The sequence below is a fragment of the Candidatus Eisenbacteria bacterium genome (genome assembly GCA_035577985.1).
Classification (GTDB): Bacteria; Desulfobacterota; Binatia; order DP-6; family DP-6; genus DATJZY01.
In genome coordinates, this window is sequence record DATJZY010000132.1 from 1 (window position 1) to 95,496 (window position 95,496).

At 71.0% G+C, this 95,496-nt stretch carries 97 protein-coding genes and 1 pseudogene; 52 read left to right on the top strand and 46 right to left on the bottom strand.

The window, feature by feature from the left end; genetic code table 11:
• The 3 genes from VMS22_19085 to VMS22_19095 all read left to right on the top strand — a co-directional run.
• The coding region (locus VMS22_19085; GenBank protein HXJ36142.1) for a zinc-binding dehydrogenase at positions 1–861 on the top strand (861 nt) is incomplete at its 5' end.
• 11 nt (positions 862–872) lie between these two features.
• Positions 873–1,295, top strand: coding sequence for an ABA4-like family protein (locus VMS22_19090; GenBank protein HXJ36143.1), 423 nt, complete (start codon positions 873–875; stop codon positions 1,293–1,295).
• The gene (locus VMS22_19095; GenBank protein HXJ36144.1) at positions 1,292–1,507 is read left to right on the top strand and encodes a tetratricopeptide repeat protein; all 216 of its coding nucleotides are present in this window, start codon (positions 1,292–1,294) and stop codon (positions 1,505–1,507) included. The genes VMS22_19090 and VMS22_19095 overlap by 4 nt, the downstream gene beginning before the upstream one ends.
• Positions 1,508–1,657: 150 nt before the next feature.
• Here VMS22_19095 and VMS22_19100 read toward each other — a convergent pair whose 3' ends face one another.
• The 3 genes from VMS22_19100 to VMS22_19110 all read right to left on the bottom strand — a co-directional run bounded on the left by VMS22_19100 (position 1,658) and on the right by VMS22_19110 (position 3,332).
• Positions 1,658–2,464 (bottom strand): NnrU family protein, encoded by an 807-nt coding sequence (locus tag VMS22_19100; GenBank protein ID HXJ36145.1) that lies wholly within the window; start codon positions 2,462–2,464, stop codon positions 1,658–1,660.
• Between the two features lie 19 nt (positions 2,465–2,483).
• The gene (locus tag VMS22_19105; protein HXJ36146.1) at positions 2,484–3,014 is read right to left on the bottom strand and encodes a MarR family transcriptional regulator; all 531 of its coding nucleotides are present in this window, start codon (positions 3,012–3,014) and stop codon (positions 2,484–2,486) included.
• Positions 3,015–3,125: 111 nt separating this feature from the next.
• Positions 3,126–3,332 (bottom strand): hypothetical protein, encoded by a 207-nt coding sequence (locus tag VMS22_19110; protein HXJ36147.1) that lies wholly within the window; start codon positions 3,330–3,332, stop codon positions 3,126–3,128.
• A 127-nt stretch (positions 3,333–3,459) separates the two neighbouring features.
• Between VMS22_19110 and VMS22_19115 the strand changes: the two genes are divergently transcribed.
• Genes VMS22_19115 through VMS22_19125 form a run of 3 tightly spaced genes read left to right on the top strand, consistent with a single transcriptional unit; the run spans position 3,460 to position 4,650 of the window.
• On the top strand, positions 3,460–4,020 hold the full coding sequence (locus VMS22_19115; protein ID HXJ36148.1) for a sigma-70 family RNA polymerase sigma factor: 561 nt from the start codon (positions 3,460–3,462) through the stop codon (positions 4,018–4,020).
• 19 nt (positions 4,021–4,039) lie between these two features.
• On the top strand, positions 4,040–4,255 hold the full coding sequence (locus VMS22_19120; GenBank protein HXJ36149.1) for a hypothetical protein: 216 nt from the start codon (positions 4,040–4,042) through the stop codon (positions 4,253–4,255).
• 11 nt (positions 4,256–4,266) lie between these two features.
• Positions 4,267–4,650, top strand: a complete 384-nt coding sequence (locus VMS22_19125; protein HXJ36150.1) for a hypothetical protein — start codon at positions 4,267–4,269, stop codon at positions 4,648–4,650.
• Here the strand turns inward: VMS22_19125 and VMS22_19130 are convergent.
• The 5 genes from VMS22_19130 to VMS22_19150 form a co-directional block, all read right to left on the bottom strand.
• A complete protein-coding gene (locus tag VMS22_19130) occupies positions 4,647–5,741 on the bottom strand; it encodes a DUF1214 domain-containing protein (GenBank protein ID HXJ36151.1) in 1,095 nt (364 codons plus the stop codon). The genes VMS22_19125 and VMS22_19130 overlap by 4 nt on opposite strands.
• 206 nt (positions 5,742–5,947) lie before the next feature.
• Positions 5,948–6,121, bottom strand: a complete 174-nt coding sequence (locus tag VMS22_19135; GenBank protein ID HXJ36152.1) for a hypothetical protein — start codon at positions 6,119–6,121, stop codon at positions 5,948–5,950.
• 9 nt (positions 6,122–6,130) lie between these two features.
• The gene (locus tag VMS22_19140) at positions 6,131–6,529 is read right to left on the bottom strand and encodes a hypothetical protein (protein ID HXJ36153.1); all 399 of its coding nucleotides are present in this window, start codon (positions 6,527–6,529) and stop codon (positions 6,131–6,133) included.
• 72 nt (positions 6,530–6,601) lie between these two features.
• Positions 6,602–8,287: an amidohydrolase family protein gene (locus tag VMS22_19145; protein HXJ36154.1), complete on the bottom strand. Its 1,686-nt coding sequence runs from the start codon at positions 8,285–8,287 to the stop codon at positions 6,602–6,604.
• Positions 8,277–9,368 (bottom strand): amidohydrolase family protein, encoded by a 1,092-nt coding sequence (locus VMS22_19150; GenBank protein HXJ36155.1) that lies wholly within the window; start codon positions 9,366–9,368, stop codon positions 8,277–8,279. Before VMS22_19150 ends, VMS22_19145 begins: the two co-directional genes overlap by 11 nt.
• 44 nt (positions 9,369–9,412) lie before the next feature.
• On the opposite strand from VMS22_19150, the gene VMS22_19155 reads away from it, so the two are divergent.
• Genes VMS22_19155 through mprF form a run of 4 tightly spaced genes read left to right on the top strand, consistent with a single transcriptional unit; the run spans position 9,413 to position 14,523 of the window.
• A complete protein-coding gene (locus tag VMS22_19155) occupies positions 9,413–10,534 on the top strand; it encodes an amidohydrolase family protein (protein HXJ36156.1) in 1,122 nt (373 codons plus the stop codon).
• The gene (locus VMS22_19160; GenBank protein ID HXJ36157.1) at positions 10,495–11,247 is read left to right on the top strand and encodes an AcvB/VirJ family lysyl-phosphatidylglycerol hydrolase; all 753 of its coding nucleotides are present in this window, start codon (positions 10,495–10,497) and stop codon (positions 11,245–11,247) included. Before VMS22_19155 ends, VMS22_19160 begins: the two co-directional genes overlap by 40 nt.
• A complete protein-coding gene (locus VMS22_19165; protein ID HXJ36158.1) occupies positions 11,244–11,969 on the top strand; it encodes a DUF1003 domain-containing protein in 726 nt (241 codons plus the stop codon). Before VMS22_19160 ends, VMS22_19165 begins: the two co-directional genes overlap by 4 nt.
• A gap of 1 nt (position 11,970) precedes the next feature.
• On the top strand, positions 11,971–14,523 hold the full coding sequence (gene mprF / locus VMS22_19170; GenBank protein ID HXJ36159.1) for a bifunctional lysylphosphatidylglycerol flippase/synthetase MprF: 2,553 nt from the start codon (positions 11,971–11,973) through the stop codon (positions 14,521–14,523).
• A gap of 38 nt (positions 14,524–14,561) precedes the next feature.
• Here mprF and mgtE read toward each other — a convergent pair whose 3' ends face one another.
• The 5 genes and pseudogenes from mgtE to VMS22_19195 all read right to left on the bottom strand — a co-directional run bounded on the left by mgtE (position 14,562) and on the right by VMS22_19195 (position 19,150).
• Positions 14,562–15,890 carry a magnesium transporter gene (gene mgtE, locus VMS22_19175; protein HXJ36160.1) on the bottom strand — a complete coding sequence of 443 codons (1,329 nt, stop codon included), beginning with the start codon at positions 15,888–15,890 and terminating at the stop codon, positions 14,562–14,564.
• A gap of 160 nt (positions 15,891–16,050) precedes the next feature.
• A pseudogene (locus VMS22_19180) lies at positions 16,051–16,467 on the bottom strand (AhpC/TSA family protein).
• Positions 16,468–16,479: 12 nt separating this feature from the next.
• Positions 16,480–16,605 (bottom strand): hypothetical protein, encoded by a 126-nt coding sequence (locus VMS22_19185; GenBank protein HXJ36161.1) that lies wholly within the window; start codon positions 16,603–16,605, stop codon positions 16,480–16,482.
• On the bottom strand, positions 16,602–17,888 hold the full coding sequence (locus tag VMS22_19190; protein HXJ36162.1) for a hypothetical protein: 1,287 nt from the start codon (positions 17,886–17,888) through the stop codon (positions 16,602–16,604). Before VMS22_19190 ends, VMS22_19185 begins: the two co-directional genes overlap by 4 nt.
• Positions 17,885–19,150: a hypothetical protein gene (locus VMS22_19195; protein HXJ36163.1), complete on the bottom strand. Its 1,266-nt coding sequence runs from the start codon at positions 19,148–19,150 to the stop codon at positions 17,885–17,887. Before VMS22_19195 ends, VMS22_19190 begins: the two co-directional genes overlap by 4 nt.
• Positions 19,151–19,229: 79 nt before the next feature.
• Here VMS22_19195 and VMS22_19200 point away from each other — a divergent pair, with 79 nt between their 5' ends.
• The 4 genes from VMS22_19200 (at position 19,230) to VMS22_19215 (ending at position 23,744) form a co-directional block, all read left to right on the top strand.
• Positions 19,230–19,853, top strand: coding sequence for a cysteine hydrolase (locus VMS22_19200; protein ID HXJ36164.1), 624 nt, complete (start codon positions 19,230–19,232; stop codon positions 19,851–19,853).
• Positions 19,854–19,998: 145 nt separating this feature from the next.
• Complete coding sequence (locus tag VMS22_19205) at positions 19,999–21,468, top strand: hypothetical protein (protein ID HXJ36165.1); 1,470 nt, start codon at positions 19,999–20,001, stop codon at positions 21,466–21,468.
• 198 nt (positions 21,469–21,666) lie between these two features.
• Complete coding sequence (locus tag VMS22_19210) at positions 21,667–23,193, top strand: hypothetical protein (protein ID HXJ36166.1); 1,527 nt, start codon at positions 21,667–21,669, stop codon at positions 23,191–23,193.
• A 107-nt stretch (positions 23,194–23,300) separates the two neighbouring features.
• Positions 23,301–23,744: a nuclear transport factor 2 family protein gene (locus tag VMS22_19215; protein ID HXJ36167.1), complete on the top strand. Its 444-nt coding sequence runs from the start codon at positions 23,301–23,303 to the stop codon at positions 23,742–23,744.
• A gap of 10 nt (positions 23,745–23,754) precedes the next feature.
• On the opposite strand, the gene VMS22_19220 is transcribed toward VMS22_19215, so the two are convergent.
• The 5 genes from VMS22_19220 to VMS22_19240 are packed head-to-tail and all read right to left on the bottom strand — an operon-like array spanning position 23,755 to position 30,057.
• Positions 23,755–24,564 (bottom strand): enoyl-CoA hydratase-related protein, encoded by an 810-nt coding sequence (locus tag VMS22_19220; protein HXJ36168.1) that lies wholly within the window; start codon positions 24,562–24,564, stop codon positions 23,755–23,757.
• 53 nt (positions 24,565–24,617) lie between these two features.
• Positions 24,618–26,078 carry a flavin monoamine oxidase family protein gene (locus VMS22_19225; GenBank protein HXJ36169.1) on the bottom strand — a complete coding sequence of 487 codons (1,461 nt, stop codon included), beginning with the start codon at positions 26,076–26,078 and terminating at the stop codon, positions 24,618–24,620.
• A 24-nt stretch (positions 26,079–26,102) separates the two neighbouring features.
• Positions 26,103–27,689 (bottom strand): AMP-binding protein, encoded by a 1,587-nt coding sequence (locus VMS22_19230; protein HXJ36170.1) that lies wholly within the window; start codon positions 27,687–27,689, stop codon positions 26,103–26,105.
• Positions 27,689–28,525: an enoyl-CoA hydratase-related protein gene (locus VMS22_19235; GenBank protein ID HXJ36171.1), complete on the bottom strand. Its 837-nt coding sequence runs from the start codon at positions 28,523–28,525 to the stop codon at positions 27,689–27,691. Before VMS22_19235 ends, VMS22_19230 begins: the two co-directional genes overlap by 1 nt.
• Positions 28,522–30,057 (bottom strand): AMP-binding protein, encoded by a 1,536-nt coding sequence (locus tag VMS22_19240; GenBank protein HXJ36172.1) that lies wholly within the window; start codon positions 30,055–30,057, stop codon positions 28,522–28,524. Before VMS22_19240 ends, VMS22_19235 begins: the two co-directional genes overlap by 4 nt.
• 95 nt (positions 30,058–30,152) lie before the next feature.
• Between VMS22_19240 and VMS22_19245 the strand changes: the two genes are divergently transcribed.
• From VMS22_19245 to VMS22_19255, 3 genes are read left to right on the top strand one after another with little or no spacing between them, the layout of a single operon-like run.
• On the top strand, positions 30,153–31,007 hold the full coding sequence (locus VMS22_19245; protein ID HXJ36173.1) for an NAD(P)-dependent oxidoreductase: 855 nt from the start codon (positions 30,153–30,155) through the stop codon (positions 31,005–31,007).
• A gap of 19 nt (positions 31,008–31,026) precedes the next feature.
• A complete protein-coding gene (locus tag VMS22_19250) occupies positions 31,027–31,401 on the top strand; it encodes a carboxymuconolactone decarboxylase family protein (GenBank protein HXJ36174.1) in 375 nt (124 codons plus the stop codon).
• 43 nt (positions 31,402–31,444) lie between these two features.
• Positions 31,445–33,880, top strand: a complete 2,436-nt coding sequence (locus VMS22_19255; GenBank protein ID HXJ36175.1) for a mechanosensitive ion channel domain-containing protein — start codon at positions 31,445–31,447, stop codon at positions 33,878–33,880.
• 1 nt (position 33,881) lies between these two features.
• On the opposite strand, the gene VMS22_19260 is transcribed toward VMS22_19255, so the two are convergent.
• The gene (locus VMS22_19260) at positions 33,882–35,000 is read right to left on the bottom strand and encodes an ABC transporter substrate-binding protein (GenBank protein HXJ36176.1); all 1,119 of its coding nucleotides are present in this window, start codon (positions 34,998–35,000) and stop codon (positions 33,882–33,884) included.
• A gap of 192 nt (positions 35,001–35,192) precedes the next feature.
• Here VMS22_19260 and VMS22_19265 point away from each other — a divergent pair, with 192 nt between their 5' ends.
• The 3 genes from VMS22_19265 (at position 35,193) to mtgA (ending at position 37,417) form a co-directional block, all read left to right on the top strand.
• A complete protein-coding gene (locus VMS22_19265; GenBank protein HXJ36177.1) occupies positions 35,193–35,921 on the top strand; it encodes a GNAT family N-acyltransferase in 729 nt (242 codons plus the stop codon).
• Entirely contained in the window at positions 35,918–36,688 is a 771-nt protein-coding gene (locus VMS22_19270) for a lysophospholipid acyltransferase family protein (protein HXJ36178.1), read from the top strand. The genes VMS22_19265 and VMS22_19270 overlap by 4 nt, the downstream gene beginning before the upstream one ends.
• A 75-nt stretch (positions 36,689–36,763) precedes the next feature.
• Positions 36,764–37,417 (top strand): monofunctional biosynthetic peptidoglycan transglycosylase, encoded by a 654-nt coding sequence (gene mtgA / locus VMS22_19275; GenBank protein HXJ36179.1) that lies wholly within the window; start codon positions 36,764–36,766, stop codon positions 37,415–37,417.
• A gap of 161 nt (positions 37,418–37,578) precedes the next feature.
• Here mtgA and VMS22_19280 read toward each other — a convergent pair whose 3' ends face one another.
• Both VMS22_19280 and VMS22_19285 read right to left on the bottom strand, forming a co-directional pair.
• Complete coding sequence (locus VMS22_19280) at positions 37,579–38,307, bottom strand: hypothetical protein (protein HXJ36180.1); 729 nt, start codon at positions 38,305–38,307, stop codon at positions 37,579–37,581.
• Positions 38,308–38,384: 77 nt separating this feature from the next.
• On the bottom strand, positions 38,385–39,167 hold the full coding sequence (locus tag VMS22_19285) for a phytanoyl-CoA dioxygenase family protein (GenBank protein HXJ36181.1): 783 nt from the start codon (positions 39,165–39,167) through the stop codon (positions 38,385–38,387).
• 199 nt (positions 39,168–39,366) lie between these two features.
• On the opposite strand from VMS22_19285, the gene VMS22_19290 reads away from it, so the two are divergent.
• The 5 genes from VMS22_19290 to VMS22_19310 all read left to right on the top strand — a co-directional run bounded on the left by VMS22_19290 (position 39,367) and on the right by VMS22_19310 (position 41,876).
• Positions 39,367–39,834: a GFA family protein gene (locus VMS22_19290; protein HXJ36182.1), complete on the top strand. Its 468-nt coding sequence runs from the start codon at positions 39,367–39,369 to the stop codon at positions 39,832–39,834.
• Positions 39,835–39,884: 50 nt separating this feature from the next.
• A complete protein-coding gene (locus VMS22_19295) occupies positions 39,885–40,073 on the top strand; it encodes a hypothetical protein (protein ID HXJ36183.1) in 189 nt (62 codons plus the stop codon).
• A 57-nt stretch (positions 40,074–40,130) separates the two neighbouring features.
• A complete protein-coding gene (locus tag VMS22_19300) occupies positions 40,131–40,616 on the top strand; it encodes a hypothetical protein (GenBank protein ID HXJ36184.1) in 486 nt (161 codons plus the stop codon).
• 18 nt (positions 40,617–40,634) lie between these two features.
• Positions 40,635–41,027, top strand: coding sequence for a hypothetical protein (locus VMS22_19305; GenBank protein HXJ36185.1), 393 nt, complete (start codon positions 40,635–40,637; stop codon positions 41,025–41,027).
• Positions 41,028–41,102: 75 nt separating this feature from the next.
• Positions 41,103–41,876 carry an alpha/beta fold hydrolase gene (locus VMS22_19310; GenBank protein ID HXJ36186.1) on the top strand — a complete coding sequence of 258 codons (774 nt, stop codon included), beginning with the start codon at positions 41,103–41,105 and terminating at the stop codon, positions 41,874–41,876.
• A 5-nt stretch (positions 41,877–41,881) separates the two neighbouring features.
• Here VMS22_19310 and VMS22_19315 read toward each other — a convergent pair whose 3' ends face one another.
• Positions 41,882–42,139, bottom strand: coding sequence for a hypothetical protein (locus VMS22_19315; GenBank protein HXJ36187.1), 258 nt, complete (start codon positions 42,137–42,139; stop codon positions 41,882–41,884).
• A gap of 219 nt (positions 42,140–42,358) precedes the next feature.
• Between VMS22_19315 and VMS22_19320 the strand changes: the two genes are divergently transcribed.
• The 4 genes from VMS22_19320 (at position 42,359) to VMS22_19335 (ending at position 46,131) form a co-directional block, all read left to right on the top strand.
• Positions 42,359–43,843, top strand: coding sequence for a wax ester/triacylglycerol synthase family O-acyltransferase (locus tag VMS22_19320; protein ID HXJ36188.1), 1,485 nt, complete (start codon positions 42,359–42,361; stop codon positions 43,841–43,843).
• Between the two features lie 39 nt (positions 43,844–43,882).
• Entirely contained in the window at positions 43,883–44,806 is a 924-nt protein-coding gene (locus tag VMS22_19325; protein HXJ36189.1) for an LLM class flavin-dependent oxidoreductase, read from the top strand.
• Positions 44,806–45,483: an NRDE family protein gene (locus VMS22_19330; protein ID HXJ36190.1), complete on the top strand. Its 678-nt coding sequence runs from the start codon at positions 44,806–44,808 to the stop codon at positions 45,481–45,483. Before VMS22_19325 ends, VMS22_19330 begins: the two co-directional genes overlap by 1 nt.
• A 72-nt stretch (positions 45,484–45,555) precedes the next feature.
• Positions 45,556–46,131, top strand: a complete 576-nt coding sequence (locus tag VMS22_19335) for a Uma2 family endonuclease (GenBank protein ID HXJ36191.1) — start codon at positions 45,556–45,558, stop codon at positions 46,129–46,131.
• Between the two features lie 5 nt (positions 46,132–46,136).
• Here the strand turns inward: VMS22_19335 and VMS22_19340 are convergent, their stop codons facing one another.
• From VMS22_19340 to VMS22_19350, 3 genes are read right to left on the bottom strand one after another with little or no spacing between them, the layout of a single operon-like run.
• Complete coding sequence (locus VMS22_19340) at positions 46,137–47,975, bottom strand: sulfatase (GenBank protein ID HXJ36192.1); 1,839 nt, start codon at positions 47,973–47,975, stop codon at positions 46,137–46,139.
• 7 nt (positions 47,976–47,982) lie between these two features.
• Complete coding sequence (locus tag VMS22_19345; protein ID HXJ36193.1) at positions 47,983–48,999, bottom strand: aldo/keto reductase; 1,017 nt, start codon at positions 48,997–48,999, stop codon at positions 47,983–47,985.
• Positions 48,996–50,174, bottom strand: a complete 1,179-nt coding sequence (locus VMS22_19350; GenBank protein HXJ36194.1) for an acyl-CoA dehydrogenase family protein — start codon at positions 50,172–50,174, stop codon at positions 48,996–48,998. Before VMS22_19350 ends, VMS22_19345 begins: the two co-directional genes overlap by 4 nt.
• 200 nt (positions 50,175–50,374) lie before the next feature.
• On the opposite strand from VMS22_19350, the gene hisN reads away from it, so the two are divergent.
• On the top strand, positions 50,375–51,646 hold the full coding sequence (hisN, locus tag VMS22_19355) for a histidinol-phosphatase (GenBank protein ID HXJ36195.1): 1,272 nt from the start codon (positions 50,375–50,377) through the stop codon (positions 51,644–51,646).
• Complete coding sequence (locus VMS22_19360) at positions 51,647–52,960, top strand: FAD-dependent oxidoreductase (protein HXJ36196.1); 1,314 nt, start codon at positions 51,647–51,649, stop codon at positions 52,958–52,960.
• Here the strand turns inward: VMS22_19360 and VMS22_19365 are convergent.
• The 3 genes from VMS22_19365 to VMS22_19375 are packed head-to-tail and all read right to left on the bottom strand — an operon-like array spanning position 52,957 to position 55,581.
• Entirely contained in the window at positions 52,957–53,367 is a 411-nt protein-coding gene (locus VMS22_19365) for a DCC1-like thiol-disulfide oxidoreductase family protein (protein ID HXJ36197.1), read from the bottom strand. The genes VMS22_19360 and VMS22_19365 overlap by 4 nt on opposite strands.
• Positions 53,348–54,208 (bottom strand): MaoC/PaaZ C-terminal domain-containing protein, encoded by an 861-nt coding sequence (locus VMS22_19370; protein HXJ36198.1) that lies wholly within the window; start codon positions 54,206–54,208, stop codon positions 53,348–53,350. Before VMS22_19370 ends, VMS22_19365 begins: the two co-directional genes overlap by 20 nt.
• The gene (locus VMS22_19375; protein ID HXJ36199.1) at positions 54,205–55,581 is read right to left on the bottom strand and encodes an amidohydrolase family protein; all 1,377 of its coding nucleotides are present in this window, start codon (positions 55,579–55,581) and stop codon (positions 54,205–54,207) included. The genes VMS22_19370 and VMS22_19375 overlap by 4 nt, the downstream gene beginning before the upstream one ends.
• Before the next feature lie 29 nt (positions 55,582–55,610).
• Between VMS22_19375 and VMS22_19380 the strand changes: the two genes are divergently transcribed.
• Complete coding sequence (locus VMS22_19380; GenBank protein ID HXJ36200.1) at positions 55,611–56,774, top strand: M20 family metallopeptidase; 1,164 nt, start codon at positions 55,611–55,613, stop codon at positions 56,772–56,774.
• Positions 56,775–56,778: 4 nt separating this feature from the next.
• On the opposite strand, the gene VMS22_19385 is transcribed toward VMS22_19380, so the two are convergent.
• On the bottom strand, positions 56,779–57,321 hold the full coding sequence (locus VMS22_19385; protein HXJ36201.1) for a hypothetical protein: 543 nt from the start codon (positions 57,319–57,321) through the stop codon (positions 56,779–56,781).
• A 164-nt stretch (positions 57,322–57,485) separates the two neighbouring features.
• On the opposite strand from VMS22_19385, the gene VMS22_19390 reads away from it, so the two are divergent.
• The 3 genes from VMS22_19390 to VMS22_19400 all read left to right on the top strand — a co-directional run bounded on the left by VMS22_19390 (position 57,486) and on the right by VMS22_19400 (position 60,889).
• On the top strand, positions 57,486–59,030 hold the full coding sequence (locus VMS22_19390) for a hypothetical protein (protein HXJ36202.1): 1,545 nt from the start codon (positions 57,486–57,488) through the stop codon (positions 59,028–59,030).
• A gap of 89 nt (positions 59,031–59,119) precedes the next feature.
• Entirely contained in the window at positions 59,120–60,412 is a 1,293-nt protein-coding gene (locus VMS22_19395; GenBank protein HXJ36203.1) for an acetyl-CoA hydrolase/transferase C-terminal domain-containing protein, read from the top strand.
• A 189-nt stretch (positions 60,413–60,601) separates the two neighbouring features.
• On the top strand, positions 60,602–60,889 hold the full coding sequence (locus tag VMS22_19400) for a hypothetical protein (GenBank protein ID HXJ36204.1): 288 nt from the start codon (positions 60,602–60,604) through the stop codon (positions 60,887–60,889).
• A gap of 126 nt (positions 60,890–61,015) precedes the next feature.
• On the opposite strand, the gene VMS22_19405 is transcribed toward VMS22_19400, so the two are convergent.
• On the bottom strand, positions 61,016–62,089 hold the full coding sequence (locus VMS22_19405) for a phosphotransferase family protein (protein HXJ36205.1): 1,074 nt from the start codon (positions 62,087–62,089) through the stop codon (positions 61,016–61,018).
• 94 nt (positions 62,090–62,183) lie between these two features.
• On the opposite strand from VMS22_19405, the gene VMS22_19410 reads away from it, so the two are divergent.
• Positions 62,184–63,347, top strand: a complete 1,164-nt coding sequence (locus VMS22_19410; GenBank protein HXJ36206.1) for a cytochrome P450 — start codon at positions 62,184–62,186, stop codon at positions 63,345–63,347.
• A 6-nt stretch (positions 63,348–63,353) separates the two neighbouring features.
• Here VMS22_19410 and VMS22_19415 read toward each other — a convergent pair whose 3' ends face one another.
• Entirely contained in the window at positions 63,354–65,096 is a 1,743-nt protein-coding gene (locus tag VMS22_19415; GenBank protein HXJ36207.1) for a hypothetical protein, read from the bottom strand.
• Between the two features lie 130 nt (positions 65,097–65,226).
• Here VMS22_19415 and VMS22_19420 point away from each other — a divergent pair, with 130 nt between their 5' ends.
• The gene (locus tag VMS22_19420) at positions 65,227–66,978 is read left to right on the top strand and encodes a hypothetical protein (protein ID HXJ36208.1); all 1,752 of its coding nucleotides are present in this window, start codon (positions 65,227–65,229) and stop codon (positions 66,976–66,978) included.
• A 9-nt stretch (positions 66,979–66,987) separates the two neighbouring features.
• Here the strand turns inward: VMS22_19420 and VMS22_19425 are convergent, their stop codons facing one another.
• The 5 genes from VMS22_19425 to VMS22_19445 are packed head-to-tail and all read right to left on the bottom strand — an operon-like array spanning position 66,988 to position 70,859.
• Entirely contained in the window at positions 66,988–67,614 is a 627-nt protein-coding gene (locus VMS22_19425; GenBank protein HXJ36209.1) for a hypothetical protein, read from the bottom strand.
• Positions 67,615–67,618: 4 nt separating this feature from the next.
• Positions 67,619–68,224, bottom strand: coding sequence for a hypothetical protein (locus VMS22_19430; GenBank protein HXJ36210.1), 606 nt, complete (start codon positions 68,222–68,224; stop codon positions 67,619–67,621).
• Between the two features lie 11 nt (positions 68,225–68,235).
• On the bottom strand, positions 68,236–69,234 hold the full coding sequence (locus VMS22_19435; protein ID HXJ36211.1) for a lysyl oxidase family protein: 999 nt from the start codon (positions 69,232–69,234) through the stop codon (positions 68,236–68,238).
• A 2-nt stretch (positions 69,235–69,236) separates the two neighbouring features.
• Positions 69,237–70,049: an SDR family NAD(P)-dependent oxidoreductase gene (locus tag VMS22_19440; GenBank protein HXJ36212.1), complete on the bottom strand. Its 813-nt coding sequence runs from the start codon at positions 70,047–70,049 to the stop codon at positions 69,237–69,239.
• A 15-nt stretch (positions 70,050–70,064) separates the two neighbouring features.
• Entirely contained in the window at positions 70,065–70,859 is a 795-nt protein-coding gene (locus VMS22_19445; GenBank protein ID HXJ36213.1) for a ferritin-like domain-containing protein, read from the bottom strand.
• 143 nt (positions 70,860–71,002) lie between these two features.
• On the opposite strand from VMS22_19445, the gene VMS22_19450 reads away from it, so the two are divergent.
• Together VMS22_19450 and VMS22_19455 are read left to right on the top strand one after the other, a co-directional pair.
• On the top strand, positions 71,003–71,740 hold the full coding sequence (locus VMS22_19450; GenBank protein HXJ36214.1) for a carboxypeptidase regulatory-like domain-containing protein: 738 nt from the start codon (positions 71,003–71,005) through the stop codon (positions 71,738–71,740).
• Between the two features lie 60 nt (positions 71,741–71,800).
• The gene (locus VMS22_19455) at positions 71,801–72,562 is read left to right on the top strand and encodes a urate hydroxylase PuuD (protein ID HXJ36215.1); all 762 of its coding nucleotides are present in this window, start codon (positions 71,801–71,803) and stop codon (positions 72,560–72,562) included.
• A gap of 120 nt (positions 72,563–72,682) precedes the next feature.
• Here VMS22_19455 and VMS22_19460 read toward each other — a convergent pair whose 3' ends face one another.
• Genes VMS22_19460 through dcd form a run of 3 tightly spaced genes read right to left on the bottom strand, consistent with a single transcriptional unit; the run spans position 72,683 to position 74,285 of the window.
• Positions 72,683–73,390: a hypothetical protein gene (locus tag VMS22_19460; GenBank protein HXJ36216.1), complete on the bottom strand. Its 708-nt coding sequence runs from the start codon at positions 73,388–73,390 to the stop codon at positions 72,683–72,685.
• A complete protein-coding gene (locus VMS22_19465) occupies positions 73,387–73,770 on the bottom strand; it encodes a PaaI family thioesterase (GenBank protein HXJ36217.1) in 384 nt (127 codons plus the stop codon). Before VMS22_19465 ends, VMS22_19460 begins: the two co-directional genes overlap by 4 nt.
• 5 nt (positions 73,771–73,775) lie before the next feature.
• A complete protein-coding gene (gene dcd / locus VMS22_19470; protein HXJ36218.1) occupies positions 73,776–74,285 on the bottom strand; it encodes a dCTP deaminase in 510 nt (169 codons plus the stop codon).
• A 43-nt stretch (positions 74,286–74,328) separates the two neighbouring features.
• Between dcd and VMS22_19475 the strand changes: the two genes are divergently transcribed.
• The 5 genes from VMS22_19475 (at position 74,329) to VMS22_19495 (ending at position 81,990) form a co-directional block, all read left to right on the top strand.
• On the top strand, positions 74,329–76,419 hold the full coding sequence (locus VMS22_19475) for a hypothetical protein (GenBank protein HXJ36219.1): 2,091 nt from the start codon (positions 74,329–74,331) through the stop codon (positions 76,417–76,419).
• 9 nt (positions 76,420–76,428) lie between these two features.
• Positions 76,429–77,208: an enoyl-CoA hydratase-related protein gene (locus VMS22_19480; protein ID HXJ36220.1), complete on the top strand. Its 780-nt coding sequence runs from the start codon at positions 76,429–76,431 to the stop codon at positions 77,206–77,208.
• Positions 77,209–77,255: 47 nt separating this feature from the next.
• Positions 77,256–78,857: an alpha-glucan family phosphorylase gene (gene glgP / locus VMS22_19485; GenBank protein HXJ36221.1), complete on the top strand. Its 1,602-nt coding sequence runs from the start codon at positions 77,256–77,258 to the stop codon at positions 78,855–78,857.
• 92 nt (positions 78,858–78,949) lie between these two features.
• A complete protein-coding gene (locus tag VMS22_19490) occupies positions 78,950–80,554 on the top strand; it encodes an SGNH/GDSL hydrolase family protein (protein ID HXJ36222.1) in 1,605 nt (534 codons plus the stop codon).
• 8 nt (positions 80,555–80,562) lie between these two features.
• Complete coding sequence (locus VMS22_19495) at positions 80,563–81,990, top strand: sulfatase (protein HXJ36223.1); 1,428 nt, start codon at positions 80,563–80,565, stop codon at positions 81,988–81,990.
• A 41-nt stretch (positions 81,991–82,031) separates the two neighbouring features.
• On the opposite strand, the gene VMS22_19500 is transcribed toward VMS22_19495, so the two are convergent.
• The 4 genes from VMS22_19500 to VMS22_19515 form a co-directional block, all read right to left on the bottom strand.
• Entirely contained in the window at positions 82,032–83,183 is a 1,152-nt protein-coding gene (locus VMS22_19500) for a beta-ketoacyl synthase N-terminal-like domain-containing protein (GenBank protein HXJ36224.1), read from the bottom strand.
• An 81-nt stretch (positions 83,184–83,264) separates the two neighbouring features.
• Positions 83,265–84,272, bottom strand: a complete 1,008-nt coding sequence (locus tag VMS22_19505; protein ID HXJ36225.1) for an alpha-hydroxy acid oxidase — start codon at positions 84,270–84,272, stop codon at positions 83,265–83,267.
• A gap of 44 nt (positions 84,273–84,316) precedes the next feature.
• Positions 84,317–85,363, bottom strand: coding sequence for a class I SAM-dependent methyltransferase (locus VMS22_19510; protein HXJ36226.1), 1,047 nt, complete (start codon positions 85,361–85,363; stop codon positions 84,317–84,319).
• A gap of 13 nt (positions 85,364–85,376) precedes the next feature.
• Positions 85,377–86,252 carry an LLM class F420-dependent oxidoreductase gene (locus VMS22_19515; protein HXJ36227.1) on the bottom strand — a complete coding sequence of 292 codons (876 nt, stop codon included), beginning with the start codon at positions 86,250–86,252 and terminating at the stop codon, positions 85,377–85,379.
• Positions 86,253–86,300: 48 nt separating this feature from the next.
• On the opposite strand from VMS22_19515, the gene VMS22_19520 reads away from it, so the two are divergent.
• The 4 genes from VMS22_19520 (at position 86,301) to VMS22_19535 (ending at position 90,539) form a co-directional block, all read left to right on the top strand.
• Positions 86,301–87,149 (top strand): alpha/beta hydrolase, encoded by an 849-nt coding sequence (locus tag VMS22_19520; GenBank protein ID HXJ36228.1) that lies wholly within the window; start codon positions 86,301–86,303, stop codon positions 87,147–87,149.
• Between the two features lie 103 nt (positions 87,150–87,252).
• On the top strand, positions 87,253–89,199 hold the full coding sequence (locus VMS22_19525; protein HXJ36229.1) for a tetratricopeptide repeat protein: 1,947 nt from the start codon (positions 87,253–87,255) through the stop codon (positions 89,197–89,199).
• 45 nt (positions 89,200–89,244) lie between these two features.
• The gene (locus VMS22_19530; GenBank protein ID HXJ36230.1) at positions 89,245–89,889 is read left to right on the top strand and encodes a hypothetical protein; all 645 of its coding nucleotides are present in this window, start codon (positions 89,245–89,247) and stop codon (positions 89,887–89,889) included.
• Entirely contained in the window at positions 89,886–90,539 is a 654-nt protein-coding gene (locus VMS22_19535; GenBank protein ID HXJ36231.1) for a hypothetical protein, read from the top strand. The genes VMS22_19530 and VMS22_19535 overlap by 4 nt, the downstream gene beginning before the upstream one ends.
• 4 nt (positions 90,540–90,543) lie before the next feature.
• Here the strand turns inward: VMS22_19535 and VMS22_19540 are convergent, their stop codons facing one another.
• From VMS22_19540 to VMS22_19550, 3 genes are read right to left on the bottom strand one after another with little or no spacing between them, the layout of a single operon-like run.
• Positions 90,544–90,918 carry a pyridoxamine 5'-phosphate oxidase family protein gene (locus VMS22_19540; GenBank protein HXJ36232.1) on the bottom strand — a complete coding sequence of 125 codons (375 nt, stop codon included), beginning with the start codon at positions 90,916–90,918 and terminating at the stop codon, positions 90,544–90,546.
• A gap of 3 nt (positions 90,919–90,921) precedes the next feature.
• Positions 90,922–91,344, bottom strand: coding sequence for a pyridoxamine 5'-phosphate oxidase family protein (locus VMS22_19545; GenBank protein ID HXJ36233.1), 423 nt, complete (start codon positions 91,342–91,344; stop codon positions 90,922–90,924).
• On the bottom strand, positions 91,341–92,183 hold the full coding sequence (locus VMS22_19550) for a sugar phosphate isomerase/epimerase (GenBank protein HXJ36234.1): 843 nt from the start codon (positions 92,181–92,183) through the stop codon (positions 91,341–91,343). The genes VMS22_19545 and VMS22_19550 overlap by 4 nt, the downstream gene beginning before the upstream one ends.
• 124 nt (positions 92,184–92,307) lie before the next feature.
• Between VMS22_19550 and VMS22_19555 the strand changes: the two genes are divergently transcribed.
• Genes VMS22_19555 through VMS22_19570 form a run of 4 tightly spaced genes read left to right on the top strand, consistent with a single transcriptional unit; the run spans position 92,308 to position 95,493 of the window.
• Positions 92,308–93,447 (top strand): amidohydrolase family protein, encoded by a 1,140-nt coding sequence (locus VMS22_19555; protein HXJ36235.1) that lies wholly within the window; start codon positions 92,308–92,310, stop codon positions 93,445–93,447.
• A gap of 44 nt (positions 93,448–93,491) precedes the next feature.
• The gene (locus VMS22_19560) at positions 93,492–93,908 is read left to right on the top strand and encodes a thioesterase family protein (protein ID HXJ36236.1); all 417 of its coding nucleotides are present in this window, start codon (positions 93,492–93,494) and stop codon (positions 93,906–93,908) included.
• 46 nt (positions 93,909–93,954) lie between these two features.
• Positions 93,955–94,425 carry a nitroreductase/quinone reductase family protein gene (locus VMS22_19565; protein ID HXJ36237.1) on the top strand — a complete coding sequence of 157 codons (471 nt, stop codon included), beginning with the start codon at positions 93,955–93,957 and terminating at the stop codon, positions 94,423–94,425.
• 54 nt (positions 94,426–94,479) lie between these two features.
• Positions 94,480–95,493: an LLM class flavin-dependent oxidoreductase gene (locus VMS22_19570; GenBank protein ID HXJ36238.1), complete on the top strand. Its 1,014-nt coding sequence runs from the start codon at positions 94,480–94,482 to the stop codon at positions 95,491–95,493.
• Positions 95,494–95,496 lie beyond the last annotated feature (3 nt).

The window sequence follows — 95,496 nt, forward strand, 5'->3', positions numbered from 1 at the left end:
GATCCGGTCGTGCTGACGCCGGTCGCGCCCTGCGGACAGTGCTACTGGTGCGTGCGCGGCGAGCCGGGCGTGTGCGTCAACGCCGGCATGATCCTCACGAACACCTTCCGCGACGGCACGACCGGGCTCTCGCGCGGCGGCGAGATCGTCTTCCGCGGCGTCGGCGTCGGCGGCTTCGGAGAATACGCCATCATGCCCGCCGCGGGCGCCATCAAGATTCCCGCCGGCGTGCCGCTCGACGTCGCATGCGTCATCGGGTGCGCCGTCCAGACCGGCGTCGGCGCGGTGCTGAACACGGCGCGCGTCGTGCCGGGGGCGTCCGTGCTCGTCATCGGGCTCGGCGGCATCGGGCTCTCGATCGTGCAGGGGGCGCGCGTGGCCGGCGCGGCGCGCGTCATCGTCGCCGACCCGGTCGCGGCGCGCCGGGAGGCCGCGAAACGGTTCGGCGCGACGGATCTCATCGATCCCGCCGCCTCCGACGTCCTCGCGCGCACCATGGAGCTGACCGGCATCGGCGTCGACTACGCGTTCGACGCCGTCGGGCGCGCCAGCCTCGTGCAGGTCTGTCTCGCGGCGTGTCGCAACGGCGGCACGACCGTCGCCGTCGGCGCAGCGCCGATGGAGGACGTCATCACGATCGCGCCCGCGGCCCTGTTCACGATCACCGAGAAGAAGCTCGTCGGGTGTACGCTCGGAAGCTGCAACTCGGTCCGCGACATCCCGCGCCTGATCGCGCTCTGGCAGGCGGGCCGGCTCGACCTGGATGGGCTCGTGACGGCGCGCCGTCCGCTGGCCGAGATCAACCAGGCGATGGACGACGTGCGCGCGAGCCGCGGCATCCGGACGATCCTGTCGATCTGAGGAGGCGCATCATGGATCCTGCGGCGATCTTCCGCGTGGTGAACGTGCTGCCGCTGCCGATCTGGTTCCTGTGGATGGCGGCGCCCAGCTCGGAACTCTCCCGCACGGTCGCCCGCGCGACCTGGCCGTGGGCGATCCTCGCGACGGCCTACCTCGTGTTCATCGCGATCGCGCTCACGTCGGGCGGCGCCTTCGATCCCGGCGCCTACGGGAGCCTCGAGGGCGTGATGAGGCTGTTCGACTCCCGCTGGGCCACGCTCGCCGGCTGGACGCACTACCTGTGCTTCGATCTCTTCGTGGCGCGCTGGATCATGAACGACGCGCCCGATGCCGGATACTGGCTCACCCCGATCCTCTTCTTGACGCTCATGTTCGGCCCGGTCGGCCTGCTCTGCTACCTCGCCGTGCGCGGCCCCCTGGGGTTCGACCGATGAGAGCGCTCGCGGCCATCGCCCTCGCCGTCACCCTCACCGCCTGCGGCAGCGGCGCCCAGGACCTGCTCGAAACCGCGCAGCTCGAAGAGATCCAGAAGAACCCCGCTCACGCCCGCCAGCTCTACGAGCAGATCGTCCGCGACCATCCCGACTCCCCCCAAGCAAAGACCGCCGCCGAGCGTCTGACCGCCCTCGGCTCCGCCGCCCAGTAGAGGGCCGCGAGCGCATGACGTCGCGAGGTCGGGGCCGAGGCGGAGGCGCCTGCGAAGCGGCGCGACGAAACGTTAGATCGTGACGCCGCTCGTGTGTTGTCGCGCGGCGGAGCCGAAGCCGAAGCCTCGGCCCCGACCTCGCGGCCCCGACTACGCGCTCCGCGGATGCGCGTCGAGCGAGCGGCGCCTGGTGACGCGCCGCGCGCGGACGAGCGCCTCGACCGTGAGGAGCGCCGCGCCACCCACGACGACGCCGATCACCCACGCCCCGCCCGACGAGAGGATCGCCGGGTGCACCCATCGCAAGTACACGGCCGCGATGATGCCCGTCGCGAAGTGGCCCCACGGCAGCTCGCTCGGCACGAGCTGCTGCCGCCCCGCGAGGATCGCCGCGAACGGGAGCGTCGAGGTGACGGCGAGGAAGCGCGCGTACGGGGCGCCGCGGAGCGCGAGGAGCTTGCGATCCTGGTGCCACGCGCCGAGACCCGCGAAGAGCGCGAGGCCGCCGAACGCGACCGTACCGACGAGGTGGGTCGCCAGCAGCATGTGCGCCGCGCCGAACAGGATCACGGCGGCGAAGAAGGAGTGACGGCTCACGCGCTCGAGCCCGCGAGGCTCGCCGTCGTGTCCCGCGGAATAGATCGCGTACGGTGAGGCCGCGTAGCGTGCGAGCGAGCCCAGCATGAGAAGCACCGACAGGCCGGAGAGCACGAGCAACAGCTCGCGCGCGACGGGGACGGTCGCCAGGGCGATGCCGGGCACGCCGTCGAAGCGCAGCCGCGCGTACGTGTTCACGAGCAGCGTGAACGCGACGGCGGCAACGACGCTGAAGAGGATGCCGAATCCGACCTCGCCGAAGCGCTCGACGAGCCGCGAGCGGACCGGCGCGGACGCGAGCCCGATGTGTGTCCCTCCGAACAGCAGCAGATAGATCGCGATCGTGACGGCCGGCTCCATGGTGTGCTCCCTTCGTGTTTCAGGCGCGCCCGCGACCGCCCTTCTGCGGCACGAGGACGCGCACGTTCATGAGACCCGTCGGATCCATCGGCTTGCCCTGTGTGAAGGCGCCTATCCCCGCGTCGACGACGGTGAAGAAGGCCTTCAGGGCGGCGATGCGCGCGACCACGAACGGCGGCGCCCCCCGCCCTTCGCCGAACGCCCGCTCCGCTTCACCCAGCGTCGCCAGCACCAGGCGGACGCACCAGCGAAAACGCCGCTCCATGATCTCCTGCAGGACGCGGAAGAAATCGGTCGCGGCCTCGTAGTGGTCGCGTCGCGAGCCCGGCTGGCGGCTGCGACGGACGAGATGCCAGTCGATCAGGCCGCGGATGTTGATCGAGACGTTGCTCTTGCTCTGCTCGAGCTCGGCCGCGATCTCGTCGAGCGAGAGCGGGCCTTCGCGGAAGTAGAGGAGCCCGAAGATGCGCCCCTGGAGCTGCGAGAGCACGCCCGAGGACGCGGCCGCGGTGCCGATGCCGTCGACGAAGATGCCGGTCGCTCGATCCATCCCCTACGTTGCGTACGTTTAGAATATTCTGAACGTTCTGTCAACAGGCATTTTGGATGGTGATGGCCGTTAGGACAGCACCCTCGGGTGGGATCGCATACGGGTCGGCCACTAGGCCGCGCGGCGGATCGGGACCACCCTGACGGCCGCGCGCTCGCGCGGCTTCCGGGTCCGGCGGGCCTCGCCGACCACGAGGGCTGCGACCGCGAACACCCCCACCAGACCCGCGATGGCCACCCACGCGAACTCCGCGCACAGCGCGCCAGCGAAGGCGGGAACCAGGCCCGGAGCGATCGGATCGATGTAGGCCGGAAACATCCTCGTGCTCCTCTCCTCGGGCGCGACGCGCACCCGATCCGCCCCGCAGTACCCGCGGGCCGGCCCGAAGGTTCAGCCGGCTCGATTGAACCTTCCCGGCGGCTCCGGGGTAGAGGGGGTGTGACGCATGAGAGCCGTCTCCGGGGAGAGCGACGAGCGTCTCTTCGCCGCCTACGTGGCGGGCGACGTCGCGGCCCACGAGGCGCTCTTCCGCCGCTACCAGGAGCGGCTCCGACGCTACCTCGAGCGGATGCTGGGCGAGCGGGCGGCGGCCGAGGGCGTGACCATCGAGACGTTCCTGCGCCTGCATCGCCACCGCCGTCGCTTCCGCGCAGGAACGTCGGTGCGCGCGTGGATCTTCACCATCGGCCGCAACCTGGCGCGCAACCGTCTCCGCGCGCAGCGGCTCTGGGGTTGGTTTCCTCTGAGCTCCGCCGACGCCGCGACGACCGCACCGCCGCCCGAATCGACAGGCGAGGTCCGCGAGCGGGTTGCCGCCGCCTTCGCCGCCCTTCCCGCCGTGCAGCGGGAGGTGTGCGCGCTGCGGCTTGTCGCCGGGCTCAGCCTGGAGGAGATCGCGGCGACGACCGGCGCGTCGATCGGCACGGTGAAGTCGCGTCTCTTCTACGGTCTGCGCAGGCTGCGCGCCCTTCTGGGAGACCTGGCGCCCGGAGGGACATCGGGATGACGAACGAAAGGAGCGTTGCATGAGCGTGCGCGACACGATCCGCCGCGCGAGCGAGGGCCCCGCGCGCGACCTCTGGCCGCGACTGCGGGCGCGCCTCGACGAGGCCGACGGCCGGGTGGAGATCCGCCTCCCCGGCATCACCTGGGTGGAGATGAGCGCGATGGCCGCGGCCGCCGCGATGCTCGTCTTCGTGCCCGAGCCGGCGCGCTTCCTCGCGGCGTGCGGGCTTCTCTGAGGGCGCCCGCGATGCGACGCAACGAGCTCCTCGCCTACGTCGTCGGGGCGGCGGTCGCCGGAACGCTGCTCGTGGGGCCGTACATCGGACGCTCGATCATCGCCGTCTTCGTTCCGGTCGTGCCGTACGTGCCGTTCTTCCTGCTCCCCATCGTATGGGGCGTCTGGAACTGGCTGTACGTCCGGCTCGAGCTGCGACTCGACATCGGCGCGTGGGGCTCGGCGCTGGGCGTCGTCCTCGGCCTCGGCGTCGACGCGCTCTTCTACGCGCGCGGGACCTGGTTCGACGCCGCGGCGCTCCTGCCGGTCTTTCTCGCGATCCTGTACTTCCTCTTCTGGCGTCTCATCGTGGGCCCGCTCGACGAAGCGCTCGGAGCGACACCGGGCGGGCGCTAGCGCGGAACGTCGGCCAGCTTGACGACGCGCGCGGTCGGGCGCGCCGGCACCTCGGCGGGCAGGAACCAGCGGAACCACAGGATGCCCTGCCCGTGCCCGGCGGTGGAGAGCCAGTTCGGGTGCCGGGGATCGCGCCGTGCGACGACCACGCGCCATGAGCCGTCCCTCTCGTAGCGCACCTGTCCGCCGTTGATGGTGCAACGGTGATACCGGTAGTCGTACGTGCACAGGAAGGCGTTCCACAGGCAGAGATTCCAGAACGCGCAGTCGGGCGAGCGGCCCTCGATCACGAGCGCCTCGTCCTCGGCGAGCTCCCAGCGACCGAGCGCATACGCGACGTCCGGTGCGGCCCAGCCGTAGGTCACCGCTTGCTGGATGTACGGCTCCTGCACCGCGTTCGGGTCGAACGGCGTCGGGATCGGGCAGATGTTCAGCAGGTCGCGGATGAAGTTCGCCGTGCGGCGCAGGCGCGCGGCGAGGTCGGCGTCGGTCGTCGGAGGCGGCGGCGGCGCCGGGTCGACGGCTTCGATCGTGTACGTCGCCTGCTGGCCGCGCGTGGGATCGATCAGGTAGTCGCGCGTCACGAGGGCGACGGCGTCGGGCTCGAGCTTGATCCAGTTCCCGCGGTGCTCCTTCGGCGACACGATGATCTCGAAGGTCTGGCCCGGTCCGAACGTCATCTCGCGGTTGTTGATCTTCGAGACGATGCGGTTCGACCAGCGACCGTCGGTCGGCCCGCCATACACGCAGAGCGACAGGTAGACCGCGTCGCCCATCCGACCGTGCACGCGGTAGGTACGCGACGGATCGACGGGCGCGAAGTAGTAGTACGCGTCGGCGTTGTCGCCGCCGAACTTGCGCGTCGGCGAGACGATCTTCACGAATTCGGGTCGCGCTGCGTCGGCGACGACGTAGCACTCGAGCGCGACGGAGAACACGTCGACGAGCCAGCGATAGCCCTCGACGACCGACGCGTCGTCGGGCACGGCACGCGATCCCTCCAGGAACTGCTGATCGGCGTCGCGGAGCACGTCGAGCAGCTCGCGGAATGCGGCGCCGCTCTCGTAGCGTCGGGGGGCGGGGGTCGTCATGGACGCTGCATGTCGTCCGCTTCGCGGCGAAAGGCAAGCCGCGACGGCTCGACGCGCGCCCCGTCCGTTGCAGGCGTGGCCTTCGCTGCCGTCCGGATGGGTGACACGCGAGCAATCGCCGTTGCAGCACAAAGGACCGGCCACAGCGCGATCGACCCGTCAACGATCCTTTGCCGGGATGCGGAGCTCGTCGTGGCGATTCGCATTCACTGGGACGGCGGGCACGCCGTAGCGCGCGGCGCGTCTGTCGCGACGAGTCGCCGTCCTTCCCGCACCGACACCGATCCGCCGAACGAGAGGCAGTCACGCCGCTCGCCGAGCGTGAGGACGGCGTCCACGGCATCGAGACCGGCATCGAGCGCGAACGCGAGGCCCGCCACCCTTGCCCTTCACGACGATGCGCTTGTTCCGATGTCGTGGTCCGACGCGAACGCCACGTTCAGCTGGGCACCACCGGCGCAGTCGATCCGCCCACCGGAACACCCCCCCGCCGGCGTGATGCACGCGAAGCCGATGCCCGGAATGGTCTCGACCGGATCGATGTGGTCGGCGGTGCACGTGCACGCGCCCTGCCCGGTCATGGGATCGATCGCGGCGCAGTCGATGTCGATCGCGCCCGAGAGCTGGAAGAAGTCGAAGAAGACCGCGGTCTCGAACAGGAACCCGCTCGTGTCGTGGTCGAGCACGCACGTCTGGTGTCCGATCGCCGGGGGGAACGGCTGCGCAGTCGCGGCCGCGTCGAGCGCGAGCGCGAGCGCGGCGGCCGACACGAATCGGCGGATGGCCATGGGTGCCGACCCTCGCACACCCATGGCTCGCTCGGCCCTCGCATGAAATGGGGAGGGCCGCTGGCGTCGATCCTACGCGCGGCCTCCGCGCAGGAGGCGTCCGGGCAGCGCGCCGTCGGCCTTCACGGCATCCCGTCCGCCCTCGCGCACGACGACCCCGTTCACGACCACGGCGTTGATCCCGAACGCGTCGGCGACCAGGCGATCCGCGCCCGCCGGCAGGTCGTGCACGCGCCGGAGCTTCGAGCACCCGACGGTGTCGGGATCGAAGACCGTGACGTCGGCGGCGAGCCCGGGCGCGAGGCGCCCGCGGTCCTGGATGCCCATCACGTCGGCGACGCGCGAGGTGAGCATGCGCACCGCCTGTTCCAGCGTCAGCGTCCCCTTCTCGCGCACCCAGTGACCCAGCAGGTGCGTCGAGAAGCACGCGTCGCAGAGCTGGCTCGCGTGCGCGCCGGCGTCCGAGAGGCCGATCATCGTGTTCGGGTGTACGAGCAGCTCGGCCACCTCGTCCTCGTCGAAGTTGACGACCGACATCCGGAAGCGCGCCGCGAGATCCGACGCCAGCGCGAGGTCGAGCATCAGGTCGACGGGATCCGTGCCGCGCTCGCGTGCGACCACCTCCATGCCACGCTCCTCGAGCGACGGTTCGGGCGGATAGTACGACACGACCATGCGCTCCCACGAGAAGGCGAACACGCCCGCCATCCGCGTCGCCAGCTCGTCGCGCATGCGCTGGCGGAAGGCGGGATCGCGGTAGGCGCGGATGCGACCCTCGCGGTCCTCGCCGGCGATCGTGCGGAACGCACCCATGCTCTCGAAGATGAACGGCTCGGCCAGGTCGAACTCGAAGTTGAGCGGCCGGCACGCCACCTGCGGGACCACCGGAATGCCCTGCTTCACGATCGCCTCGGACTGCTCGAGGAACATGCGGTGCGAGCCCGGGCCCATCATGCCCGCGAGCAGCGCCGTCCACGTGAGCGTGCGGCCGGTCTCGGTCGCGAGCTGGGTGAACTGCTCGAAGAAGAGCCCGGGGCCCGCCGTCATCTGGAGGACGCCGCGGCCGAGCTCGCCGAGCGCACCCGCGACCTGCCGCAGCTCCTCGAACTCCGCCACGCGGCTCGGCACGGGCTTGCCCGCGTAGCCGACGTGGGTCGGCGCCTTCGACGACGCGAAGCCGATCGCGCCGGCCGCGACCGCGTCCCGGACGATCGCGCGCATGCGCGCGATCTCGTCGTCGGTCGCGGGACGCTCGGTCGCCTCCTCGCCCATCACGTAGAGGCGCACGGGCGTGTGCCCGATCAGGGCGCCGACGTTGATCGCCATGCCGCGGCGCTCGACGGCGTCCAGGTATTCCGGGAACGTCTCGAACGGCCAGTCCGAGCCGCAGCCGGCCTCGAGGCACGCGAGGCTCATGCCCTCGACCTTCTCGAGCGTGCGCAGGATGAGACCGCGATGCGCCGGCCGCGTGGGCGCGACGCCGAAGCCGCAGTTCCCCATGACGACCGTCGTGACGCCGTGCCAGGGCGAGATCGAGAGCATCCGGTCCCACAGGATCTGTGCGTCGTAGTGCGTGTGGATGTCGATGAAGCCGGGGGCGACGACGCGGCCGCCGGCGTCGATCGTGCGCTCGGCGCGTGCGGAGACGTGGCCGAGGGCGACGATGCGCCCGTCCTTCACCGCGACGTCGCCGGTGTAGGCCGGCGCGCCGGTCCCGTCGACGATGCTGCCGCCGCGGATCAGGAGATCACAGTCCATAGAGCCTCGCGACGTTGTCGTGCAGGACGAGATCGCGCGTCGCCTGCGGGAGCGCCCCTGCCTGCTCGCGCAGCACGTCCTGCGACCACGGCCAGGTCGAGTCGCTGTGCGGGAAGTCGTTGCCCCACATGAGGCGCTCGGGATTCTGGAGGTGCACCGTCTGGAAGGCCGCCCAGTCGTCCTGGAACGTCACGTAGATGTGGTCGCGGAAGAACTCGCTCGGCAGGCGCGAGAGCCCCTGGTGCCGGAGGTACTGGTGGCGCTTGTAGTAGTGGTCCATGCGATACATCCAGTGCGGCACCCAGCCGGCGTCGGCCTCGACGCACACGATGCGGAGCCTCGGATGGCGCTCGAAGACGCCGCCGAAGATGAGCATCCCCATGATGTCCTGGTTGGCGCGGATGATCGCGACTGCGTGGTTCATGAACGGACCGCGCGCGCGGGAGAAGGCGTCCGGCGTCGTGAGGATGTGGAAGGAGAGCGGCAGGCCGATCTCGATCGCGGCTTCCCAGAACGGGTCGTAGATCGGATCGTGGTAGTCGGACTGTCCGGGCACGCCGGGCAGCATGACGCCGCGGAGCCCGAGCGCCTTGATCTCCTTCAGATCCTCGATGCCTTCCTGCGGCGTGCGCATCGCCGTCTGGCCGACGCCGACGAGGCGCGCCGGGTCGGTCCCGCAGTACTCCGCCATCCAGCGGTTGAACGCGCGCATATACGTGCGCTTGTAGTCGAGGTCCTTGTGGTTGCAGAGCACCATGCCGACGGTGGGATAGAGGACCTCGGCCGCGACGCCGTCGCGATCCTGGTCGGCGGCGCGTCCCGCCGGATCCCAGCCGCTGCGATACCAGTCCTCGAAGCGACCCGAGAGCGAGATGTCCTCGGCCTTCTTGCCGGCCGCGGCAACGAGACCGATCGGAATCATCGAGTTCATCCCGGGAATGACGTAGACGTCGCCGCCGTTGTCGTTGCGCTGGACGTGCGGGGCGTCGTCCTTGTCGCGCGCGGCGACGAATTTGCGGTACGTCTCGGGGTGTTCGGTCACGTGCGAATCCGCGGAAATGATGGGTCGCGCCGTCAACATGCCGTCCTTGCTCCCACGGTTGGCTCCGTGAAATCAAGGTGTCGATGGGACGCCGCTACGAGCTGATCTCCGCCGACTCCCACGTGCTCGAGCCGCCGCACCTGTGGACGGAGTACCTGCCGCGCAAGTTCCACCCGAAGGCGCCTCGCGTCGTGCCCGACGGCGACGGCGGCGAGGCCTGGCAGTTCGCGCCCGACGTGCCGCCGGCGCCGATCGGCATCTACGCCTCGGCCGGCCGGGCGCACGACGACGTGCGCTGGACCGGGGTCACCTTCGCCGGGGCGAACCAGGGCAACTTCCGTGGCGACGTGCGGCTCCAGGAGATGGACGCGGACGGCGTCGACGCGGAGGTGCTGTACGGCTCGGCGCGGATGCTCTCCCACTTTTTCTCGGATCCCGATCCCGCGTTCCATCTGGCCGGCGTCCAGGCCTACAACACGTGGCTCGCCGAGGCCTTCGTGAAGGTGGCGCCGGATCGACTGGTGGGGCTCGCGGCGATGCCGGCGCTCGGCGTCGACGCCTGCATCCAGGAGCTCGAGCGCTGCCTCGCGCTCGGTCTTCGCGGCGCCTGGCTTCTGACCCTGCCGTCGACCGGTGCGGCGATCCGACCCGAGGACGACCCCTTCTGGGACGCCGCGCAGGCGCTCGGCGTGGCCGTGCACTTCCACGTGCGCATCATGCGCCAGGTGACGCGTCCCCATCCGAAGGGCGTACGGGGCGACACGCTCTGGGGCCTCGCGGGCAACGGTGCGCAGGCCTTCCTCACCGATCTGCCGGAGATCATCGTGTCGGGCGTGCACGACCGCTTCCCGCGTCTAACCTGGGTGGCGGCCGAGACCGGCGCGGGCTGGATCCCCTACATCCTCGAGCAGCTCGACGACCGCTGGTGGCGCAACCGCTCCTGGCTCCCCGTGGCGCTCCGCCACGAACCGAGCCACTACTTCCGGCGGAACTGGCGCGCCACCTTCATGATCGATCACGTGGCGGTCGAGAACCGGGACGACGTCGGCATCGACAATCTCATGTGGTCGACGGACTATCCGCATCACGGATGCGACTGGCCGCAGACGCGCCGCGTGACCGCCGCGCTCATGCGCGACGTTCCCGCCGACGATCGGCGGAAGCTATGCGCCCTCAACGCCGCATCGCTCTACGGGCTCGGATAGCGGCCTGCATCGCCGTCGCCGCGCTGGCCGCGTCCGCCCGCGCCGACGAGCCGCCGCCCTGGCCCGCCGCCGCCGAGGCGCTCTCGCTCCCGCTGACGATCGTTCCGGCGACGGGCGCGGCGCGGGCGCTGCTCGTCTTCTTCTCGGGCGACGGTGGCTGGGCGGCGGTCGACCAGGAAGTGTCGAGCGGGCTCGCGGCTCGCGGCGTCGCGACGATCGGCTGGAGCTCGCTGCGGTACTTCGCGACGACGCAGTCCCCGGTGCGCGTGGCCGAGGACCTGCGACGCCTGCTCCGCGTCCTCGAGCCGGCGGGCCTTCCGATCTTCGTCGGTGGCTACTCCTTCGGAGCCGAGGTGGCACCGGTCGTGCTCGCCGGCGAGTGGTCCGCCGCCGAGAGGAAGCGGATCGCGGGGCTCCTCCTGCTCGCACCGGGCGCGAGCGCGAGCTTCCGCGTCAACCCGCTCGACTGGATCCGCGATCCCCCCGTCGACCCGAAGCACCGGATCGACGACGCCGCCCGGCGCCTGGGCGGCCTCCGCACCCTGTGCGTCACCGGCGTCGACGACACGACGTCGGCATGCGGCGCGCTGGCCGACGTTCCGGGCGTGACGGTTGCGCGCGTGCCGGGCACGCACCATTTCGAGAACGGGATCCCCGCCGTGATCGACGCGGCGACGACCCGCCTGTTCATGCCAGCACTGGAGGAGCGATGAGCGCCAATGCGACGATGGAGGTCCAGGAACGAACGTGCTGCCTGTGCGAACGCACGGGCCGGCGGTCGACGATGATTGCGGCGGCGATGGTCCGGCCGCAGGTGGCGGCGCACATCGCGCAGCACTACCCCGACAAGTGGACGGGCGCCGGCTACCTCTGCCGGAACTGTCTCAACACCGAGCGACTCGACTACGTCACCGCCCGGCTCACCCAAGAGAAGGGTGCACTCTCCACGGTCGAGGAGGAGGTCGCCAAGAAGGCGGGCCTGCACCTCACGATCGCGCGCAACATCGACGCCCAGTTCCAGGAGGGCCTCACGGTCGGCCAGGCGGCCGCCGACACCGTCGCCCGCATCGGCGGCTCGTGGGTGTTCGTTATCGGATTCCTCGTCTTCCTGGTCCTCTGGATGGCGTTCAACACCTTCGTGCTGCGGCAGACGTCGTTCGATCCCTATCCCTACATCCTCCTGAACCTCGTGCTCTCGTGCATCGCCGCGCTCCAGGCCCCGATCATCATGATGTCGCAGAACCGGCAGAGCGAGCGCGATCGCGTCGAATCGACCCACGACTATGAGACGGACTTGAAGGCCGAGATCGAGATCGCGAGCCTCCACGACAAGATCGACCACCTGCTGCACGCGCAGTGGGAGCGGATGGTGGAGCTGCAGGAGATGCAGATCGACCTCCTGACCGAGATCGCCGGGCGACCGCGACGGCTCTGACGTGCTCTGGCGGCTGCGCCATCTGACGCCGCTGGTCGGCGTCGCGCTGTTCGGCGCCGCGCTCTGGCTGCTCCATCACGCGCTGCGCGGGGTCAACTACCACGACGTCGTGCGCGTGCTGCGGGCCCTCCCACACCGGCAGGTGGCCCTCGCCGTGCTCACGACCGCCGCCGGCTACTTCTGCCTGACGCTCTACGACACCCTCGCGTGTCGCTATGCGGGCCACGCGCTCCCGTACCGGCGCACGGCGTTCGCGTCGTTCGTCGGCTACGCGTTCAGCCACACGCTCGGCGTCCCGGTGCTCTCGGGCGGCGCCGTGCGCTACCGCCTGTATTCGGCCTGGGGGCTCTCGGCCGCGGACCTGGCGATCGTGATCGCGTTCAACGGCTTCACGTTCTGGCTCGGGTTCGCCGGGCTCGGCGGCCTCCTGTTCCTCGTCCACCCGCCCGCGATCCCGGCAGCGCTCGCCCTGCCGCTGCACTCGATCCGCGGCATCGGGGCCGCGCTGGTCGTGCTGGTCGCCGCGTATCTTCTCTTCACGGCGCTGCGCCGCACGCCGGTCGTCGTGCGCGGCACCGAGGTCGCGGTGCCGGCGCCGCGGATGGCCGTCGCCCAGCTCGTCGTCTCGACGCTCGACTGGATCTTCGCCGGCGCGACGCTCTGGGCGCTGCTTCCGGCGACCCCGCACCTCTCGCTGCCGACCCTACTCGGCGTCTTCCTGCTCGCGCAGAGTGCCGGCCTCGCGAGCCACGTGCCGGGCGGGCTCGGCGTCTTCGAGACGGCGATCCTCCTCCTGCTCGCGCCGCCGCTCGCGCCGCGCGACGTCCTGGGCTCGCTGCTCGCGTTCCGCGCCGTGTACTACTTCGCTCCGCTGGCGCTGGCGGCGCTGGCGCTCGGCGCGCACGAGCTGGGGCTCCGGCACACGACCTTCCGGCGCGTCACGCACCTCCTCGAGGACTGGGGATCGGCGGTGGTCCCGCAGGTGCTGGCGATCGCCGCGTTCCTGTCGGGGACGATCCTCCTCTTCTCCGGCGCGACGCCCGGCATCCCGTCGCGCCTGGCGTTGCTCGACGACGTGCTCCCGCTGGCGGTGCTGGAGGCATCGCACTTCCTCGGCAGCCTCGCCGGGGTGGGCCTCATCGTTCTCGCGCGCGATCTCCAGCGCCGGCTCGATGCCGCCTACCTCGCGACCGCGGCGCTCCTCGTGGCCGGCATCGCGTTCTCGCTCCTGAAGGGCGCCGACTACGAGGAGGCGCTCATCCTGACGGTCACGCTCGTCGCGCTGCTCCCGTGCCGCCGCCAGTTCTATCGCCACACGGCGCTGCTCGCCGAGCGGCTGACGCCGGCGTGGACGGCCGCGGTGGTGCTGGTGGTCGGCGCGTCGGTGTGGCTGTACCTCTTCGCGCACCGCCATACGGCCTACGCCCACGAGCTCTGGTGGCGGTTCGAGCTCGCCGCGAGCGCGCCGCGCGCGCTGCGCGCCACGACCGGCGCCGTCATCGCCGCGCTCTTCGCCGGGGTGTGGATGCTCCGCCGCCCCGTCGCGTCCGACCCCGAGCTGCCCGCCCCCGCCGATCTCGACCGTGCGCAGGCGGTCGTGGTCGCGAGCCCGAGCACGATGAGCCATCTCGCGCTCCTCGGCGACAAGCATCTGCTCTTCAGCGACAGCGGCCGCGCGTTCGTCATGTACGGCGTCGAGGGCCGGAGCTGGGTCGCGCTCGGTGATCCCGTCGGGCCCGACGACGAGGCGACCGAGCTCGCCTGGCGCTTTCGCGAGCTGTCCGATCGGCACGACGGCTCGACCGTGTTCTACCAGGTCGAGGCGGCACGCCTGCCGCTCTACCTCGACCTCGGCCTCACCCTCTTGAAGCTCGGCGAGGAGGCCCGCGTGCCGCTCGCCGACTTCGGCCTCGAAGGCGGCGCCCGCAAGGGACTTCGGCAGGCGGTGCATCGCGTGCGCGACGACGGCTACGAGGTGACGGTGGTGCCGGCGGTCGACGTCGGGCGTCTCATGGACGAGCTGCGCGCCGTCTCCGACCTCTGGCTCGCCGAGAAGCACACGCGCGAGAAGGGCTTCTCCCTCGGCTTCTTCGCGTCCGACTACCTGCGCCGCTGCCCGGTGGCGGTCGTGCGGCGCGCGGGGGCGACCGTCGCCTTCGCGAACCTGTGGCTCGGCGCCGGGAAGGACGAGCTGTCGATCGACCTCATGCGCCACCGTCCCGACGCGCCGAGCGGCGTCATGGACTTCCTGTTCGCCGAGCTGATGGCGTGGGGAAAGGCCGAGGGCTACGCCTGGTTCAACCTCGGGATGGCGCCGCTCTCGGGGCTCGAGGACCGCGCGCTCGCACCGCTATGGAATCGGGTCGGTGCGATGGTGTTCCGTCACGGCGAGCACTTCTACAACTTCCAGGGGGTGCGCGCGTACAAGGAGAAGTTCCACCCGACGTGGATGCCCCGCTACCTCGCGTCGCCGGGCGGCCTCACGCTGCCGCGCGTGCTGGTGAACGTCGCGGCGCTCATCTCGGGTGGGCTCCGCGGCGTGTTCGCGAAGTAGCCGGACGCTGCGCTCGCCTCACGCAGCGCCGTTGCGATCTACAGGAGCGTGCCGCGGAAGATGAGGCTCGCCACCGAGAAGTAGATCACCAGCCCCGTGACGTCGACGAGCGTTGCAACGAACGGGGCACACGCGCTCGCGGGGTCGAAGCCCAGGCGCCGCAGAACGAACGGCAGCAGCGAGCCGGCGAACGTTCCGAACGTGACGACGCCGATGAGACTCACCGCCACCGTCGAGCCGACCAGCAGATAGTGCTCGCCGTACGCACCGAAGAGGCCGACCCAGGCCAGGATCCGCGCCAGGCCGATCGAGCCGAGGATCGAGCCGAGAACGAGCCCGGCGGAGATCTCGCGGCGAATCACGCGCCACCAGTCGCGCAGGCGCACCTCACCGAGCGCCATTGCCCGGATGACCAGCGTCGAGGCCTGGGAGCCGGAGTTGCCGCCGCTGCTGATGATGAGTGGGACGAAGAGCGCCAGCACGACCGCGCGCTCGATCTCCTTCTCGAAATACCCCATCGCCGTCGCCGTCAGCATCTCGCCGAGGAAGAGGGCCGAGAGCCACCCCGCCCGCTTCCTCACCAGGCTCGCGAAGCCGATCTCGAGATACGGAACCCCGAGCACTTCCGAGCCGCCCATCTTCTGAATCTCTTTCGTCGCCTGCTCGGAGACGACGTGGACGACGTCGTCGGCCGTGACGATGCCCTGCATGCGACCCGCGTCGTCGACCACCGGAAGCGCGATCAGGCCCGAGCGCTGGAAGAGCCGGCTGACGTCCTCCTGGGCCGTGTGCCCGGTCACGGTGACGACGCTCGTCCGCATGATGTCGCACACGCATTGACCCGCGTGTGCGTCGAACAGCTCGCGAAACGAGACGACGCCGAGGAGCCGCTGATCCGCCGCGAGGACGTAGCAGTAGTAGATGGTCTCGACCTGTTGGCGCCCTTGCTTGCGCAGGTAGGCCATCGCCTCGTCGACCGTCATCTCTGGCCGAAGGCGGGCGAAGCGCGTGTTCATCAACCCGCCCGCCCGGTCCTCGGCGTAGGCGAGCAGACCCTGGACCTCCTGGCGGGTCGGGTCGTCGAGGAGCGCGAGCAGCGCCGCACGCGCCCCGGGAGGTACCGCCTGGACCAGGTCGGTGGCATCGTCTGGAGCGAGGAGTCGCATCCAGGATCGGCGGTCCCCCCCCGGCAGGCCCAGGACGATTGCCGCTTGATCCGCCGCGCTCAGCGAGAAGAAGAGGTCCTCCGCCTCGGCTCTCGGAAGCAGGAGGAAGGCCTCCACGCGGTCGCGTGGCGACAAGATCGGCCAGATCTCCTGCAGCTCTTCCACCGAGACGCGATCGTCTCGCGCCAGGGCCTGGGACATGGGCATCGGTCGGTCCTCCCGTTCGTTCTGCACACGGCCATCACCATCGGGGCAATGGCTGGGAGCGCCATTACCACCATCGTGCCAGGTCAAACGAGCCGCATGTGCAGGCAGTGCGCACCGCCGTCGAGCGTTGCCCAGCGCGATCGGATCGGCGCGTCTACGCCGAGACCTCGACCAGCGCGGCGATGACCGCCCCCGCCGCCGGGATGTCGCCGGAGTGCCGCGCCTGATGGAGGTAGCGCACGACACCCGCGCGATCGACGATCGCGACGCCGGGGAGCTGGAACCAGTCCGAGTGCCGCATGAGCGAGCCGCGGATGCTGACGCGGTGGCCCCGTTTGATCGCCTCGCTCCCTTCGCGAATCGGATCGAGAACGACCTCCCGCCAGCCCGCGCGGCGAAGGCCGTAGGATCGGTAGCTCGCCTTGTCGGGATCGCCGAGACACGGGAACCCGACGCCGATCTCGCCGCACACGCGCGCCGCCTCGGTGGCCGTGCCCTGCCCGATCGCGACCACGCGCGCACCCCGGGCCTCGACCGCCGGCAGCTCGCGTTGCATCTCGACGAGATGCTGGCGGCAGACGGGTCAGCCGAAGTGCCGCAGGAAGAGGAAGATCGTCGCGCGTGCGCGCCAGAAGTCCGAGAGGCGCACGAGCGTCCCGTCGGTGTCGACGAAGTCGGCGTCCGGCGCCGGCTGCCCGACCGCGATCACCCCTCGTCTATGACACGCGCGGCTTTGTACGCAAAACGCGGGAGCTTCCCGCGCTCGACGAGTTCGAGCCGCGTCGCGATGCCGTGCTTGTCCCGGAACCGCTCGGCGATGCGCCGGGCGAGCGCACCCGCGTCGGCGCCCGGGACGTGCTCGCATCGCACGTGGAGTGTGTTCGCCGGAACCTTGGGCCGCACGACCTGATACTCGGCCGACGGCGTCGAGACCTCGGGGAACTCGTAGAGCACGAGCGCGACGTCGATCGGCAGCAGCTTCGCGTCGCCGATGGGTGTCACGTCGCGCACCCGCCCCTCGTAGAAGAGGCGGCGGTGCGTCTCGCCGCACACGCACGGCGTCGTGTTGAGGCGCACGACGTCCTCGAGGTCGTACCGGACGAGGAAGTTGTCCTTCTCGAGAACGGTCACGACCAGGTTCCCGCGCTCGCCGTGGCCGCACGGCCGCCCGGTGCGATCGTCGATCACCTCGACGATCGCGAGGTCCTCGGCGAGGTGCGCGCCGTCGCGCGCGTCGCACGCCGAGCCGAGCAGCGGCAGCGCTTCCAGCCCGGAGCTCGCCATCAGGTACTGCTCGGAGGGATGGTCGCCGGCGATCGTGAGGTTCAGATCCTCGGCGGGATCGAGGCCCCGCGCCCGCGCGGCGTCGGCGTAGGTCGTCGCGACGTTGCCGAACAGCCGATACATGTCGGGCCGCAGCCGCCGCCACACCTCGACGACGTCGGCGACGTGCTGCCTCCCGACCGGCGGGCCAGACGGGATGTTCGTCACGCCGAGCGCTTCGACCCCATGCGAGAAGTGCCAGCCGCCGGCGTTCATGCCGAACGGGTGCGCATTCGCGAGGCTCATGCCGGGCCGGAGCCCCCAGCGCCAGCGCCCGCGCGCCGACGCGGCGTGGTCGACCTCGAGGTCCTTGCGCGTCCACAGGATGATCGTCGGCCGGCCGCTCGTTCCGGTCGAGGCGCCGAGGCGAACGGCCTGCGACACGGGCGCGCCGCGGTAGTCGCCGAACGGCGGGAACTCCTCTTCGCTCCGGCGCAGCTCCGCCTTGAGCGTCGTCGGCAGCTTCGCGAGATCGTCCAAGCCGCGCACGTCGGCGCGCCGCACCCCCGCCGCCTCGAACTTGCGCTTGAAGAACGGCACGGGCGTGGCCCACACACGATCGAGCTGCTTCGCGAGACGTTCGGCCTGCAGCGCACGCACTTGCTCCAGCGGCATGGTCTGGATCGCGGGGTCGTAGTAGCGCTGATCGCGCCGGACCGGGGCCTTCATGTCTTGGTCCTGCGGTCGATCATCGCGTCGGCGAAGCGCGGCGCCGCCGCGGTCTCGGGAACGTCGGCCTCGGGCACGAGCACGACGTCCATCGAGATGAGCGCGAACGCCTTCACCCGCTCGGCGACCCGGGCCGCGAAGGCGCTTCGATCCGCCGGTTCGGTACGGAGCCCCGCGCGCAGCACGCACGTGTCGTAGCGCTGGCCCTGCGGATGGTCGACGACGATCTGGAAGCGGGAGATCTCGGGCAGCTCGGAGAGCGCCTTGTGGACCTGCGCCGGATGGACGAGCACGCCCTTGATCTTGCGGATCGCCCCCTTCTGCCCGACGAACACGATGCGGAGCGACGGATCGCCGCAGGCGCACGTCCCCTCGAGGAGCCGGAACACGTCGCCGGGCGCGTAGCGCACGAGTGGCAGCGCGCGCGGGCCCAGCTGCGTCGCGACGAGCTCGCCGGTGCCGCCGGGGCCTACCGGCTCGCCGGTGTCGGGATCGAGGAACTCGCAGAAGAGGTCGCGCGCGTGGAGGTGCATGCCGTCGTGGACGCGACACTCGCCCGCGAGCGGTCCGATCTGCGCCTCGCCGCAGTGATCGAAGAGCTCGATCCCGAACGTCGCGCCGAGGTCCCGCCGCAGCGCCGGCGTCAGCAGCTCGGCGGTCGAGAAGCCGACGCGGTACTTGAGGTCCGTGCGGGGATCGAGGCCCATCTCGCGCGCCGTGTCGCCGAGGTTGGCGAGAAAGCTCGGCGTGCCCGCATACACCGTCGCGCCCCAGGCGTGCGCGACCTCGACCTGCAACCGGCTCTGCCCCGTGCCGCCGTTGATCACGGCGCAGCCCGCCTCCTCGAAGGCGCGATGCAGCCGCAGGCCACCCGGCATGATGTGGTACGAGAGCGTCACGTGGGCGATGTCGCCCGGTCCGACGCCCATCGCGCGGATCGACTCCTTCAGCACCGGCGTCCCACCCTGCTCGGAGGCGAGACGAGGGATGTAGATCGGGCCGGGCGACGTGTGCACCGACGCGAACTCGGTCGGCCGTGCCGCGAGCAGCTCGCCGAAGGGCGGATGCGCGCGCTGGCTCTCCACCAGGTCGACCTTCGCGAGGCGCGGGACCCGGGCGCGGACGTCGTCGTAGGTGCGCAGGCGGGGGACGTCGATTCCCCGCTCCGCGAACAGGCGCCGGTAGTACGGCGAGTGCACGCCGACCCATGCGAGCGTCTCGCGAAGGCGTGCCAGGTCGTCGTCGGAGTGCGGCCAGTTCATGCGCGAGGGCCGAGGCCTACAAACCCCCGCCGGGGGCGTCAAGCTTGCCGCCCGCGTGGCGTTGTGCGACGTGCGGCCCATGGCGGACCTCGAGCTCGACGTGGACGCTGCGGCGCTCTGTCTCGTCGAAATGCAGAACGACATCGTGCACGAGCGGAACATCGGCGAGAAGGGGCTCGGCGGTGCGCTCGCCGGCCAGGTGAAGGCCCGCGGCGTCATCCCGAAGCTCGAGCGGCTCACGGCCGCAGCGCGCGCGCGCGGCGTGCCGGTCGTCTACGTCAACTTCTGCGGCAAGCCCGGATTCCCGCGTCCGAATACGCGGCTGTACCGGCTGTCGGCCTCGAAGCCGCGGCTCGTCGAAGGCACCTGGGGCGTGCAGACGCACGAGGCGCTCACGCCGCGGCCCGAGGACTTCGTCCTCGAGCGCACCGTCGGCGTCGACGGATCGTACGGCACGCAGCTCTATCCTGTCCTGCGCATGCTCGCACGTCGCACGATGCTCATGACCGGCGTGTCGACCAACCTCGCCATCGAGAGCATCGTGCGCGCGTCCGTCAATCGCGGCTTCGACATGGTCGTCGTCGAGGACTGTTGCGCGAGCTTCCCCCAGGAGTGGCACGACTGGACGGTCAAGAACATCCTGCCGCTGCTCGCCACGGTGACGTCGTCCGACGTCGTTCTGCGCGCGCTCGGCGCCGATTGACCCAGTCTCCGCGCAGCCGCTACGGCACGTCCGATCGGCGCGCCGCGTCGAAAGTTTTCGTTGACGCCCGGCGCGATGCACGTGTATGCGCCATGGAGATGCGCCAAACACGCGTTTGGCACCAACACAGGAGGAGGGTTCACCAATGAGGATCGGCCGACTCGGTCTCGCCGTGGTGCTCGGCATCGCGGTCGGCGGCATCGCGAGCGCACAGCCCATTCCCGAGGCCAAGTGCGTGACCGGCAAGGTGAAGTGCGGCATGAACAAGGTGAAGGGCAACCTCGGCTGCGAGGGCAAGGCCGCCAAGCTGGGCGCGGCCGTCGATCCGCTCTGTACCTCGAAGGTCAACGGCAAGTTCACCGGTTCTGCCACCGCCTGCATGGAGAAGCTCGACGCCAAGAACGCCACCGTGCCCTGCGCCACGCTGGGTGACGGCACGACGATCGCCGCGAAGATCGACGCGTTCATCGCCGACGTGAAGGCCGAGCTCTACACGAACCCGATTCCGACCGGCGCCAACGCGTGCGCGTCGGGCAAGATGAAGTGCGTCACGAACTTCGTGAAGGGCATCCTCACGTGCGAGTCCAAGGCCATCAAGCTCGGGCTCCCCGTCGATCCGCTGTGCACGCAGAAGGCCATGGACAAGTTCACGGGCCTGGCGCTCAACAAGTCGTGCATGGAGAAGCTCGAAGCCCCGGGCAAAGCCTGCACGCTCGGCGGCACTTCGGGCGACGGCGCCACGATCAAGGCGAAGTCACAGGCCTTCATGGACGACCTCCTCTGTGAGCTGCTGGCCCAGTTCCCGGCCGTCACCCAGCTGAACATCACCGGCGCGGCTCCGTCGGGCAACTGCGGCTCGACCGTCGGCGGCCCGAATCCGCTCGCCTGCGGGCTCTCCTACACGGGCGGCGGCGCCACCACCGCGCCTCCGACCGGCCAGCCGGTCGGCTCGCTCACTCGTCTCTCGGCGACCTGCACCGCCAACGACTGCACTCTCGGGTCGACGACGGGCGGCAACGACTGCTCCGATACCGGCTGCCCGCTCGGGCCGTACCGCCCGCAGCCGAACGGCGCGACGTCGAGCTGCGTGCTCGTGAAGTTCACGGCCGGCGCCACGGGCACACTCAAGCGGTGCAGCGGAGCGGCCTTGGTGAACTACCCTCTGGCGGCCAACGTGACGATCACCGGCAACGCCACCCAACCCTGCCCGCTCTGCGTCGCCGGACTCTGTGACGCGACGGCTTCCAACCCCGGCGCCGCCTGCACCGACGTCGGTGGTGGCGCGAGCTTCGAGTGTCTACCGGCCGGCCTCCCGATTCCGCCGTTCGGCATCAGCATCCCGAACAACGGCACGGGGTCGTCGACGATCACCGACGCAGGTGGCATCTTCTGTCCGGGGCAGACGGTCGCCAACAAGGGCTGCTTCGGTAGCGCCGGCTGCACCTCCATCACCGTGAAAGGCTCTCCGGCCGGCCCGCTGAGCCCCGGCCCGCACCCGGCCACCGTGGCCGGAGCGTTCTGCATCCCGTCGACGGGCAACGGTGTCGTCGACGGCGGTGGCGGTCTCCCCGGCCCGGGCGCCAGCTCGACGCCGGACATCTTCAGCCTCTTCTAGCGGCTCTTTCGTCGATCGCGTGAGCCAGGACGCCCTCGGGTCCGCCGGACCCGGGGGCGTCGCATTTTCCGGCGCTGCCGCGACGCGGCGAGTCCCCCGATTTTCTCGTTGCGGCGTCAACGACCGGCGTGTTAGCCCATGAGCTAGCGGGCCGCCGAGGCCCCCCAAACAAAACGAAGTCACAGAGGGAGGGAGCGCATGTTCCAGATCGGGATTCGTAGGGCCGTGGGATTGCTCGTTCTTGCGGGGGCCGTCGCATGGGCCGGCGCGGCAAGCGCCCAGCCGATCCCGCAGGCGAAGTGCGAGGCCGGCAAGATCAAGTGCGGCATCAACAAGGTGAAGGGCAACCTCGGCTGCGAGGGCAAGGCCGCCAAGCTCGGCGCCTCCGTCGACCCGCTCTGCACCCAGAAGGTGAACGACAAGTTCTCCGGCCTTCCGCTGAACAAGTCGTGCATGGAGAAGCTCGACGCCAAGAACGCCACCGTGCCGTGCATCACGCTCGGCGACGGCGGCACGATCGGCGCCAAGATCAACGCCTTCGTCGCCGACGTGAAGGCCGAGCTCTACGTCAACCCGGCGCCGACCGGGGCCAATGCCTGCGCCTCCGGGAAGATGAAGTGCGTGACGAACTTCGTGAAGGGCATCCTCGGGTGCCGCGCGAAGTCGATCACGACGGGCCTCGCGGTCGATCCGCTCTGCCTGCAGAAGGCGATGGACAAGTTCACGGGCCTCGCCCTGAACAAGTCGTGCATGGAGAAGCTCGAAGCCCCGGGCAAGGCGTGCACGCTCGTCGGCACGACCGCCGACGGCGCGACCATCAAGGCGAAGTCGCAGGCCTTCATGGACGACCTCCTGTGTGAGCTCGGCGGCAGCCCGACCGGCACGAGTGTCAACGTGATCACCGCGATGGGGTCGGGTAACTGCGGCGTCTCCCGGACGGGCGGCGCGGGCGGTACGGACCTTCTGCAGCTCGCCTGCGGCGCGTCGTATCAGGGCGGCGGCACGGGCACCAGCGATCCGTCGGATGGGCCGGTCGGTGCCCTCACGCGCTACACGGCGTCCTGCACGGGATCGAGCTGCACGCTCGGTCCGACGACGGCGGGATCCGGCGCCAACACGTGCTCGAACACGGGGTGTCCGTACGGCCCCAACCGCGCGCAGCCGAACACGACGACGCCGGTTCAGTCGGCGTGCGTCCGCGTGCTCTTCTCCGCCCCGGCGGCGGGAACCGTCAACACCTGCACCGGCGCCGCGAACTTCAACCTGCCGCTCAGCGCCAACATCGTGCTGACCGCCAACGTCACCGAGCCGTGCCCGCTCTGCGTCGCCGGAGCCTGCGACGCGACGGCGACGAACCCCGGGGCGAGCTGCACCGACCTCGGCGGCGGCGCGAACTACGAGTGTCTCCCGGCCGGTCTCGCCCTCCCGCCGTTCGCGATCAGCACGCCGGCGAGCGGAACGGGTACGTCGGTCAACAGCAACGCGGGCGGCATCTTCTGCCCCGGCCAGACCGTCGCCAACAAGGGCTGCTTCGGGGACCCGACCTGCGACTACATGGAAGTGACCGGCGCAGCGGCCGGTGCGCTGTCGGCCGGACCGCACGCGATCACCACGGGCTCGGTCTTCTGCATCCCGTCGACCGGCAATGGCCTCATCGACGGCGGGGCCGGCTTCCCGGGACCGGGTGCGAACTCCACCCCGGCCACGATCCAGCTTCTGCCCTAGTCCGGTAGAGCCACGATACACACACGACGCCCCCGGGCCGCACGGTTCGGGGGCGTCGCCGTCCGCGGGCTCGACGATGGGGGCGGATTCCCGCTACGACGGCGGGCATGCAGCCATGGGAGATGGCCGCGCGCGAGGCCATCCGCGATCTCGTCGCGCGCTACTCCGTCGCCGGCGATCGCGGCCGCTTCGACGATCTCATCGCGCTCTTCACCGACGACGGTCTGCTCGAGCTGCCCGAGGGCCGCTCGGCACGCGGCCGGGACGCGATCCGGGCCTTCCTCAGCGACACCGGAGCCCGCTTGCGCGAAGCGACCACCCGCCCCGTCATCCGCCACCACGTGACGACGCACCAGATCGACGTCGCGAGCGCGAGCGAGGCGACCGGGACGGCGTACTTCTTCGTCGTCACCGAGCGCGGCGCCGATCACTGGGGTCGATATCGCGATCGCTACGCCTGCGTGGACGGCACGTGGCGCTTCGCGCATCGCAAGGTGACGCTCGACGGCTGGGCGCCGGGCTCGTGGTCCGCCGAGCGCCGCAAGGGCTGATCGACGGCTCTCAGCGCCCCTTCCACGCCGGCTTGCGCTTCTCGAGGAACGAGCGCGGCCCCTCGTGGAAGTCCTCGGTCTGCTCGTTCACCTCGAGGTAGCCGGCCGCGATCTCCTCGGCCTGTGGGATCGGGAGCCCGAGCCCCTGCAGGATGCCCATCTTCGTGCCCCACACGGCGAGCGGTGCGTTCTCGCAGATCATGCGGGCGAGCTCGCGCGCGCGCTCCATGAGCTTCTCGTGCGGCACGACTTCGGTGACGAGCCCCACCTGGTACGCGCGCTCGGGCGTCATGCGCTCCTTCGAGCCGAGCAGCGCCATCCGCAGGCACACGGCGAGCGGAACGCGCCGCGACATGTTCACCATCTCGTGCGACGAGACGAGCCCGATCGAGACGTGCGGATCGACGAAGAACGCCTTGTCGGACGCGATCGGGATGTCCGACTCGGTCACGAAGTCGAGCGAGAAGCCGGCGCAGGCGCCGTTCACGGCGGCGATGACGGGCTTGAAGACGCGCTGGCGCCGCGGCGTGGGGAGGTCGACGATGCCCTCGATCAGCGCCAGCTCGCGCCACCGGTCGGGCCGCGTGAAGCCGCCCGTCGCGAGGCCTTCGACGTCGGCGCCGGTGGAGAAGCCCTTGCCCGCCCCGGTCAGGATCGCGCACCACACGTCGGGATCGTTCTTCACCTCGCGCCATGCCTCCCGCAGCTCGTCCTTCAGCTTCTGGTTCATGGCGTTCATGCGCTCGGGGCGGTTGAGCGTGAGGGTCGCGACGTGCCCGTCGACCTCGTAGAGGACCGTCTCGTACTGCGGCATCGGCATCTCCTTCAGCGATTCTCGCTACCACCCTGCGCGCGCGCGTCGCAACGACCGCCTCAGGCGGACGTGACCTCGGCCGCGACGCGCTGGCCGGAGCGGACGGCGCCGTCCATGTAGCCGTTGGACACGTCGGCCGTCTCGGTGCCCGCCCAGTGGATGCGTCCCACGGGAGCGCGCAAGGCCGTCCCGTAGCTCGTGAGGACGCCGGGCGCGAGGAAACCGGCGTAGCAGCCGCGCGTCCACGGCTCGGCCGACCAGTCGCGCTCGATGTAGGCGGTGGCGTTCATCGCCTGCGGGCCGAAGTAGCGGGCGAACGACTCCAGCACCGCTTGTTGGCGGTCGGCCACCGATCGCTCGCCCCACGCCCGCGCCTCGGCGCCCTCGATGAAGCCGATGAGGACGCCCGGGCTGCCGTCCGGCGGCGAGTTGTCGAAGGTGACCTTCACCGGTCCCGTGTCGCTCGTCGCCTGTCCGGAGAGGCCGGCGTCGCGCCAGAACGGGCCCGGATAGACCGCCTGGCACTTGATGACCGAGCCCATCGGGAACCGCTGCGTCAGTTGATCGCGCAAGCCGGGCACGATCGGGTCGTAGTCGATGCGGCTGCACAGCGTCGGCGGCAGCGCCACGATGACGCGTCCCGCGCGGTAGCGGCGGCGATCGGTTTCGACCACGACCCCGCCGCTCGTCTGCGTGATGCGCCGCACCGGCGAGCGCAGGACGACGCGCTTCCCGAGCGCGTCGGCGACCTTCTGGGCGACGATCTGCGAGCCGCCGACGAAGCGCGAGTCCTGCGCGCCGCCGCTCGTCGAGACGAGGGGCAGGATGCCGCCGCCCGAGTGCACGTAGAACAGGAAGTGCAGCAGCGAGATGTCGCGCGGTTCGCACGCGAACACCGACTGCACCGAGAGGTCGAAGAGGAGGCGCGCGCCGGGCGTCGTCAGGTTCTGGAGCTTCCACGTCTCGGCCGTCTGGCCGTCGAGCGCGAGCGTGTCGACACCCGGTGCGTTCCACGGCTCGTCGAGCGGGATCTGCTTCGCGAGGGTGTCGAGGGCGACCAGGACGACGGTCAGGAGCTCGGTCAGATCCCCGGGGGCAATCGGCGGGATCCCGACCGACGCCGGATACGGCGTGAGCGTGCCGCCGGAATAGAAGACGTCGTTGCCCTCGTTGTAGGTCTTGAACGTATCGACGCCGACCTCCTTCGCGAGCGCGATGATCTCTGTTTGCAGCGGTCCCACCCACTGGCCGCCGACCTCGACCACCTTGCCGCCGCCGAGATCGGCGTTGAGCGTGCGCCCGCCGACGCGATCGTTCGCCTCGAGGACGACGACCGAAGCGCCCTGCGCCGTGAGCAGCCGGGCGGCCGTGAGCCCGGCGAAGCCGGCGCCGACGATCGCGACGTCGACGTGCCTGGACGTCCGTTTCGCGTCGGCGTCGCGAGCGAACGCCGGTCCCGCGGCGGCGGCCGCCGCCCCCTTCAGGAACGAGCGGCGTGACAGCCGCGACGAGAGTCCCATCCCCATTCCTCCTCGACGTCGCGCTCAGGCGAGCCGCGCCTGCGCCAGCTTCTTCAACGTCGGCTTCTCGATCTTTCCGGTTCCGGTTCGCGGCACCTCGGCCTCGGCGATGACGAACACGTGCCGCGGGACCTTGTAGCTGGCGAGGTTTTCGCGGCAGAACGCCTGCAGGGCCTCGGGGCCGGTCGTGGCGCCGTCCTCCAGCACGACGAACGCCGCCACGTTCTCCCCGCGCACGGGATCGGGCACGCCGACCACGTGCGCCGCCTTCACGCCCGGATGCTTCGCGAGCGTCTCCTCCACCTCGACCGCCGCCACGTTCACGCCCGCCGTCTTGATGACGTCCTTCAAACGGGTCGCGAAGTGCAGGCACCCGGTCGCGTCGAGGAATCCCAGATCACCCGTCTTGAAGAAGCCGTCGCGATCGAACGTCTCGCTGCGCTGGACGCGATAGTAGCCCTCCATGAGCGTCGGCCCCTTGACGAAGATCTCGCCCGGCTCGCCGGGCGCGGCGAGCGCGCCCGTGTCGGGATCGACGATGCGGATCTCCATGCCCGCGAGCGGCCGCCCGAACGTCTCGCGCCGGACCGCCGGCGGATCGTCCCAGCGCGCGCACGCGACGCACGTCGCCGTCTCGCTCATGCCGTACATGCCGACCGTCACGTGGTCGGGACCCATCAGCCTGTCGGCGAGCGGATGGTTCGATCCCTTGCGCAGCTTGACCGTCCGCTTGCCCCAGTCGGGGTGCTCGAGCAGCGGCCCCGCCTGGTGCCAGCCGGCCATGATCGTGCACCCCTCGGCTTCGAGCAGGGCCAGCGCGCTCCCGGGATCGACCTGCTCCTGCAGGACGATGCGGCCGCCGCCCGCGAGCGTCTCGAGCGCGCCGATGATGAAGCCGCCCGACCAGAAGAGCGGCATGTGCCCCCACCACGCGTCGCCCGGCGTCGTGCCGAGGCACTCGGCGATCCGCCGCCCCGAAATCGTGAGCGCGCCGTGCGCGTGCACCACGGCCTTCGCCTTCGCGGTGGTCCCGGACGTGAAGAAGATCGTGGCGAGATCGGTCGGCGACACGCGCGCCTCGAGCGCGTCGAGGAACGCCTCGTCGACGGCGGTGGGAAGGTCCTCCCAGCGCTGCGTGCCGGGTGCGTCGCCGCCGAGCAGAACGACGCGGCGGAGCGCCGGCGCCGCGATCGATCGCAGCACGCCGGGCGTGCTCGGCGCGAGCTCGGGGACGATCTCGCCGAGCGCGGCCAGGTAGTCGTGGCGCAGGAAGGTCGGCACCATGACGAGCACCTGGACGTCGCCGTGGGCGAGCGCGTAGGCGATCTCGTCGCGCTTCCAGAGGGTCGAGAACGGCACCAGCACGGCGCCGATGCGCAGGGCGCCGAAGGCGATCGGCAGCCAGTCGAGCCGATTCGGACACAGAAAGCCGACCCGCGTCCCCTTTCCCACGCCGAGGCCCACGAGCTTCTTGGCGGCGACCCGGCTCCCCGCGCGCAGCTCGCCCCGCGACATGCGCGCCGTGACGCTCGCACTGGGCGCATAGGCGACGGCCTCACGTCCGGGCTCGCGCGACGTGACGTCGTCGAGAAACGCGCCGAGCGTCTCCATCACTTCTTCTTCGTGAAGTGCTCGAGGTCCGGCGTGTCGGTCGAGACGCGCATCCCCCAGCGCGGCGGGCGCTTGTCGAGAAAGGCGCGGATGCCTTCCTTCGCGTCGGGCGATTGGGTCGTCCAGCCGAAGACCTGTCCGTCGAGCCGCTCCGCGACGCTCGGATCGGGCTCCGACAGAAACCGCCAGATGAGCTGCTTGGTGAGCGCGACGGCCACCGGCGCCGTCTCGGTCGCGATCTCGTGCGCGATCGCCTGCGCCGTCGGCAGGAGCTCGGCATCGGGCACCACGCGCGAGACGAGCCCCATCTCGAGGGCTTCGTGCGCCCGCACGAGCCGACCGGTCAGGAGCAGCTCCGCGGCGCGCGATACGCCGACGATGCGGGGCAGGAGCCAGGTGCTGGCCGCTTCCGGCGTGAGGCCGCGCTTCACGAACACGAACGTGATGCGCGTCGACTCGCCCGCGATCCGGATGTCCCACTGCAGCGGCAGGGTCGCCCCGACGCCGGCGACGGCGCCGTTCAAGGCCGCGATGATGGGCTTGCGGATGTCCCACGCCTTGAGCGTCAGACGCTCCGCCGCAGGCTGGCCTTCCCGCTCGCGCGCCTCCTCGAACACCTTGCCGGCGCCCTCGAGATCGGCCCCGACGCAAAAGTCCTTCCCGGCGCCGGTCACGACCACGGCGCGCACGGCGTCGTTTGCATCGGCGTCGCGGAGCGCCTGGCGGATCTCCAGGCCCATCTGGCGATTCCACGCGTTGCGTTTCTCGGGGCGGTCGAGCGTCAGCGTCGCGACGCCGTCGGCGGCGACCTCGAAGCGGATGGTCTCGTGGCTCATGGGGCGCCGAACTCCTGCCGCAGGACGTGCATCTGCACCTTGTTGTAGGCGTTTCGCGGCAGCGATGCCACGAACTCGATGCGCCGGGGCTTCTTGAAGCCGGCCAGCCGTTCCCCCGCGAAGGCGGCCAGACTGTCGCGGTCGAGCCCCGACCCGTCCCGCATGACGACGATGGCCGTCACCTGCTCGCCCCATTTCGGGTGCGGCGTGCCGATCACGGCGACGTCGGCGACGTCCGGATGCTGCCGCAGCACCTCCTCGACCTCGAGCGGCACGACGTTCTCGCCCCCGGTGATGATGATGTCCTTCACGCGCCCGGTGAGAAAGAAGTAGCCGTCCGCGTCGCAGCGCCCGAGGTCGCCCGTGTGGAGCCAGCCGTCGCGGAGCGCGGCGCGGGTCGCTTGGGGGTTGCGAAAGTAGCCCGCCATCACGGTGGGCCCGCCGACGACGATCTCGCCTTCCTCGCCCGCAGCGGCGAGCGAGCCGTCGACGCGACGGATCCCGACGTGGACGTGCGGGTTCATGGTGCCGACGGTCCCCTCGCGATCGAAGACGCTCGTGCCGCGCGCCATGAGCAGGCCGTCGGTCGACTCGGTCTGGCCGTAGGCCTCGATCACTTCCGCGCCGTCGAAGAGGGCGGCGAGGCGGCGTTTCGCTTCCATCGGGGTCGGCGCACCGCCGACGCTCACCTTCTGCACCGAGCGTCGCACCGCGACGGGAACGTCGGCGCGCTGGGTCACCTCGAACACCATGCCACCGATGAGCGGCAGATCGGTGACGGCCCAGCGCTCGGCCGCCTCGAGCACCGAGTCGACGTCGAACTTCTCGAGCAGCACCGCGGTCGAGCCGAGGAAGATCCGGCAGAGGAGATGCGAAACCAGGACCGGCACGTGCGTGAGCGCGCTCATGCAGGCGCCCACGCTCTGCGGCGTGTCGCCGCGCGCCTGCGCACAGGCGAGGCCGGCCCAGAAGAAGTTGCGGTGGGTGAGCATGACGCCCTTCGGGCTGCCGGACGAACCCGAGGTGTAGGCGATCGCGGCCAGCGCCTCCGCGCGCGGGGAGCGCGGGCGGCCGCGCAGCCGGCGGCGCGGGCGTCGAACGATCGCCGGATGGAGCGGCAGCGCCGGCTCGCACGCGAAGAGCGGGATGCCGATCGCCGCCGCCCCGTCGCGGGCGACCGCGACGCGTTTGGTGTCGCACAGAAGGGCCCGCGCGCGCGCGTGCTCGAGCTGCCGCCCGACCTCCTCGGCAGTGGCGCGCGTGCTGACCGGGACCACCACCGCGCCGAGACCCCAGACGGCGTACAGCATGGCGACGATCGCCGGCTCGTTGGCGGCCATGACGCCGATCGCGTCGCCGCTGCCGAGCCCCCGGCGTGCGAGCCAGCCCGCGAGGTCGTCGACGGCCGTCGCCAGCTCGCCGTAGGCGTAGCGCCGGTCGCCGAAGACGACGCCGCCGGCCGTGCCGCGGCGCCGCGCCTGGTAGTGTACGAACGCGGGGGAAGTCGGCAACAGCGGCGAGAAGGTTCGCATGCGACGAAGCGGGTTCTTGTAGACTCCCGCCGTCTACGCCGTCAACGTCGCAGAGCGCAGTTGCGAGGCGCCGAGGAAGCGCCTAGGGACGCCGCATGCGCGTCGGTTTCATCGGCCTCGGCAACATCGGCATGCCGATGGCGAAGCGGCTCGTCGAAGCGGGGCTCGCCACCACCGCATACGACCTCGTGGCGGAACGCGTGGCCGAGCTCGTCGCGCTCGGTGCGACGGCGGCGACGTCGCCCCGCGAGCTCGCCACGGGGGCCGACGTGATCGGCGTCTGCGTTCGCGACGACGCCGACGTGCGCGCCGTCGTCTTCGGCGACGACGGCATTCTCGCCGGGGCCGCGCCCGGCGCCGTCGTCGCGCTGCACGGCACCGTGCAGCTCGGCGCCGTGCTCGCGCTCGGCGACGCGTTCGCCGCGCGCGGGATCGGCCTCGTCGACGCGTGCGTCACCGGCGGCGCGGCGGGCGCCGCCGCCGGCACGCTCACGACCATGGTCGGCGGCGCGGCGGCCGACGTCGCAAAGGTGCGCCCCGAGCTGGACGCATTCTCGCGGATCGTCGTCGCGACGGGCAAGCTCGGCTCCGGCACGATCGTGAAGCTGTGCAACAACCTCATGGGCTACCTCGCCTGGACGGCGGCGATCGAGGGCTTTCGCCTGGCGCGCGCCGCAGGCATTACGGACGAGGTCTTCGAGACCGTGACGCGCGCGGGCGGCCATCTGACCGAGCCGATGCAGACCTTCCTGCGCACCCACAAGCTTCCGGACGCCGCCCGGCGCGACCCCGCGCTGCAGGCGCGCCTGCGCAGCTTCGTCGAGATGGCCGAGAAGGATCTCGCGGCAGCGCTCGCGCTCGCGCGCACGCACGGCCTGGATCTTCCGGGTACGGAGCTCTGCTCGCGGATCATGGGGAGCGTCTATGGCGTCATCGAGACGCCGTCCTGAGCCAGAATCGGAGGAGACGATGGCCGACGAACGACGAACGCGCGGGCGGAAGATGTTCGAGCAGGTGATGGGCTTCCCCGCTCCGCCGGTCGACGGAGAGCCGTTCTTCGATACGACCCTCGACCATCTCTTCGGCGAGCTGTGGTCGCGGCCGGGCTTCTCGGTGCGCGACCGGCGGATCGTGACGCTCACGGTGCTGATGAGCCTCGGACACGAGGCCACGCTGCGCCTGCACCTGGGCGCCGCCATGCGAACCGGACAGCTCACCGACGCCGAGATCGACGAGCTGGTGCTGCACGTCGCGCACTACGCCGGATGGCCGCCCGCCGCGATCGCATCGCAGGTCGTCCGCCAGCTCCGAGCCGAACGGGCGAGCGGTTCCGCCGGCGGCTGACCGTTTGACGCTCGGGACGGGCGACCGCTACCACTCGCGGGCGATGCAGCTCGGACGGCTTCGATTCGCACTCGCGCTGGCCCTCGTGGCCCGCGGCGTGTGTGCGCAGGACGCCCCGACGGTCCCGGTTGCCCCGACGTCGACGACCCTCCCGCTCACGGCGATCGCACCGTCCGATCTTCCGGCGCAGATCGAGCGGACGAACGCCGAGCTGCGCGAATGGGAGACGCGCCTCACGCCGACCCCGGAGCAGATGGAGATCGAGCAGAAGCTTCCGCGGCTGCGCCAGGATCTCCTCGAGCTCACCGCCCACCCGCTCGAGAACCTGATCGACGTCGCGCCACGGGAGCTCGAGGACGTCCAGCGACAGTGGGAGATCGCGCGCGATCAGCTCGCCGCGTGGGGCGAGACGATCGCGAAGCGCACCCAGGGCTTCGAGATCGGCCTCGCGCGCTTGCGCGAGCTCGACGAGATCTGGGGGCGCACCGCGACGTCGGCTGCGCAGGAGAAGCTTCCCGACGCCGTCATCCACGAGATCGGAAGCGTGCGCACCGCCATCAGACAGATGCAAGGACGCGCGAAGGACCAACGCGACCGCCTCGTCACGCTCGGCAGCCAGATCGGCGCTCTGCAGGGCACGGTCGTCGACGGGATGGCGGCGGTGCAGGCGGCCGCGGCCCGCCTGCACGCGGACCTGCTCACGGCCGACGAGCCGCCGTTGTGGACCGTGCTGGGCACGGAGTCCGGGACGGAGCCGGTCGCGAAAACACTCGCCCGGACCGGGCAGCGCGTCGGCGCGCAGCTCGTCGTCACCATGCGCGCCCAACGCGGTCGCATCGCATTCGAGCTCACGACTCTGGCGCTGCTGCTGGCGATGATGCTCGCGGTGCGCCGCAGATCGCGCGCGTGGCCCGCAGACGACCCTGCGCTGGCCCCGGTGCACGTCATCGCCGCGCGTCCGTACTCCTCCGTGCTCATCCTGGGGATGGTCGTGCGATCGTTCACCATCGGGACGGTTCCACTCGTGGTGGGCGAAGTGTCCGCCCTTCTGGCCTTGGCTCCCCTCCTCTGCCTGCTCTACGACCGCCTGCACGGCAGGCTGCGCACGCTCGTTCCCCTCACCGCGGCGCTCTTCGCCCTGGTGCTCGTGCGGCGCGCCCTCCCCATCGGCTCTGCGGAGGCGCGCCTCCTCCTCGCCTTCGAGAACCTGTCGATCGTGTGCTGGGTCCTCTGGGCCGTGCGTCCGACCCAGGTCGCCGAGCTGCAGCTCTCCCCGTTGCGCCAGCGGGGGCTCCTCTACGGCAGCCGCGTGGTCGCGATGCTGCTGGCGGTCTCCCTCGTGTCCAACCTCATCGGCAACGTGACACTCGCGCTGGTTACCAGCCGGGCCGTCGTGGGATCGGCCTACCTGGCGCTGCTCGTGGTCGAGATCCGGCGCGTGCTCACCGCGCTCGTGGTCGCGGCGCTCCACGCGCCGGGGTCGATCGCGATCAAGGCGATCGCGAACCACGCGCCCGTCCTCCAACGCCATCTCGTCGGAGGGATCCGGCTCGCGACTGCGATCGGCTGGGTGTTCGGCACACTCGATCTCACCGGCTTCCTGTCTCCGGTCGTCGCCGCCGGACGGGGGATCCTCGCGGCAAGGCTCGAGATCGGTGCGCTCTCGTTCGCGGCGAGCGACCTGATCGCCCTCGCCGTCACCATCTGGCTGTCGATGATCGTGGCACGTCTGGTGCGGTTCGTCCTCGAGGACGACGTCCTGCCGCACATGGATCTACCGCGCGGCGTCCCGAGCGCGATCTCGGCCGCAGCCAACTACACCGTCCTGCTGATCGGCTTCCTGCTGGCCCTGTCGGCCGCCGGCCTCGATCTCGGCCGGATCACGATCCTCGCTGGCGCGTTCGGCGTCGGGATCGGCTTCGGCCTGCAGAACGTCGTCAACAACTTCGTCTCGGGTCTGATCCTGCTCGTCGAGCGACCGATCCGCCTCGGCGACGTGATCGAGTTCGGCGGCGTCAGCGGATGGGTGAGCCGCATCGGCATCCGCTCGAGCACCATCGCGACCTTCGACGGCGCGGAGGTGATCGTGCCGAACGCCTCGCTGATCTCCGATCGCGTGACCAACTGGACGTTCTCCGCGAGCCAGCGCCGCGTCGAGGTGCGCATCGGCGTCGCGTACGGCAACGAGCCGACGGCGATCCTGGCGATCCTCCAGCGGGTCGCGACCGCGCAGGAAGACGTCCTGCGCCAACCCGCGCCGCAGGCCCTCTTCCTCGGCTTCGGCGACACGACCCTCAACTTCGTCGTCCAGGCGTGGACGAGCAGCTACGATCTGGCGACCATCGTCACGAGCCGGCTCGGGGTGGCCATCTATGGCGCCCTGCGCGAGGCCGGCGTGGCGATTCCCGTCGTGCAGCGCGACGCGCGCGCACGTCCCGCCGACGCGCAGCCTACGCCGCCGCCAGCGAAGCCAGCCTGATCTATCGCCTGAGCGACCCGCCGGCCGGGTCGTGGAAGTCGACGAACACCGTCCGGCCGCGCTCGATCCGTCGCAGCAGCAGCCAGTCGCCCTTGTAGGCCTTGTGGTCGTAGGGGCCGAGGCTCATGTGCGTGCGCGGGCCGCCGTTCGCGGCCGGAAGCATGCGCACCTTCTCCAGCCCCTCCTTCACGCCCTTCGGCGTGAGCACGTTCGCGCGGGCGAGCCCCTCGGAGACGAGGCGCGCCGTATCGTACGTGAGCGCCGTCACCGTGTGGTCGCGCCGCTTGCCCGTCTTCGCCGCGACGCGGTCGAAGAGCGGCTTGAGCAGCGGGTTCGCCTCGCACATCTGATCGACGCCCACCCATCCTTCGAGCGCCGTCATCCATTCGGGCTTGGCGTAACAGAACTGGAAGGCCGTCGTCATGACGCGTGGCGGGTTCCAGCCGAGGTTCTTGAACATGGGAGCCATGAGGATGGTCGGGTAGCCGTAGCCGAGGTAGGCGAGGCAGTCGGGCTTCTGGTCGCGGATTTTGCGCAACACGCCTTCGAGATCGTCCGGGATCTGCGTCGTGTACGCCTCGATGAGAATGTCGAGCTTCTCCTTGGCGCAGTAGTAGCGGAAGTTCGTCGCGTACTCGACGCCGCCGGGGCTGATCTCGTGGATCATACCGACGGTCTTGAAGCCGCTGCGGCCGATCCACGTCGCCATGATCGCGGCTTCTTCCGCGAGCCCGCCGTTGCCCAGGTTGAAGCAGTACTCGCCGAAGTAGCGATCGGTGCCGGTCCACGTGATCGCGGGCACGGCGGCGCGGTCGATCACGGGCGCGAGCGCGATCGAGTTGTCGGTGATGAGCGGACCGATCGTGCACAGGACGCCCTGGCTCACGAGCTCCAGGTAGCCGTCGATCGTGTTCTTCGCCTCCAGACGCGGCAGGCCGATGGCCTCCTTCACGAGAAGCTCCACCGGCCGCAGGATCGTGCCGCTTTCCAGCGCCTCGTCGAACGTGAACCGCAGGCAGGCGAGAAAGTCCTCTTTCGTTCCCATGTCGAGATCGATGAGAACGCCGACCTTGGTGGGTGCGAACGCGAGCCCATGGGGCGTCTTGCGAGTGTCGGCCATGCCCGCGAGCTACACTGCCTGGTTGCGGTCTGACAAGGGTCATCGCGCCGTCACATCGGCGTCGATCGGCGGTCACGCAACTGCGCCGATGCTTGCGCACCTGGCGCGGCGTCACGGACTCGCCATCGAACTAGCATGATCACGCCATCGATTTCGCTCGACTTCCTCTCGAAGAGAACCGACCCTGTGTGTATGACATCACGCGCTCGTCGCTTCCGGCTGCAATCGTACCTCGCCAGCACGGCCGCCGACGTCCGGGCGGCCCAGCGCCTGCGCTGGCGCGTCTTCTCACAGGAGCTCGGGGCGCAGCTCCCGGCGGTCGGCGTAGACGAAGACCGCTTCGACGCCTACTGCGACCACCTACTGGTGCGCGACGTGGTGGACGGCGAGGTGGTCGGGACCTACCGCATCCTGTCGGCCGCGCAGGCGGCGAAGGCGGGCGGCTTCTACTCCGAGACCGAGTTCGAGCTGGGTGCTCTGCGCGACCTTCCCGGCCTCGTCGAGCTCGGGCGCGCCTGCGTCCACCCGCGCTATCGCGACGGCGCCGTGCTCTCCTTCCTGTGGTCGTCGCTCGCGCGCCACATCCACGGCGCGGGCTACGAGCACGTGATCGGATGCGCCAGCGTCCCGGTCGCCGACGGCGGCCACGGCGCGGCGAGCCTCTACACCCGCCTCGCCCGCGAGCATCTGGGGCCGCCCGCCTGGCGCGTGCGACCGCACCACCCGCTGCCGATCGGCGAGCTCGACTGCGACACGGATGCCGTGCTCCCGCCGCTCGTGCGCGGCTATCTCCGCATGGGAGCGTGGATGTGCGGCCCGCCCGCATGGGACCGCGAGTTCGGCACGGCCGACATCCTGCTCCTCCTGCCGATGTCGCGCATGCGCCAGCGCTTCCGGCAGCACTTCCTGCGCGCCGCATGATCGGACGTCTCGCCACCGCGCTCGCCGCGTTCGTCCGGACGTGGTTCGCCGCCCGGGTGGTCGCCCCGCGACTCGACCCCGTCCGGCGGCGCCACCTCTCGCGACGCCTCGCGGCGCGGACGCTGCGCGACCTCGGGCTCACGGCCCGGATCCGCGGCGAGCGGCCGCTGGCGCACCGGCCGAGCCTCATCGTCGCCAACCACGTCTCCTGGGTCGACGTGCAGGCGATCGGGGCCATCGTCACGGCGCGATTCGTGGCCAAGTCGGAGACGCGGCGCTGGCCGATCCTCGGCACGATCGCGCGCGGCTTCGACACCTTCTTCCTCGTCCGCACGAGCTGCCGCGACGCCGCGCGCGTCGTCCGGCGGGTCGCGGCGGCGCTCGCCGCCGGCGATTCGGTGGTCGTGTTCCCGGAGGGGACGACGACCCTCGGCGCCGAGCTCCTCCGCTTCTACCCGGCGTTCTTCCAGGCGGCGATCGACGCCGGTGTCCCGGTGCAACCGGTGGCGGTGCGCTATCTCGGCTGCGACCGCCAGCGCACCGAGGCGCCCGCCTTCGTGGGCGACACCACGTTCGCGCAGTCGCTCGCCCGGATCGTCGGGACGCGCGGGCTCGAGGTCGAGGTCGCCTTCGGCTCGCCGATCGACCCGCGCGGCCGGACGCGACGCCAGCTCGCGGCCGCGGCGCACGAGACCATCGGCGGGCTGCTCGGTCTGCCGAGACGCGACGCACCCGGCTCGCTCGATCCCCTGCGGCGCGCCGCCTGACGTCCCGCGGGTTGCGGCGCGACGCGAGCATGCTACGACCGGCCTGGCCTGGAGAGCTCGCTTCGCATCCTGGTCCTGTGGACGACTCGGCTCGCGGCCGCGATCGTCGTCGCGACGCTCGGCGCGGTCGTCCTCTTCAAGTTCGTCGATCCCCCGGTGACGCCGCTCATGATCCGGAATGCGTTCGCGTCCGGCGTGACGAAGCGGTGGGCCGACCTGGACCGCATCTCGCCGCGCCTCGTGCGCGCGGTCGTCGCGTCGGAGGATGCCCGCTTCTTCGAGCACGGCGGCGTCGACTGGGACGCCATCCGGCGCGCCCGCGACTACAACGCGAAGCACGGCGACGAGCCGCGCCGCGGCGGCAGCACGATCACCATGCAGTGCTCGCGCAACCTCTTTCTCTGGCAAGGCAAGAGCTACGTACGCAAGGCGCTCGAGGTCGGCCTCGCGTATCTCATGGAGCTCATGTGGAGCAAGCAACGCATCCTCGAGGTGTACTTGAACGTCATCGAATGGGGCCCGGGTCTCTACGGCGCCGAAGCCGCATCGCACGCCGCCTTCGGCGTCCCCGCCTCCGCCCTCGACTCCCACCAAGCCGCGCTCCTGGCGGCGACGCTCCCCAATCCCCTTCGCTGGAGCGCCGCACGACCCTCGCGCTACGTGCTCGCCCGCGCCGCCACCATCGAACGCCGCGCCGAACAGATCCACCTGCCGGCCGTCGACCGCTAGCGTCACGCGCAGCGCCCTGCGGCGTCGCGAGGTCGGGTGCAAGGCGGAGGCGCCTGCGAAGCGGCGCGACGAAACATGGGGCCGAGACGAGCCGAATGTTTTCCCGCGTGGCGGAGCCGAAGCCGAAGCCTTGCACCCGACCTCGCGGCACCGACAGCGCCCTACAGCACGAGTCCCGCGCCGCTCCCGCACTCGCAATGCTCGACGACCCGCGCGCGGAGCCCGCTAGCGTACCGCCGCGCTCCGACGACGATCTCGCCGGCCTCGACGTCCGTCGCAACACCATCGAGGACGTGGAAGCAGCCCTTCGCGCACGAGCCGGCGACGAAGCTCGTCGCCTCCGCGACGGCGAGCCACGTCCGCTGCCACCCACCGAATCCGGGCGGCGGCGGTACCGGCGCAGCCGGCCTGCCGCGGGAGAGCCACACGATCCCCTTCCACCACGGCCGTTCCGCGGGTGGTGCCGCGGCGAAGAGGGCGGTCGTCGCCGCGCCCGGCTCCGCGATCAGCACGGTGGCCTGGACGCGATCGAAGAGCTCCCAGGCGGGCTTGGCCGCAGCTTCACTTTCGATCGTCCCGAGCGGAACGTCGAGCGCGCCGATGGCTTCGATGACGTCGCCGACGAGGAGCGCGCCGGGCGTCACGAGCGCGCCGGGCAGCGTGTTCGCGACCCGCATCCCCGGCGCGATGCCGAAGCTGCGCAAGAGACGCGCACCGGCGTCGACCTCGGCCGCGAGCTGCGTCGCCGTCCACCCGAGGAGCAAGAGGTCGTCGCCCGAGCCGGTCGCGCCCACCCGCACGGGCGGATCGTCGGGCGCAAAGCCGTGGCGACCCCAGGGCGGGCGCGCGAGCTGATCGGCAACGAGGTCGGCGCGGCGAACGACGGACATGCGGCCCGGGGTTCTATCGCGGCCGGGCAATCGACCTCAATCGCGCCCGCGCGGCGAGGCGGTCGCGTGGCCCGCCCTCACTCGAACGGGTTCGCGAGATTGAACTGCGCGCCGAGCTTCGCGTAGTCGACGCCGGGTCGGCGTTCGTACTCGGGCGGGAAGAGCTCGCGCTTTCGCGCGTAGTAGTCCGCGCGGTGGTCGCCGGCCGAAGCGGGGTTGAAGGTCATGTAGTAGGTGCGCCGCGAGGTTTGCGAGTCGTTGCGTCCGGACCAGTGCGGCACCCAGGCGTCGAACACGATGACGTCGCCCGGCTCGGCGAGAAGCGGCGTCGACACGAGGCGCTCGAGCACGTCGGCGCGAACCGTCCCGTCGGGATTCTGCGGGAGGATCTTCCGCTCGCACGCATCGAGCGCCATCACGAGGCACCCGTTGTCGAGCGTGAAGGGATCGACCGGCACCATGAGCGTCAGGTGGTGGCGCACGCCGAAGTTGACGTAGGCGGGCGCGTCCTGATGCGGCGTGAAGGCGGCGCCGCCCGGATACTTGAAGTTGATCTTGTCCTTGAAGAGGACGACCGGCTCGCCGCAGCACTCCGCGAGGACCTCGAGGATGCGCCCCTTGGTGAGAACGGTCGCGAGCCCCGCGTGGTAGGGCACGAAGTTCTCGATGCGGGCGAGCATCTTCCCGTCGCCGCCCGGACGCTTCTCGTAGTAGCGCATCCACTTGCCGGGCGTCTCGGGCCAGGCGGTGATCTCGTCGGTCCAGCGGACGAGGTCCGCCGTCTCCTGCGCGGACAGGAACTTCGGCAGCCGGACGAATCCGTGCCGCGCGAACTGCTCCTTCGATGCCGCGTCGAGCATGACGCTCTCCTCGCATCCTGAGGGCGTCGTGTCCACTGACCACACGGTCGACGCAGCGAGGGGCCGATCGCTGCCCGCATCACGATCGTGTCGCGCGTGCTGGTGCGTGCCGATCGCGAGACCGCGACGTCGACCGATTGGCGGCGCATCTCTTGAGGCAGCAGCGAGCCCACGCTAGGCAGGCACGAGGAGGCCAGCCATGGTTGCACTTCCCCTCGTCGGCGGCTGCCAATGCGGAGCGCTGCGGTACGCGATCACGCAGCCGCCGTTGATGGTCTACAACTGCCACTGCACCAATTGTCGGACCATCGGGGGCGGCGCCTTCTCCACGCCGGCGACGGTCCTGGAATCGAGCTTCGCGTTCACCCGAGGCGAGCCGCGCGTCTTCGAGTGGACGTCGGACGCCGGCAATCGGCGCTTCGGGTGGTTCTGCGGCGATTGCGGTAGCCGGATCGCCCACGGGCAGATTCCCGGCGGAGGCGTCCTCAGCGTGCGCAGCGGCACCCTCGACGACACGAGCTGGGTCGAGCCGGTGGGGGACATCTGGACGCGGAGCGCGCTGCCGTGGGTCGTGCTCTCGAACGAGCGGCTGCAAACCCCGCAACAGCCGACGGACTACGCGCCGTTCATCGAGCGGTTCCGCGCGCAGGGCCGGTTTCCGAGCTGATCGCCGGTTCCCATGCCGACCCTCTGCTGGCACCCGCCGCGCGCCTGGTGATGATCGGTCGCTTCAAGGCGATGAACGTGCAGGCGCTCGCCGACCACTTCGCCACGAAGTACCACTGGAACGAGGCCGAGGAAGCACGCGTCCGAGCCGCTGCGCGACTGGCGCGACCGGACCTATCGGTCGCACCGCGGGCGGCGTGTCGAGCCCACCGCGGCGTGAGCGTCTCCGGGTGCCATTGACCACTCGGTGGATCGCAGGGTACGGACAGCGCCGGGTTTTTCTCAGGGAGGATGCGCATGCGAAGTGGCTGGATCGTCGTGGGGTTGCTCCTAGCCGCGCCCGCCCACGGCCAGGAGCAGTTCATCTACCCGGGTAAGGGCCAGAATGCGCAGCAGCAGGAGAAGGACAAGTTCCAGTGCTACGGCTGGGCCAAGGGGCAGAGTGGCTTCGATCCGATGGCGCCACCGACGCCGAGGACGCCACCGCCTCCGCAGCGTGGCAGCAGCGTGATCGGCGGCGCGGTCACCGGCGGTGCCCTGGGAGCGGGCGTGGGTGCGATGGGTGGGGCGATCGCCGGGGGCAAGGCCGGTAAGGGCGCGAAGATCGGTGCCGCGACAGGCGGTCTCCTCGGCGGGATGAGCGCTGCCGGCGGGAATGCCCAGGCCAGTCAGGAGCGCCGTGAGTGGGAGAGGCGGGAAGCGAGCGCCTATGCGTCCGCGCGCCGGCAGTACAACCGCGCCTTCGCCGCGTGCATGGAAGGCCGCGGCTACACGGTGAAGTAGATGACGAGGGGATTCCCGATGCGAGATCTTGCAATCGTCCTGCCCGCGCTCGCGTTCCTCGCCGCGCCCGCTGCCGCCCGGGCCGCGGGACCGCTCGTGTGCGCGATCGTCGATGTCTTCGACTGCTCCGCCGGCGACTGTACGGAGGTGACGTCCGAGGCCGTCGGCGTGCCGGACCTCTTGCGCGTCGATCGCGACAAGAAGACGCTCACTGGGCTCGACCGCGAGTTCGGCCGTGCCGCGACCCCGCTCGCGTCGCTGGCGAGCGAGGGTGGGAAGACCACGGCGCGCGCAAGCCACGGTGATCGTAGCCTGGTGCTGGTCGTCGAAGACGAATCGGGCGACGCGATGCTCACGGTGACCGATCACAAGGTGACGCTCGTGGCGTACGGTGAGTGCGCTGCTCCCTGAAGCCCGGCCCGTTGGGAAGCCGCCTCGAGCCTCCGGCCGCCTTGACTCGAGCGTCCCCGGTGCGATTCTCTTCGCGTGCCGTCCGCGCCACTCGCCGCGCCCTCCCCGCTGCTCCTCGCCCTGGAGGGGCGTGCCTGGTTCGAGCTGGCGGCGCTCCTCCCCGCCCTCCCCGCTCTCAGCAGCGCGCCGCGCGGCGACGGTCACCCGGTCCTCGTCCTGCCCGGCTATCTCGCCGACGATCGCTCGACCCGCGCGCTGCGCTGGTTCCTGCGCGACCGGGGCTACCATGCGCACGCCTCGCGCCTCGGCCGGAACCTCGGCCCGAAGCCGGAGACGATCAGCGGCCTCGTCGAGCGTCTGCACGCGCTGCACGAACGTCACGGACGCGCCGTGAGCGTCGTCGGCTGGAGCCTCGGTGGCATCTACGCGCGCGAGCTGGCGCGGGCGTTCCCCGACGAGGTCCGTCTGGTGATCACGCTCGCGAGCCCGTTCCGCGATCCGCTCGCGACCAACGTGGCGCGGCTCGCGCGGCTCGGCTTCGGCCCGCGTCCGGCCGGCAACCCGTCGGTCCCGCGCGACCGCCTGCGCGCGCCGCTCCGGGTTCCGGTCACCTCGTTCTACAGCGAGACGGACGGCATCGTCGCGTGGGAGAGCTGTCTCGACGAGGAATCGCCGCGCGCCGAGAACCTCGGCGTGCAGAGCAGCCACTGCGGCATGGGGCACCACCCGACGGTGCTGCTCGCGATCGCCGATCGGTTGTCGCAGCCCGAAGGCGCGTGGCGGCCGTACGTTCCGGCGAGCTCGTCGTGGTGGCCGTTCGCGCCGATCGCGCGGCCCACCCCCGCGTAGCGCGGCTACGCTTCGCGGCGCGAGCGCACGATCGCGACCAGGAGCTCGCGGCCGATCCGCCACCCGACCACGCACAGGATGGCATCGCGCACCGTGACGACGTGCGCCGCGTGCGCCACGTCGGCGAGCGACACTCGCCCCAGGTCGTCGAGGACCGTCCAGGCGGTGCGCGCGCAGTAGACGAAGGCCGCGAGAAGCGCGATCGAGATGACGAAGCGGCTCGCGGCGCGGAAGAGCTCCCGCGCGCGCGTCGTCTCGATCATGGTCAGATCGGCTGTCGCACCTGCCGTATAGTCCGAAGTGAAGGGCACGCGGCCGAGTGCAATGCGAATGCCAATTTTGTACACCGCCGGACGAGGCGCCGCGGCCGGCCGAGCGTCGCACCGGTGACGCGAGCGGCAATCGCGCGCCTCGGCCCACGCCTTTACAGGGCGCCCGCGGCGGGTGTACGGCGTCCGAAACCCGTCAGCGCCGGAGGGAACATGGCGACCGCCGCGTACGAGCGCCTCGGCTTTCTCGACAACTCGTTCCTCATCGCCGAGAGCCCGACGAACCACATGCACATCGGCGGCACCGCCACCTACGAGGCGGGGCCGCTGCGCACGGCCGACGGCGGCATCGACGTCGAGCGCATCCGCGCCTACGTCGCGTCGCGCCTGCACCGCATTCCGCGCTACCGCCAGGTGCTCTACAACATGCCGATCGACGGGCATCCCGCCTGGGTCGACGACCAGCACTTCAACATCGACTACCACGTGCGGCACACCGGGCTGCCTCGCCCCGGGGACGACCGGCAGCTGAAGCGCCTCTCGGGCCGCATCATGTCGCAGCAGCTCGATCGCTCGAAGCCCCTCTGGGAGATGTGGATCGTCGAGGGACTCGAGGGCGGCGACCGCTTCGCCATGATCACCAAGGTCCACCACTGCATGATCGACGGCATGTCGAGCGTCGACCTGCTCGAGGTGCTGCTCACGCCGCGGCCGACGACCGAGATCGAGGCGCCGCCCCGCTGGGTGCCGCGGCGGATCCCGAACCGCTGGGAGCTCGTGCAGACGGAGACCATCCGCCGTGCGCGGCTGCCGTTCGAGACCGTCACGGGCATCCGCCGCGTGATCGCGGAAGCCGAGGATCCCCGCTCGAACATCCGCTCCATGCTGCGCGCGGTCCGCGACACCGTGAGCCTCGGGCTGCGCCGCTGCTCGGATACGCCGCTCAACAAGCCGATCGGCCCGCACCGCCGCCACGACTGGCTTGCCATGAACGTCGCCGACGTGAAGGCGGTGAAGAACCGGCTCGGCGGCTCGCTGAACGACGTCGTCCTCGCCACCGTCGCGGGGGCCGTGCAGCAGTTCCTGGAGGAGCGCCGGGTGAGCGTCGACGACCTCGAGTTCCGCGTCATGGCGCCCGTCAGCGTACGCACGTCGGGCGAGCGCGGCACGCTCGGGAACCGCGTGTCGGCGTGGATCATCAATCTCCCGATCGCCGAGCGTGACCCGCGCAGGCGCCTCGAGCTGATCCAACAGGAGACCTCGCGCCTCAAGTCCTCGAAGCAGGCGCTCGGCGCCGACCTCCTCACGCAGGCGGTGGCATGGACGCCGTCGACCCTCCTCTCGCTCGGCTCGCGCATGGCCATGCGGGCGCTGCCGTTCAACCTCGTCGTGACGAACGTGCCCGGACCACAGGTGCCCCTCTACCTCCTGGGCGCGCGCATGCTCGACAACTACGGGCAGCTCCCGCTGACGGACTACCTGGGGCTCGGCATCGTCCTCTTCAGCTACGCCGGCAAGCTCTGCTGGGGCTTCACGGGGGACTGGGACCTGATGCCCGACCTCGCCGACTTCGTGCGCGCCGTCGAGGAGTCGTTCGCGGACCTGTGCGCGGCCGCCGGCGTCCTCGGCGGCGGCGCGAGCGCCGAAGGCGGGCCGCCGATCCTGCCGCTGCGCCCGCCGGTCGACCTCCCCGAGTAGCATTCGACCCAACCGTCACGGTCGGCTATCGCCGTCCCGATGAAGGTCCGCGTCGGACTCGGCATCGCGAACTTCCCGTTCTCGGACGCGCGCGGCTTCTGGCGCTGGATCGAGCGCTGCGAGGACTCGAGCGTGGACTCGATCTGGCAGACCGATCGCCTCGTCTCGCCGATCCCCCAGCTCGAGTCGATGACCGCCATGGCCGCGCTCGCGGGCGCGACCGAGCGCCTCAAGTTCGGCATGAACGTCACCGTCGTCACGTTCCGCGACCCGCTCGTGCTGGCCCGCGAGTGCGCCACGATCGACTACCTCTCGAACGGACGGCTGCTCCCGGCCTTCGGCGTCGGGCCCGACATCGCGCCCGAGTGGCAGGCGACGGGCCGCTCGCCCGACGGCCGCGGCAAGCAGGTCGACGAGGCGCTCGAGATCATGGCGCGCCTGTGGATGGGGGAGCGCGTCACCTTCGAGGGCCAGCACTACCGCTACCGCGACGTGCAGATCGCGCCGCTACCCGTGCAACGACCGCTGCCGCTCTGGATCGGCGGGCGGAGCGGGGCCGCGATCCGGCGCACGGCGAAGCTCGGCACGGGCTGGCTCGGCGGCGTCGAATCGCCCGAGCAGGTGGCGCCGATCGTCGCCGGCATCAAGGAGGCGTCGGCCGCCGCGGGACGTCCGATCGACCCCGATCACTTCGGCGCGGCGTTCGGCTTCCGTTTCGGCACCTGGGACGACCCCATCGTCCAGAAGACGGCGCGCATCCTCTCGGCGCTCGCGAAGACGAGCGATCCGCGGCGGCACGCCGCCGTCGGCGGTGCCGCCGAGATCCTCGCGCGCATCGAAGAGTTCAAGGCCGCCGGCATCTCGAAATTCGTGCTCCGGCCGGTCGCGTTCGGCGACGCGGAGATGATCGAGCAGACCGAGCGCCTGATCGGCGAGGTCCTGCCCGCGGTGCACGGCGCCTGATGTGCACGATCCTCGTCCGCTACGATCCGGCCGGCGACCCGCTCGTGGTCGTCGCGGCGAATCGGGACGAGTTCCGCGGGCGGCTCGCCGACGACCCGATGGAGATCGCGCCGCGCGTCTTCGCGGGCCGCGACCGGACGGCCGGCGGCACGTGGCTCGCGGTATCGCCCGCCGGCATCGCGGCGCTCACGAACGTCCGCTCGGGGCCGCGCGATCCCGCGGCGCCGTCGCGCGGCGCGCTGCCGCTGGCGGCGCTGGCGGGCCCACTGCCGGCCGATCTGACGCCGTACAATTCGTTCAACCTCCTCGTCGTCGACCGCACCGGCGCGCGCGTCGTCACGCACGAGGGTGCCGGCCGGCCGACCTACACGACGCCGCTCTGGCCCGGCTCGCACGTGATCGACAACGAGGCGTTCGGGCGGCCGTCGCCACGCGTGCGGCGGGCGGCGGCGCTCCTCGATGGCGCGGCGCCCGGCTTCGCGCTCCTCGCCGACCACGGCCACGGGGCCGAGGACGGCCTCTGCCACGACGGCGAGGAGTACGGTACGGTGTCGGCGACGCTCATCGCGCTCGATCGGGATTTCCACGTCGTCCGTTACGAGCACGTGAGCGGCTCGCCGTGTCGCGGCCTGCCGGTCGATCTCACGGCGCGTGCCCGAGACGTCACCGGCGGATAGCTCCGGAGTATTCGCGCCGAGGGCGTCGAAGAGCCGTGGTCGCCTGGCCGCCGCCGTGGTAGATGCCGATCCGTGCCGCTCGCGAAGCGCTACGCCACGTACGAAGACCTCGAAGCGGTACCCGACACGAAGGTCGCGGAGCTGATCGAGGGCGACCTCTTCGTGAGCCCGCGGCCGGCGTCCCCGCATGCGCGAGCCGCGACGACCATCGGCATGATGCTGGGCGACGGCTTCGACGGCCCGGCTTCGCCTGCCGGCAAGCCCGGTGGCTGGTGGATCCTCTTCGAGCCCGAGCTGCACCTCGATGCCAACGTGCTCGTCCCGGACCTGGCGGCGTGGCGCCGCGAGCACATGCCGAGGATGCCGAACGTCACCGCCTTTACGCAGTCGCCCGACTGGGTGTGCGAGGTCGTCTCGCCGACGACCGCCGTCCTCGACCGCGGTCGAAAGATGGCGATCTACGCGCGCCACGGTGTCGTGCATCTCTGGATCGTCGACCCGATCGCGCGCACGCTCGAGGTCTACCGGCTCGAGGGCGAGCGCTGGATCGTCGCCGGCAACTACGGTGGAGCCGCTCCGCTGCGAGCCGAGCCGTTCGACGCCGTGACGGTCGACCCGTCGCGCTGGTGGCTCGAGCTCGAGCCCTGAAGACGCTACTCGGCGGAGCCGTGCGCCGCGGGATCGACGGCCTTCGTCCCCGCGGCGGCGAGGTCCGGCAAGCCCAGCTTCTCGGTCCAGACGTCCACCTCGTCGCGCATCCGTCCCACCGCGAGGCGGTCGCGCATCGACAGATCCTCCTCTTCCTTCGGATCGGCGTCGAGGTCGAAGAGATAGATCCCGCCCGGCCGCGCCTCGATCAGCTTGTGGCGCCCGACGCGATACGCGCGCGAGCGCGCGCTCCTGCGCAGGAGCGGATCGTCGTCGCCCTCGCGCGCGCTTCCCGGCATGGCCGCATACTGCTCGGAGAGCACGGGGCCTTCGTGCGGTCCGCCCCGGATCACGGACATGAGCGAGCCCACCTGCGTCGAGGGGACGGGCGGGAGCCCGGCCAGGTCGAGGACAGTCGCGTAGACACCGACCGTCGACACCGGGGTCGCGATGCGGACGCCGGCCGGAATACGCGGCGGATAGCGGATCGCGAGCGGCACGTGCAGCGCCTGCTCGTAGAGCGAGTGGCCGTGGCCGAACTCGCCGTGGTCGCCCAGCAGCTCGCCGTGGTCGGCGAGCACGACGACGATGGTGTGATCGAGCGTCCCGCGGTTGCGGAGCGCGTCCACGACCCGTCCGAGGAGGTGGTCCGCATAGGCGACGCCGGCGTCGTACATCGCCGCCGCCAGCTCGGCGGCGTCGCGCCCCGCCGGCAGGTCGCCGCCGAACTGCGCCATCAGGAGCTGGGACGACAGGCCGCGCAGCTCGCGGCGCGGGCGCGTCGTGAAGCGCGAGAGGTAGTCGGGTGGAAGCTGGTGATACGGGAGCTGCGCTTCGACGAAGTCGAGGAACGCGAACGCAGGCCGGCCGTCCTTCGGTCGTGCGGCGAGCCAGTCCTCGAAGGTCGTCGTCACGGCGGCGCCGCCCTTGTCGCCGCCGTCCCACCCGAGGCGATCGAGCAGCCGGTACGTCGCCAGGAAGGGCCGCGCGGCGTCCCCGCGGCGCCACGCCTCGTCGGTCCACGCGAAGCCGCGCACCATGCCGAGGCTGTCGCTGATCCAGGCGTTGGCGGTGAACGAGCGCGTGTCCCAGCCGTCGCGCGCGAGCGTCTCCGCCAGCGTCGGCGTGCCACCGTCCAGGAACGGATGCTCGTCGTGCGCGCCGTGCGCCGACACGAACCGCCCGGTGAAGAGCGAGGCGTGCGACGGGAGCGACCAGGTGGCGGGTGAGACGGCGTCGAGGAAGAGCGCGCCGCCGGCGGCGAGCGCGTCGAAGTTGGGCGTCGTCGGCCGCATGTAGCCGTATGCCGACACGTGGTCCGCACGCACGGTGTCGAGCACGACGACGACGACGTCCGGCGCTCCCGGCGGCGCGACGCCCGGCGCGACCGGCGCGAGGGCGGGCGCCCGGCGCCGCGCGCTCACCTCGGGCGCCACGAGCCCTGCGGCGAGCAGCAAGACGCCGAGCACGACCGGAAGCCAGCGCCGGCGGCGCGCGAGGAGGGCGCCGCCCCCGCCGAGCGCGAGGGCGGCCATCGGCGGCGCGAACGCGAGGATCCGCGCCGCCGTTCCGTCCGGGGCCGCGTATTCCTGGATCGCGATCCACACGGCCGTCATCGTGAGCCAATGCCAGCCCGCTCCCTTCGCACGCACCGGGGCCGTCACGATGCCGACGGCGACGGCGAGCCCGCCGCCGAGGGCCGCACCCGTCGCGAGCAATCCGAGCGGCGGATGGATCCCGAGGACGAGAATCCGGCGGGCGTTCAGCCACACCTCGACCACCGACACCGCGAGGCCGAAGCCGGCGCCCGCGAGCGCGGCCGCGGCCCACAGGCGCGCGCTCATCGGTCGCCTAACCCATCGGGTACAGGATCTCGCGCGTCACCTGATCGCACGCCTTGCGTACGTCGGCGGCGAGCTCGACCTCGGCGCCGCGCAGGAGATCCGGAAGCTGGTCCGGGCTCGTCGCGCCGACGATGGTCGAGCCGACGAAGTCGTGCGTGAGCGTCCAGGCGACGGCGAGCGTCACCGTCGACATCCCCGCCTTGAGGGCGATCTCCGCGAAGCGCGCCGTCGAGGCGAGCGTCTTCTCGTTCACGAAGCGGCGGGTCATCGCCTGCGTGCGCGGGCTCGATTCCCGGTAGTCGCTGAAGCGCGCGCCGGCGGGCCAGCGGCCGTCCTGGTACTTGCCGGAGAGCACGCCGCCCGCGATCGGGCTGTAGGGCAGGCAGCTCACGTGCTCGCGCCGGCACACCTCGGCGAGCGCGTCCTCGAAGCGACGATTGAGCAGGCTGAAGTTGTTCTGGATCGTCTCGGTGCGCGGCAGGCCGTGGGCGTCGGCCTCCCACAGCGCCTTCGTGAGGCCGTAGGGCGTCTCGTTGCTGCAGCCGACGACGCGCACCTTGCCGGCGTCGACGACGCGCGCGAGCCCCTCGAGCGTCTCCTCGATCGGGACGTCGCGGCTCGGCCAGTGCGTCTGGTAGAGGTCGATGTAGTCGGTGCCGAGCCGGCGCAGCGAGGCGTCGACGGCGTGTGCGATCGAGTGGCGGTCGAGGTCGCCCTTGCCGCCGCGAACGGGCGCCTGGAACCATCCGCCGGCCGGTCCGGCGATCTTGGTCGCGACGAAGACGGCCTCGCGCGGGTGGTGCTTCAGCCACTTGCCGACGATCTCCTCGGTGCGGCCGACCCACTTCGCGTCGGGCGGCACGGGATAGACCTCGGCCGCGTCGAGGAAGTCGACGCCGGCCTCGAAGGCGCGATCCAGGATCGCGAGGCTCGCCGCCTCGTCGGCCATCGAGCCGAACGTCATCGTCCCCATGCAGATCTCGGAGACGACGAGCCCGCTGCGTCCGAGGCGACGGCGCTTCATCGCGGCAACCCCAGCGCCTGCTGCGCGAGCAGGCTCCGCAACACCTCGGACGTCCCCGACGAGATGGTGATCGAGCGCGAGTAGAGGTAGCGCTCCTGCCACTCGCCCTGCTCGATCCCGCGCCGCTCGCCGATGGCGAGCTGCGCGTAGGACCCTTCGAGCTGCATGGCGAGCTCGCACGCGCGCTGCTGCACCTCGCTGCCGAAGAGCTTCTGCAGCGCGGCGTCCGTGCCCGCGTCGCCGCCGGCGAGCTTCGGCAGGATGCGGAGCGTGTGCGCGGCGAACACCTCGGACTCGATGTGGGCCTGCGCCACCTGCTCGCGCAGCGTGGCGAGGTCCGCGCCGCGGCCGGCGGCGCCGGCTTTCGCCTGCCGGTACATGTCGGCGAGCGCGAGCGAGCCGTTCTGGAGTCGGATCTTGAAGTCGAAGGCCCAGAGCGTCCCGCGCTCGTGCGCGAGCGCCGCGCGGATGAGCGGCCAGCCGCCGTTGATCTCCCCGATCGTGTTCGCGACCGGGACGCGCACGTCCTCCAGGAACACCTCGTTGAACTCGCGCCGGCCGCTGAGCTGCACGAGCGGCCGCCACGTGACGCCCTTCGCCTTCATGTCGACGACCATGCACGTGATGCCCTTGTGCTTGGCGACGTCGGGGTCGGTGCGCACGAGGAGCAGCAGCCAGTCGGCGAAGTGGGCCTTGGACGACCACACTTTCTGGCCGTTCACGATCCAGTGATCGCCGTCGCGCACGGCACGACAGCGCAGCGACGCCAGGTCCGAGCCCGCGTTCGGCTCCGAGAAGCCGAGGCACCACACCTCGTCGGCCGGAAGGATCTTCGGCAGGTAGCGCTGCTTCTGCTCGGGCGATCCGGCGTGCAGGAGCACCGAGCCCACGATGTTGACGGCGACGGCATCGAGGATCTCGGGTGCCCGCACGCGTGCCATCTCTTCGGTGAAGATGACCTGCTCGTTGAGCGACGCGCCCCGGCCCCCGTGCTCGCGCGGCCAGTGGATGCCGACGTAGCCCGCGGCGGCGAGCCTCTTCTGCCACGCGCGCTGGAAGACGCGCCGCGCATCTTCGTCGTCGGGAACCGGCTCCTTCGGCAGGTTCGCCGCGAGCCACGCCCGCAGCTCGCGCCGGAACGCCTGCTCCTCGGCGGTGTAGCTCAGCTCGAACATGCGATCGGGAGACGTAACCCGAAGCCCAGGCCCGAGCAAACGTCGGCGCGCCGGTGACATCGGTGGGCGGGGTAGTGTAGGACCCGCGCATGAAGCGACATCACAAGATGCTGGCGGCCGGGGCGTTGATCGTCACCGTGGCGGCGTGGTTCGCGTGGACGATGCTCACGACCGCGGCCGACCTTTCGCGTTGAGGTGAGATGGACGTCGATGCGCTGATCGCGCTCGTGCGGGAGCTCGCCGACGAGAGCGGCGACCTGATCCGCCGTCACTTCCGGAGCCCGAGCCTCGCCGTCGAGCTGAAGACCGACCAGACGCCGGTCACCGAGGCCGACCGCGCCGCCGAGGAGGTCATGCGCCGCAAGATCCGCGCGCGCTTTCCCGACCACGGCATCATGGCCGAGGAGCTCGGGAGCGAGCGCACCGACGCCGAGTACGTGTGGGTGCTCGATCCCATCGACGGCACGAAGTCGTTCGTCTCCGGGGTGCCGCTCTTCGGGACGCTGATCGGCGTCCTGCACCGCGGCGAGCCGATCCTGGGCGCGATCCATCAGCCGATCCTGCGCGAGCTGTGCCTGGGCGACGGGACGACGACGACGCTGAACGGCCGCCGCGTGCGCGTGCGCTCGACCGCGCGGCTCGCCGATGCGGTGCTGCTCGCGTCCGACACGACGACCGCCGCGCGCTACCAGGACGGCGCGGCGTGGGAGCGGCTCGTCTCCAAGGTCCGATGGCTGCGGACGTGGGGCGACTGCTACGGCTATCTTCTCGTCGCGAGCGGGGAGGCCGACGTCATGACCGACCCCGTGATGAGCCCCTGGGATCTCCTTCCCCTGGTACCGATCATCCGCGGCGCGGGCGGCGTCATCACCGACTGGGAAGGCGGCGATCCCGTGCGCGGCAGCTCGATCATCGCCGCGAATCCGGCGCTCCACGCCGAGGTGATGGCGTGCCTGCGCACGGCGCCCGCGCATGGAGCGACGCAGGCATCGGCGTGGGTCGCGCGATTCGCCGACCTCGTCCCGCACGGCGCGACGGTGCTCGACGTCGCCGCCGGCAACGGACGGCACGCCCGCCTGTTCGTCGAGCGCGGCCACAAGGTCGTGGCGGTCGATCGGGACGTGACGGACCTCGCCCCGAACTCGAGCCTGGAGGTCGTGCGCGCGGACCTGGAAGACGGCAGCCCGTGGCCCCTCGGCGAGCGACGCTTCGGCGGAATCGTCGTGACGAACTACCTGCATCGGCCGCTCGTGCCGCTGCTCGTGGATCGCCTCGAGCCCGGCGGCGTCCTCATCTACGAAACGTTCGCGCACGGCCACGAGCGCCACGGCAAGCCGTCGAACCCCGCCTTCCTCCTCGAGCCCGGCGAGCTGCTCCGTGCGGTCGCCGGGAAGCTCCGGGTCATCGCGTTCGAGGACGCGGCGCTGGCGGATCGGATCGTCCAGCGCATCGCCGCGGTGAAGGAGATCTGAGTGACGCCGCCCGCCGGCGGAAGCCTGTGGATGGAGGGCGTGGCGCCGGCGGCGGCCCCGCTCGCGGGCGACGTCGACGCCGACGTCGCGATCGTCGGGGCGGGGTTCACGGGATTGTCGGCGGCCATCGCGCTGCGCGCCGCCGGCCATTCGGTCGTCGTCCTCGAGCAGGAGCACGTCGGCTTCGGCGCGAGCGGGCGCAACGCGGGGCACTTGACGCCCGTCATCGGCAAGGACCTCCCCACCCTCGCCCTCCTCTTCAGATCGCGAGCCCACGCGCTCGTCGAGCTCGTGCAGCTGGCGATCGCGCACGTCGAGGACACGATCCGCACGAGCGGCATCGATTGCGGGTACGACGCGGTCGGCAACGTCATGGCGGCCGTCCACCCCCGCCAGCACGGCATGCTCGACAAGGCCGCCACGGCCGCACGCGGGCTCGGGCTCGACGCCGAGATGCTGGAGGCGGACGCGATGCGGGCGCGCGACCTGCCGCGCACGTTCACGCGGGCCCTCCTCATGCGTCGCGGGGGCATCCTCGATCCGGGGCGCTACGTGCGGGGCCTTCGCCGTCTCGCCGAGGGCGCCGGTGCGCAGGTCTTCGAGGTGACGCCGGTCGCGCGCATCGAGGAGGGAAATCCCGCGCTCGTGATCACGCCGGCGGGTCGCGTGCGCGCTCGCGCGGTCGTGCTCGCGACCAACGCCTACACGCCCGCGCTCGGCTGGCTCCGCGGTACGATCTCGCGCTTCCACGTCTACCTCTTCGCGACCGCGCCGCTGACGGACGCGCAGCGCGGGGCGATCGGCTGGCGCGGGCGCGAGGGCATCTACACGGCGCACGAGATCCTCGAGAGCTATCGCCTCACGCAGGATGACCGCATCGTCGGCGGCGCCAAGACCGTACGCTACGGCTTCGACGGGCGGGCGCTGCCCGACGATCCGGCGACGTTCGACTTCCTGGAGGGCGCCTTCCGCGCCCGATTCCCCGCGCTCCGCGACGTCGCGATCACCCATCGCTGGGGCGGACCCATCGCCTTCGGCCTGGACTTCCTCCCCGCGGTCGGCGTCGGGGGCACGTATCGCAACGTCTACCACAGCGCCGGCTACGCGGGGCACGGCATCGCGATGGCGAGCTACGCGGGCTCGATGCTCGCCGACCTTCTGCTCGGCCGCGACGGCCCGGGCCGCGCGCTCTGGGGACGTTGGAAGGTGCCGATGCCGCCGGAGCCGCTGCGCTGGCTGGTGGCGCAGGGGCTCATCGCCGGCTTCAGCGCGATCGATCGCCGCGTCGACCGCGCGGTGCGCACGGGGACCTAGGGCAGGAAGCGCGCGCGCTCCGCAGGCGTCGGCAACCGGCACGTGTCGCGGCGTCCGAACCAACGGTAGCGGTTGCGCGCGACGAAACGATAGAGCGGATTGCGGATCGCGCGCGGGACGAACCGCAGCAGGCTCACGAGCCCCCACACACCGCCCAGGCGCCGGAACGCTTCGAGGGAGGCGTCGGACTGGTCGTGGATGCCGCGCTCGTCGAGGTAGAGGAGCGACCAGCGCTCGACGTCGTCCGTGAGCGGCGGCAGCAGGCGGCGCGCCGTGTCACCTTGCAGCGGGGCGAAGCGCAGCACACCGCGTCTGTCGGCGCGCAGCGCCCGATCGACGAAGGCGTTGCACATCGTGCACACGCCGTCGAAGAAGACGATCGGCCCCTCAGGCGGCGACGAAGGCACTGGCGGCTCCGATGATCGTGACCGTCCCGTCGGCCTTCTCGCACCACACGTCGAGGTGCGCGCGCCGCCGCGAGCCCTCAGCCGTCACCTCGCGCACCGTGCCGCGCGCCGTGATGGCGTCGCCCGGCCATACGACGTTCACGAGCCGCACGTCGAGCTTGCCGCCGGCGAGGAAGCCCATGCCGTAGCGCTCGGTCACGAGGTCGGCCGTGAAGCATACGGACATCATCCCCTGCACGACGATGTCGGGGAATCCGAGCGCCCGCGCCATCTCGACGTCGGTGTGGTAGTTCTTCACGGGGCCCGAGAAGGCTTCGCACATCGCGTGCGTGATCGTGCGCGGCGCGAGCGCGATGCTCTCCCCACCGGCGGCGGGCAGCTCGAAACGCCGGTCGCTCCGTTTCTCGCGCTCGCGGTCGACCACCAGGTCGCTACCGGGGTCGTCGGCGAGAAAGCTCTGGTGGGTGCGGCTCCGCTGCAGCCATGCGCCGCCCTGGTCGGTCAGCAGCACCTCGGCGACGACGTAGTTGCGGTTGCGCTTGCGGTAGCGCTCGACGACCGTCGTCCGCGAGCGGATCGTGTCGCCGATGCGGAACGGCCGGAAGAGCTCCCACTCCTGGCGCGCGTGGAGGTTGCCGATGAGGTTCGGGAGATACCACGCGAGATCGCGATAGCACTCGGAGTGGAAGGTGAGCGCCGGCGCGACGTCGCCGGTCGCCACGGCGCTCGCCGTTCCCTCGCGATAGCGCTCGACGGCGTCGGCCGTGACGGCGAACGTGCGCCCGCCGACGTCCTGGCCGACGTGCACCTCGGTCCCGCCGAAGAGTCTCGTCTCGCTCATGCGGCCCTCGAGGCGCCGAGGCGCTGCGCGAGCGGCTCGCCGTACAGGCGCAGGCAGTTCCCGGCGAGGAGCTTCGCGAGGTGCGCGCGCTCGTAGGGGCGCACGCGCGCCACGTTGCGGACGCAGTCGGTGAGCACGCCGTCCCAGTGGCCGTAGTCCGCGCTGAAGCAGGCGAGATCCTCGCCCATCGGGCCCAGGGCCTCGGGCAGATAGGCCGGCGCCGGGTCGTCCGACTCGAAGCTCACGAACACCTGACCGCGACGGAAGAAGTCGGTCGGATCGTGGTCCAGGTGGCGATGCTCGAAGACGTAGCCGTCGTTCGCCGGATCACGGCGCTCGCGCTCGACGCTCACGAGGAGCTCGTAGACGCCCTTGGCCTTGCCGAGGAGGCCGAGCTTACCGTCCCTGCCGCCGCGCTCGCGCAGCAGCTCGCGCGTGAACTGCCCCATCGGCAGGCGCACGTCGGGATCGAAGTCGCGGATGCGCTTCTCCCAGTGCTCGTGGAAGGCGTGCACGAGGTCGGGGAGCCAGCCGCAGCCGGCCTCGAGGAACCCCATGCGCAGGCGCGGGTGCCGATCGAACACGCCGTCGAAGACGCACGCGGCGAGCGCCATCTGCATCTGGTTCCGGTGCCCGAAGACGTGCGAGAGGATGAACGTGTCGACCTGCTCCGAGATGCCGCCCGGCAGGTAGACGCCGGGCGACCCGTGGACGCCGACCGCGATCCCGAGCCGCTCGGCCTCGGCGAGGATCGGCGCGAAGTCCGGATGCGAGACGTGCTTCGGGAGGCGGACGGCGGGAAAGGCCGCGGGCGCGGCGGGATGCGGCACCGGGAGGCTCGGCGGCACGTGCACGCCGATCATGCCGAGCTCCTCGACGCAGCGGCGCATCTCGGCGACGGCTTCGGGCAGGTCGACGAGCGACACGAACGCGACCGGGAAGAGCCGCCCCGCATACGCGCGACAGTCGTCGGCCATGTACGAGTTGTAGGCGCGCATGCACGCGACGGCGAGGTCGCGATCGAGGATCGCCTCGAACGAGAGCGTCATGGAGCCGTAGAGCACCTGGGCGTCGACGCCCTCGCGATCCATGTGCTCGATGCGGATGCGGTTGAAGATGCCGCCGATCGCGGTTTCGGGGTGGATGGCCGCGAACGCCCCCTTGCCCGGCCCCTCCGGCTGGGGGAAGACGCGCTCGAGATCGTTGCGCCCGGTCGCGGGGTTGAAGTCCCGGATCACCAGGCGCTGCTGGCCGTGGCGATCGATCCGCGACCCCAGGCGGTCGCGATAGGCGGGGTCCAGGTAGTCGAAGAAGACCACCGGGTTCTCCATCTTGTGGGCGTCGGCGTCGACGACGAGAAGGCCGTCGTACATGGCACCCCCATACTGGTACGATGCGGGGCATGGACGCAAAAGCCGCCGCGCGCGAGCGCATCGAGGACGCCCGGAAGTCGCTCGTCGACCTGTCGCATCGGATCCACGCGCATCCCGAGCTCGCCTTCGAGGAGGAGAAGTCCTCGGTCTGGACGGCCGAGCCGCTCGACGCCGCAGGCTTCCGCGTCGAGCGCGGGGCGTGCGGCCTGCCGACGGCGTTCCTCGCGCGCGCGGGCTCGGGTCCGCTCCACGTCGCCATCTGTGCCGAGTACGACTGCCTGCCGGAGATCGGACACGCGTGCGGGCACAACATCATCGCCGCCAGTGCCGTCGGCGCGGGGCTGGCGCTCGCACGCATCGCCGACGACGTCGGCCTGACCGTCACGGTGCTCGGCACGCCCGCCGAGGAGAATGGCGGCGGGAAGATCATCATGCTCGAGCGCGGCGCCTTCGCCGGCGTGCACGCCGCGATGATGGTGCACCCCGCGCCGATCGACGCCGCCGAGCCGGCGATGATCGCCTTTCAGCAGTTCGACGTGCACTACCACGGCAAGGCGGCGCACGCCTCGGCGTTTCCCGAGCGCGGCGTCAACGCGGCCGACGCGCTGACCGTCGCCCAGACGGCGATCGGGCTCCTGCGCCAGCACATCCGGCAGACCGATCGCATCCACGGGATCGTGCTGCGCGGCGGCGAGGCGCCCAACGTCATCCCGGCGCACACGGCCGCGCGCTACGTCGTGCGCGCGAGCAGGATGGACGACCTCGGCAAGCTGCGCGCGAAGGTCATGCGCTGCTTCGAGGCCGGTGCGATCGCGACCGGCGCGCGCCTCGAGCTCGCCAACGAGCAGCTCGGCTACGCCGAGGTCGTCCACGATTCCGAGATCGCGGCGCTCTATCGCCGCAACGCCGAAGCGCTCGGGCGTTCGTTCCCGGACCTGGGCCCGCTTCGGGAGCGCTTCGCCGGCTCGACCGACATGGGCAACGTCTCGCTCGCGATCCCGTCGATCCATCCGGCGATCGGCGTCGAGTCGCTTCCGGCCGTGAACCATCAGCCCGAGTTCGCCGCCCATTGCGCGACGCCAGCGGCCGACAAGGCGGTGGCCGACGGCGCCCTCGCGATGGCGTGGACGGCGATCGACCTCGCCACCGACGTCGCGTCGAACGCTCGGTTGCGCGCCCGCGTCGCGTCGTAGCGCGCTACTTGTGCACTTCGACGCTCCCGAGCAGGGCGTCGAAGCCGGGCTTCGCCGCCTTCACCGTGGCGTCGGGCCCGACCAGGCGGAAGAACCACGGCCCTTCGTCTCCTTCGACGACGGCGGCGAGCAAGCGATAGCCGGACTTCGTCGCGGCTGGTGAGCCCGGCGCGGGCATCCCCTTGTACGCGCCGGCCAGGTCGAGCTCGGTCACCTTGAGGCCGTTGATCGTCTTGATGGTGACGACGCCCTTGTCCTTCGACGCCGAGCCGTCGGGTTGGGTCATCTGACCGTACCACCGATCGAGGTTGTCCTGCGCGCTGCCGCCCTGTCCCTTGCCGAAGAAGAAGAGGACGACCTCGGCGTCCTCGCCGTCGCCCTCGACCTTCGGAACGCGGAACTGCGCGGCGCGCATGTCCGACGGCGCCGGTACGCGAACCCACTCCGAAGGATGGGAGAAGCGAAGAGCGCCGGCCTGGGTCCGCACGGGATCGGCGAACGCGACGGGCGCCACGAGGAACGCAAGGGTGACCAGGAGTACGCGCATGCGCGCTCCGTAGACCGCCGGGGGCGAGAGCGTCAACCGGTGCCCGCCCCGTCGGGATTCCGACACGGCGGCGAACTGGCGCGCCTGCCCGGTCGCGGTGTTGCACCGGGCATGTCGCTTGCTCTCCGCGCCACTGCCGACAACTCGTCGAAAGGGAGAAATCCATGCGCATTGGCCGAATCGTCGTCACCGCAGCCTTCGGGCTGCTGCTCGCAGCCCGCGGCGCCGTCGCCGAGGATCGCCCCTGCGCCGAGCAGTGCGGCGTCCAAGCCGAGCAGGCGTTCCAGACGTGCATCGAGCAGGGCGGCTCGGACGAGGACTGCAAGGCCGCTGCGGCCCAGACCTTCCAGACCTGCGTCGACACGAACTGCCAGACCCCGCCTGCCGGCGACTGCCAGTCGAAGTGCGAGGAGAGCGCGACCGGCGTGCAGAACAAGTGCCTCGCGAACTGTGACGCGGGCGACGCCTGCGCCGACATCTGCCAGCACGCGCACGACGAGGCCCTCACCCGCTGCGTGAGCGATCTCTGCGACGGCACCGAAGGCTGTCAGGACGCGCCCGACAAGTGCTGTCACGCCGACTGCCAGACCTTCGCCCACGGCGTGTTCACCGATTGCATCGCGACCGAGGGCGAGGCGGCGAAGGAGCTGTGCTCCGCGCGCGCCGACGAGGCGCTCAAGCAGTGCACGGTCGACCACTGCAACGACCAGCCCGAGGTGCCCTGCGAGGATCGCTGCAACGGCAAGGCGGAGAAGGCGGGCCAGGCCTGCCTCGACAACGGCGGCACGGAGGACGCGTGCGCCATGCTGAAGGCGACCGTGAAGCAGCAATGCATCGACGAGAATTGCTCCGACCCCGGCCCGAGCTGTGAGGAGACCTGCCAGCAGAACGCCGAGGCCGGCTTCCAGGAGTGCGTCGCCGGCGGCGGCACCGAGAACGACTGTGCCGCGGCGGCCCAGACCGCGAAGGATCAGTGCATCGCCAACCAGTGCAACGCCGACGATTGCCCGGCGCGCTGCGCCGAGGCCGTCGCCAAGGTGGTCGCGGCCTGCGTCGACGCCGGTTTCGACCAGGACTTCTGCGACGCTCTGGGTGAGGAAGCCCAGCGCCACTGCGTCGAGGAGCATTGCTCGGACGAGAGCCCCGATGCCTCGTGCAAGGAGCGCTGCGCCGACCACGCGCGGCACGACCTGCGCCGCTGCATCGAGGACGGCGGCGTCGAGGCCGACTGCAAGGCCGCGGCGCAGACCGAGTTCGACGGCTGCGTGCAGCTCCACTGCAACCCGCAGGCGGCGTGCGCGAACCGCTGCCAGAAGAAGGCCGACCGCGTGAAGCGCAAGTGCCTCGCGAGCGACAAGACCGAGGACGAGTGCACGACGCTCGCGGGCGAGGTGAACGACGCCTGCATGGCCGATCACTGCGCGCCGGAGCCGCCCGATACGTGCGACTCGAACTGCGAGGCGCATGCGAACGAGGTCGAGAAGACCTGCCTCGCGGCGGGCAACTCGGCCGACGACTGCACCGCGGCCAAGCAGGGCGTGCTCGACCAGTGCACGACCGATTGCGCCGCCCCGGACCAGACCTGCACCGAGGTGTGCGAGGGCGTCGCGCAGGACAAGCACGACAAGGTCTTCGAGCGCACGAACAGCGAGCCCCGAGCGACCGTCAAGGGGCAGCGGACCTACCGCCGCTGCGAGAAGCACTGCTGACCGTCGCTTCCTGACGAGCACTTCGAAGGGCCGGCGCCGCCACGGTGCCGGCCCTTTCTCGTTCGTGCGCAAGCTGCCATAGGGGGCGCGTGGGAGCGAAGGGCCGAGAGGTCAGCGTCGCCGAGGCCGCCGCACTCGTCCAGCCGCGCGACGAGGTCATGTGCGGGTTCGTCAGCGGGCAGCCGCAGGGCATCCTCGATGCGCTCGGCGCGCGCACCGATCTCGAGGACGTGGTGATCGAGACGGGCATCCTCTCGGCGCCGTACACGTTCCTGCAGAACCCGAAGGTGCGCGTCATGTCCGGTTTCTTCGGCCCGATCGAGCGCATGGCGCGGGCGGCCGGCGGCCGCGTCGAGTTCCTCCCCGGCGACTTCCACGGGCTCGAGCGCCTTGCCCTCGTCCACAAGCCCCGCGTCGTCCTGGCCGTCACCTCGCCGCCCGACGCGGAGGGCTGGCTCAGCTTCGGCACGCACGCGGGCGCGTCGTACCGTCCGTTTCTCGATGCCGCAAGCGATCCGGAGCGGCTCGCGATCGCGGAGGTGAATCCGCACATGCCGCGCGTGCGCGGTCTTCCGGAGCTCGGCGACCACCGGATCCACGTGTCCCAGGTGGACGCGTGGGCCCGGCACGAGGCCGAGCTGTTCGCGCTTCCCGACGAGCCGGCGTCACCCGAGGACGTCGCGATCGCGCGGCACGTGGCCGACCTGATCGAGAACGGCTCGACCCTTCAGTTCGGGATCGGGGCCATCCCGAACCAGATCGCCCAGATCCTGTCCGCGGGCCCGCTCGGCGACTTCGGCGTCCACACCGAGATGTTCTCGGACGGCGTCATGCACCTCCACGACGCCGACAAGGTGACGAACCGCAAAGGCCTCTACGACGGCGTCTCGGTCGCGACCTTCGCACTCGGCAGCGCCGCGCTCTACCGCTGGCTCGACGGCAACCCGATCGTGCGCATGCTGCCGGTCTCGGCCACCAACGAGCCGGCCCTCCTCCGCAAGCTGCGGAGGCTCGTCAGCGTCAACGGCTGCCTCAGCGTCGATCTCTTCGGGCAGGCGGCGGCCGACCACGTCGGCGGCCGCCAGTACTCGGGGATCGGCGGGCACGAGTCGTTCGTCGTCGGCGCCAGCGAGGCGCCGGGCGGAAAGAGCCTCCTCTGCCTCAAGTCGACGGCGACCGTCGGGGGACGGCGAGTGTCGACCATCGTCCCGCAGCTTCCCCCGGGCACGCTCGTCACGACGGCCCGGCACCACCTCCAGTGGGTCGTGACGGAGCACGGCGCCGTCGACGTCTCGTTCGCGGGCGACCGGATGCGCGCCGAGGCCCTGATCGGCGTCGCCCATCCCGATTTTCGCGACGAGCTGCGGGCCGCCCTGCGCTGACCCGAACCTCGCACGACGCACGGCGGGCGCGGGGCGATGCGACGCCGGTGCGCCGCCTGCGGGCGCCGGGCGCCACCGGTGTGCCACTCCTGGCGCTCGCCACGGCCACCGGCGCGGAGAAATCCAGGCCGCCACGGCGGCAGAGGGCTTGCTACCGTTGCACACCCCAACGGGGCACGGGAGGCCAGCGTGGAGCGCAACATCGTCGACGAGGAGCTGCCGCGCACGATCGCGACGCAGTTCGAGCTGTTCGCCGGGCGGCTCATGGAAGCCTGGATCCTCGCCGGCCAGGTGTCGGTCTCGTCGGGCGACCTCAAGATGGCCGCCGAGTTCCTGCGCCTGGCGGGCTGGAGCGTCGAGGAGACGGCCGGCCTCATGGTGAGGCTCCGCGGGCGCGACGGACGCACGCGCGAGCTGACGCGCGAGGACACGATCCTGTTCGCAGTACGAACGCTCGCCGGGAGGACACAGCCGTGACCACCTTCCTCATCTGGGCCTTCGGCTACACCACCGGGTTCGCGCTCGGCGTCTGGGCGCGCGAGCGGTGGGGCTGCACCACGTTCGTCCCGGCGCCGCGCCCGCGTCGCTGAGCGGCGATCGCCCTCAGGGGTGCCGGGTCATGTGGTCGTGCGCGAGCCCGATCATGCCCTCGGCGACGACCTCGCCGCCCGCCATGCGCGCGTCCTGCGTATGGCCCTGCAGGTAACGGAAGTAGAGCTGCTGGACGACGGCCGCCATCTTGAAGAGGCCGAACACGTAGTAGTACGGCATGGTCGAGACGTCGCGGCGGCTGCGTTCGGCGTAACGTGCGATCGCTTCGGCGCGCGTCATGAATCCCGGCGCGCGTGACGGCATGGGCGACAGGAACTCGAACGTCTCGCCCTGCTCGTACCAGGAGGCGAGGAGCGTCCCGAGGTCCGTGAAGGGGTCGCCCACCGTACACATGTCCCAGTCGTAGACGGCGACGCAGCGACCCGGATCGTCCGCGGCGACGGCCATGTTGTCCAGGCGCCAGTCGTTGTGGACGAGCGTCGGCGGGGGCGACGGCGGCATGTGGCTGACGAGCCACGCCATCACCTCGTCGGCGGTTTTCAGCTCCTTCGTCTTGGCGCGGTTCCAGCGATCGCTCCAGCCCTTCACCTGACGCTGCAGGTAGCCCTCGGGCTTGCCGAGGCCCATCAATCCCGCGGCCTCGGCGTCGACGGCGTGGAAGTCGGCCAGGGTGTCGATGATCACCTGCGAGAGCTTGCGGTTCTGGCTGGCGTCCTTGCCGCCCCCGAATTCCGGAGGCACGTCACGGCGGACGACGACGCCCTCTCGCCGCTCCATGACGAAGAACGTCGCGCCGAGGACGCTCTTGTCCTCGCAATAGAGGAACGCGCGGGGCGCGAGCGGGAACTGCTCGTAGAGCACCGAGAGCACGCGGTACTCGCGCCCCATGTCGTGCGCGCCGGCCGCGACGTCGCCGTGCGGGCCGCGGCGGAGCACGTAGCGCGCTGCCGGGTAGCGGACGAGGTACGTGAGGTTCGCGTGTCCGCCGGGAAACTGCCAGATCTCGGGCGTGCCTGTGGCGCCGGGAATGCGGCCGTCGAGGTAGCGACCGACGGCGACCGCGTCGAGCTCCTCGCCCGGCCGCGGCGCGACGACGTCCGGATCGGGTGGCGCGCTCGTGGTCACCGGGGTTCGCTAACAGGGCGCGCGGCGGCCCGTCAACCAGCGCGCCCATTTTCGGCTGGTAATCGGGCGAATGTTCGATTACACCCGACGCATCATGGACACCGGCATCGATTTCGACCCGCAGATGATCTTCGATCATCCGGATCCCTACCCCATGTTCGCGATGATGCGTGCGAACACGCCCGTGCTGCGGATCGAATTCATGGGTCGCGTCGCCGTCTCCGTCAGCAAGTACGACGACTGCGTCGCCGTCCTGAAGGACCACGAGACGTTCTCCTCGAAGTCGAACTTCGAGGTCGGCAAGGTGATGGGCCGGACGCTCATCGAGATGGACGGCAAGGAGCACACGCGCCACCGCATGCTCGTGCAGCAGGTGTTCGCGCCGAAGAACCTGGAGCGGCTCGAGCCGGTCTTCGAGAAGATGGTCCACGAAATCATCGACGGCTTCGCCACGCGGCCGGCGGCCGAGCTGGTCGCCGACTTCACGGACCGCTTTCCGGTGCAGGTGATGGCCCACATGGTCGGCATCCCGCGCAAGGATTATCCGCAGTTCCAGTCCTGGGCGCTCGACATCATCGGGTTCCCGAAGGACCTGCAGAAGGGCCTCGCGGCGGCCGAGGCGCTCCGCCAGTACCTCCTCCCCGTCATCGCCGAGCGCCGTGCGCACCCGGCGGACGACGTCATCTCGAAGCTCGTGACCGGCACCGTCGACGGCGAGGGCCTCACGAGCGACGAGGTGGTGAACTTCCTGCGCCTCCTGATCCCGGCCGGCGCCGAGACGACGTTCAAGCTGCTCGGCAACCTCTTCGTCGCGCTCCTCTCGGATCGCGAGGCGCGCTACGAGCGCGTGCGCGCCGATCGCTCGCTCGTGCCGTGGGCCATCGAGGAGACGCTGCGTTGGGAGACGTCGGTGCTGATGACGTCGCGCCAGGCGACGCGCGACGTCGAGATGCGCGGCGTCGAGATCCCGGCCGGGATGAACGTCTCGGTGATGAACGCCTCGGGCAACCGCGACGAGGAGCACTACCCGAATCCCGACCTCTACGACCTCGACCGTCGCGCCGACGACCACCTCGGCTTCGGCTTCGGTCGCCACCATTGCCTCGGCTACCACCTGGCGCGCATGGAGGTCCGCATCGCGCTCAACGCGATCCTCGACCGCCTGCCGAAGCTCCGGCTCGATCCCGCTGCGCCGCCGCCGCAGATCCTGGGGCTCGCCTTCCGCGCCCCGAAGCGCGTCGACGCGCGCATCGACTGAGCGGCGCTACGCCGCAGCCGCGAGGGTCGCGAGCTCGCTCACGAGCGATTGCACCTGCACCGCCAGCGCGCCGCGCTGATCGGACGCGATGTTTCGCTGGGCGGCCTTGGACGCAAGCTGCCTCCCGAGCCGGCGCACGTTCGCCAACCCCTTCTTCAGCTTGCGGCGCAGCGACTTGCCGGTCCGGCCCTCCGCGGCTTCGAGCTGTGAGCCGGCGCGAGCCGAGGTCGCATCGAGCCGCGTTCGGAGCTTGCCGGCGGGCGCGGCCGCATCGATGGCCGTCGCGAGGATGCCGAGGCGACAGCGCACGCCCCCGAGCGACGGCGCGGCGGGGCACTCGGCGCCGGGGAGCGTCGTCGTCGTGGTCGTGAACGGCGCCAGCAGGACCTTGGCGACGAAGCCCTCCGAGCTCGAGCCTGACGATGCCAGGCCCGTCACGACGACCGAGCCTGCATCTGCAGTGAGCCGCGCGCCACCGGGAAACGACTCGTCACCGTATTCGAGCCGAACGAGTCCGTTCGTACCGAACGAGGGATCGAGGTTGCCGTCGACGTCGAGACGCAGCACGATCGCGCGTGTCGCTCCGCCCTCGTCGGTGCGACCGTACGCAACGACCTTGCCGTCGGGCTGCACGACCACCTGGGCGAGGATGGATTGCGTCGAACCGACGCCCGGCTGAATGCGACGGATCCCGCCCATGCCGAAGGTCGTGTCGAGCAGCCCGCCTGGCGTGAGGCGCATCAGGAGCAACGCCGGGTGGTTGTCGCCGTCGGTGCCGACTCCGCCCACGTAGATCTCGCGCTCGGGTCCCTCGGCGACGGTCGTTCCCTGTGAATAGCGGTTCGAAGCAGCCGGATCGCCCGCTTGGGCGCGAAAATAGCCGGTTCCGCCGCCGAACGTCGTGTCGAGCGAGCCGGACTCCGTGAACCTGACGACGAGGACCTCCTGCGCTCCATTCGTCGCGAGCGTCGTGCCGACGACGAGGACGCCCGCGGCCGTCACAAGGCACCCGAGCCCGTACGATCCCGTATCGGTGGTCTCCGAGAACCCGTTCACGTACGAGCCTTGCATTGGAACGTTCCCGAAGCCGGTATCGAGCGTACCCGCGGGAAGCACCTTCGAGAGACCGAGCTTGCGATCGGTGCCGGTCATCGTGTCGATCGTCGATGCAACATAGGTGGCTCCGTCCGGACCGACCGCGGCGCGCTCGGCATTCGTCGTCTGACCGACGCCTGCGGGCTGAGGCCGGATGCTGCCGCCGTTGCCGAAGCCGACGTCGACCATGCCATCCGGATCGAACGCGCCGACCAGCGCGGCGCCGCGGGCGTCCGACGCGGTGGCCCCACCGCCGATCAGCCAGCCGGCGCCGGCCGGTCGCGGGCCGATCGCGGTTGCACGCGAACCCGGCGCGAACGTTCCCGATCCGAGACCCATCTGCACGACCGTCGAGCCCTTGGTCCCGAACGACGGGTCGACCGCCCCGCTGGCGGTGAGTCGCACGAGCGCAACCGCACCGCGGCCCGTGTCGTCCGTCGAGTTGCCGGCGACGAGGAGGCGCCCCTGGTCGTCGAACGCGATGCCGACGAAGAAGGTCGTGTGCGGCACGGTGTGCGAAACGTCGAGCATCACGGGCTGTCCGCCGTTGAAGGTCGGGTCGAGCTCACCAGGCTGCTCGGCGAAGGTCGCGCCGCGCACGAGCAGTGCGCACCCGGCGAGAAGGATGACGCGCATGCGGGCGCCCGAGGCCATGCGCGTCCCTAGCCCACGTTCCGGTCGCCGGGCAACGGCGTTCGCGGGAGTGCGGCCTCGAGGACCGCAACGGCTCGAGCTCCAGGGGCGCGACCTTGACCGTTTCCGGCGATTCCCCCAAGACGGCCCCATGGTCGCCGCAAGGATCCTCCTCGGGTGCGCAGTGCTGGTCTCGACCCTCGCGGGCCGCGGCCTCGCGGACCCCGGCGATCTCGATCCGACCTTCAACGGCGGCCACCTCGTGCTGCTCGACCTCTCGAAGACCGGCGACACCGGGACGGGTCTCGCCGCGGCACAGATCGACGGAAGCGGGCGCGTCGTGGTGGGGGGCTTCGCTCTGGACGACAGCGGGATCACGGCGGCCGCGCTCGCGCGGCTGCTTCCCGACGGGACGCTCGATCAGAGCTTCGGCGATGGCGGCAAGCGCGTCATCCAGGCGGGCCAGGGCGGCGGAACCGTCTTCTCGATGCTTCAGTCGCTGATCCCCCGCGCCGGCGGTGGTTGGGCAGCTACCGGAGGTGCCAGCGCATCCGACGGCAGGCAGGCCGCGCTCGTTCTCGCAGTCGACGACACCGGCGCTCTCGACCTCAACTTCGGGACCGGCGGGAGCACCCGCGCCCAGCTCGCGGGCGCCGGTCCCGCGTACACGCTGGCGTTCGCCGGCGGAGGACGCGGGGCCGCGGACACGGGCGGCAACTTGTTCCTGGCGCAGCCGATCGCGCTGGATCCGATGGACCAGACCGACGTCCACCTGGCGGTCGCACGGTTCACGCCCGGTGGCGTGCTCGGAGGATTCGCCACGGGCGGCGTCTACACGAACGAGTTCTCCCAGGTCGCCGCCAACACGACCTACGCAATCGCGGCGCTACCGACGCCGGATGGCATCCTCGCCGTCGGGTCGACGTTGGACGCAACCGGGCGGTCGGCGTTTCTCCTCGTGCGGTTGACGCTCGGGGGCGCGCTCGACCCGACCTTCGGCGGCGGCGCCGGCTATCGGATCCAGCAGGTGAGCGACCCGAGCGCGGGCGGACCATACTCGAACGCCACGGCGGTGGCGCTCGGCCCCGGAGGGGTCATCTACGTGGGCGGCACCGCCAGCGACGCCGACAGCCACGGCGCGCTCGCCGTCGCACGATTCACCGCGACCGGTATGCTCGACACGACCTTCCACGGGGGCGGCATGGCCCGGGTGCAAACCGGGACTGCCGATCCCGGCGGTACGCCCGCGTCGTTCCTCGGCGACGTCGCGGTCCAGTCCGACGGGAGCATCCTCCTCGTCGGATCGAGCGGCTCGACGACCTACACCGAGATGGTGGTCGTCCGCCTCACGTCGAACGGCGACCTCGATCCGTCATTCGGCGCCGGCGGCATCGTGCGCTTCCAGCCCTCGACCGTCTCCGAGCCCGAGACCTTCGGCTCCGGCGCGAGGATCGCCCCGGACGGCAACACGCTGATCGCGACCGGCCAGATGCGGCAGGCGGCCGGCGGGCGCGGCATCGTCGCGCGCATCCAGCTCACGGTGACCACGACGACGACCACCCTGCCGGACACCTGCTCGCCGCCGGGATCGCTCGCGGCGGCGCTGTGCGCGCTGCAGCAGCTGGCGGCCGCGGTGGACGCGGGTGCTCCCGCGGGCCGACTGCAGGATCGTCTCGCCGCGTCCATAGCGAAATGCACCGCTCGCGCGACCGCGAGCGGCGATCAGACCGGGCGCGCGCGCAAGAAGAGCCTCAAGCGCGCGCTGACGGCGCTCAGGCGCTTCCAAGGTCAGCTGCGGACGAAGAAGGCGCAGGCGGCCATTGCCGCGGACACGCGCACCGCGCTCGCCGATCAGGCGGCGCAGATCGCGACGATCCTCACCACGCTACGCGCCGGGGGCTGAGTCGCACGCTCACGGGCCGTTCCAGACCATTGCGAGGCTCGTGAACCGGTCGGTGGCCCACACGGTGAGCGTGCCCCCGGTGTCCTGATACACGCGCACACGGATGGAGTCGCCGGCGTCGAGGCGTGCGACCGCCGACAGCGACTGGCTGCCGAACTGGCCGTCCTGGTAGGGCGAATTCACCGCCGCCAGCGTCTGCCTGAGCGTCGGCGTCCGCTGCTCGATGGTCACGAACGTACGCGCGGCGGGGCCGACGCTCCCGAGCGTCACCCGGTTCCACTCGACGGACGCCGAGATGGTGTAGACGCCGGGCCGGGACGCGACGAGCGCGGTGTTGGAGATCGCCGGCTTGAAGAACCCGTCGGTATCGAAGACCGCCTCGTTGAACGGAACGTCGACCACCGTGTTGTAGGGCACGCTGACGTCGATGGTGGTGATCACGCGCGCCCCGACGGCCGGCTGTGGCGTCACGGGGAGCGTGGTGGGCGTGACGTCGATGGCCGTCTCCTTCGGCTTGCACGCCTCGCGCGCGACCACGGCGCCCTTCTTCTTGGCGCACAGGACGATCGCGCGCGCAGGATCGGGCAGCGCAGCGACGGTGACGAGCGCGAGCAGCAGACCAGTGGCGCAGCGCATCGGACTAGGGCTCCTTGCCGGGCGCGACGGCGGTGCCCGGCGTCGCGAAGGCGTGTCCCGCATCGTCCATGACGAGAATGGGTCCGAAGCTCTGCGTGCCGAGCGTGACCGACCCGAACTCGGAGAGGATCGGGACGTCGGCGCACTGCTTGGGGAGGCACTGCACGGGGTAGAGCGTGCCCTTGCACTTGCCGTTCTTGCACGCGAGCGTGCCGCCGAGGCTCGCGAAGTTCGGGACCTGGATGTTGCGGAGCTCGCAGTTGCCGTTGGGATCGTCACCGAAGGTGGTCTTGAACCACACCGAGACGGGCAGCGAGCCGTTGAACGCGGCGCCGTCCTTCGTGACGCCGGTCATGCGCACGTCGCCCGCGGGCGCCTCGGTCGGATCCTGGCCGTTCGACTTGGGACAGACGGGCACGGGCTCCTTCGCGGACTTGAAGACCGCGAAGCCGGTCGCGAAGCGGAACGATGCTGAGCACGGCCCGGGCGGCGCCGGCGGCACGTTGAAGCAGCTCGCCTGCACGAGCGTCACGCGGCTCGGCGCGGGGAGCTTGGCCGCGACCGCGACGCCTGCCGACGCCAGCAGCACGAGCGAGAGTGCGAAGCGCATGGGACACCTCCTCACGGGACGATGCGGAACCGGTGGCTCGAGCCGTCGCCGCGCTGGAGGGCCTTGGTCCACGCGGAGACCTTGATCACCGCCTGGGTCGTCGTCGCGTCCGCGGGGACGGTCCAGACGAGCTTGCGGTTCGCGGCGAGCTGACCCGTGGCCAGGAGATCGGGGAACGTCGCGCCGCCGTCGCGCGAGAGCCACACGTCGTAGGCGGCGAGCGCGTCGAGGCCGCCCGCCACGCGCACCTTCCACGCGACCTTGAACGGGCGGCCCACCTTCGCCTTCTTCTTGGCGCGCACCTTCACGACCGGAACCGGCGCGTCGGCCGCCGGACCGATCGTCACCCGCACCATGCCGGCGTCGTTCGTGTAGTCCGACTCCGGCAGGAGCTGCTGCGTGTTGAGCAGGACCCACAGGTCGTAGTCGCCGGCCGGCACGTCGGTCACGTCGATCCACTGGCACGGCAGGTCGCTCGGGTAGAGGTCGCCCCAGCCCGGCTGCACGCCCTGATAGCCGCAGTTGTACTTGCAGACGCCGCTGATGCAGAGCCCGCTGCCGTTGCAGTCCGGGTCGGCGTTGCAGGTCTGCGATTGCGGGAAGTCGGGATCCGGCTGCGTGTCCTCGACGCAGAACGACCGCTTCTGGCCGTTCGCGACCACCGTCGTCCCGCCGCGCTCGCGCAGCTCGTACTTCGCGAAGCTCTCGAAGTGGTAGTGCATGTGGCACGCGCTGTAGACGAACCGCGGATCCGAGTCGCTCGGCGTGCCGAGGAAGACGTCGGCCGTCCCGCGATTCAGCGCCAGCACGCTGAAGCGCAGCAGGCGGCGCGTCCCGGGGCCGGAGACGCAGAGATCCGAGGGCTGCAGCTCGCACGCGGTCGTCTTGAACGATCCCAGCTCCTCGCGCGCGTTCTGCGCCAGCGTCGGGATGTGGAGCACGAGGTCGGGAAGATCCTGGGCGCGGGCCGCGCCGGCGAGCGCGAGAAGCACGATGAGGGTCGTCCGCATGGTCAGCTCGTCAGGTCCGGCAGCACCGGCAGGCGGAGCCGGGCGATCATGCTCCGGTGCCAAGCGGGGAACAGGGTGCGCAGCACGTAGGCGAGGTTCACGTAGCGCGGCACCGTCACCTCGTGCGCGCCGCGCGCGAGTGCCCGCAGGACCTCGCGCGTGAACGCGGGCGGCTCGATGAACGTGCGCTGCACCCGCTCGGGCATCCGCGCGAGCACGTCGGGCGTGAACATCTCCGTGCGCACCAGGGCGGGATACACCGTCATCACGTGAATGCCGAGGGGCGCCAGCTCGAAGGCGATCGCCTCCGAGAGCCCCGTCACCGCGAACTTGGTCGCGGAATAGGCGGATTCGTCGGGCTGCCCGAGCTTCCCGGCGACCGACGACAGGTTCACGATCCAGCCCTCGTGCCGCGCCCGCATCGCCGGCAGCACGGCTTTGATGGTGTAGACGGTGCCGAGATAGTTCGTGCGCATCATGCGCTCGATGTCGGCGACGTCGTGGTCCTTGAACAGCGCGTGGCGGACGTAGCCCGCGTTGTTCACGAGGAGGTCGACGCGCCCGAAGCGCTCGAGGACGCGGGCGATGGCGGCATCGACCGAGGCGCGGTCGGCGACGTCGCACACGACCGGGATCGCGGTGACGCCGCCGCGGCCGATCTCCTCGGCGAGCGTCTGGAGCCGATCCTCGCGGCGCGCGAGGAGCGCCGTGTGCGCGCCACGGGCGGCCAGGTCGCGGGCGAGCTGTGCGCCGATGCCGCTCGAGGCCCCCGTCACCACGGCGACCCGATCGCGAAAGTCGGCGAGCCCCGCCATGGGGTGCCGTCGGATCTAGGCGCGGCCGCCGGGCGCGAACTTCAGCGCCAGGCCGACCAGCGACGGTACGATCTTCGGGCGCAGCAGCCGAGGATCGTAGTGCGCGAGCCGGCGCTCGTTCTCCTGCATGCACGTGCGCGCGAGCCCCACCAGGGTCACGTCGGCGCCGATCTCGTCGGGAACCTGCATCGTGAAATCGTCGGGCGCGTCCACGTCGCGGAGCTGGAGCGCCGTCTTGATGCGTCCCATCGCCTGGAACGCCACACCCGCGATGCGACGGAAGAGGAACCAGGGTCGCCGTACGAGCGACAGCTCGTGCCCGCGGTGCGCCGCCCAGTTGGAGAAGAAGAGGATGTGCCGAGCCTCCTCCTCCATGACGCCGTCGAACAGCTTCACGAGCCCCGGGGCGAAGAACCCGGTGTCCGACGCGACCTTGAAGAGCCCGAAAGCGAAGAACGAGTCGAAGCACTCGCCGTACCCCATGCGCAGGAAGCCCCACTCGGGATCGCGCGGCTGCTCGGCGGCGTCGTCGGGGTACGGAATCTCGTAGTGGTTGAGGAGATGCTCGAGCAGGAGCGCGTGACGCTCCTCCTCGTAGGCCTGCATCCCGATCGCCTCGCGCAGCTCGGGATCGCGCTCGACGTTCGCCATGGCCCGCACGCGCGCGGCCGCGGTCCGCTCGCTACCGATCGCCTCGCCCCAGAACGGAAGGCTCCGCAGGCGTGCGACGCTGGCCTCGTCGAGATCCGGCCACCGGAGCTCGTTCGGCTCGTACGCGTGATGCGTCGCGACGAACTCGCGGCAGAACACCCGCTTGTGTTCGTCACTGCCAACCCTCAACTGCGGCATTCGGTGGCGTCTCGTCTAGCAGCCGAGCCGCCGCCGGGCAACTTGCTAGTACGTCGCCGCGCGTCTCGTTGACGCAACGCCGGGTCTCTCGTAAGCGTCCCGGAATGCGCCGCCGCTGGATCGCTCTCGCCGTCGTGCTCGCCGCGTGCGGCGGCGAGGCGCCACCACCTGCGCGGACGCCGACGCCGCTCGACCACGCGACGACCGGCGTCATCACCGGCGTCGTCGGCTTCGAGGGCGCCGTCCCCCCGATGACGGAGATCCGCTTCGGCAGCTTCGCCGAATGCGCGCAGCAGCACACGGGTCCCGTCTTTTCGGGCGATGCCGTGGTGACCGACGGCAAGGTCGAGAACGCCTTCGTCTATCTGAAGGACGGCCTCGGCGATCGTGTGTTCGCGGTGCCCTCGACCCCGGTGGAGATCGACCAGAGGGGTTGCCTGTACGCGCCGCGGGTCGCCGGCGCGCAGGTGGACCAGACGATCAAATTCGTGAACGGCGACCCGCTCCTCCACAACGTCCACGGCACGCCGAAGGACTCCGCGGGCTGGAACGTGAGCCTCGCCCGCAAGGGGGCCGCGCGCGAGATCCGGATCGACAAGCCCGAGGTCATGGTGAGCGTGCGGTGCGATCTGCACCCGTGGATGCAGGGCTGGCTCGGCGTCCTCGACCATCCCTATTTCGCCGTGACGGGCAGGGACGGCGCCTTCACCCTCAGGGACGTCCCCCCGGGCGACTACACCCTGGCCGTCTGGCACGAGCGCTTCGGCACCGCCGAGACGCGCGTCTCGGTGCCGCCGAAGGGGACGGCCACGGCGAGCTTCGCCTTGACCGCCAAGAAGTGACCGCGCGTTGACGACGCGCGCGCTCGCTTGCTACGTAGCGACGCAAGGGGGTCCCAACCGATGGATGTAATGGAACTGCTGCAGGCGCTCTTTCGCTGGATCCACATCGTCGCCGGCATCACGTGGATCGGGCTCCTGTACTTCCTCAACTTCGTGAACGGCCCCTTCGAGGGCACCCTCGACGGCGGCGCAAAGAAGACGGTCGTCCCGCAGCTCCGCCCGCGGGTGTTCTACTGGTTCCGCTGGGGGGCCGCCTGGACCTGGATCACGGGTGTCCTGCTCCTCCTGCTCGTCTTCTATCACGGGCAGATCGTGTACGACGCCGGCGGGTCGTGGAACCTGCTCGGCATCATCATGGTCGCGGTCACGTTCCTCGCGTTCGTCGTCTACGACCCGATCGCGAAGATGGACTTCGCGAAAAACAACAAGCAGATGGCCGGCGTCGGCTTCGCGCTCGTCGTGCTGGTCGTGCTGGGCTACCACCAGGCCGGCTTCGGGTATCGCGCCTACGTGATCCACCTGGGCGCCCTGTTCGGCACCATCATGGCGGCCAACGTGTGGATGCGGATCTGGCCCTCGCAGCAGAAGATCATCACCGCCATTCGCGACGGTCAGGCGCCGGACGCGGCCCTCGTCGCCCTGGCGGGACAGCGCTCGCGCCACAACACGTACATGTCGGTCGCGCTCGTGTGGACGATGATCAACTCGCACACGACGGTGCCGTTCGCGTCGAGCTTCGTCTGGCTGCTCGTCATGGTCGCCATCGCTTGGAGCGGGACCATGCTGCTGTACAAGAAGGCCGCGGCGGTGAAGGGCTTCTAGGGGCGCGGCGGGCGGCGGGTCGGAGAGGCGAGATCGGGGGCAGGGCTTCGGCTTCGGCTCCGCCCTGCCCCCGACCTCGCCTTGCACACCGGCAGCCGCGGCGCCTTCGGCGCGCGGACACTAGCAGTCGGGCAGCGTGGTCGGGGCGCTGAAGGCGCTGGCGGGGATGACTTCGCTTAGGGGGCAGATGCGGACGGCTTGCTCGGTCGCCAGGGAGTGGCCTTCGAGCTCGTAGCGGGTGCGGTGGGGGAGGCGGAAGGATTGGACGGTCCGGAAGTCGTCGTAGGTGGCGACCAGGATGCCTTTGGCGAAGGGGGAGAAGTCGGCGGGGCCCTCGACGCGTACTGCGAGGGCGGCGGCGTCGAAGTAGACGGCGTAGCGGTCGCCGGTGTCGGGGAAGACGACGGCGATGCCGGCGGCGGTCCCGGGTTGCAGCATCGGTGAAGCGATGTCGGCGACCTGGACGCCGGGCAGGAGGAGGATGTCCAGGTTCGCGACGGCGGCGAAGCGCGCTTGCGAGCGCAGCGGCGCCGTCGGCGACCCGTCCTCGGAGACGAGCGCGTCGCCGATGAAGGCCCGCACGACGCGGCCGTCGAAGAGGTAGTGGTCCGGTTGATCGGCCGTGGTGAGCGACCACGCGTAGCGATCGGGAATGGAGAAGATCGTCTGCCAGCGCCAGGCCCCTGGAAAGCCGCGCTCGACGTCGACGTCGACCACGCGCACGACGGCGGGCAAGGGCCCGCCGCGTGCCTCGATCGCGCGCGCGAGGAGCGACGGCCGGTGCGCGCAGGCAGCCAGAGCGACGAGGACGAGGAGCGCCGGCTTCACGACTCCCGACGCCGCACGCCGAACGTCCCCACCGCCTTCGCGATGAGCTTGCCGCTGGCGTCGCACACCTCGCCGTCGGCGATCGCGACCGTCCGCGTGAGGCTCACCACGCGCGTCCTGGCGACGAGCCGCCGCTCGCCGGTGAACGAGGCGTAGCTGACCGAGAGATGATGCGTCGCGACGCGATCGGCCGGGCTCGAGAGGCGGCTCACGATCGCGACCGCGAGCGCCGTGTCGAAGAACATCGAGATGGCGCCGCCGTGCACGGCGCCGAACGGGCTCATCGCCCAGTCGGGGACGTCCATCTCGAGCGTCGCCTCGCCGTCGTTGACGGACGCGACGCATAGCCCGAAGGCCTTCCAGAACTCCGGTGTGTCCATCGACGTCAGAGCCGGTCCTGGCGGGCGAACCGGCCCTGGTAGATGGCGCTCCCCTCGCACCGCTGCAGCACGATCTGGCACAGACGGACGCCGGCATGGATGAGGAGCGTGCGACCGGCCACGTTCGACATCTCCAGCACCTGACGGCTCGACACGCCGGGTGCGACGAATCCCGAGGTCACGTGGATCATGAGACCCAGCCGCGCGAAGCGGCTGCGCCCCTCGAGCCAACCGCTGATGTCCCCGGGCAGCGTGATGCGCTCGCGCGTGATGCCGTGGATCGTCTCCCCCGGTTGCAGCGCGTACGGCTTGTCGAGCGTCCGGACCTCGGTGATCGTCTGGTAGTCGGTGTCGTCGGTGACCGCAACCGGCTCGGGGGCCTCGTGCATGACGCGGATCTCGTCGCCCAGGTGCAGGTCGATCGAGGCGGGTCCGATCTGATCGGGCAGGAGCGGGTCGATCACGACCCGGCCGCTCTCGAGCTCGCGCCGGATCACGTCGCGGGTGAGGATCATCGACGAAAAGTGTAGCAGAAGCCCCGGGGTGGTACACGGAAGCGTGCGCGTCGCGGTCCTCGCGCTGCTGGGCGCGGTGGCGGTTTCGGTGTGGGCGACCTGGCCGCTCGCCGTGCACCTTTCGACGCACGTCTACGATCCGACGCGACACGGCGGGTTCGTCGCCGAGTCGATCCGGGCCGACGTGCGTCTGGTCGTCTGGATCCTGGCGTGGACGCTGCACGCCCTCACGACGCCGGGGGTGTCGCTGTGGGACGCCAACGTCTTCCACCCCGCGCGCGGGACGCTCGCGCTCTCCGAGCACCTGCTGGGCGCCCTGCCCGTCTACGCGCCGCTCGCGCTCGCGACCGGCGACCCGGTGTTCGCGCACCAGGCGACGCTGCTCGCGACGTTCGTCCTGGCCGTGCTCGCCATGCTGGCGCTGGCGCGCGCCTGGACGGCGAGCTGGCCGGCGGCGATCCTGGCGGCGAGCCTGTTCGCGTTCAGCCCGTTTCGCGGTGCCCACCTCGGCGCGCTGCAGATCGAGGGCTGCTGGATGTTCCCGGTCGTCGTCCTGGCGGCGTGGCGGAGCGTCACGACGCCGGGGCTCGGGTGGCCGATCGCCCTCGCTCTCTCGCTCGCGATGGTGGGCCTGCACTCGGTGTACCTCGCGTACGGCGCGTTCGCCGGGCTCGCGACGCTCCTCGCGGTGGTGATCGCGTTCGACGCGCGCGCGCGCGCCGCCTGGCGACGGGTCGCATTCCCCGCGCTCGCGGCCGCCGCCGTCGTCGCCGATGCGTCCCGTCCCTACCTCGCGATGCGCGAGGCCGGGGCGCTCGGGCCGCCGAGGGGTGAATTCGTAGCCCTCACGTCGGCAATGCTGGGCCAGACTGGCACGACCTTCGCGGTCGTGCTGGCGCTCCTCACGGTCCCGTGGTGGCGGCGCGGCCTCGCCCGCGACGTGCCGGTCGCGTGGATCGCCGGAACACTGGCCGCCGGCGTCATGTGTCACGCGCTCGCGCTCGGTCCGACGATCCGTGCCAGCACCCTCGAGATGCCCGGTCCGTATGCGCTGGCGGCGGCCGTCGTGCCAGGCTTCGCAGCGCTCCGCATCCCGAGCCGGCTGAACGCGTTCGCGACCGCGTGCGCCGCGCTGCTCGCCGGCGCCGGCGCGGCGGGACTCGCCCGTTCGATCTCGAACCCGCACAATCGAGCGCGCGTCGCCATCCTGTCGGTCGCGCTCGCGTTCTCGGCCGCGCGGGTGGGCCTGCCGAGCCGCGTCCCGCTCGAGCCGATCGAGACGCGCGCGACGCTGCCGCCGGTGTACCAGGCGCTCGCCGCAGCCGCGCCCGGTCCGGTGCTGGAGCTCCCGTGGCACGACTTCGACCGCCTGCCGACGGAGCGCGGCGCCGACGCCACGCGGACCTACCGCAGCGTGTACCACTGGCACCCGCTGCTGAACGGCTACAGCGGCTACGCGCCGCCCACCTACCCGCTGGTGAGCGCCCTCGTTCACGCGCTACCCGATCCGCCGGCGCTCCGCCTGCTCGCACGCATGACGGGACTTCGCTACGTGCTCGTCCACTCGAGCGAGCTCGGCGCGCGCGAGCGCGCCGAATGGGATCCGCCGTCCGATGCGGCGCTGACGCCGGTCGCGCGGGACGAAGCCGACGCGCTCTATGCGTTGCGCGACCCGCCGGCGCCGGACTTGCTGGATGCGTTCGTCTCCGACGCGCCCGCAGCGGCGACGCTCACCGGGACGCCGCTGGAGCCCCTCCCCGCAGAGAGTCGCCGGCCGTCGGTGCGCCTCCTCTCGCCGGCACCGGCGACCGCGCGGCGTCGCCTGCGATTCGCGCTTCCGGCCGAGGTACGAAACGCCTCCACCCTCGGGCCTGCGTGGCCCGCACTGGTCGCCCAGTCGCCCTACCTCGTCACGGTCGGAACACGCTGGGAGCGTCCCGATGGGAGCCTCGCCGATCACGATGACGTCGCCGGGCGCCTCCCCTACGATCTACCCTCCGGCGCCGGCGCGGCCGTCCTGGTCGGGGCACGCACGCCCGACGAGCCGGGAAGCTGGCGGCTCCGCATCGGCGTCGTGCAGGACGGCGAATGGCTGCCGGGCGACTCCCTGTCGATTCCGATCGAGGTACGGTAAGACCCGGGCATGGCGTACGAGCACGTCCTGGTCGACGTCGAGGGCGACCTCGGTATCGTCACGTTGAACCGCCCGGCGCGCCGCAACGCGCTCTCCGAGGCGGTCATCCGTGAGCTCACCGCCGCCTTCGAGCAGCTCGCCGCCGAGGCGCCCGTGCGTGCCATCGTGCTCGCCGCCAACGGCCCCGTGTTCTCGGCCGGGCACGATCTCTCCGAGATCGCGGGCCGCGATCTCGACGGCATGCGGCGCCTGCTGGGCGCGTCCGCCAACCTCATGCGAACGATGCAGGCCCTACCCCAACCCGTCGTCGCCTGCGTGCACGCGATCGCCACGGCGGGGGGCTGCCAGCTCGTCGCATCCGCCGATCTCGCCGTCGCCGCCGACGTCGCGCGTTTCGCGACGCCCGGCGGCCGTGAAGGGTGGTTCTGCATCACCCCGATGATCCCCGTGCAGCGCCTGCTGCCGCCCAAGCGGGCGCTCGAGATGCTGTTCACGGGCGACGAGATCGACGCCGCGACGGCCCTCGCCTGGGGGCTCGTCAATCGGGTCGTCCCGGCAGACCGCGTCCGGGACGAGGCCAAGGCGCTGGCGCGACGCGCGAGCCGCGGCAGCCTCGGGGCCAAGGCCCTCGGCAAGCGGATGTTCTACGAGACGGTGGAGCTCCCCCTCGAGCCCGCGTACGAGAAGGCCGTCGAGGCCATGGCGTCGAGCGCGCTCACCGACGACGCCCGCGAGTGGATCCGGGCGTTTCTCGACAAGCGGCCCGCGGTCTACTCGAAAAAGCGCTGAACTGGATTGAAACCGGAGGTCGGCGCTGATTTGAATGGGCCCCGCCCATGACCGGAACCGTCGCCTACTTCTGCATGGAGTTCGGGCTCCACGAGGAGTTCCCGATCTACGCCGGCGGCCTCGGCATCCTCGCCGGCGACTTCATCAAGTCGGCACACGACCTCGGGCTGCCGGTCATCGGGGTCGGGCTGCGCTGGGCGCGCGGCTACTCGCGGCAGCGCATCGGCGACGACGGGCTCCCCGTCTCCGAATTTCCGAGCTATCCGGCGAGCTTCCTCGAGGACACCGGCATCCGCGTCCGGGTGCGGGTCGCGGCGCGCGAGGTCGAGGCGCGCGTCTGGCGCACGCAGCACTGGAAGAACGCGCCGCTCCTGCTCCTCGAGCCCGCGAGCCCGCGCGACGCCTGGATCACGCACCGCCTCTACGATCCGACGCTCGACTGCCGCGTCGCCCAGGAGATCCTGCTCGGCGTCGGCGGCGTGCGCGCGCTGCGCAAGCTCGGCGTCGCCGTCGACACCTACCACTTCAACGAGGGTCACGCGGCCTTCGCCGGCATCGAGCTCATCGCCGAGCGCATGAGCACGGGCGAGCCCTTCACGCAGGCCTGGCGTGCAGTGCGCGACCACATCGTCTTCACGACGCACACGCCGGTCGCCGCCGGCAACGAAGAGCACGCGCTCGCCGAGCTGCGGCGCATGGGCGCCTGCTGCGAGCTCGTCGACGGCGAGATGCTGGCGATCGGCGGCGATCCGTTCAACATGACCGTGGGCGGGCTGCGCCTCGCGCGGCGCGCCAACGCCGTCTCGCAGCTCCACGCCGAGGTCTCCCGCGCGATGTGGCGCGACGTCGACGACGCCGCGCCGATCCTGCCGATCACCAACGGCGTGCACGGCGGCACGTGGCAGGACGCGCGCATCCGGGAAGCGGTCGGATCGGCCGCGGGGCTGTGGACGACGCACCAGGTGCTGAAGCGCGAGCTGCTCGACGAGGTGGCGCTCCGAACCGGCGTCCGCCTCGACAGCGACGTCCTCACCATCGGCTTCGCCCGCCGCGCGGCGGCGTACAAGCGCAGCGACCTCATTTTCCGCGATCCCGAGCGCATCGAGCCGCTGCTGCACGATCGCCGCGTGCAGATCGTCTTCGCGGGCAAGTCGCACCCCGACGACCAGGACGGCCGCCGCATCGTCGGCCGCCTCGTCGAGATGGCGCGCGCGCATGCGCAGTCGATCGTGTTCGTGCCCGACTACGACATGAAGCTCGGGCGTCTCCTCACGCGCGGGTCGGACGTGTGGCTGAACAATCCCATCCGTCCGCTCGAAGCCTGCGGCACCTCCGGCATGAAGGCCGGCATGAACGGCGTCCTCAACCTCTCGGTCCTCGACGGCTGGTGGCCCGAAGCGTGCCAGCACGGCGAGAACGGCTGGGCGATCGGCGACGGCACGCCGGGTATCGCCGACCAGGACGACGCCGACGCGAACGCGCTCTACACGACGCTCGAGCACGAGGTGTTGCCCACCTACGCCGCGCGCGAGCGCTGGGTGCACATGATGCAGACGAGCATCGCCGTCTGCCAGGAGCGCTTCTCCTCCGACCGCATGGTCCGCGACTACTTCGAAAAGCTCTACTCCCGCTCGCCGATCGCACCTTGACGGCCGCTGCGCGCCGCCAGCACGTGCAGACGACCGCATCGAGCGAGGGGCCTTTCTTGACAGCGTCGCACGCGGCGGCCTAGGGGACACGCGTGCGCAGGCAGATCGCGGGCGCCGCCGCAGCGACGCTGATCGTCCTCGCACTGGTGGAGGGCCTCCTACGGCTCGCCTACGTCGTGCGCAACAATGCGGTGAGCCGCATGCCGCTGCCGTACGTCTTCGGGCAGATCTACGGTCCGGTTCCGCCGTGGATCGACGGCCTGCGCCTGCTCGAGCCGGACGAGACGCTCCTGTGGAAGGGACGGCCGAACGTCCGGCGCGCCTACGTCGACGTCTTCAGCCCGGTGCACGACGACGCCGAACGCATCTCGCTCCTGCGGCGGTTCTGGCCGACCATGCCCGCCTCGCTCGCACACAACCCGGTGTGGGAGGTCGCGCTCGACAAGCGGGGCTTTCGGCAGGACCCGTTCACGCCGAGCAAGCCGGCATCGACCCTGCGCATCGCGTGCCTGGGCGACTCCTGGACGTTCGGGGCGAACGTCGGCCCCACCGAGACCTACCCGCGACGGCTGAAGTGGCTCCTGGAGCGCGACCTTCCGACGCGGCGCTTCGAGGTCCTGAACCTGGGCGTCCTCGGGTACTCCTCGTACCAGGGAGTCTCGCTGCTGAAGTCGCAGGTGATCGACTGGGAGCCCGACGTGCTGCTCGTCGGGTTCGCGATGAACGACGCGTCGGTGCAGCGCGAGAGCGACAAGCGCGTCGCCGCGAACATGCGCGATCAGGCGCCGCCGACGCTGAAGGAGCGCTTCTGGGCCCTGCTCGAGTACTCCGAGATCTATCGTCTCGAGCGCTACCTCGCCGACGTCTCGAAGTTCACGCCGCCGTCGATCGGAGACTATCTGAAGGAGGTGGTTTCCGACGACGCGGGCACCGCCTATCTGCGGCCCGGCGCCGCGGGGCTCCTCGACTACACGAAGCTCGAGGGACACACCCGCGTCTCGCTCCCGGACTACGAGCGGCACGTGCGCGAGATCGTCGAGATCGCGAAGCGAAAGCACATCACCGTGGTCCTGCTCTACAACGAGCTGTCGCCCAACAGCCCGTACCGCGAGACCCTCGAGGACGTCGCCGACGACGAGGGCGTACCGTTCGTCGACAGTAGCGCGATCGTCGCCGACGCGCGCCGCCGGATGGAGACGAACCTGGAGGATCGACTCGACCTGCGCCCGCAGCCGTCACACGGCGAACCGGCGGCGGGCAGCGTCTCGACGGTGTTCCGCGTCTATCGCGAGGGACCACCGACGGGCCGTCCGATGTACATCGCCGGCGCCAATGCCGCGCTCGGGAACCTCGTCCCCAACACGGTCGCCATGTACGACGACGGCACGCACGGCGACCAGCGCGCGGGGGACGGCGTGTGGTCGCTCGCGGTGACACTGCCCGCGGGCGAGCCGGTCTTCTACGTCTACACGAACGGCGGCACGCCGGGCCGGTGGGACGAGGTCGACGTGCCGCAGATCCGCGGCTTTCGCGTGGAGGCGCCGGACGGCGCGACGGAGGTGTACCGTCCGATCGATTCGTGGGGCAAGATCTACATGCAGGCCGACGCCTGGCACACCAATGCGCAGGGCTACACGCTGATCGCCAAGGCCGTGTTCAAGCGCTTGAAGGACGACGCGCGCTTCCAGGCGCCGTAGGAGGGGACGTGGGCGGGGGGCGGATCGGACGGGCGCTCGTGGCGATGGTGCTCGCGTGCGCGTGCAACTCCCATCCGCCGCGTCACGTGGTCCTGATCACGATCGACACGCTGCGCGCCGATCACCTGGGCCTCTACGGCTACCGCCATCCGACGTCGCCGTTCATCGATTCGCTCGCCGCCGAGTCGACCGTCTTCGACGAGGCCGTCGCTCCATCTCCCGTGACGGCCCCTTCGGTCGCGTCGATCCTGACCGGTCTCAACCGCGCCTCGCACGGCGTGCGGGCCAACGGCGAGTCGCTGCCGGCCTACGTGCCGACCCTGGCGGAGATGCTGAAGGCGCACGGCTTTCGCACGATGGCGCGGATCGCGAACCCGCTGCTCGATGCGCCGCGGGGCTTCGGGCGCGGCTTCGACGACTACGCGGTGCCGCGCACGCTCGTGCAGCGCCCGCCCGAGATGATGGGAGGGTCTCCGGTCGTCGAGGAGGCGCTCCGGCTGCTCGACGGCGCCGGCGACGCGCCCTTCTTCCTGTGGCTCCACTTCTACGATCCGCACGGCCCGTACTATCCGCCGGCCGCATACCGCGACGCGTTCCGCGCCGAGGACTACCGCTGGCCGAACGAGCCGGCCGAGCTCGTCGTCTCCACCGACCGCAACGCCCTGTTCCAGATCCCGAAGTACCAGGTCGTCGACGACGAGCGCGCGCCGTCCGTGTATCGCGCGCGCTACGACGCCGAGGTGCGCTACACCGACGATCACGTGCGCGCAGTCGTCGACGGCCTGCGCTCGCGCGGCCTGTGGGACGACACGCTCTTCGTCCTGACGGCCGATCACGGCGAAGGGATGGGCGAGCACGGCTACTACTTCCAGCACGGCTGGTACGTGTACGAGGACTGCGTGTGGGTCCCGCTCCTCGTGCGCGCGCCCGGACGCATGGCGGCCGGACGGCGCGAGACCCGCACGGTGAGCCTCGTCGACGTCGCGCCGACGATCCTCGCGCTCCTCGACCTTCCCGCGGTGCCCGAGATGGAAGGGAGGAGCCTCACGGCTCCGCCGCCCCCCGAGCCGACCGCGTTCACGCAGAGCTACCATGGCTCCAGCCACGCGGGCCTGCGGCGCGGTCGCTACAAGTATATCTTCACGCCCGCCCGCTCGGCGTCGAGCCCGCCGCCCGCGCCCGAGGACGAGCCGATCCTCCCCGCCGAGCCGCACAACGAGCTCTACGACCTCACGAAGGATCCCGGCGAGCTCCACGACCTCTCGACCAGCGAGCCGGCCGTCATGCACGAGCTCCGCAAGGTCCTGCAGGCCTGGCTCGCCGACCAGCACCGCCGTGGCGAAGCGACGAGCGCACGCGAAGCCGCGACCGGCGGCCCCCGCCCGCTCGACCCGCTCGTCGAAGGCCAGCTCCGCGCCCTCGGCTATCTCAACTAACAGAGCCCCCGGCGCGACGTCGCGGCCCCGACGCCGCGACGTCAGCCCTTCTGGTACATCGTCACCACGCACGCACCCCCCAGCCCGATGTTGTGCTGGAGCGCGGTGCGCGCGCCTTCGACCTGCCGCTTGTCGGCCACGCCGTTCAGCTGCCAGACGAGCTCCGCGCACTGCGCGAGCCCGGTCGCGCCCAGCGGATGGCCCTTCGAGAGGAGGCCGCCCGACGGGTTCACGACCCACGTGCCGCCGTACGTGACCTCGCCGTCGTCGATGAGCTTGCCGCCTTCGCCCGGCTTGCAGAGCTGGAGGCCCTCGTAGCTGATGAGCTCGTTGGTCGAGAAGCAGTCGTGCAGCTCGATGACGTCGACTTCGTCGGGACCGACGCCCGCCTGCTCGTAGACCTTCGCGGCGGCGCGCCGGGTCATGCCGACGCCGATGAGCCCCATCGCACCCTCGGCGAAGTCCTCGACGAAGTCGGTCGTCATCGCCTGGCCGATGATGCGGACGGGGTTCGTGTGACCGTGCTTCGCCGCGTACTCCTTCGAGCACAGGATCGCCGCCCCGGCACCGTCGGAGGTGGGGCAGCACTGGAGCAGGGTCAGCGGATCGTAGATGAGCCGTGACGCCAGCACCTCCTCGAGCGTGCACGCGTCGCGATACTGCGAGCGCGGGTTGTTGACGGAGTGGCGATGGTTCTTCACCGAGACCTTCGCGAACTGCTCCCTGGTCGTACCGTAGAGCTCCATGTGATGCCGGCCGCCGTCGCCGAACATGAGGGCGGCGGCGGGCGGACGCTTCTTCGCCGCCTCGTCGTACTTCTCCTTCAGGCCGGGGAGCTGCGAATCGAGCGGCCCCTTCTCCATCTTCTCGAAGCCGAAGGCGAGGACGCACTGATTCATTCCCGAGGCGATCGCCTGATAGGCGAGGTGCAGCGCGCTCGATCCGGTGGAGCAGTAGCTGTGCACGTTGTAGACCGGGATGCCGCCGAGACCCATGAAGTAGAGCGCGCGCTGGCCCTGGCAGCTCATGCCGTTCACGTAGCCCGCGAAGGCCTGCTCGAAGTCCTTCGGGTCGACCGTCGCCATCCCGACCGCTTCGGTGACCGCCTCCTTCACGAGGTCGGTGAAGTCGGTGTCGCACCGCTCGAACTTCGTCATCCCGACGCCGATCACGCACACGTCCTGCCTGGCCATGGAATCGATCCTCCGTTCGATTTGAAGCGACGGTGGTCTTAACCGGGATCGGACCCCGGCGGCAACCGCGCAGGACGCACCCTACCCGGCGGCCCGGTGGACGTGGTGGCGCGCGACGTCGGCCGCGCGCGGCGCCCCGAGCAGCGCCATCGCGTTCGCGACCTCGTCGTGCAGCAGCGCCAGGAGGTGCGCGACTCCCTGCTCGCCGCCGGCGGCGAGCGCGAAGAAGTGCGGGCGGCCGACGAAGACGGCTCGCGCGCCGAGCGCCAGTGCCACGAGCACGTCGGTACCGCGGCGCACGCCGCCGTCGAGGTAGACCTCGGCGCGGTCGCCGACGGTCTGGACCACCTCCTCCAGGACCTCGATCGACGCCGGCGAGCCGTCGAGCTGCCGGCCGCCGTGGTTCGACACGACGACGGCCGCCGCGCCGTGCTCGGCCGCGCGCAGGGCGTCGTCGGCGCGCAGGATGCCCTTCACCACGAGGGGAAGCCGCGACAGCCCGCGCAGCCACGCGAGGTCGTCCCAGGTGAAGCGCTGGTCGTGGAGCTCGGCCATGAGCGCCATGAACTCCTCGCCACGCCCGAGGTGCGGGAAGTTCCCGAGCCCGCCGGGCTCGAGCGAGAAGCCCGTTCGCACCTCGCCCTCGCGGCGGCCCGGGATCGGGAAGTCGACGGTGAGCACGATGGCCTGGTAGCCCGCCGCCACTGCACGCTCGACGAGCGCACGCGACGTTCCGCGGTCCTTGTGGACGTAGAGCTGGAACCAGCGCGGCCCTGCCGGCGCGCGCGCCACCTCCTCGAGCGAGCAGCTCGACATGGTCGACACGCAGTCGACCACGCCCGCTGCCGCGGCCGCGCGCGCGACGGCGACCTCCGCGTCGGGGTGGGCGAGGCGCTGCCGGGCAGTCGGCGCGAGCCCGACCGGCATCGCGACGCGCTGCCCGAGCAGCGTCGTCGATGGATCGACCGTGCCGACGTCGATCAGCACGCGCGGCCGCAAGCGCCAGCGCGCGAACGCCGCCTGGTTGTCGCGCAGCGTGACCTCGTCGCAGGCGCCGCCGGCGACGTAGGCGTACGCGCCCGGGTCCATGCGCTCGCGCGCGAGCGCTTCGAAGTCGCGAGCGTTGAGCGGCGTTACGGTCGCACCTCGAGCACGAGGTTGAACGGCGTGCGGGTCGCGGTGCGAAAACGCGTGAAGCCCGCCTGCCGCACCACGTCTTCGAGCCGCTTCGGGCCCGCCTGCGCGCCGAGTGCCAGCCCCACCTCCTGCGAGCGCGACGCGGGCGTGCAGACCATGGTCGACGCGGAATAGAAGATGCGCCCCACCGGGTTGAGATTGTCTTCCAGGCGGTCGCCCGCGAACGGCTCGACGAGGAGCCACGTGCCGTCGGGTTTGAGCGTCTCCAGCACGTGCGTCGCGACGCCGACCGGATCGCCCATGTCGTGGAGCGCGTCGAACACGCAGACGAGGTCGTAGTCCGTGCCGGCGTAATCCTTGGCGCTCGCGGTCTCGAAGCTGACGCGGTCGGAGACGTCGGCGTGCTCCGCGTGCTGGCGCGCCGCCACGATCGAGGGTTGGTGGAAGTCGAAGCCGACGAACGTCGACTTGGGATAGGCCCGCGCCATGATGATCGTCGACGCGCCGTGGCCGCAGCCGACGTCGGCGACGCGCGCGCCGCGACGCAGGTTCGCCTCGACGCCGTCGAGCGCGGGAATCCACGACGCGGTGAGGTTCGCGTTGTACCCCGTGCGGAAGAAGCGCTCGGTGCCCTGGAAGAGATCGTGGTGGTGTTCGTGCCAGCCGACGCCGTTGCCGGTGCGGAACGCTTCGAGCACCTTCGGCGCGTCGGTGAACATCGAGCGCGCCACCTGGAAGCCGCCGAGGAAGTGGGCGGGGCTCGATTCGTCGGCGAAAGCGAGCGTCTGGATCTCGTTCAGCGAGAACTTGCGCGTCGCCGCGTCGTAGTCGACGTAGCCGGCGGCCGCCTGCGCCGACAACCACTCGCGAACGTAGCGCTCGTCCGTGCCGGTGCGATCCGCGAGCTCCGCCGGCGTGAGCCCGCCGGTGCCCGAGAGCGCCTTGTAGAGTCCGAGTTCGTCGCCGATGCCGACCAGGGCCGCCGACAGGACGGCGCCGAGATCACCGACGAGCTTGCCGAGGAATTCGTCGAGCGTGGGCATGATGCGTCTCCTTTCAGGTGGCTTCGCGAGCAACGATCTCGAGCTGCTCGAGATAGTGGGCGAGACTGGTATGGCGGAATCGCAGATTCAACACGGTCGCGCCGAGGGCGCGGTAGCGCGCCACGAGATCCAGGAAGGTCCGGCGCTCGTCGGCCCGCGTCACGTCGAGCTGGCGATCGAGCGGCAGGACGAGATCGAAGGGCGTCCGTCGCTGGCGCCACTCGGGCCAATCCCTCGCACGACCGAGCAGTGCACCCAGCCGCTCGACGTCGAGCCCGAACGGATCCCAGCCGTCGCCCTGGACGAGGGCGCGCCGCAGGGAGCGTGGCGACCGCCCCCCGAGCCAGATGGGAATGCGCGCCTGCACGCCGCACGGATCCACGACGAACCCTTCGAAGCGGAAGTACGCGCCCTCGTAGCGCGGCTCCCGCTGCCCGAAGCTCTCTCGCAGGGCTCGAACCGCGTCCTCGTAGACGGGACCACGCCCTGCGAACCGGGCACCGAGCAGGCGGAACTCCTCCTCGAGCGTCCCGACCCCGACGCCGAGCACGAGCCGGCCGCCGGCGATCCGGTCGAGCGTCCCGTAGCGCTTCGCGATGGCGAGCGGGTGGTGGTAGCCGAGCACGAGCACGTGGGTCACGAACTTGATCCGCGACGTCTGGGCGGCGAGGAAGCCGAAGGTCGCCAGCGGGTCGTAGTAGCGCGCGCCGCGCACCCGTGTGACGCCGGCCGGGATCGCGACGTGCTCGCTGCAGGTGAGGTGATGGAAGCCCAGGCGGTCGGCCGCCCTTGCGATCTCGGCGATCTCCGCCGGGCCGGCGTCCTCGGTCCAGGATGCGTCGTTGTCCGGATGACGCGTGACGATGGGCGTGACGAGCCCGAGCCGCATGCGTCCCGGGCGTAGACCAATCGCCGATCGCCTGGCAACCTGCGGGCCGTGCCCGACCTGCCCGCCACCCCTCGCCTCCGCCACGTCCGCGCCGTGGGCTGCGACGTCAACGTCGTCGAATGGGGCGATCCGGGCCGGCCGTCGCTCCTGCTGCTGCACGGCGGAATGGCGCACGCACGCTGGTGGGACTTCGTCGCCGCGCGGCTCGCCGATCGGCTCCACGTGTTCGCGGTCGATCTCCCCGGCCACGGCGACAGCCCGTGGATCGAGCCGTCGCGCTACGTCCACGTCGAGGTCCCGGTCATCCGCGAGCTGCTCGCGACGCTCGCGCCGGGTCCGTGGAGTCTCGGCGGCCATTCGAACGGCGGGCTCCTCGCGGTCGTGACGGCGACCGAGGGAACACCGCTCGCGCGCCTCGTCGCGGTCGACATCCCGCTCGACCCGTCGGGCGATCGGCTCGTACGCTCCGGCAAGGGCTTCCGCCGCATGCCGCAGCCCGCCTGGACGTCGCGCGAGGAGGGCGTCGCGAGCTTCCGTCTCTTCCCCAAGGACGGCGACGTGCCGGTGGAAACGCTGCGCTACATCGGCGCGCACTCGGTCCGCGAGGACGGCAACGGCACGTGGACGAGCAAGTTCGACTGGCGCTATTTCCGCGGCCGCGATCCGAACGGACCGAATCCGTACGCCGCGTTCCCCGAGCGCCTGCGCCGGATCCCCTGCCCCACGCTGCTCGTGCGCGGCGGCAACAGCTCGATCCTCGGCGCCGACGACTACGCCGAGATGCTGGCGCGCGTCCCGCGCGTGACCGGCGTCGTCGTCGCGGGCTCGGGCCACAACCCCCACGTCGAGCGACCGGCCGAGACCGCCGAAGCGATCGCCGCCTTCGTCCGGGAGTAGGTCGCCGGTCCAACAGGGTGTCAGCCGGTTGGCACCCTCTGGCGCCGCCGGTGACCGCGCTGCGGTCGGGGCGCGTGGCACGGCCGTTGCTCCTTTCGGACCCATGGCTCGACGCGCCCCGCTCGCCGCGATCGCGGCGCTCCTCGTCGTGGCGGTGGGCGCGATCTACGCGCCGATCCGGCACGCCGGCTTCTTCAACTTCGACGACGCCGCGTACATCACCGACAACCCGTTCGTGCGCGACGGCCTCACGCTCGGTGGCCTGCGCCAGGCGTTCTTCGCGAGCCGCGGCGCGCTCTGGATGCCGCTCTCGTTCACGTCGCACATGCTCGACGTCTCGCTCTTCGGCGTGACGCCGGGCGGGCCGCACGTCGTCAACGTCCTCTTGCACGCGACCAACGCGGTACTCCTCCTCCTGCTCCTCGTGCGAGCGACCGGAGCGATCGCGCCGAGCGCCGCCGTCGCAGTGCTCTTCGCGCTCCATCCGCTGCGCGTCGAGTCGGTCGCCTGGATCACCGAGCGCAAGGACGTCCTCTCGGCGTGCTTCGGCCTGCTCACGCTCAACGCGTGGGTGAGCTACGTCCGACGGCCCACCCGCGGCACGTACGGCATCGTCGTCGCGGGCACGGTGCTCGCCCTGCTCTCGAAACCCATGCTCGTGACGCTGCCGATCCTCCTCGTCCTGTTCGACGTGTGGCCGCTCCGCCGCCTGGGGAAGCTCGCCGACAACGGCGAGCCGCTCATGCTGACCGACCTGGTATTGGAAAAGGCGCCCTTGATCGCCCTCGCGCTCGCCGCCGCGGCGATCAACCTCGGCGCCGCGCAGTCGGAGGGCGGGCTCATGGCGCTGGCCGGCCGTCCGCTCCCGGCACGGATCGCCAACGGCGTCGTCTCGTACGCGTGGTACGTGTGGAAGACGATCTGGCCCGCGGATCTCGCCGTCTTCTACCCGTATGCCGGATGGTCCGGGCTCACGGTGGCAGGCGCGGCGCTCGGTCTCGCCGCGGCGGGCGTGATCGCGATCGCGACCCGGTCGCGATGGCCGTGGATCGCCGTCGGCCTCGCCTGGTTCGTCGTGGGTCTGCTGCCGGCGATCGGAATCTTCCAGGCCGGCCGGCAGGGGATGGCGGATCGCTTCACGTACCTGCCGAGCATCGGCCTCTTCATCGCCGTCGCATGGACGCTCGATCGCGCGGGCGGATCGCGCGCCGCTCGCGCGGCGCTCGCCGGCGCGACCCTCCTCTGCGCGATCGCGCTCGGCGCCGCGTCGTACCGCCAGGTGGGCTACTGGCAGAGCAGCGAGACGCTCTTCGAGCACACCCTCGCGGTGACGGGCGACAACCCCGTCGTCGAGGACGCGTTCGGCAGCGTGCTCGCGAACGGCGGCCGTCCGGCCGAGGCGATGCCCCACTTCGAGGCGGCGCTCCGCATCGACCCGCGCGACGTCGTGGCGGCGCACGGCATCGGCGTCGCGCTCGACGGCCTCGGGCGATTCGACGAGGCAGCCGAGCAGTATCGGGCCGCGCTCGCGATCGAGCCGGGCTACTGGCGCGCGCACAACGACCTCGGGGTCTTCCTCCTGAAGAAGAACGACGTCGAGAGCGCGCTGCACCACTTCAGCGAGGCGGTGCGCCTGAACCCGTCGGCAGGCGCCGCGAACTCGAACCTGCGCCTCGCGCTCGAGCGCTCCGGTATCGCGGGCGCGAACGCGGACAGCTACGTGCGCGGCCTCCTCACCTGGTCGGCCGCCATCGCCGCCGATCGCGACAGCCCCGGCGGTGCCGCCTACGGCGCGAGCCTCTCGGGCGATCTCCTCGTCGCGCGACCCGACGCGCTCCGCGGCTGCCTCGGAGGAGGCGTCGGCAACGTCGCCGCGGCCCCGTTCAACCTCTACGTCGAGGTGGGCGCCGACGGTACGGTCACCGCCGTCACGGCGGTGCCGCCAACGCGCGCCGCCCTCTGCCTGCGTGACGAGCTCCGCACCGCGCATGCGCCGGCGCCCCCATTCGCGCCGTTCCGCGGCGTCGTGTCCATGCCGGCCAAGGGTTGAGACGGGGTTGACCCGACCGGCGCGACCCGTGGTACGGGTCGCGCCATGAACACCACGCGCACCGCGGCGATCGTGCTCGCCGCACTTCTCGTCATCGATCTCGGACACGGTTTCGCGGCCGTCCTCTGCAAGAACCGCGCTGGCGGGGTCATCCTGCGCGAGAAGTGCAAGAAGAAGGAGACGCAACTCGATCTCGTCCAGCTGGGCGCGGTCTGCCCCAAGGGCGACCCGGGACCGCCGGGGAGCGGCTCTCGTGTCGTCGATGCCAACGGGCGGTCGGTCGGACCGCTGGTCTCGGGCGCGAACGTCCTCATGGTTGCTGGCGGCCAGGCGGTGATCGTGCGCGCCGACACGTCGGGCTTTCCTGCGGACAGGGCGCTGGCGTACACAACCAGCGACTGCTCGGGCACGGCGTACGTGGAAGTGTTCGAACCCCTCGCGCCCCGCACCGTCACCATTGGGGGGACCCTCTACTACCCGGGGCTGCCGCTGCAGCCGGTGCACATCTTGAGCAACGGGTTCGCGGACACCACACCCACCGACTGCACCAACGGCGGGGGCGTCGTGCTCCCGAGCGGCCTGTGCTGCGAGATGTCCGACCGAGGGACGGAGGATGCGGGCGTGGCCATGACGCTCGATCTCGCGAGCCTCGGCTTCGCGCCACCCTTCCACGCGGAGGTCGTGCCGTGAGGCGCACCGTCGCCGGGGTGGTACTCGTCCTCATCACGGGTGTCGTGGTGTCGAGCCACGCCGACGTCCTGTGCACCACGCGTTCCGGAGCGCTTCGCGTCCGGCAAACGTGCAAGCGTCGGGAGAAGCCGGTTGATCTCACGACGCTCGGCAAGGTCGGCGCACCCGGAGCCCCGGGCGATCCCGGGGCGCCCGGTCCGGCCGGGCAGCTCATTGACGCCGCCGGGCAGAGGCTGTCGCCGACGTTGTTCGCCGAAGAAGAGTTCGGCACGGTGCTCCGGATCGGTGACGTAGTCGTCGGCACCGCCGTCCATACCGACCGCTTCTCGACGTTCGTGCGCCTCGTCTACGAGGCCTCCAACTGCGCGGGCGCCCCGCTCGTCCAAGCCTTCAACGGGCTCCTTCGCCCGGCCTTCTTCATGGGATCGACGGCGTACTACGCTGGCGATCCGATCCAGTCCCGAGTGACGATGTCCTACGCCAGCACATCGACCGCCGGCGACTGCATGCTCGCCGGAGGGACCTTCAACGCGGGGTTCTGCTGCTTCAACGATTCGTCGCCGAGCACGGTGCCTGCCGGGCCGGCGGTCAGCGTCGACGTCAGCGGACTCGTCTCGCGCTTCCCGCTCTCGATCGCCGTGGTCCCCTGATCGCCTAGTACTTCCGATGGATCTTCCGGAAGTCGAAGCTCGACGTGTCGTCGAGCGGCACCCCGTACTCGATCCAGTCGGCGCCGAGCGGGCTGCCGGCGCGCACCGTCGCCCGTCCGTGCGCGACCACGCCGCGGATCTCGTAGTACGACGGGAACTCGTCCGCCGCACAGGCGACGCGCGGGTCGCGCTCGATGTTCGCGTGCGAGCGCGCCCCGCGGGGCACGGCGAAGCGCAGCTCGTCACCGTCGAGCCGGATCGGCACGAGGTCGCCGACCGGCGTGCCGTCCGGATCGAGGGTCGCGAGGGCCGCCCAGCGCTGCGCGCCCAGGAACGCGAGCAGCTCGTCGCGGGTCATGGCGATCGCTTCGCGCGGCATCGCTCACTCGCTCCACAGCCGCTGGACGAACGCGGCTTCGTCCGGTTCGACGTCGAGGAAGATCCGCTTCCCCGACGCCATGCGCTCGGCGACACGGCCCGCGACGCCGTCCGAGACTTTCGGCGCAGCACGGTCCGTCGCCGGCATCGCCGCCAGCTCGGCTTGCCGTAGGCTGCCGCGCCCGCGCAGCCCCACCCCGCGCGCGTCGTCCTTGCCGTAGCCGTTCACGACCAGGCAGCCGGCACGCGGGTCGCGCTCGACGTTCCGCGCCTTGGCGCTCTTGCGGTACGTCGACATCGTCATCCGCCCGTCGGCGAAGAAGCCGGTCATGGGGTGGATGGTCGGCGCGCCGTCGCGGCGCCGCGTCAGCAGGAACGCGCGGGTGTGGCGGCCGAGGAACTCGGCGACGTCGTCCGGAATCTTCATCGTTCCTCCCTGGCGCGCCCGATCACGGCGCGTGCGGCGGCGCCGGCGCGGCGTCCGACCTCTTCGGGCGCGAGCGTGGCGAGCGCGTCGGACAGCACCTCGACGCCGATCGGCGCGCGCGAGCCGCGCTCGTCCACGAGCCGTACGAACGAGCGCAGGTCGAACTCGCCCTCGCCGGGAAGCCGCCGGCGCCGCATCGTCTCCTGCACGTAGTCCCCGCCACTCGGGGCAAGCGTGCCGTCGCTCATCTGGACCGCGAGGATCGGCACGTCCGTCGCGCGACGCAACACGTCCGCCGATCCCGGTCCCCGCGCCATGTGCCAGCTGTCGGCGAGGACTCCGCCGTTCGGCCGCGCCGCTTCGCGCACGACCGCGATCGCCGTCGCGAGGTCGACGCGCGAGCCCGGCCAGAACTCGACGTGGACGAGGAGGCCGTGGGCTGCGGCGCGATCGCAGATCGCGGCAAAGTCGTCGGCAAGCGGGGCGGTAGCACCCGGCGCACCCGGCCCCTCGGCTATGCTGAGCGATCGCGCCCCCAGGCCGTCGGCGATGCGGTAGCAGGTCACCTCGCGATCGCCCGGTCCGCTCGAGGTCCCGGGTGTGCCGAGGACGTCCGAGAGCGCTTCGATCTCCGAGACCACGAGGCCGCGGTCCGCCAGCATGGCCCGCATGTCGGCGTCGGTCGCGCCCGTCGCGCGCTCGCGCTCGTAGTGGCGGGTCCACAGGGAGATGCCGCGAAAGCCCCCCGCTACGGCCGCCCGGACGCGCTCCCCGAAGCTGGCCCTGGGCAGCGTTCCGGCGCACAGCACCAGGTCGTGCGGTCCGAGCCCACCCCCCATCGGACCCCGACCCTGCGGCCCCGGCCCCTGTCCGGTCAAGCCAGCCGGGGGGCTTGGCTCGACCGTGCCGGTATTGGTATGAACGTTCGTTCGTTAACGCAGACCCCCCTGGAGGACACCTCGGATGGCACGCGCATACCGCATCATCTCGGCCGACTCGCACACCCTGGAGCCGCCCGATCTGTGGGACAAGTGGCTGGAGAAGAAGTACCTCGACACCGCCCCGAAGCTGGTCGAGGACAAGGACGGCGGGCACGCGTGGCTGTACATGGGAGCGACCACGCCCGAGCCGCTCGGCCTCGTCACCTGCGTCGGCACGCGTCCCGAGGACCTCAAGTGGACGGGCGCCCGCTTCGGCAAGCCCACCAACGGCGCTCAGCGCGAGATCGATCCGGGCTGCTACATCGGCGACAAACGCCTCGCGATCATGGACGAGGACGGCGTCGACGCCGAGATCCTCTACCCGCCCCAGCGCGCGATGCTGACGTTCATGAAGCAGCAGAACAAGGAAGCGCACTTGGCCGGCATCCAGGCGTACAATCGGTGGCTCAAGGACGGCTTCTGCGCCGCCGATCCGGAGCGTCTGATCGGCATCTTCCAGACGCCGAACGTCGGCATCGAGACGTCGGTCGCGGAGCTCAAGCGCGCGAAGAAGGAAGGCTACAAGGGCGTCGCGCTCTCGGCGTGGCCGTCGGGTGGCGACAACCTGCGCCCCGAGGACGATGCCTTCTGGGCGACGGCCGCGGACATCGACATGCCCGTCTCGATCCACCTCCTCCTCGCGGCGCAGCAGGCGAAGATGGGCGCGTCGAACAAGGGCTCGGTCGCCATCGGCGCGTCGGCGTTCATGTACACGATGCCGATCATGGTCGAGATGATCTTCCAGGGCGTGTTCGACCGCTTCCCGAAGCTCCGTCTCGGCCTGATCGAGGTCGGCGTCGGCTGGATCCCGCACTTCCTCGAGATGGTCGACGACCGCTACTGGCGGAACCGCCACTGGACGAACACCAAGACGAAGAAGGTGCCGAGCGACTACTTCCACGACCACATGCTCGCGACCTTCATCGTCGATCACAACGGCGTGTCGGTGCGCCACCAGGTGGGCGTCGACAACATGGCGTGGTCGACCGACTTCCCGCACCACGGCAACGACTGGCCGTACTCGCGCAAGGTGATCGACGAGCTCTTCGTGAACGTCCCCGAAGAGGAGCGCCGCAAGATCATCTGTGACAACGCGGTGCGGTTCTGGAATCTCGGCAACTGACGCCCGACGCCGACGGGTATCACTGGTTCGCCTTCGAGGTGCTCGTGCGCGACCTGGATCCCCAGGCGCACATGGCGAACCACGTCTACGTCGCCTACCTGTCCGAGGCGCGGGCGCGCTGGGTGCGGGCCGTCGACCCGCACGGGCGTCACTTTCGCCCGTCGGTCGTGGCCGACGTCCACGTGAAGTACGTGAGCTCGCTGCTCGCGCGCGAAGCGTTCCGGGTCGGTGTGCGCGTGGCCCGCGTCGGCACGTCGAGCATCACGTTCGGCTACCGGATACTCGGCTGCGACGGCCGCGTCGCGGCCGAGGCGGACAGCGTCGAGGTGATGATCGATCCGGAGACGCGGCGGCCGCGGGCGCTGTCGGCGGAGGGACGCAGGTTGCTGGGGCCGAGGAGCCGAGGCCGGACTCGTCGCCGTTCTCAGCCTTGCGAAGAGCGCGACACCAACCTCGCGTAGGCTCGCGACGAGACCGGCGGCACGCGGCTTGCTCCTACGGTGAGGCATGTGGCCGCCTCCCAAGCTCATCGCCAGCCTCCTGACGTGGCGCGGGTGGAACCCCCGGGTGATCCGCGCGGGAAGCAGGCTTCACGCCCGTCTCTTGCAACGATTTCAGCGGGCGAAGCTGATCGGCGGCGACGCGCTCGTCCTCACCACCCGCGGGCGGAAGACGGGCAAGGAAAGCTCGACGCCGCTCTTCTACGCCAGGGATGCGGGCCGGCTGCTCGTCGCGGCCTCTTTCGCGGGCAGCGGAGTTCCGCCCGGCTGGTATCTGAACCTGGTCGCCCATCCCGATGTGCGGGCGACGACCGACGGTCGCACGCAGCGGTATCGAGCTCGAACGCTCAGCGACGAGGAGGCGGAGGCCGCTTGGCCGAAGCTGCTCGGGGTGTATCCGACGTTCTCGCGCTACCGGCGGCGCGCACTTCGGACGATACCCGTCGTCGAGTTGCGCCGCATGGTCGGCGGCGCCTAGCCGTCTTCGAGCCCTCCCTGGTCGACGTCGGATACCTGCTAGTAGAGTGTCGCCATGGACGTCGGCCTCACCATGGTCCCGATTCCCAAGCGCGCCGCGCAGAACGCGCGCATGGTGGAGGATCTCGGCTTTGCGAGCCTGATCCTCCCGGACAGCCAGAACCTGGCGCCCGAGGTGTGGGGCCAGCTCACGCTGGCCGCGCAGGCGACGTCGCGGATCCGTCTCGGCCCAGGCGTCACGAACTCGGTCACGCGCGATGCGGCGGTGACGGCGTCGGCCGCGCTGGCGCTGCAGGTCGAGAGCGGCGGGCGCGCGGTGCTCGGCATCGGGCGCGGCGACTCGTCGGTGCAGCGGATCGGCAAGACGCTCGACCCGCTCGCGAGCTTCGAGCGCTACCTCACCACGGTGCAGGCGTACCTTCGCGGCGAGGCGGTGGATCGCGACGGCTTTGCGAGCCGGCTCGAGTGGCTGCCCGAGGTGCGTGCGCCGAAGGTGCCGGTCGAGGTGGCGGCGACGGGACGCCGCGTGATCGAGCTCGCGGCGCGCCACGCCGATCGCATCTGCTTCGCCGTCGGCGCCGACCCCGAGCACCTGGGTGCCGCGCTCGAGCACGCACGCACGGCGGCGCGGAACGCGGGGCGCGATCCGGGTGCGCTGCGGTACGGCGCGTTCGTCAACTGCGTGGTGTCGGACGACGTGGCGAAGGCGCGCGACGCCGTGCGCGGCGCGGTCGCCACGTTCGCGCGCTTCTCGTCGATGCGCGGGAGCGACCCGGATCGGCTGCCGCCGCCGCTGCGCCGCGCGGTGCTCTACATCCGCGACCACTACGACATGCGCGACCACACGCGCACGGGGGTCGCACACACCGCCGGCATCGACGACGACTTCGTCGACTGGTTCGCGATCGCCGGCCCCTCCGACGTCGCGATCCGCCGGCTGCGGCAGCTCGCCGCGCTCGGGCTCGACTTCGTGCACGTGATCCCCGGCTCGACCGGCATGCCGCGCGAGATCGCGATGGCGTCGGTCGCGCAGCTCGCGCGCGACGTGGTACCGGCGCTGGCCGGGTGATTC

What these genes read in the sequence shown, in the direction of transcription:
- VMS22_19285 (HXJ36181.1), bottom strand. Translation starts at nt 39,167, where the DNA reads ATGCTCGACGCGGCATCGAAGGAGCAGTTCGCGCGGCACGGATTCGTC.
- VMS22_19300 (HXJ36184.1), top strand. Translation starts at nt 40,131, where the DNA reads ATGCGAAGTGGCTGGATCGTCGTGGGGTTGCTCCTAGCCGCGCCCGCC.
- VMS22_19510 (HXJ36226.1), bottom strand. Translation starts at nt 85,363, where the DNA reads ATGCCCACGCTCGACGAATTCCTCGGCAAGCTCGTCGGTGATCTCGGC.
- VMS22_19305 (HXJ36185.1), top strand. Translation starts at nt 40,635, where the DNA reads ATGCGAGATCTTGCAATCGTCCTGCCCGCGCTCGCGTTCCTCGCCGCG.
- VMS22_19565 (HXJ36237.1), top strand. Translation starts at nt 93,955, where the DNA reads ATGTGGCCGCCTCCCAAGCTCATCGCCAGCCTCCTGACGTGGCGCGGG.
- VMS22_19390 (HXJ36202.1), top strand. Translation starts at nt 57,486, where the DNA reads ATGCGCATTGGCCGAATCGTCGTCACCGCAGCCTTCGGGCTGCTGCTC.
- VMS22_19525 (HXJ36229.1), top strand. Translation starts at nt 87,253, where the DNA reads ATGGCTCGACGCGCCCCGCTCGCCGCGATCGCGGCGCTCCTCGTCGTG.
- VMS22_19195 (HXJ36163.1), bottom strand. Translation starts at nt 19,150, where the DNA reads ATGAACTGGCCGCACTCCGACGACGACCTGGCACGCCTTCGCGAGACG.
- VMS22_19165 (HXJ36158.1), top strand. Translation starts at nt 11,244, where the DNA reads ATGAGCGCCAATGCGACGATGGAGGTCCAGGAACGAACGTGCTGCCTG.
- VMS22_19095 (HXJ36144.1), top strand. Translation starts at nt 1,292, where the DNA reads ATGAGAGCGCTCGCGGCCATCGCCCTCGCCGTCACCCTCACCGCCTGC.
- VMS22_19540 (HXJ36232.1), bottom strand. Translation starts at nt 90,918, where the DNA reads ATGCCGCGCGAAGCGATCGCCATGACCCGCGACGAGCTGCTCGCGTTC.
- VMS22_19420 (HXJ36208.1), top strand. Translation starts at nt 65,227, where the DNA reads ATGGTCGCCGCAAGGATCCTCCTCGGGTGCGCAGTGCTGGTCTCGACC.
- VMS22_19250 (HXJ36174.1), top strand. Translation starts at nt 31,027, where the DNA reads ATGGCCGACGAACGACGAACGCGCGGGCGGAAGATGTTCGAGCAGGTG.
- VMS22_19105 (HXJ36146.1), bottom strand. Translation starts at nt 3,014, where the DNA reads ATGGATCGAGCGACCGGCATCTTCGTCGACGGCATCGGCACCGCGGCC.
- VMS22_19205 (HXJ36165.1), top strand. Translation starts at nt 19,999, where the DNA reads ATGAGGATCGGCCGACTCGGTCTCGCCGTGGTGCTCGGCATCGCGGTC.
- VMS22_19435 (HXJ36211.1), bottom strand. Translation starts at nt 69,234, where the DNA reads ATGCGGACGACCCTCATCGTGCTTCTCGCGCTCGCCGGCGCGGCCCGC.
- VMS22_19370 (HXJ36198.1), bottom strand. Translation starts at nt 54,208, where the DNA reads ATGAGCGAGACGAGACTCTTCGGCGGGACCGAGGTGCACGTCGGCCAG.
- VMS22_19110 (HXJ36147.1), bottom strand. Translation starts at nt 3,332, where the DNA reads ATGTTTCCGGCCTACATCGATCCGATCGCTCCGGGCCTGGTTCCCGCC.
- VMS22_19130 (HXJ36151.1), bottom strand. Translation starts at nt 5,741, where the DNA reads ATGACGACCCCCGCCCCCCGACGCTACGAGAGCGGCGCCGCATTCCGC.
- VMS22_19260 (HXJ36176.1), bottom strand. Translation starts at nt 35,000, where the DNA reads ATGGCCGACACTCGCAAGACGCCCCATGGGCTCGCGTTCGCACCCACC.
- VMS22_19315 (HXJ36187.1), bottom strand. Translation starts at nt 42,139, where the DNA reads ATGATCGAGACGACGCGCGCGCGGGAGCTCTTCCGCGCCGCGAGCCGC.
- VMS22_19145 (HXJ36154.1), bottom strand. Translation starts at nt 8,287, where the DNA reads ATGGACTGTGATCTCCTGATCCGCGGCGGCAGCATCGTCGACGGGACC.
- VMS22_19230 (HXJ36170.1), bottom strand. Translation starts at nt 27,689, where the DNA reads ATGGAGACGCTCGGCGCGTTTCTCGACGACGTCACGTCGCGCGAGCCC.
- VMS22_19385 (HXJ36201.1), bottom strand. Translation starts at nt 57,321, where the DNA reads ATGCGCGTACTCCTGGTCACCCTTGCGTTCCTCGTGGCGCCCGTCGCG.
- VMS22_19320 (HXJ36188.1), top strand. Translation starts at nt 42,359, where the DNA reads ATGGCGACCGCCGCGTACGAGCGCCTCGGCTTTCTCGACAACTCGTTC.
- VMS22_19215 (HXJ36167.1), top strand. Translation starts at nt 23,301, where the DNA reads ATGCAGCCATGGGAGATGGCCGCGCGCGAGGCCATCCGCGATCTCGTC.
- glgP (HXJ36221.1), top strand. Translation starts at nt 77,256, where the DNA reads ATGACCGGAACCGTCGCCTACTTCTGCATGGAGTTCGGGCTCCACGAG.
- VMS22_19350 (HXJ36194.1), bottom strand. Translation starts at nt 50,174, where the DNA reads ATGTTCGAGCTGAGCTACACCGCCGAGGAGCAGGCGTTCCGGCGCGAG.
- VMS22_19245 (HXJ36173.1), top strand. Translation starts at nt 30,153, where the DNA reads ATGCGCGTCGGTTTCATCGGCCTCGGCAACATCGGCATGCCGATGGCG.
- VMS22_19120 (HXJ36149.1), top strand. Translation starts at nt 4,040, where the DNA reads ATGAGCGTGCGCGACACGATCCGCCGCGCGAGCGAGGGCCCCGCGCGC.
- VMS22_19090 (HXJ36143.1), top strand. Translation starts at nt 873, where the DNA reads ATGGATCCTGCGGCGATCTTCCGCGTGGTGAACGTGCTGCCGCTGCCG.
- VMS22_19100 (HXJ36145.1), bottom strand. Translation starts at nt 2,464, where the DNA reads ATGGAGCCGGCCGTCACGATCGCGATCTATCTGCTGCTGTTCGGAGGG.
- VMS22_19235 (HXJ36171.1), bottom strand. Translation starts at nt 28,525, where the DNA reads ATGAGCCACGAGACCATCCGCTTCGAGGTCGCCGCCGACGGCGTCGCG.
- VMS22_19500 (HXJ36224.1), bottom strand. Translation starts at nt 83,183, where the DNA reads ATGGCCAGGCAGGACGTGTGCGTGATCGGCGTCGGGATGACGAAGTTC.
- VMS22_19225 (HXJ36169.1), bottom strand. Translation starts at nt 26,078, where the DNA reads ATGGGACTCTCGTCGCGGCTGTCACGCCGCTCGTTCCTGAAGGGGGCG.
- VMS22_19140 (HXJ36153.1), bottom strand. Translation starts at nt 6,529, where the DNA reads ATGGCCATCCGCCGATTCGTGTCGGCCGCCGCGCTCGCGCTCGCGCTC.
- VMS22_19515 (HXJ36227.1), bottom strand. Translation starts at nt 86,252, where the DNA reads ATGCGGCTCGGGCTCGTCACGCCCATCGTCACGCGTCATCCGGACAAC.
- VMS22_19450 (HXJ36214.1), top strand. Translation starts at nt 71,003, where the DNA reads ATGCGCCGCCGCTGGATCGCTCTCGCCGTCGTGCTCGCCGCGTGCGGC.
- VMS22_19375 (HXJ36199.1), bottom strand. Translation starts at nt 55,581, where the DNA reads ATGTACGACGGCCTTCTCGTCGTCGACGCCGACGCCCACAAGATGGAG.
- VMS22_19340 (HXJ36192.1), bottom strand. Translation starts at nt 47,975, where the DNA reads ATGAGCGCGCGCCTGTGGGCCGCGGCCGCGCTCGCGGGCGCCGGCTTC.
- VMS22_19290 (HXJ36182.1), top strand. Translation starts at nt 39,367, where the DNA reads ATGGTTGCACTTCCCCTCGTCGGCGGCTGCCAATGCGGAGCGCTGCGG.
- VMS22_19210 (HXJ36166.1), top strand. Translation starts at nt 21,667, where the DNA reads ATGTTCCAGATCGGGATTCGTAGGGCCGTGGGATTGCTCGTTCTTGCG.
- VMS22_19280 (HXJ36180.1), bottom strand. Translation starts at nt 38,307, where the DNA reads ATGTCCGTCGTTCGCCGCGCCGACCTCGTTGCCGATCAGCTCGCGCGC.
- VMS22_19270 (HXJ36178.1), top strand. Translation starts at nt 35,918, where the DNA reads ATGATCGGACGTCTCGCCACCGCGCTCGCCGCGTTCGTCCGGACGTGG.
- VMS22_19430 (HXJ36210.1), bottom strand. Translation starts at nt 68,224, where the DNA reads ATGCGCTTCGCACTCTCGCTCGTGCTGCTGGCGTCGGCAGGCGTCGCG.
- VMS22_19455 (HXJ36215.1), top strand. Translation starts at nt 71,801, where the DNA reads ATGGATGTAATGGAACTGCTGCAGGCGCTCTTTCGCTGGATCCACATC.
- VMS22_19545 (HXJ36233.1), bottom strand. Translation starts at nt 91,344, where the DNA reads ATGAAGATTCCGGACGACGTCGCCGAGTTCCTCGGCCGCCACACCCGC.
- VMS22_19330 (HXJ36190.1), top strand. Translation starts at nt 44,806, where the DNA reads ATGTGCACGATCCTCGTCCGCTACGATCCGGCCGGCGACCCGCTCGTG.
- VMS22_19555 (HXJ36235.1), top strand. Translation starts at nt 92,308, where the DNA reads ATGGCACGCGCATACCGCATCATCTCGGCCGACTCGCACACCCTGGAG.
- VMS22_19295 (HXJ36183.1), top strand. Translation starts at nt 39,885, where the DNA reads ATGATCGGTCGCTTCAAGGCGATGAACGTGCAGGCGCTCGCCGACCAC.
- dcd (HXJ36218.1), bottom strand. Translation starts at nt 74,285, where the DNA reads ATGATCCTCACCCGCGACGTGATCCGGCGCGAGCTCGAGAGCGGCCGG.
- VMS22_19155 (HXJ36156.1), top strand. Translation starts at nt 9,413, where the DNA reads ATGGGACGCCGCTACGAGCTGATCTCCGCCGACTCCCACGTGCTCGAG.
- VMS22_19530 (HXJ36230.1), top strand. Translation starts at nt 89,245, where the DNA reads ATGAACACCACGCGCACCGCGGCGATCGTGCTCGCCGCACTTCTCGTC.
- VMS22_19380 (HXJ36200.1), top strand. Translation starts at nt 55,611, where the DNA reads ATGGACGCAAAAGCCGCCGCGCGCGAGCGCATCGAGGACGCCCGGAAG.
- VMS22_19440 (HXJ36212.1), bottom strand. Translation starts at nt 70,049, where the DNA reads ATGGCGGGGCTCGCCGACTTTCGCGATCGGGTCGCCGTGGTGACGGGG.
- VMS22_19325 (HXJ36189.1), top strand. Translation starts at nt 43,883, where the DNA reads ATGAAGGTCCGCGTCGGACTCGGCATCGCGAACTTCCCGTTCTCGGAC.
- VMS22_19345 (HXJ36193.1), bottom strand. Translation starts at nt 48,999, where the DNA reads ATGAAGCGCCGTCGCCTCGGACGCAGCGGGCTCGTCGTCTCCGAGATC.
- hisN (HXJ36195.1), top strand. Translation starts at nt 50,375, where the DNA reads ATGGACGTCGATGCGCTGATCGCGCTCGTGCGGGAGCTCGCCGACGAG.
- VMS22_19465 (HXJ36217.1), bottom strand. Translation starts at nt 73,770, where the DNA reads ATGGACACACCGGAGTTCTGGAAGGCCTTCGGGCTATGCGTCGCGTCC.
- VMS22_19480 (HXJ36220.1), top strand. Translation starts at nt 76,429, where the DNA reads ATGGCGTACGAGCACGTCCTGGTCGACGTCGAGGGCGACCTCGGTATC.
- VMS22_19415 (HXJ36207.1), bottom strand. Translation starts at nt 65,096, where the DNA reads ATGGCCTCGGGCGCCCGCATGCGCGTCATCCTTCTCGCCGGGTGCGCA.
- VMS22_19505 (HXJ36225.1), bottom strand. Translation starts at nt 84,272, where the DNA reads ATGGACCCGGGCGCGTACGCCTACGTCGCCGGCGGCGCCTGCGACGAG.
- VMS22_19160 (HXJ36157.1), top strand. Translation starts at nt 10,495, where the DNA reads ATGCGCCCTCAACGCCGCATCGCTCTACGGGCTCGGATAGCGGCCTGC.
- VMS22_19550 (HXJ36234.1), bottom strand. Translation starts at nt 92,183, where the DNA reads ATGGGGGGTGGGCTCGGACCGCACGACCTGGTGCTGTGCGCCGGAACG.
- VMS22_19150 (HXJ36155.1), bottom strand. Translation starts at nt 9,368, where the DNA reads ATGTTGACGGCGCGACCCATCATTTCCGCGGATTCGCACGTGACCGAA.
- VMS22_19125 (HXJ36150.1), top strand. Translation starts at nt 4,267, where the DNA reads ATGCGACGCAACGAGCTCCTCGCCTACGTCGTCGGGGCGGCGGTCGCC.
- VMS22_19240 (HXJ36172.1), bottom strand. Translation starts at nt 30,057, where the DNA reads ATGCGAACCTTCTCGCCGCTGTTGCCGACTTCCCCCGCGTTCGTACAC.
- VMS22_19255 (HXJ36175.1), top strand. Translation starts at nt 31,445, where the DNA reads ATGCAGCTCGGACGGCTTCGATTCGCACTCGCGCTGGCCCTCGTGGCC.
- VMS22_19410 (HXJ36206.1), top strand. Translation starts at nt 62,184, where the DNA reads ATGGACACCGGCATCGATTTCGACCCGCAGATGATCTTCGATCATCCG.
- VMS22_19220 (HXJ36168.1), bottom strand. Translation starts at nt 24,564, where the DNA reads ATGCCGATGCCGCAGTACGAGACGGTCCTCTACGAGGTCGACGGGCAC.
- VMS22_19190 (HXJ36162.1), bottom strand. Translation starts at nt 17,888, where the DNA reads ATGAAGGCCCCGGTCCGGCGCGATCAGCGCTACTACGACCCCGCGATC.
- VMS22_19570 (HXJ36238.1), top strand. Translation starts at nt 94,480, where the DNA reads ATGGACGTCGGCCTCACCATGGTCCCGATTCCCAAGCGCGCCGCGCAG.
- mgtE (HXJ36160.1), bottom strand. Translation starts at nt 15,890, where the DNA reads ATGTCCCAGGCCCTGGCGCGAGACGATCGCGTCTCGGTGGAAGAGCTG.
- VMS22_19425 (HXJ36209.1), bottom strand. Translation starts at nt 67,614, where the DNA reads ATGCGCTGCGCCACTGGTCTGCTGCTCGCGCTCGTCACCGTCGCTGCG.
- VMS22_19115 (HXJ36148.1), top strand. Translation starts at nt 3,460, where the DNA reads ATGAGAGCCGTCTCCGGGGAGAGCGACGAGCGTCTCTTCGCCGCCTAC.
- VMS22_19200 (HXJ36164.1), top strand. Translation starts at nt 19,230, where the DNA reads ATGGCGGACCTCGAGCTCGACGTGGACGCTGCGGCGCTCTGTCTCGTC.
- VMS22_19265 (HXJ36177.1), top strand. Translation starts at nt 35,193, where the DNA reads ATGACATCACGCGCTCGTCGCTTCCGGCTGCAATCGTACCTCGCCAGC.